Raw genomic sequence first — 88,764 nt, forward strand, 5'->3', positions numbered from 1 at the left:
CACAACCCACTCGCGTGAGCCGCACCCGGCACAAGAGCCAAAGAGCAACCAATACTCTTCCCTCAACAGATATACAGATTGAATGAGCAGTGGGACCGATCGGCCAGCACCCCGTAGGATACCGACCTCTTTATCCCGTTACCTCCGCCTCGGCGGGCCGTTGAAGCTAGCGGAGTGTCCGCTCAGTTTCAAGTGGCTGCCTCGTCGTCGGTGGGCGCTTTCTAGTGGCGGGTGGCCTGCCTGTCAAATGGCCCTCCAGACCCCCCTCCCCGGCCGGCTAACCCAGGTAAACCCTGGCCTGGGACGCAAAAGGGGGCGGCCCATGCCGGCCGCCCCCGTCATCGAACCGCATTTTTTCCGAGGAAAAAGTTTCAGCTGTCCGCCCGGATGTTGTTGTCGCGGATGACCTTCCCCCAGCGCTCGATCTCCGCCGCCACGAAGGTCCGGCATTCCGCGGGGGTGGAGGCGACGATGTCGCAGCCCTGCTCCTCGATGCGCGCCTTCACCTCCGGCTCGTTCAGCACCTGGCGCAGCGCCGCGTGCATCTTGTCGACGATAGGCTGCGGCGTGCCGGCCCGGCCGAAGAAGGCCCACCAGGTCGGCGCCTCGAAATCGCCGAAGCCCTGCTGGGCGAAGCTCTGGGTGCCCGGCACATGCCGGGTCTCCCCCCGCGTGGTCACGCCCAGCGGCCGCAGCGTCCCGGCTCGGATATGCTGGGAGACGATGACCACATTGGTCATGAACAGCGGCACCTCATTCGCCACCGCCGCCGTCACGGCCGGCCCGCCGCCGCGATAGGGCACATGGGTCAGCTTGAAGTCGTTCTGCTGCTGCAGAAGCGTGGTCGAGATATGCGCCAGGCCGCCGACGCCGGAGCTGGCGTAGTTCAACGCCTCGGGGTTCCGCTTCGCTGCATCCACCACGTCCCGAAAATTGCGGAAGGGGGTGGAGCTATGCGCGGTCATCACCAGCGGGCCTGTCGCCACGAGGCTGACCGGCACCAGCGCCTCCAGCGTCTGGTAGTTCAGCCGCAGCAGGGTCTGGTTCGGCGCCTCATTGTCATAGGCCAGCATCCAGGCGCTGCCATCGGCCGGCGTCCGCGCCATTTCGGAGGCGCCAATGGAGCCCGAGGCGCCGCCCCGGTTCTCGATCACCACCGGCTGGCCGAGCACGGCCGCCAACCGCGGCTGGAACAGGCGCGCCACCGTATCGGTGGACCCGCCCGGCGCCCAGGGCACGATCAGGCGGATCGGCCGGTCCGGCCAATTGCCCTGGGCGCGGAGGACGGAGGGGGCGGCCAGGCTGGCGCCGAGGCCCAGCCCGGTCAGGGTCATCAATTGACGGCGCTGCATCATCTGCAGGTTCCTCCCATGGTTTCGTTGCGGACTGACCCTAAGGGCGGCGTGGCGGCTTCGCCAAGCCCGGGCGTTCCAGCATCAGCCGCGCAGCCCGTGCCGGCGGATCACCTCGCCCCAGCGCGCCACCTCCGCCGCCAGGAAACGGCGCGTGGCCGCAGGGCCGAGCGGCGCCACTTCCGCCCCCTGCGCCAGGATCTGCGCCCGTACCTCCGACTCGGCCAGGGCGGTGGCCAGGGCCTCGGCCATGGCCGCATGGGCGGCGGCCGGCGCCCGGGCGGGGCCGAGCAGCACCCACCAGGTCCCGGCCTCGAAGCCCGGCACGCCCTGTTCGGCCAGCGGCCGCACCCCGGGCAGGAAGGGGCTCTCCCCCGCCGTCGTCACCGCCAGCGCCCGCAGCGTGCCGGCCCGAAGTGCCGGGCCCAGCACTGGCAGATTCGACCCGATCAGCGGCACGAAGCCCGCGATCACATCCTCCGCCGCCTGGAAGCCGCCGCGATAGGGGGCATGGCGCAGATGGAAGCCGAGTGCCGCCTCCGCCGCCAGCATGGCCAGGTGCGGGATGGCGCCGGTGCCATTGGTGGCGAAGTCGATCGGCCCGGCCCGGGCCGCGGCCGCCAGCTCCGCCATGTCCCGCCAGGGCTGCCCCGCATGGGCGGCGAAGACCAGCGGGCCGGTCGCCACACGGCCGGCTGGGATGAAATCCTCCAACAGGTTGTAGGGAAGGTCGAGCACCGCGGCATTGGTCGCCTCGGTATCGAAGGAGAGCAGCCAGCTGCCGCCGTCGGGCGGCGCGCGCAGCGCCTCGATGGCGCCGGCCGCGCCCAGGCCGCCGGCGCGATTCTCCACCAGGACCGGCCGGCCGAGCCCCGCCGCCAGGTGCGGCTGCAGGATCCGGGCCAGGATGTCGTTCGACCCGCCGGCCGGGAAGGGCACGATGATGCGCAGCGGCCCGGCCGCCTGGGCGCGGGCCAAGGCGGGCGCGCAGAGCAGCCCCGCCGCCGCCAGCCCGAGGATACGCCGGCCTGGCCCGGCCATCAGCTTTCGGCGCGGATATTGTTGTCGCGGATCACGGCGCCCCATTTCTCGATCTCGGCGCGGACGAAGGCCTCGGTCTCGGCGGGGGTGGACCCCACGATATCCGCCCCCTGCTCCGCCATCCGCGCCTGCACATTGGCCTCCGCCAGCACCTGCTTCACCGCCTGCTGCATGCGATCGAGGATCGGCTGCGGGATCCCGGCGGGCCCGACCAGCAGCCAGTAGGTCAGCGCCTCGAAATCCGGGAAGCCCTGGCGGGTGAAGGGCACCACGCCGGGCAGGTAGCGGCTTTCGGTCTTCTGGGTCAGGCCCAGCGGCCGCAGGGCGCCGGCGCGGATGTGCGACAGGATGATCACGATATTCGACATGAACAGCGGCACATGCCCGGCCAGCGCATCCTGCAAGGCGGGGCCGCCACCACGATAGGGCACGTGCTCCAGCTTGAAGTCGCCGCGCTGCTGCAGCAGCACCGTCGCGATATGCGCGCCGCTGCCCACGCCCGTGGTGGCGTAGTTCAGCGTCTGCGGCCGCGCCTTGGCCGCCGCCACCATCTGGCTGAAATTCTGGAAGGGGGTGGAGGGGTGGGTCACCAGCGCATAGGGGCAGGTGCCGACCAGGGTGCAGAAGGAAAAGCCCTGCATCACCCGGTAGGGCAGCTGCATCAGGGTCTCGTTCGTGGCCAGCGTGTCATTGGCCAGCAGCCAGGTATAGCCATCGGGCGCCGCCCGCGCGGTTTCCGAGGACCCGACCGAGCCCGAGGCGCCGGCCCGGTTCTCCACCACCACCGGCCGGCCCAGCAGCTCGCTCAGCTTCGGCTGCAGGATGCGCGCCACCGTGTCGTTCGACCCGCCGGGCGGATAGGGCACGACGATCCGTACCGGGCGGTCCGGCCAGGTGCCCTGGGCGCGCACCAGGCCTGGTGCGGCCAGCGTCGCGGCAAGAGGAGCAGCCAGCAGCGAGCGGCGTTGCATCGTGATTCTCTCCGTTTCCCGCCGCTATAGCCGCATGCCGGGACGGTCCGATCAAGCGAGGAAACGCGATGGCGCCGAGAGGCCGCCCCTATGCCGCGTGCGCTCGGAAAGCCTTCCGCGCCAGGGCCGCGCCGGCCAGCGCCAGCATGGCGCCGGCAAGTCCGGTCCAGGCCAGGCCGGCGCCCGCGATCACCGCGCCGCCATAGGCCGCCCCCGCCCCCTGCCCCGCATAGATGACGGCGCCGTTCAGCGCCAAGGCCACCGACCGGTCCTGCGGCGCCAGCCCCATCAGCCGGGCCTGCACCAGCGGCGCCAGCGCGAACAGCGCGGCGGAGCCGGCGAAGACCACCAGGCTCAGCGGCGCCACGTGCCAGAGCGCGGGCGGCAAAGCGAGCAGCAGGGAATAGCCGAGCAGCGCCGCGGCCAGCACCAACAGCAGCGCCACCGGCACGCCCGCCCCGGCGGCATCCGCCCGGCGGCCGCCGAAGCCGATGCCCACCAGGCTGCCGAGCCCCACGAAGACCTGCACCGCGCCGATGCCCGAGCCCTCGATACCCGTGGTGCGGGTCACGATGGGGCCGAGATAGGCGGCGATGCAGAACAGCCCGCCGAAGGCCAGCGCCACCACGCCCAGCACCAGCAGGATCTCCGGCCGCAGGGCAAGGCCGAGCGAGCCCGCCCCGCCGCGATCGGTGCTCGGCAGGTGGGGCAGGCCGATGCGCACGGCGATGGCGGCGATCCCCGCCAGCAGCCCGGCAAAGACGAAGGTGCCGCGCCAGCCAACCGCCCCGCCGATCGCGGTGCCCATCGGGATGCCCAGCGAGAAGGCCAGGGTCAGCCCCGCCATCACCATGGCGATGGCGCGCCCCCGCTGCGCCGGCGGCACCAGCATGGAAGCCGCGACCGCCGGCAGCACCAGCGCGGCCGCAAGCGCCGTGGCCACCCGCAGCCCGAGCGCGGTGGCGAAATCCGGCACCGCCGCGGTGGCGAGATTGAGCACCGCGATCAGCCCGAGCCCCACCGTCAGCAGCAGCCGCCGCTCCACCCGCGCGGTGGCGGCCGCGATCGGCGCGCCGGCGATGGCGAAGGTCAGGGCATAGATGGCGGCCAGCTGCCCGGCGGTGGCCAGGCTGATGCCGAGATCCTGCGCCATGCGGGCGATCAGGCCGGTGAAGGCATAGGCGCCGGTGGCGGAGGCGAATTGCGCGCCCGTCAACAGCCAGACTCGGCGGTCCATGGATCACTCCTGGCCGCACGGGATCGCGGCGCGGCCTTCTGCCATGGACGGCCTTCGGTCCGGAAGCGCTCCCTGCGCCTCAGCCGCCCCAGGGATCGCCGAGCTTCAGGCCCGAGCGGCGGAAGGCGCAGCCCAGCGCGATGGCAGCCCCGGTGGCGGCATAGGCCTGGTGCGGCGGCAGGTGCCGAAGGAGGCAGGCCAGCGCCTCTCGCCGCGGGCCGCGCTGGGCGCAAGCCACGGCCAGCAGCAGGGCCGGTTCCTCCCCCACCAGGCGGGGACAGAGCGGGCAGCCGAGCATCAGCGGGTGCTGCGACAGGGCGCGCAGCAGCGCATCCAAGGGCTCCGCCGCCGCCATCGCATCCTCGGTCGCCAGCAGCCGGCGCAACGCCAACAAAGCGGGCTGGCCGAAGCGGGCTGCCTGGGCCCAGGCGCGGGCACAATCGATCAGCAGACGCTCGGCGGGCGGCAGGGCATCGGCCTCCGCGCCGGTCCAGGGCCATTTGGGGAGGCCGGTTGTCGCCATGGAATCGCTCCTGCGTGACCGGCCCAGGATTACAGCAATTGCGAGTCATTCGCAAATACTATGGCGACTCCCGGAAGCGGCTTCAGGAATCGGCAAGGCGAGCGGGAGCAGGGTCCGCCTCGCCCAGCGGTCCAGGATCCTGCCATGCGCCTTCCGCCGTCCCTGCCCCGGCCCGGCCTCCGAGCCCGCCGCCTGTCCCTGTTCCTGCTGGCGGCCCTGCTCGCCCTCCTGCCGGGCGGCTGCGCCCGGCTGCCGGCGGAGGAAGCCGCGGACGGCCCGGCGGCCAGCGCCGCCCGCACCGGCTTCGCGGCGCTTTCCGCCCATGGGGTGCCGCTCGGCTCCGCCCTCGCCGTGGCGCCGGACCGCCTGCTGACCAATGCCCATGTCCTGCCAGAGGGTGCGACGCGGCTGCAGGCGCGGCGCGGCGATGGCGCGGCCGTGGTGGAAGCAGTGGTGCTGGCCCGCAGCCCCGGCATGGACCTCGCGGTGCTCGCCGTGGCGCCGGGCGTCTTCCTGCCGGTGCCGCGCCAGGCGGGGCCGCCGCGACAGGGCCAGGCGATCTGGGCGATCGGCGCCCCGGCGGCGGGTCCCGCCCTGGCGCAGGGGGTGGTGGAGCAGCCGGAGACGGTGCTGGGCGGGCGCGGCCCCGGCTTCACCGCCCGAATCGGCGCGCTCATGGGCTATTCGGGCGGGCCGGCCCTGGATGCCGAAGGCCGGGTCCGCGGGCTGGTGACCGCCCTTTTGCGGGCCGGAGCGGCCCCGGCCCTGGCGGCGCTCACGGGTGTGGACGTGGTGGGATTATCACAAACCCGTGAAGGTCGTGAGGTTTTCATCCTATCCATCGACGCCGCGATGCACGAATCCGAGCGGATCGCGCCGCGGAACTGAGACGCGGAACCTAAAAGCTTGACGGGGGCGGGCCTACTGCGGCCCTTAAGGCGTGCCGCCCCCCATCGCGCGGCATCACCACCGCGACGCACCCCCCGGCGCGCCGCCTCGTAGCCAAGGGCAGATGCAACCGCGGTTTCCGGCGCAAGGCGCCGGTCGCGGACGCCACTGGTCAGCCATTTCCGGGCCATTGCCCGGGTCGATGACGCGAACCGGATGCCCCCGAGGCCGCTCCGTCCCGAGGCGGGTGGCGTGAAGGAGGACCGATTGTTGCCAACCCTGCCCAAGGGGCGCCTCGTGCTGCTGGCCTTCCTGGCCCTGCCCGCCGCCGCCCCTCTGCCGAGCCAAGCCAGCGACTTCGCAACCCAGCGTGGAATTGCGTCCTATTACCACCCGCACCGCTTCACCGGACGCACTATGGCCAACGGGGACCGTTTCGATCCCAATTCCAACTCCGCCGCGCACCGCACCCTGCCCTTCGGAACCGTGGTCGAGGTGACCAATCTGCGGAACGGCGAGACCCGGACCGTGGTCATCGAGGATCGCGGACCCTTCATCCGCGGCCGCATCATCGACCTCTCCCCCCGCATCGCGGAGGAGCTGGGCATGCTCGATGCCGGCCTCGCCGCGGTGGAAGTGCGCCCCATCAGCCAGGCGGACCAGCTGATGGAAGCCTTCAACCGCGCTCCGCAGCCGATGCTGGAAGTGGCCGAGAGCCTGGACTGAACCGTCCCCGCCTTCCGCCGCCCGCGCAGGCGGCGGAGGCCGGTCGCTACTGCGCGCCGGGCCCGATATCCCAGGGCGCGCGGCCGGATTCCCTCAGCGCCTCGCGGCGCGTCAGGCCGATATCCTTCAGCATCCGGTCATCCATCTCGGCCAGCTGCTGCCGCGTCGTGACATGGCGCAGCATCACCGCCAGCCAGTCCAGCCAGCCGGAAACCGGGCGGGAGGCAGCGTGGCGCGGCGTGAGCTGGCCCTTCCGCCGCACGCCACCACCAGGCGAGAGCAAGAAGCCGGACATGGGAGAAATCCTTCTGCTGATGAACCATCGGCAGCTTCCTTCCCTGGGCAGCATCAGTAAAACGACTTCTATTGACGTTGAGCATCATCATCGTTGATGCTTCCCCCATGACGCCCCTGCCGCCCGGCCTGGACCCGGACCTGCTGCGCGCCTTCGTGCTGATCGCGGAGGGGCGGTCCTTCACCCGTGCGGCGGACCGTGTCGGGCGCACCCAATCCGCCGTATCCATGCAGATCCGCCGGCTGGAGCAGCTGCTGGGCCAGCCGCTGCTGGTGCGCACCTCGAAGGGCGTGCAGACCACGCCGCAGGGCGCCTGGCTGCTGGACCGCGCGCGCGACCTGCTGGCGCTGAACGACGAGATCGTCAGCAATTTCCGCGCGCCCCCCATGGTCGGCTCGGTGCGCCTCGGCACGCCGGACGACTACGCGCTGAACTGGCTGCCCGACATCCTGGCCCGCTTCGCCGAGGCGCATCCGGCGGTGGAGCTGGACGTCACCTGCCTGAATTCGGATGTGCTGGTGGAGCAGTTCCGTCAGGGCCAGCTCGACCTCACCTTGGTCAGCGAGGGCCAGGAACCGCCCGGCGTCGCGGCGCAGCGCATCTGGCGCGGCCCGCTGCGCTGGGTCGGCAGCGCCACGCTCGGCCTGCACCGGCGGGACCCGCTGCCGCTGGCCCTGTCGCGCCCGAACATGCACATCTCCCGCCCCGAATTCGCCTGCGCCTGGCGGGAGGCGGCGCTATCCACCCTGCGCCAGGCCGGGCGGGGCTACCGGGTGACCTACAACTCCGCCACCCAGACCGGCTGCTTCACCGTGGCGCTGGCCGGGCTGGCCATCACCGTCAGCACGCCCACCACCCTGCCCCAGGGCCTGGCCTGGCTGGGCGAGGCGGAGGGGCTGCCGCCGCTGCCGGATATGGGAATCCTGCTGCTGCGGCACGAAGCCGCGCTTGGCGTGCCAGCGGTGGATGCGCTGGCCACGCATATTGCGGAGGGCTTTCGCCGCGCCGCGGATCCAGGGATCGGCCTGGCCGCCTGAGGCCGGCTACCAGCGACGGACGGGACCGCAATCCAGATGGACGAAGCCGTCGCGGCTGTAGAGGCCGACGCCGCCCAGCCGCATCTCGGAAGCCAGCCGCGCCAACTGCACGGCGCTGCGCCCCGGCAGCCGGCAATCCGCCGCCATGCCGGACATATGCAGCGAGACGCGGGAGACGCGGCGGCTGCGGCTGGCATTGCCGGCATTGGTCTCGGGCGTGCGATAGCCGCTGACCACCTCGAAGGTCTCGTCGCTGGCGTCCATCTGCCGCGCCACCGTCGACATCACGTCGAACAGCCGGGGATCCATCGGCGTGGTCTCGGCCCGCGACAGGTCGCGGAAGACGATATCAAGCTGGCGCAGCGCCTCCCGGTCGTAGCGACCATCGCGGAAATAGACGCCGGAGAAGCTGTCATTGGTGACCTGGCGGCGCACCCGCAGGCTTCGGGTGGCGCCCTGCGCCTGCACCGGCGCGGCCGCCGCCACGCTGCCGGCCAGCACCGCCGCCAGCAGGCCACGCCGCGGCAGGGCCTCGGCCGGGACCAGACCCTCCGGCCCGCAGCAGGGGCAGGCGCCGGACCACAGGCCGCCATGGCCGAACAGGCCCGGCATCAGCGCGCCGCCGTCTGGTTGCTCGCAGCCGGGCGCGAAAGCCCCGCCACCAGCCGCGGCACATTCGCCATGGCGCGGGCATAGGCGGCGTCCAGCCGGTAGATGTCGGGCCGGATCCGCACCCGCCCGCCGGCCTCCACCATCACGGTATGGTAGTGCAGCCGCACCGGCAGGCTGCGCGAGAGCGAGACCACGCTGGTGGCGCGGCTGGCCAAGGCGCGTTCCGCCCGCGCCAAATCCCAGCCCGGGGTGCCGGACAGCAGCAGCGCCATCAGCTGGTTCGGCTCCGCCAGGCGGATGCAGCCGGAGGAGAAGGCGCGGTCCGGGCGGCGGAACAGGTGCCGGTCCGGCGTGTCGTGCAGGAAGATGTCCTCGTTGTTCGGCATGATGAACTTCAGCCGGCCGAGGGCGCTGGAATCGCCCGCATCCTGCCGCACGAAATAGGGGAAGCGCTGGCCGTTGATGCTGGACCAGTCGATGGTGCGCGGATCGATCTCCATTCGCTCCCCACCCACCACGGTGAAGACGCGGAAGCCGCGCTCCATCATCGCCTGCGGGTCGCGGCGGAAGCGCGGCAGCAGGTCCTCCCGCGCATTGCGCTCCGGCACCCCCCAGGGCGGGTTGAACTGGATGGCGGTCAGCCGCACCGCCATCATCGGCGTGGCGCGGTCCGGCCGGCCGACGATGACGGCCATGGCGAGCAGTTCGCGCTCCCCCTCCATCACCCGCAGCCGGTAGTCAGGCACATTCACATCCACCCGGCGCTCCGCCGGCGGCGGGGCCGCGGCGCGGCGCATGTCCAGCGCGACGCGCAGCTGGTCCACCCGGGCGGTCAGCGGGCGGTTCAGCAGGCCGAGGCTGATGCGGCCGACGCGGCCATCCACCTCCAGCCCATTGGCGGCCTGCCAGCGGCGCACCGCATCCTCCAGCACCCGGTCATAAAGCGCGCCCGCATCCGGCGCCGCGGCCAGGACGGGGTCTTCCACCGCCAGCCGGGCGCGCAGAAGCGGCACGCGCTGCGCATCGACCATGCCGGGGTCGATGGTCGCATCGCCCGGGATGGGGGACCAGGGCTGGGCGGCGATCTGCCGCTGGCGCGCGAGTTCCGCCTTCAGGGCGGCGGCGTCCTGCGGGCGCAGCGCCGCGCGGTCCAGCAGCGCCGCCGGGTCCGGCGTGGTGGCGAGGTCCGCCAGCCAGGCTTCCATGTTCACGCCGGAGATGTCGCGCCGCAGGTCCGGCCGGCCCGGCATGTCCCGCACCCGGCCCAGCAGCAGGTCCGACAGCGCGGCGGCCGAGGCCGCATGCAGCGCGGTGCGATAGGCCGCCGGGTCGCTGGCCGCCAGGCTGCTGTCCGGAATGGCATAGTGGCGCGGGTCCAGCCCGTCCTCCTCCAGCCGCAGCAGCCGGTCCACCAGCTTCAGCAGGGCATCGGTGGGCGCCAGGCCCGGCGCGATGGCGGGCGGCATGGCCGCCGGCATGCTCGCCGGGCGGATGGTCTGGGCACCTGCGGGCGCTGCGACCAGGGCGAGGGCTGCGGCGAGGAGCGGCCGGCGTTCGATCTGCATGAGGCTGGAATACCGAAGCGGGCCCCCGGTTGCAAACACAACGGAGGCGTGAGCTTCCTCCGCTAGAGGCCTGTCCGGTCACGAAAGGCTTCCGGACGCCCCCGAGGCATGCCCGCCGCGCCTCAGCGCCCGCCGCCCACCGGCAGCACCGCGCCGGTGACATAAGCGCTGGCCGGGGAGAGCAGGAACAGGATGGTCTCCGCCACCTCCTCCGGCGTGCCCATGCGGCGCAGCGGGATATTCGGCACGATGCGGCCGATCCGCTCCGGGATGCCGGCGCTGGCGTGGATGTCCGTGTCGATCATGCCGGGCGCCACGGCATTCACGCGGATTCCCTCCCCGGCCAGTTCGCGGGCCAGCCCGAGCACCAGGGAATCCACCGCGCCCTTGGTGGCGGCGTAGTGCACGAATTCGAAGGCGGAGCCGATCTGCGCGGCGCGGGAGGAAACGGCGACGATGCCGCCGCCGGCGCCGCCCAGGCTGGTCGCCATGCGCGCGGCCGCCTGCCGGCAGGCACTCGCCAGGCCCAGAACGTTCACGCGGAAGACCTCGGCCCAGGTCGCGTCGGTCGAGGCCAGGAAGTCGGAGGCCGGGCCGGTGATGCCGGCATTGGCCACCAGCGCGTCCAGCCGGCCGAAGCGCGCATCCAGCCTGGCGAAGGCGCGGGCCGTGGCCTCGGGGTCGCCCGCATCCGCCTGCACCAGTTCCACCGCCGCGCCGGCGGCCCGGCAGGCGGCCGCGCTGGCCTCGGCCGCGTCCTGGCCCCCGCGCCAGGTCAGCAGCAGGTCATAGCCGTCGCGCGCCGCCAGCCGCGCCACCGCGGCCCCGATGCCCCGGCCCCCGCCGGTCACCAGCATCACTGGCCTTGCCATCCCGTCCTCCCCCCAAAAAGCGGGGACAGGACAGCGCGATCCTCAGCCGAGCGCCAGATAGAGCAGCCAGGCCACCAGCGCCGCCACCAGCAGGACGATGACGCCGGAGCCGAAGGCGGCGAGGCCCTCGTGGCGCCGCGCCCCCTCCTCCGGCTTGGCGATGGGGCGGGAGGGTGGCGCGGCCTCGGGCGGGGTGAAGGGGCTGCGCGGCCCGGGCGGCGGCGCCACGGCGTTGTCGGCCGGGACCGCGCCGGCGGACAGGCTCTCGGCCGGCCGCTTCGCGGCGGCTGCGCCTTCGACGCGGGACAGGTCAGCAGAAGCAATCGGGGCTCTCATGGGTCGCTCCTTCGGGCGCCAGGCCCGATGGCACGACAACGCATCAATCAGCGCTGGGTGAGCATCCAGCCGAGGAAAAAGATCACCGCGACGGCTACGACCAGGCCCTTCAGGATCGCCCAGATTTCGCTGCGGCTGCCCTGCGGCTCCGCCTCCTCCGGCAGGAAGGTGGGGCGCACCGGCAGCGCGCCATGGGCGAAGGGGTCGCGTCGTCGGGGGGTGGGGCGCTGCAGCGGCGCCTCTCCGCTCGCGGTGGCGTCCGGTGCTTCGGTGGCGGGGTTGGCACGTGCGGACCCGGCCATCGGCCCATGCTGGCCTGACATCACAGCTTCTCCCTGGCTGCCCGAGGGGACCGGCCGTCCGGCCCGCGGCTGATCCTAGCGAGGCCGGCGGGCACGGCACAATCGATTTGATTTCAATACAAAATACCCCGGCCGCGCCTTTCGCCGCCCCAGCCCGGCCGATTGACGCCGCGCCCGGCCCGGTCCACCCCTTGCGCGCTGCGCCAGAAGGGAGAAACGACGACACCATGCGGGCAAGTGCGGAGAGCGTGCGGGCACAGATCCTGGCCATCCTCGGCGCCTGGGGCATGCCGGAGGATCTGGCGGCGGAGACGGCGGAGGTGATGCTGGATACCGACCTCGCCGGCGTCGACAGCCACGGCATCGGCATGCTCGCCAGCTACGAGGGCATGCGCCATGCCGGCCAGGTGAAGCTGGACAGCCGCCCGCGCATCGAACGCGACAGCGGCGCGGTGGCGCTGGTGGATGGCGGCGCGGGGCTCGGCCATCCGGCGGCCAGCTTCGCGATGCGGCTGGCGATCCAGCGCGCCAAGCGCCACGGCATCGGTGCCGTCGCGGTGCGCAACAGCCACCATTTCGGCGCGGCCGGCTGGTATGTGAAGCTGGCGGCGAAGAATGGCTGCCTCGGCCTGGTGACCAGCGGTACCCGCACCATGGCCATGGTGCCGACGCATGGTGCGGTGCCGGTGCTCGGCACGAACCCGATCGCCTTCGCCGCCCCCGGCCAGCGCCAGCCGCCCGTGCTGCTGGACATGGCCACCACCACGGCGGCGGCCAACAAGGTGCGCGCCAAGGCGCTGCGCAACCGGCCGATCCCCGCCGGTTGGGTGATGGATGGCGCGGGCCAGCCTGTCACCGATGGCGCCGCCGCCGTCGCCCAGGTCTTCGAGAAGCCGGAAGGCGGCCTTTCCCCGGTCGGCGGCACGCCGGACATGGCCAGCCACAAGGGCTATGGCCTGGCGCTGATGGCGCATATCCTGGGGGCGACGCTGTCCGGTGCCTCCTTCTCCCCGATCCGCGTGCGGACGCAGCGACCCGAGGACCCGGACGATATCGGCCATTTCATGCTGGCGATCGACCCCGCCGCCTTCCGCCCGCAGGGCGATTTCGAGCAGGACCTGGACCAGGTGGTGGATGTGCTGCGCGCAACCCCCGCCGCCGACCCGGCCCAGCCCGTTCTCGTGCCCGGCGATCCCGAGCGCGCGGAGCATGCCGAGCGCAGCGCCCATGGCATTCCCATCCCGGCCGGGCTGGAGGCGCAGATCCGCGCCATCGCAGACCGTGCCAATGTGCCATTCCTCCTCACCGACGCCTGAAGGATTTTTGCTATGCCGCACCCCTCGCTTCGTCAGGCGCTTGCCGCCAACGAGTTCATCCTGGCGCCCGGCGTGTTCGACATGATCTCCGCCAAGGTCGCGGACGGGCTCGGCTTCAAGGCGCTCTACGCGACCGGTTTCGGCGTCACGGCCTCGCATCTCGGCCTGGCCGATGCGGGGATCGCGACCTACACGGACATGGTCAGCCGCATGGGCACCATCGCCAAGGGCTGCAAGACGCCGGTGATCTCCGATGCCGATACCGGCTATGGTGGCCTGCTGAACGTGCGCCACACCGTCCGCGGCTATGAGGATGCGGGCGTCACCGCCATCCAGCTGGAGGACCAGGAAGTTCCCAAGAAGTGCGGCCATACCCCGGGCCGCAAGGTGATCCCGGCCGAGGAGATGGCGCTGAAGATCCGCGTCGCGGCGGAGGCCCGGCAGAGCGAGGATTTCCTCATCATCGCCCGCACCGATGCCCGCACCGCGCTCGGCCTGGATGAGGCGATCCGCCGCGGCCTGATGTATGCCGAGGCCGGCGCCGATGTGATCTTCATCGAGAGTCCGGAGAGCGAGGCCGAAATGGCCGAGGTCGGCCGCCACATCAAGAAGCCGCTGTTTGCGAACATGGTCGAGGGCGGCCGCACGCCGATCGTCCCGGCGGACCGGCTGCATGCGATGGGCTACCGCATCGCCATCTATCCGGCGGTGGGCTTCCTGACCGTCGCGGCGGCGCTGGAGAAGGCCTATTCCCAGCTCAAGGCCGATGGCCACTCCAACAATATGGGCGTCAACGACGCCTACAGCTTCGCCAAGATGTGCGAGCTGATGGGCTTCCCCGAGGTCTGGGAATTCGACCGGAAGTGGGCCGAGGCCGCCGGCAACCTGCCCAAGGCGGCCGAGTGATGGCCCCGCCGGTGCGCGCCCTTCTCTTCGATGTCTTCGGCACCGTGGTGGATTGGCGCACATCGGTGGCGCGGGAGGTGACGCCCTTCCTCGCCGAGCATGCGCCGGGCACCGACCCGGTGGAATTCGCCGCCGCCTGGCGCCGGCGCTACCAGCCGGCGATGGACGCCGTGCGCAGCGGCGCCCGCCCCTTCACCCGGCTCGACATCCTGCACCGCGAAAACCTGGAGGCGGTGCTGGCCGACCACGGCATCGACCCCGCCGGGCTGGAAGAGGCCACGCTCGATCACCTCAACAAGGCCTGGCATCGCCTCGACCCCTGGCCGGACAGCGTCGAGGGTCTGCGCCGGCTGAAGACCCGCTTCATCATCGCGCCGCTGTCCAACGGCAATATCGCGCTGATGCTGAACCTGGCGAAGCGCGCCGGCCTGCCCTGGGACGCGATCCTCGGCGCGGAGGTGGCGCAGGCCTACAAGCCGAGCCCAGCCGCCTATCTCCGCACCGCCGAGATCCTGGGGCTGCCGCCGGAGGCCTGCATGCTGGTGGCGGCCCACAACGGGGACTTGGCCGCGGCGCGGCGCTGCGGCTTCCGCACCGCCTTCATCCCGCGCCCCACCGAATACGGGCCGGACCAGGCGAAGGATCTGCTGCCGGAGCAGGATTGGGACTTCGTCGCGCCGAGCTTTCCGGCGCTCGCGGACCAGCTCGGCTGCCCGCCCGCCTGACCACCGCTTCTTGATCCGCTCGCCTGGCGCCGCGAAACTGGCGGCGCAAACCAGCAGGCTACCCACCCCGCATGTCCTTCCCGCATGACGACCCCGCCTGGGCGGAGACCGCGCTCTTCCTGCGCAGCCGCCTCGCGCCGCCGGACCGCGTGGTGGCGCCAGATGCCTTCCGCTGGGCGATCCCCCGCGCGGAAACCTTCGCCGCCGCGGCCAGCCCCGCCGACTTCGCCTGGGTGGTGGTGCACAAGGGGGAGCTGGACCGCATCCCGCGCGGCTTCCTGGAGGCGCTGCCGGGCACGGCGCAGCCGGTCTTTGCCAATCCGGTCTTCGTCGTCTTCGCCCAGCCCGGCCCGGGCCTGCCGGATCTGACCGAGACCGACCATGTCCGCGCCTTCGAGGCCAATCGGCAGGCCCTGCCGCCCGTGCCCGCGCCCGAACCCGAACCGGTTGCCGCCGCCATGCCCGAATCCCCGCCCGCGCCGCCACCGCCGCCGCGCCCGGCGCCCTTCCCCCCCGCCCCGCCGCGGCCACCGCGCCCGCCGGCCCGCCAGGCGGCGGCACCGCCACGCCCCTGGCTGGTCCCCGGCGCCCCGGCCACGGCGCGGGAGGCCGCCTTCCAGGCCGAGCTCGACCGCCTGGTCGCCGACTATCTGGGCGATGCGCGGGATGAGGCGGTGCTCGACATCGCCTGCGGCACGGGCCGCCTGGCGCCGCTGCTGCCGGGGGCCGCGCGCATCACCGGCATCGACCTGTCGCCCGATTCCATCGCCGCCGCCCAGGCGCGCCATGCAGGCGATCCGCGCTTCACCTTCGCGCGCATGGATGCGGCCCGCCTGGCCTTCCCGGCCGCCAGCTTCGACACGGCGCTGCTGCTGGACAGCCTGGAGATGCTGGCCGATCCGGCCGCCGCCCTGGCCGAGGCCGCCCGCGTGCTGGCCCAGGGTGGGCGGCTGATGCTGAGCGCCATGAACCGCGACAGCCTGCCGCTGCGGGCCCAGCGCCGCCTCGGCCTGCCCGTGCCGCCGCTGGGTTTCACTGCCGCCGAGGTGACGGGGATGCTGCGCGCCGCGGGGCTGCAGGTGGTGCGCAGCGATGGCTGCTTCCTCTCGCCCGGCTGGGCCCTGCCCGGCGCCGCGCCAGGCCTCGCCGCGCTGGAGGAGGAGCCGGAGTTCATCGAGGCCGCCCGCCACCTCGGCCGCCGCGCGGGGCCGGAGGATGCGCTGGCCTTCGTGCTGCTGGCCCGAAAAGGCTGACGCCCCCGTCGACAAAAGGTCATCTTCCTGGTCCATAGACCCTTGAGCGGCGCGAGGCCGCCCTGGGGTGGGATCGCATGACCGAGAGCGACTACAGCTTTATCGACGCCGAGGGCCTGGACAGCGCCGCGGCCTATCGCCTGGTGGTGGGCTGCGTGGTGCCGCGGCCGATCGCCTGGATCACCACGGTGGATGCCAGCGGCCGGGTGAATGCCGCGCCCTTCAGCTCCTACAACTACGTCGCCACCAGCCCGCCCATGCTGGCGATCAATATCGCGACCCGCGCCGGCACGGATGGCCAGGTGAAGGACACCGCCCGCAACATCCTGGAAAGCCGCGAATTCGTGGTGAATGTCGCCACCGAGGCGACGATGGAGGTGATGCACCGCTCGGCCGCCGACTACCCGCCTGAGGTCAGCGAGGCCGAGGCGCTGGGCATCGCCCTGCTGCCGAGCCGGCGGGTGAAGCCGCCGCGCATCGCCGCCTCCCCGGTGCAGATGGAATGCCGGCTGGACCAGGCGATCACCCTCGGGCGGGGGATCAACACGCTCTATATCGGGGAGATCGTGGCCTTCCACCTGTCCAAGGCGGTCTTCGACGGCAGCCGGGTGGATGCCACGAAGATGCGCCCGGTGGCCCGCCTCGGCGGCCCCTACTACGCGGCGCTCGGCGAGATTTTCGAGCGGCCGATGCTGCAGCGGCCGCCCGGCGGCGAGGGCTGGGTGAAGAAGGGCTGACGCCCCGGGCGGCGCCGGCTCAGCCGCTGGTGATGCCGCCCTCGCGGATGATCGGCGTCCAGCGCGCCACCTCGCGCGCGATATGCGCCGCGAAATCCTCCGGCGAGCCGCCGACCACACTGCCCGCCTGGGTCTCGAAGATGCGCTGCTGCACATCCGGCATGGCGGCGATGCGGCCGAAGACCTGGTTGATCTGCCGCACCAGGCCCGGATCCATGCCGGCGGGCGCGACGATGCCGTGCCAGACCGCCACCTCGAAGCCCGGCAGCACGGTGGAGACGGCCGGCGCATCCGGCAGCAGCGGCGTGCCGGAGGCATTGCCCACCGCGATCGCCTTGGCATTGCCCTGGCGAATCTGACCGATGCCGGAGGAGACGGTGGGGAAGCCGAATTGCGCATCGCCGCGGATCAACGCCGTGACCATCTCGGCACCCGAGCGGTAGGGCACATGCACCATGCGGATGCCGGCCTCCTTCAGGAACAGCGCCATGAACAGGTGGCTGCCATTGCCATTGCCGGCCGAGGAATAGGTGAAGCCGTCCGGCCGCGCCTTGGCCTGGTCGATCACCTGCTGCACCGTGGTCGCGGTGACGGAGGGATGCGCCATCAGCACCGCCGGCAGGTTCACCAGGTGGATGATCGGCGTGAAGGCGGTGGGCGGGTCGTAGGACAGGCTCGGGATCAGCTCCTTGCCGATGGCATTGGCGCCGATATCGGCCATCATCAGCGTCAGCCCATCCGGCTTTTCCCGCGCCACGGCGGCGCCGGCGATGGTGCCGCCGGCGCCCGGGCGGTTCTCCACCACCAGCGTCTGGCCGCCCGTCACCTCGGAGAACTTGGCCGCGACCGTACGCGACAGCGTGTCGATCGCCCCGCCGGCGCCGAAGGGGACGATCAGGCGGATCGGCCGGTCCGGCCAGGCCGACTGCGCGCGGAGGATGCCAGGCGCCGCGAGCACCCCGATTCCGGCCAGGACATGGCGGCGCGAGATCCCGAACGACATGCTGCATTCCTCCCCAATTGCTTCGGCCCAAAATGGCCGAGTGCGGGCTGGCGCGCAATCGCGGAAGGGCATGTAGTGTGCCGGTCATTGCGAGTCGGATTCCTGCCATGACCTGGTCGATCGTTGCCCATGATCCGGAGACGGGCGCCTTCGCCGTCGCCGTCACCACCTGTGCCTTCGCGGTCGGCGCCTCCTGCCCCTTCGTGCGGTCCGGCGTGGGCGCGGTCTCCACCCAGTCGATGACCAACCGCTATCTCGGGCCCGCGGTGCTGGATGGCATGGCGCGCGGCCTGTCGCCGGCGGCGGCGATCGAGGGTGCGCTGGCGGGCGATGAGGGGCGCGGGCTGCGGCAGATCCATGCGGTGGACCGGCACGGCCGCAGCGCCGCCTTCACCGGCGCCAATTGCGTGGAATGGTGCGGCGATGTGACCTCTGCCCATGTCTCCTTCGCCGGCAATATGCTGGCCGGGCCCGCCGTGCTGGCCGATACCTACGCGGCCTTCGTCACCAATCCGGACCTTTCGGTGGCCGAGCGCCTGCTGGCCGCGCTGGATGCCGGGGAGGCCGCGGGCGGCGACCGGCGCGGCCGGCAATCCGCCGCCCTGGTGCTGACCACGACGGAGGATTTCCCGGACCTCTCGCTGCGCGTCGACGACCACCCTCTGCCGCTGGTGGAGCTGCGCCGGCTGTACGGCATCTGGCAGCGCGACCGCGCGCCGACGCTGCGCGACCAGCCTTCCAAGGCGCGCCCCTCCGGCATGACGGATCTCGACAGCATCGAGGCGCGCTGGATCGCCAAGGGCCTCGACCTGCGGCTGCGGCGCTGACGCGGGGCGTGCTCAAGCCCTGGGTCGCTGCGCTATCGGCCACCCTGCTGATGCAGACGGTTGGCACCTTCCTGAGCCAGGCGGTGCCGGTGGTGGCGCCGCTGATGACGGCGGAGCTGGGCGTGCGGCCGGAGGCCATCGGGAATTTCGCCAGCGTGAATACGTTGGGCGCCATCCTGTTCCTGCTGTTCGGCACGCCGCTGGTGGCGCGCTACGGGCCGCTCCGCATGCTGCAGGCGGGCGCGCTGCTGGGCAGCCTGGCGCTGCTGGCGGCGGCGGCGGGCATTGTCTGGATGCTGCCCTTCGCCGCGCTGCTGATGGGCATCGGCTATGGCCCCACGGGCCCCGCCGGCAGCCGCATCCTGCAGGCCACGGCGCCGCCGCGCCACCGGGTGCTGATCTTCTCGGTCAAGCAGGCGGGGGCGCCGGCGGGCGGGGCGCTGGCCGGGCTGGTGGCGGCGCCGGTCGCCGCCGCCTATGGCTGGCAGGCGGCGCTGCTGACGGCCATCCTGGTGGCGCTGGCCTGCGCCGCCCTGATCCAGCCGCTGCGCCCGCAGCTGGATGCGGAACGCGAGCCAGGCCAGAGCCTGCGCCAGGCCTTCACGCCCCGCCGCCTGGCAGCCCCGGTGAATGTGCTGCGGATGCATCGCGTGCTGCCGCCGCTCACCCTGCAGGCCTTCGCCTTCGCCGCCCTGCAGGGCAGCCTGTTTGCCTTCACCGTCACCTGGCTGGTGGAGGCGCATGGCATGGGCCTGGCCGCCGCCGGCAGCCTTTTCGCCGCCATGCAGGTGGCGGGCGTCGCCGGGCGGCTGGTGCTGGGCTGGGCGGCGGACCGGCTGGGGGACGCCACGCGCAGCCTGGCCATCCATGGCCTGGTGGCCGCCGGCCTCTCGGCGCTCTGGGTGATGTTCGGCCCCGGCGCGCATTGGGCGGTGGGCCTGCTGCTGGCGGTGGCCACCGGCTTCACCGCAGCCAGCTGGAACGGCATCTTCCTGGCCGAGGTCGCCCGGGTGGCACCGCCGGATCGGGTGGCGGAGGCCTCCTCCGGCGCCATCCTGCTGTGTTTCCTGGGCTATCTTTCCGCCCCCAGCGCCTTCGCCTGGGCGGTCACCACCACCGGCAGCTGGACCCTGCCCTATTTCGTCGCCTGCGGGCTGCTGGCCGTCGTCTCCCTCATCGTCTTCGCACTCAGGGCTGGACGCGAGGCCGACAGCCGGTAAACCGGACCCCGATTGCAGCAGGGGGCATCATGGCGGTCGCATTGGGCGTGGTTGGCTTCGGCATCATGGGGGAACGCCTGCTGCGCGCGGCGCTGGCGCATGACCCGGATGTGATCCGCCCCGTCGCGGTCTGGGACCCCTCCCCGGCCGCCGCGGCGCGGCTGGCGGAGATCGCGCCCGGCCTGCCGATGCTCGAAAGCCCGGCGGCGGTAATCGCGGCCTGCGATGCGCTCTACATCGCCTCCCCGCCCAGCTCCCATCTGGAACATGCCGGTGCGGCCTTCGCCGCCGGCCGCGCCGCCTTCCTGGAAAAGCCGCTGGCCGCCGACCTGGCCGCGGCGCGCGCCTTCGTCGAGGCGGCGGAAGCCTCCGGCGCCCGCGCGGCGGTGAACTTCCCCATGGCCTCCTCCCCCGCCGTGGCGCAGCTGCGCGCCTGGCGCGAAGGGCTGGGCGCGCCGCGGGCGCTGACCATCCGTGCGGAATTCGCCACCTGGCCGCGCGGCTGGCAGCACGCCGCCGCCGGCTGGCTGGCAAAGCGCGCCGAGGGCGGCTTCACGCGGGAGGTTCTGTCCCACTTCCTGTTCCTGACGCGCCGGCAGCTCGGCAAGCTGGTGCTGCTGGAACGCGCGGCCGCATTCCCCGCCGGCGATGGCGCGGAGACGGCGGTGCGCGCCCGGCTGATCGCCGGCGACACGCCCGTGCTGCTCTCCGGCCAGGTCGGCGGCACCGATCGGGACGAGAGCAACGAGTGGCGGCTGGAGGCCGAGTCCGGCAGCATCCGCCTGCGCGACTGGTCGCTGGCCGAGAAGCTGGACCCGGATGGCACCTTCCGCCCCTCGCCCGACGCGCTGCCGAACGAGAAGATGCGCCCCATGGTCCTGCGCGACCAGCTGACGAAACTCGCCGCCCTGACGAAGGGCGAGCCCCAGGACCTGGCCACACTGCGGGAGGCGCTGGAGGTGCAGGAGGTGGTGGAGGCGATCCTTGGCGCCTGACCGCCGGACCCTTCTGCTGGCCCTGCTCGCGGCCGGCCCGGCGCGCGCCCAGGCAAGACTCACGCCGCAGCCGGTGGACAGCGACGGGGGCGCGGCCCTGGTGGCGCGGCTGCGCCAGGGCGGGCTGGTGCTGTTCTTCCGCCACGCCGATACGCGCGGGCAGCCCTGCGACCGCAGTTTTCGTATCGGCGACCGGCCGGGCCAGCGCAACCTTTCGCCGCAGGGGCGCGCCCAAGCAGCGCGGATCGGGCCGCGGCTCGCGGAACTCGGCATCCCGGTGGCGCGGCCGGTGCTGGCCGGGCCGGTGTTCCGTGCCCGGGATACGGCGGAACTGGCCTTCGGCGCGGCCGAGGTGCGGGTGACGGACAGCCTGCTGGCGGATGACTATGCCGGCGGCCGGCTCGGCTGGGTGCTGGCGGAACATCGCCGGCTGTTTACCGAAGCCGTGCCGGCGGGCACGAACCGCGTGCTGGTCGGCCACCGCACCCCCGCCATCATGGTGGCGGGCGATGCGGTTGGGGGCCGCGCCTTCCCCGAAGGCTCCGCGCTGGTGCTGGCGCCGGAGGGCCAGGGCTTCACGGCGCTGGGCATCCTGGACCTCGTGCCGCTGCCAGGCGGCGGGTTCCACGACTGCGGCTGAGCCGGCAGGACCCGCCGCTTGGCGATGATGACGCAGTTCTGAGCCACCTGCGGAGGCAACCAAGCGACCTTTCGCAAGCTTCGGGCCGCATGCCCACCCTGATGCGATCCAACCCCGAGCATCTTCTCGCCCAGCAGGCGGCGCTGGCGCGTTTCGGCGAGTTCGCGCTGAAGTCGGAGGATCTCGACACCATCCTGCAGGAGGCCTGCCGCCTGGTGGCGGAGGCGCTGGGCACCAGCCTCGCCAAGGTCGTGGCGCTGGAGGAGGATGGGCAGACGCTGACGGTCCGCGCCGGCATCGGCTGGAAGCCGGGCGTGGTCGGCGGGCTCAGCACCCATCTCAGCACGGGATCTGAGGGACTGGCGCTGCGCAGCGCCGAGAGCGTGGTCTGCCAGGACCTGGCGAAGGAAACCCGCTTCGCCGTGCCGGATTTCGTCAAGGCGCATGGCTGCCGGGCCTGTGCCTGCGTCGTCATCATGGGTGTCGACGGAAGGCCGCCCTATGGCGTGCTGCAGGTGGACAGCCTGAGGCCGCATGCCTTCGGCGAGCAGGACATCGCCTTCCTGCGCAGCTATGCGAATCTCCTCGCCTCGGCGGTCGGGCGGCTGCGCGCCAATGCGCGCCTGCGGCGCAAGGCGGATGACAATGAAAGGCTGCTGCGCGAATTGCAGCACCGGGTGAAGAACAACCTGCAGGTGATCGTCGCGATCCTCGACCTGCAATCGCGCCAGCTGCGCGCGCCCGAAAGTCGCGCCGCGCTCCGCAGCGTCGGCCGGCGGGTGGAGGCGCTGCGCCTGCTGCACGACAAGCTGCACCTGTCCGGCGAGGTGGATGAGCTGGACCTGGGCGAGTACCTGGCCCAGCTCAGCGCCAGCCTGCTGAGCTTCCACGAGGATGGCACGGCACGGGTGCAGCTGGCGCTGGAGGTGGAGCGCGGGCTGCTGGTCTCGCCGGATCAGGCGGCGCCGCTCGGGCTCGCGGTGAATGAGTTCATCACCAACAGCCTGAAGCACGCCTTCGGCGAGGGTCTTGGTCGCATCGGCCTGACGCTGCAGGCCGCGCCGGCGCATCGCGCGCTGCTGCGGCTTTCCGACAATGGGCGCGGCCTGCCCATGCCGCGACCGAAGACCGGGACCGGCATGCGCATGATCGAGAGTTTCGGCCGCCAGCTCGGCTCCGCCGTGCATTGGACGTCGGACGGTACCGGCACGCGGCTCGAGATGACGATCCGCCTGCGCGGGGCCTGAAACCTATATCTCGTAGGGCAGGCCTACATAGTTCTCCGCCAGCGTCGTCATGGCGGCCTGGCTGGTCGAGACATAGTCCAGCTCCGCCACCTGCACGCGATGCTCGAAGGGGTCGGCGCCGTCGAAACGGTGCAGCATGGAGGTCATCCACCAGGAGAAGCGCTGCCCCTTCCAGATCCGGCGCAGGCAGATTTTGGAGTAGTCCTCCAGCAGGCCGGCGTCGTTCTTCGCGAAGAAGCGTTCCAGCCCGCGCGCCAGCACGCGGATATCGGCAATGGCCAGGTTCATGCCCTTGGCGCCGGTGGGCGGCACGATATGGGCGGCGTCCCCGGCCAGGAACAGCCGGCCATGGCGCATCGGCTCCACCACATAGCTGCGCATGGCGGTGACGCCCTTCTGGAAGATCGGGCCTTCCTGCAGCTCCTCCCCGCAGCCGAGGCGCTTGTGCAGTTCTTCCCAGATGCGGGAATCCGGCCATTCGTCCAGGTTCTCGTCCGGCGCGCATTGCAGGTAGAGGCGGCTGATGGTCTCCGACCGCATGGTGGCCAGCGCAAAACCCTCCTGGTGGCGGGCGTAGATCAGTTCCTCCGAGACCGGCCTGGAATGGGCCAGGATGCCGAGCCAGGCGAAGGGGTAGATGCGGTCATAGACGCGGATCAGCTCCTCCGGGATCGCGCCGCGGCAGATGCCGTGGAAGCCGTCGCAGCCGCCGATGAAGACGCAATCCAGCACCTGCGCCACCCCCTCATGGGTGAAGCTGATGCGCGGGTTCTCGCTCGTCACGTCGTGCACCGCGACGTCCGAGACCTCGAACAGGATCGCGGGGTTGCCGGAATGGGTGCCGGCGGCCAGGCGGGCGGCGATCAGGTCCTTCACCACCTCCTGCTGCCCATAGATGGTCACCACCTTGCCGGTCAGGTCCGTCAGCGGGATGCGGTGGCCGACGCCGTCGAAGCGCAGCTCGATGCCGTGATGCGCCAGGCCCTGGCGGTGCAGGCGATCCGCCACGCCGGCCTCCGTCAGCGTGTCCACACTGCCCTGTTCCAGCAGGCCGGCGCGCACGCGTTCCTCGACATAGGCGCGGGACCGCGCCTCCAGCACGACACTGTCGATGCCTGCCAGGTGCAGCAGGTGGGACAGCAGCAGCCCCGCCGGACCCGCGCCGATGATGCCGACCTGAGTGCGCATGCCGCTGTCTCCCCTATCCGACCTGCCCATGTGTCGCCGCCGCCAGCCTTGGCAATGGCCGGGCAGGGCGATTGTTGTATAGCATAACAATCAACCGCGCCGCCCGCCGCCGCGCAAGGCCGCTGATCCGGACCACTCCCGCATTGGGCGCGAAATCGGCCGGGCGTCCCGACACCGTCACCGGACCGTCAAGCGACTGCAATGCTGGCCGCGCTAGATCGCCGCACCCCTTTCCGGAGGTCGCGCGATGATCCGCCGCCGCACCCTTGCCGCCGCCCTGCTGGCCCCTGCCCTTGCCGCCCCCCGCCTGGCCCGCGCCCAGTCCGGCTGGCGCGCCAATTACCGCGAGCTGCGCCTCGGCATCTCCTCGGCCGAGAATGAGCGCGACGCGGTGGCCCGGCAGCAGCCCTTCCAGGACTATATCCAGCGCACGCTTGGCGTGCCGCTGCGCGTCTATCGCGCCACCGACTATGCCGGGGTGGTGGAAGCGCTGCGCAGCAGCAATGTGGAATTCGCCCGCTTCGGGCCCGCCACCTATGCCCTGGCCCGCCGCGTGATGGGCGAGCGCATCATCGCCTTCGCCCGCGACCGGGACAGTGAGGGCGGCACCGGCTATCACAGCGTCGCTTTCGTGAAGGCGGACAGCCCCTATCGGCGGATCGAGGATCTGCGCGGCAAGTCCTTCGCCTTCGCCGATCCCAATTCCACCTCCGGCTTCGCCTTCCCGGCCTATTTCCTGCGCAAGGAAGGCTTCGACCCCACCAGCTTCTTCGGCCGCACGGGCTTCTCCGGCAGCCATGAGCAGAGCGTCATCGCCGTGCTCAACGGCACCTACGATGCCGGCGCCACCTTCTGGTCCAATCCCACGCGCGGCAATATCCAGCGGATGGAGGAGAAGGGCATGATCCAGCCCGGCACCACCCGCATCGTCTGGACCAGCCCGCTGATCCCGAATTCCCCCTGGGTGATGCGCGGCGACCTGCCGGCGGATCTGCGGCGGGACTGGGCTGCGGCGGTCTTCGCCATGCCGGAACGCGACCCCGCCGCCTTCGCCGTCGCCGCATCCGGCGCCATCGGCCTGGTGGAGACGACGCATGCCGACTATCTCGACGTGATCGCAGTGGTCGAGGAGAACCTGCAGCGCCGCCGCCAGCGCTCGTGAGCGCATCCCTCGCCGCGGCCGAACAGGCCTGGCAGCGGCAGACAAGCCGGCGGCGGCTGGCGCGCGGTCTGTGGCTGGCGGTCTTCCTTCTGCTGGTCGCGGTGGCGGCGCAGCTGGGCGAGGTGAGCCTCGCGCGGCTGGCCGCCGGCATCCCCATGGCGCTGGACTATATCTGGCGCACCATCCCCGTGCTGCGGGCGGAGACGCTTTGGGCCGATCTCGCCGAGTGGATGTGGGGGCTCGACCTGTGGGTCGGCCTGCTGCTGGACACCGTGCTGATCGCCTATACCGGCACGGTGCTGGGCGCGGGCGCGGCGCTGCTGCTGTCCTTCCCTGCCGCCACCACCTTGGCGCCGGCCTGGTCCGTCTCCGTCACCCGGCGGCTGCTGGAGCTGGCGCGTACGGTGCCGGTGCTCGTCTTCGCGCTGATCTTCGTCTACGCCTTCGGCCTCGGCCCCTTCGCCGGCGTGTTGGCGATCGCGCTCCACACCATGGGCGCGCTCGGCAAGCAGTTCGCGGAGCTGCATGAGAATGCCGATCTGGGCCCGGTGGATGCGCTGCGCGCCACCGGCAGCGGCTGGGGCCAGGCCATGCGCTACGGCGTGCTGCCGCAATCCCTGCCCGGGCTGCTGTCCCTCGGCCTGCTGCGCTTCGAGATCAATGTGCGGGAGGCCTCGGTGCTCGGCATCGTCGGCGCCGGCGGGATCGGGGAGGAGCTGTACCTCTCCGTCCGTCAATTCTCCTACCCGGACATCTCCGCCATCCTGCTGCTGATCCTGCTGGCAGTGACGCTGATCGACCTGGGCTGCGAGCGCCTGCGGCATCGCGTGATCGGCGCCGAGGCGCTGCGCGCGGCATGAGGGCGCTGCGCGGCGCGCCGCTGATCTTCGGCGCCGGCTTCCTGCTGCTGGTGGTCGGCCTCTGGCGCGTCGATGCCTCGCCCGCCCGCGTGCTGGAGGGGGTGCAGAAACTGGGATGGCTGGTGGCGCTGATGTGGCCGCCCTCGCCCGGCGGTGCTTTGCGGGACCTGCTGGGCGCGCTGGCGGAGACGCTGGCCATGGCCTTCCTCGGCACGCTGCTGGCCGCCCTGGTGGCGCTGCCGCTGTCCTTCCTCGGCGCCGGCAATGTCGTGGCGAACACCTTGGCGCGCTTCACCATCCGCCGCAGCTATGACGGGCTGCGCGCAGTGGATAGCCTGGTCTGGGCGCTGATCTTCGTCTCCGCCGTCGGCATGGGCCCCTTTGCCGGCATCCTGGCGCTGGCCGTGCCGGATACCGGCATGCTGGCCAAGGTCTTTGCCGAGGCGCTGGAATCCGCCGAGCGTCGGCAGGTGGAGGGCGTGCGCGCCGCGGGCGGATCCCGCCTGCAGGCCATCCGCTTCGGGCTGCTGCCGCAGGCAGCACCCGTGATGCTGGCGCAGGTGCTCTATACCTTCGAATCCAACACGCGCTCCGCCACCATCCTCGGCGTGGTAGGCGCCGGCGGCATCGGCCTGGCCTTGTCCGACCGCATCCGAATCAACAACTGGGATCAGGCCGCCTTCATCGTACTGATGATCCTGGTGGCCGTTGGTGTCATCGACTGGTGCAGCCGCCGGCTGCGATTGAGGCTGATCCGCGCATGACCATCTACCAGGATCCCGCCACGGCGAAGAAGCAGCTGGGACTTGAGCCCTGCATCGACCCCACCGCCAGCGTGCGCGACACGCGCTTCGGCATCTACACGGAAGTCGGCGCCCGCACCTCGATCGCGGAGACGGAGTTCGGCGACTACTCCTACGTCGTGCACGACAGCCAGATCATCTACGCGACGATCGGCAAGTTCTGCTCCATCGCCAGCCACACGCGCGTCAATCCTGGCAATCATCCGCTGGAACGCGTGGCGCTGAGCCATGTCACCTATCGCGCCAGCGCCTATGGCCTGGGTGCCGACGAGGCCGGCTTCTTCGACTGGCGGCGCGGCTTCCGCGTGACGCTGGGACATGACGTCTGGCTCGGCCATGGCGTCATCGTGCTGCCGGGCGTCAGCATCGGCACCGGCGCGGCCATCGGCGCCGGCGCCGTGGTGACGAAGGACATCCCGCCCTATGCCATCGCGGTCGGGAATCCGGCACGCGTGCTGCGTTTCCGCTTCAGCGAAGCGGTGCGCGAAAGCCTGCAGCGCATCGCCTGGTGGGACTGGACACGGGAGCAATTGGCGAGCGGTCTGGATGACATGCGGAAGATGTCCGCAGAGTCCTTCTGCCAGAAATACGACCCGGCCTTCTGTCACAAAGACTAAGCACAGCCGTCACAAGACGGTCGCCACTCCCCGGCTAAGCCCCGCCGCATCGGATGGAGCGGCGCAGCATGGCCAGGCGGAAGAATGTACTTCTCATCGTGGTGGATCAGTGGCGGGCGGACTTCGTGCCCGCCCTCGGCGCGGACTTCCTGCGCACGCCGAACCTGGACCGGCTGTGCCGCGAGGGCGTGACCTTCCGCAACCATGTGACGAACACCGTGCCCTGCGGCCCGGCCCGCGCCAGCCTGCTGACAGGCCTGTACCTGATGAACCATCGCGCCGTGCAGAACACGGTGCCGCTGGATGCGCGCCACACCAATCTCGGCAAGCAGCTGCGCCTGATCGGCTACGACCCCGCGCTGATCGGCTATACGACGACCACGCCGGACCCGCGCAGCACCGGCCCGAAGGACCCGCGCTTCACCACGCTCGGCGACCTGATGGACGGTTTCCGCAGCGTCGGCGCCTTCGAGCCGAACATGGACGGCTATTTCGGCTGGCTGGCGCATCAGGGCTATGAGTTGCCCGCGAAGCGCGAGGATATCTGGCTGCCGGAAGGCGAGGATGCCGTGCCGGGTGCGACGAACCGCCCCTCCCGCATCCCGAAGGAACTGTCGGACACCACCTTCTTCACGGAAAAGGCGCTGACCTATCTGAAGGGCAAGGGCGACAAGCCCTGGTTCCTGCACCTCGGCTACTACCGTCCGCATCCCCCCTTCATCGCGCCGGCACCCTACAACACGATGTACGACCCGGCCGACATGCCGGCGCCGATCCGGGCCGCGCGTTGGGAGGAGGAGGCCGCACAGCATCCGCTGCTGCGCCACTATCTAGGCGCCATCGGCCAGGCGTCCTTCTTCCGCGGCGGCCAGGGCGCCGGCGCCGGGCTGGACGAGGCCAGCATTCGCCAGATGCGTGCCAGCTATTGCGGGCTGATGACCGAGATCGACGACGCGCTGGGCCGCGTCTTCGCCTATCTCGAACAGACCGGGCAGTGGGATGACACGACCATCATCTTCACCTCCGACCATGGCGAGCAGCTCGGCGACCATTGGCTGCTCGGCAAGCTCGGCTATTTCGACGAAAGTTTTCGGATTCCGCTGGTCATCAAGGGCGCGGGTGCGCGCCCGGGTGTCATCGATGACACGCTGACCGAAAGCGTGGACGTGATGCCGACCATCCTCGACATCCTCGGCGGCGAGGTGCCGCGCGCCTGCGACGGCCGTTCTCTGCTGCCGGTGCTGGCCGGCGAGACGCCCGCGGATTGGCGCAAGCTGCTGCACTACGAATACGACTACCGCGACATCCACTACTCGCAGCCCGAGACGGCGCTGGGGCTGACGATGGACACGTCGAGCCTCTGCGTCGTGCAGGACGCCGACTACAAATATGTGCACTTCGCCGCCCTGCCGCCGCTGTTCTTCGACCTGAAGCGCGACCCGAACCAGTTCGAGAACCGCGCCGAGGACCCCGACTACGCGGCGCGCGTGAAGGACTATGCGCAGCGCGCGCTGTCGCTGCGCCTCAGCCACGCCGAACGCACCCTCACCCATTTCCGTGCCACGCCGCAGGGGCTGGAGGAGCGCCGCACGGCGCCCGCCGCGCAGCCCCCGCGCGCCGCCGCCGCCGAATAAGGAGCCCCGCCATGCAGATCTCCCGCCGCCTGGTCCTGGCCGCGCCCGCTTTGGCGCTGCCACGCTTCGCCATCGCGCAGGCCGACAACCGGCCTTCCATCACCATCGCCGTGCAGAAGGTGGTGAACAGCAACACGCTCGAAGTGCTGCGCGAGCAGTCGAATGTGGGCGAGCGCGTCTTCTTCTCCTCGCTCTGGGAAGGGCTGATCAGCCGCGACTGGCTGGGCGAGCTCGGCGCCGTGCCGGGGCTGGCCACCGAATGGCGCCGCATCTCCGACCAGGTGGTGGAGCTGAAGCTGCGCCCCGGCGTGCGCTTCCACAATGGCGACGAGATGACGGCGGAAGACGTCGTCTTCTCCTTCTCCCGCGACCGCATGTTCGGCACCACGCTGGCCACCGCCCAGGGCCGCACCATCCCGATCGGCGAAGGCATGCCCGCGCCGCGCCCCGGCAAGGAACTGCCGCCGGAGGTGCCCGCCGTGGCGCGCCGGTCCTGGCCCGCGCTGGAGCGTGTGGAGGCCGTGGACAAGTACACGGTGCGCTTCCACAACGCGACGCCGGACGTGACGCTCGAAGGCCGCCTCTCGCGCTATGGCAGCGAGATCATGAGCCGCCGCGGCTTCGAGGAATCCTCGAGCTGGCTGGAATGGGCGCGCAAGCCGATCACCACTGGACCTTATATGGTGGCGGAATACCGCCCCGACGTGTCGCTGACCCTCGTCGCGCATGATGCCTACTGGGGCGGCCGCCCGCCGCTGAAGCAGATCCGCTTCGTCGAGGTGCCGGAGGTTTCCTCCCGCATCAATGGCCTGCTCTCCGGCCAGTTCCAATTCGCCTGCGACCTGCCGCCGGACCAGATCCCGGGCGTCGAATCCAACGCGGCCTTCGAGGTGCAGGGCGGCACCATCCTGAACCATCGGCTGATCTGCTTCGACAAGACCTATCCCGCGCTGCGCGATGCCCGCGTGCGCCGTGCCATCACGCATGCGATGGACCGCCAGGCGATCGTGGACAGCCTCTGGGCCGGTCGCACGCAGGTGCCGAAGGGCCTGCAATGGCCGTACTACGACCAGATGTTCCATTCGGATTGGTCGGTGCCCGCCTATGACCCGGCACTGGCCCGCCGCCTGCTGCGGGAGGCGAACTACCGCGGCGAGCCGATCCCCTATCGCCTGCTGAACAATTACTACACCAACCAGAACGCGACCGCGCAGGTGTTGGTCGAGATGTGGCGCCAGGTCGGCCTGAACGTGCAGATCGAAATGAAGGAAAACTGGTCGCAGATCCTGGAGCGCAGCCCGACGCGCGCCGTGCGCGACTGGTCCAACAGCGCGCCCTTCAACGATCCCGTCTCCTCCATCGTCAACCAGCACGGCCCGAACGGCCAGCAGCAGCAGGTCGGCGAATGGACGAATGAGGAGATGAACCGCCTGTCCGTCGAGCTGGAAACCAGCACGGATCGCGCCCGCCGCCGCGCCGTCTTCCGCCGCATGCTGGAGATCTGCGAGCGCGAGGACCCCGCCTATACCGTGATCCACCAGAACGCGACCTTCACGGCGAAGCGCAAGGATATCCGCTGGAAGAGCAGCCCCGCCTTCGCGATGGACTTCCGCAGCGGCAATTGGGGGGCCTGAGCCATGCTCCGCCGCCGTTCGCTGCTGGCCGCGCCGCTCGGCGCGGCGCTCGCCGCGCCCGCTTTCGCGCAGGCCGATACGCGGCCCGTCATCACCATCGCGGTGCAGGACATCAGCACCTCGAACATGCTGGAGATGCTGGCCGAGCAGTCGAATGTCGGCACCCGCATCTTCCGCAACTATGTCGAGCCGCTGGTCGATACCGACTGGATCGGCGACATGTCGATGAAGCCGGGCCTCGCCACCTCCTGGCGCCGCATCGATGACCGCAGCGTGGAATTCACGCTGCGCGAGGGCGTGCGCTTCCACAATGGCGATCCGCTGACGGCGGAGGAGGTCGCCTTTTCCTTCGGGCCGGAGCGCATGTGGGGCGGCGGCCCGGAAGGGGCAAAGGCCCCGCCCGCCGGCGCCGCGCAGACGGCGCGCCGCATCTTCCCCGGCTTCGAACGGATGGAGGTGGTGGATGCGCGCACCGTCCGCCTCATCAACCGCACGCCGGACCTGACGCTGGAAGGCCAGATGGCGCGCACCGCCGCCGTCATCGCCAATCGCCGCGCCTTCGAAGCGGCGCCGAGCTGGCAGGACTGGGCGCGCAGGCCCATCGGCACCGGCCCCTACTTCGTCGCGGAGTACCGGCCCGACCAGATCCTGGTGCTGGAGGCTTTCGACCAGCACTGGCAGGGCCGCCCGCCGATCCGTCGGCTGCGCTTCGTTCAGGTGCCGGAAGTGGCGTCGCGCATCAATGCACTGCTCTCCGGCGAGGCGGACTTCGCCTGCGACATCCCGCCCGACCAGATCCTGCAGATCGAGCGCAACGCGCGCTTCGAGGTCGCCGGCGGGCCGATCAACAACACCCGCATCATCTGCTTCGACCAGCAGCACCCGGTGCTGGCCAATCCGCTGGTGCGCCGCGCACTGAGCCACAGCATCGACCGGCAGGCGATCGTCGATGCGCTCTGGGCCGGGCGCGTTTCCATCCCGCGTGGCCTGCAATGGGACTTCTACGACGACATGCTGGTGGCCGATTGGCAGGTACCGCGCTTCGACCTGGCCGAGGCACGTCGCCTGCTGCGCCAGGCGAATTACCGCGGCGAGCCGATCCCCTATCGCTGCCTGAACAACTACTACACCAACCAGACCGCGACCGCGCAGATCCTGATCGAGGGCTGGCGCGCCGCCGGCGTGAATGTCCAGCTGCAGATGATGGAGAATTGGGGCCAGATCACCGGCCGCGCGACGCAGCCGGGAATCCGTGACTGGTCGCAATCCTCCTCCCTGCCCGATCCCGTCGCGCAGATGGTGCCGAATTACGGCCGCGGCGGCGCGCCCTGGGTGCGCGGCGAATGGCGGAATGAGCGCTTCGGCACGCTGGCCGAGGAGCTGCAATCCAGCACCGATCGTCCGCGCCGCAAGCAGGTGTGGGCCGAGATGCTGCAGATCATCGAGCGTGACGACCCCGCCTACACCGTCCTGCACCGCAACGGAAACTTCACCGCCAAGCGCCGCGACATCGCCTGGCGCGCCGCGCAGTCCTTCACCATGGACTTCCGCGCGAGCAATTGGGGAGCCTGAGAATGACCACCCTCACCCGCCGCGGCGCCTTCGGGCTGGCCGGCGCATCCCTCATCCTGCCGCGCTTCGCCATCGCCCAGGCGGACCAGCGCCCGACCGTCACCATCGCGGTGCAGAAGCTGGCGAATACCAATACGCTGGAGCCGCTGCGCGAGCAGTCCAATGTCGGCACCCGCACCTGGCACAGCTACGCCGAGACGCTGATCGAGCAGAGCTGGACCGGCGACCTCGGCCTGAAGCCGGCCCTCGCCGAATCCTGGCGCCGCATCGACGACCGCACGGTGGAGCTCTCGCTGCGCCGCGGCGTGCGCTTCCATGACGGGCGGGAGATGGAGGCGGAAGACGTCGCCTTCTCCTTCAGCGCGGAGCGCATGGGCTGGGGCCTGACGGTGGAGCAGGCGCGCAACCTGTTCGCCGTGATCCCCGGCCAGAACCCCGGACGCACGCCGCCGCCCGAGGTGCTCGCCGTGGCACGCCGCACCTATCCGGCCTTCGAGCGCATCGAGATTGTCGACCGCCACACCGTGCGCTTCGTCAACAAGGTGCCGGACGTCACGCTGGAAGGCCGCATCAGCCGCAATGTCGGCGCCATTTTCTCCCGCCACGCCTTCGAACAATCCGCCTCCTGGCTCGACTGGGCGCGGCGGCCCATCGGCACCGGCCCCTATCGCGTGGCGGAATTCCGGCCCGACCAGTCGCTGATCCTGGAAGCCTTCGACGATTATTGGGGCGGCCGACCGCCGATCGCGCGGCTGCGCTTCATGGAAGTGCCGGAAGTCGCCTCCCGCATCAACATGCTGCTCTCGGGCGAGGCCGATTTCGCCTGCGACATGCCGCCCGACCAGATCGAGACGGTGCAGCGCAATCCGCGCCAACAGGTGGTGGGCGGGCCGATCATGAACCATCGCCTGACGGTCTTCGACAAGAACCACCCGGTTCTGGCCAATCCGCTGGTGCGCCGCGCCTTCACCCATGCGATCGACCGCGATGCCATCACCGCCGCGCTTTGGGATGGCCGCGCGCCGGTTCCGAAGGGGCTGCAATTCGAATTCTACGGCGAGATGTTCCACGCCGATTGGGAAGCGCCGAAGTTCGACCTGGCCGAGGCGCGCCGCCTGCTGCGCCAGGCGAATTACCGCGGCGAGGCGATCCCCTATCGCCTGCTGAACAACTACTACACGAACCAGACCGCGACGGCGCAGATCCTGGTGGAAGGCTGGCGCCAGGCCGGGCTGAACGTGCAGATCGAGATGCGGGAGAATTTCCCGCAGGTCCTGTCGCGCGAGGGCCAGCGTGGCGTGCGCGACTGGTCGAACAGCGCCAGCTTCAACGACCCCACCGCCTCCATCACTGCGCAGCACGGGCCGCAGGGCCAGCAGTGGCAGATCGGCGAATGGCGCAACGAGGAATTCGGCCGCCTGTCCGGTGAGCTGGAGACCAGCACGGACCGCCCCCGCCGCCGCGCCGCCTTCCGTCGCATGCTGGAAATCGCGGAACGCGAAGACCCCGCCTACACCGTGCTGCACCAGTCGGTGAACCTGACGGCCAAGCGGCGCGACATCGCCTGGAACGCGGCACAATCCTTCACCATGGACTTCCGCAGCCGGAACTGGGGCGCATGAGCATGACCGGAATTACTCGTCGCGCCCTTCTCGGGGCCCCGACCCTGCTGGCGATGCCGGCCATCGCCCAAGGCGACGATCGGCCCACGCTGACCATCGCCGTGCAGAAGCTGTCGAACTCGAACACCTTTGAGCCGCCGCGCGAACAATCCAATGTCGGCTTCCGCATCCACGGCCTCTATGCGGAACAGCTGGTCGGCACCAACTGGCTCGGCAACGCGGAACTGGTTCCGGGGCTCGCCACGGCATGGCGCCGCCCGGATGCCGCCACGCTGGAGCTTACGCTGCGGCAGGGCGTGCGCTTCCATGACGGGCGGGAGATGACGGCGGAAGATGTCGCCTTCTCCTTCGGCGAGCGCCTGTTCGGAACACAGGGCGCGACGGGCGCGGGGCGATCCGGCGTGCTGGCAGGCACTGCGACGAAGGAGCCGCCGGCCGAGGTCGTGGCCGTCAGCCGCCGCACCTATCCGGGCCTGGAGCGGATCGAGATCACGGGGCGCAACACGCTGCGCTTCATCAACCGCACGCCGGATGTGACGCTGGAAGGCCGCCTGGCGCAGAGCGTCGGCGCCATCCTCTCCAGCCAGGCTTTCGCCGCGGCGCCGAGCTGGCTGGAATGGGGCCGCGCACCCGTCGGCACGGGCCCCTATCGCATCGCGGATTTCCGCCCCGACACCTTCCTCGTCATGGAAGCGCATGACAGCTACTGGGGCGGTCGGCCGCCGGCGCGGCGCCTGCGCTTCGTCGAGGTGCCGGAAGTCTCCGGTCGTGTGAACGGCCTGTTCTCCGGCGAGTACGACTTTGCCTGCGACATTCCACCCGACCAGATCAGCGTCGTGGAACGCAACAGCCGGTTCGAGGTCCTCGGCAGCCCCATCAACAACATCCGCAAGCTGGCCTTCGACAAGACCAACCCCGTGCTGGCCGATGCGCGCATCCGCCGTGCCATGACCCATGCCATCGACCGGCGCGTGCTGGTGGAGACGCTCTGGGCCGGGCGCACCGCGATTCCGCGCGGCATGCAGCTGGAAAGCTACGGCGCCATGTATCTGCAGGACTGGGAGAATCCGCGCTTCGACCCGACGGAGGCGCGCCGGCTGCTGCGGGAGGCGAACTACCAGGGCCAGCCGATCACCTATCGCCTGCTGAACAACTACTACACCAACCAGGTCGCCAGCGGGCAGATCGCCGTCGAGATGTGGCGCGCCGTGGGGCTGAACGTGCAGATCGAGATGCTGGAGAACTTCTCCCAGGTCACTGCCCGCACGCCGGGGCGCGGCATTCGCGACTGGTCCAACACCTCCATCTTCGGCGATCCCGTCGCCGGCATCCTGCGCAGCTTCGGCCCGCGCACCGAGGCCGAGCGCAATGGCGAATGGGCGAATGAGGAGTTCAACCGCGTCACCACCGCGCTGGAAGCCGAGACCGACCTCGAACGTCGGCGCGAGATGTTCCGCCGCCTGCTGACAATCGTGGAGCGTGAAGACCCGGGCTACATCGTGCTGCACCAGGCAGCCGCCTTCACGGCGAAGCGCAAGGACATCCAATGGCGCGCCGCGAATGGCTGGGCGATGGTCTTTGGACCCGGCAATCTGCGTGTCGGCGCATGAGCGCGCCGCTCGTCGCCATCAAGGGCCTGCGCGTCAGCTTCGATGGGCAGGCCGCGCTGCGCGGCATCGACCTGGATGTCGCGCCCGGTGAATCCGTCGGCCTTGTCGGTGAATCCGGCTGTGGCAAGTCCGTCACCTGGCTGGCCGCGCTGGGCCTGCTGCCCGGCCGCGCCAGCATTTCCGGCAGCGTGAAACTGGATGGGCAGGAGTTGTTGCCAGCGCGGCCGCAGGTGCTGGACCGCGTGCGCGGTGGCCGCATCGCCATGATCTTCCAGGACCCCGCCAGCAGCCTCAACCCGGTGCATCGCATCGGCAAGCAGATCACGGAGGCGCTGCGCCTGCATCGCGGCATGGATGGCCCGCAGGCGCGTGCCGAGGCCAAACGCCTGCTGGACCAGGTCGGCATCCCCGACGCCGCGCGTCGTCTGGATGCCTGGCCGCACGAGCTTTCGGGCGGGCAGAACCAGCGCGTGATGATCGCCATCGCGCTGGCCGGCCGCCCCGAATTGCTGGTGGCGGATGAGCCGACCACGGCGCTCGATGTCACCATCCAGGCGCAGATCCTGGCCTTGCTGCAGGACCTGCGGAAGGAGACCGGCATGGCGCTGGTGTTGATCTCGCACGATCTCGGCGTGGTCGCCGATAGCTGCGAGCGCGTCTGCGTCATGTATGCCGGGCGCATCGTCGAACAGGTGCCCACTGCGCGGCTGTTCGAGGCGCCGGCGCATCCCTATACGCGCGGCCTGCTCGGCGCGCTGCCGCCGCTGCATGGGCCGCGCCGCCCGCTTTCCGCCATCCCCGGCAGCGTGCCGGAACCCTGGGCCATGCCGCCCGGCTGCGCCTTCGCGCCGCGCTGCGCCATGCATGTCTCGGCCTGCGACGCGGCGGTGCCGGAGCCGGTGGGCCTGGCGCGCAACCATCGCGCCGCCTGCATCCGTGCCACCCTTCCCGCCCCGCATCCGGAGAACGCCTACGCATGAGGAAGGATGGGGAACTGCTGGTCGCGCAGGGCATCACGCGGCGCTACGCGATGCGGCGGGGCGTGCTGGGCAGGTCGGTCGAGGTGCGCGCCGTCGATGGCGTTTCGCTGACGCTGGAACGGGGCCGCACGCTGGGTCTCGTCGGCGAATCCGGCTGCGGCAAATCCACCACCGGGCGCCTGGTGCTGGGGCTGGAACGGCCGGATGACGGCAGCGTGGCCTTCGAGGGCCGCCCCATGCCGACGCCGAACACGCCAGAATGGCGCAAGCTGCGCGCGCGCATGCAGATGGTCTTCCAGGACCCGCTCGGCGCGCTGGATCGCCGCCTGCCGATCGGCGCGCAGGTGGCGGAGCCGCTGGAGATCCACAACGTGGGAACGCCGGCCGAACGCGCCACGCGCGTCGCCGAACTGCTGCGCGGCGTCGGGCTGCGCCCCGACCAGGCCGCGCGCTATCCGCACGAACTCTCGGGTGGCCAACGCCAGCGCGCCGTGCTGGCTCGCGCGCTGGCCACCGATCCTTCCCTGCTGGTCTGCGATGAGCCGATCAGCGCGCTGGATGTCTCGATCCAGGCGCAGGTGATGAACCTGCTGGTGGAGCTGCAATCCCGCCTCGGCCTCGGCATCCTGTTCATCAGCCACGACCTGCGGGCCGTGCGGCAGGTCAGCCACCGCGTCGCCGTGATGTATCTCGGCCGCATCGTTGAGGAGGGCGAGCCGGACGAGGTGCTGCACGACCCGGCGCATCCCTACGCGCAGGCCCTCGTCTCCGCGATCCCGCATCCCGGCAAGATCGGCCGCGGCATCGTGCTGCAGGGCGATCCGCCGAACCCCGCAGACCGCCCCTCCGGCTGCGCCTTCCATCCGCGCTGCGCCGTCGCCTCCGCGCTGTGTGCGCGCGAAACGCCCGTGCTGAAGCCACGCCCCGGCGACGGCCGCCGCGTCGCCTGCCATGTGGCCCAGGGCGAGATCGCGCCCGGCACTCTGCAGAAGGCCGCCTGACATGATGCGATTCCTCGCCAGCCGCCTGCTGCGTGCCGCCATCACCATCATCATGGTGGTGACCTTCGCCTTCGTCGTGCTGCGCCTGTCCGGCGACCCCGCGCAGATCATCATGGGCGCCGATGCGCCGCCCGAGGCCGTCGACGCCTTCCGCACCGCATGGGGCCTCGATCAGCCGGTCTGGCTGCAATACTTCCACTACTTCGGCGCCATCTTCCAGGGCGACCTCGGGCGGTCCATGCGCGACGGGCGCGACGCCATCGTGCTGGTGACGGAGCGCATTCCCGCCACGCTGGCGCTGACCATCCCGGCGCTGATCATCAAGCTCGGCCTCGGCATTCCCGCTGGCATCACCGCAGCTCTGCACCGCAATTCCTTCATCGACCGCGCCGTGATGCTGCTGGCCGTCGCGGGCTTCACTGTGCCCTCCTTCGTGCTGGGCCTGCTGCTGGTGCTGGTCTTTGCCGTGCAGCTCGGATGGCTGCCTTCCGGCGGTCAGGAAAGCTGGCGCCACGCCATCCTGCCCATCATTACCATGGGCGTCGGCGGCGCCGCCGTCCTCGCCCGCTTCACCCGCTCCGCCATGCTCGAAGTGCTGGGCCAGCCCTATATCCGCACCGCCTCCGCCAAGGGCGTGCCGTGGCACGCCGTGGTCTGGGGGCACGCGCTGCCGAACGCCGCCATCCCCACCGTCACCATCGTGGGCTTCATGGTCGGCAGCCTGATCGCCGGCGCCGTCGTCGTCGAAAGCGTCTTCTCCTGGCCCGGCGTCGGCCGCCTGCTCGTCGTCGCGGTCGCCAATCGGGACCTCGCCGTCGTGCAATGCATCCTGCTGCTGGTCGCGGCCACCATGGTCACCGCCAACCTGGTGGTGGATCTGCTCTACGGCCTGCTGGACCCGCGGCTTCGCAACCAACCCAAGCGCGCGGCGGCCTGAACCATGTCCGACATCACCGCCCCCCTCACTTTGTCCACCACCGCGCCCCGCAAGGCGCGGCCTCTGCCGCCGCCGATGGTGATCTTCGGCCTGCTCTGGCTGAGCCTGATGCTGGCCACCGCGCTGCTGGCCGATGTCATCAGCCCCTACGCCTACACAGCCCTCGACCTGCGCAACCGCCTCTCGCCCCCCATCGGCATGGGCGGCACCTGGCTGCATCCGCTGGGCACCGACGAGCTCGGCCGCGACGTGCTGGCGCGGCTGATCTACTCGATCCGCATGAGCCTGCTCATCGCCTTCGGCGCCACCCTCATCGGCGCCGTCATCGGCACCACGCTGGGCTTCCTCGCCGCCCACTTCCGCGGCTTCGTCGAACAGGTCGTCCTGGCCCTCGTCGACTTCTCCGCCAGCCTGCCCTTCCTGATCCTGGCGCTGTCGGTCCTCGCCTTCTTCGGCAACTCCATGGTGCTGTTCATCTGCCTGCTCGGCTTCCACGCCTGGGAACGCTACGCCCGCATCGCCCGGGGCCTCGCCATCTCCGCCAGCGGGCAGGGCTACGCCGCCGCCGTGCGCCAGCTCGGCGCCTCCCCCTGGCGGATCTACGGCCGCCACGTGCTGCCGAACATCGCCTCCACCCTCATCGTCTCGATGACCCTGGCCTTCCCGGAAATCATCCTGCTGGAATCCGGCCTCTCCTTCCTCGGCCTCGGCGTGCAACCACCCGCCACCTCGCTCGGCTCCATGGTCGGCTACGGCCGCGAATACCTGACCCGCGCCCCCTGGATCCTCCTCGCCCCAGCCTTCACCATCATCCTCACCACCCTCTCCGTCTCCCTCCTCGGCGACTGGCTCCGCGACCGGCTGGACCCGACCCTGCGGTGAGGTTGGGTTGCGCGGGTGATTGCAGGGGGCGCTGCCCCCTGCACCCCCGCCAAAGGGACAGTGGTCCCTTTGGAATCCCGTTAAGGGGCAGGATGGAGGAGGGGCAAGACGGGACCGCCTGATCCGCGGTTGCTTCAGCCCCTCCTCCATCCTGCCCCTCATCCCCGGGTTCGAAGGGGCCAATGCCCCTTCGCGGGAGGGTGCAGGGAGGGCAGAGCCCTCCCTGCGAACCACCCGTGCAAAACCTCCCTCAACCTCAGGAGTCAGAAGTCCATGCCCCGTTACGTGCTGGTCGCCTTGGATGGGTTGCGGCCGGACATGGTGTCGGTCGAGGCGACGCCGAATCTGGCGGCCCTGGTGGCTGCGGGGACGCGGCTTGCGAATGCGCGGAGTGTGTTCCCGAGTGAGACGCGCGTGGCGACGCCGTCCTTGATCACGGGCTGCCGGCCGGGTGGGCATGGCATGGTGGCGAATACGCTGTTCGATGCGGCGGTGGCGTCGGATCGCTTGTTGCGCACGAAGCTTGTGGCGGATGTGCTGGCCATGGCGCAGGGGCGGGAGAGTCCTCTGGAGCGTCCGAGCCTGGGCGAGCGCCTGGCCGAGGCCGGGCGCAGTTTTGCGCTGGTGAGCGCCGGCACGGCGGGCGCGGCACGGCTGCTGCATCCGGCGGCGGAGCGGCTGGGCGGCTTTCGCTGGAATGTCGAGGATAGCGAGGGCGCGACGGCGGCGGAGGTGCGCGCGGCCCTGGGCGAGACGCCGCCGCATGCCGTGCCCAATCTCGGCCGGGTGGCGCATGCCGGGCGGGTGCTGCTGGAGCATGTGCTGCCGAAGCTGCGGCCGGATGTCGCGCTGCTGTGGTTGTCGGAGCCGGATATCGCCTTCCATTGGGGCGGGCTGCTCTCGGCCGAGGCGCGGGAAGGGTTGCGGGCGGCGGATGCGGTGCTGGGCCGGATCGTGGCCTGGCGGGATGCGCAGCCGGATGCGGCGGAGATCGGCCTGATCGTGCTGTCCGACCATGGGCATGTGACGGGGCGCGGCAAGATTTCGCTGGCGGCGGAGTTGCGGCGCGCGGGTTTTCGCGCCGGCACCGGCATGGCGGCGGATGTGGATGTGGTGGTGGCGCCCGCCGCCGCGCCCGGGCTGTGGTTCCGCGACCCGGCGCTGGCGCCGCAGGTGGCGGAGTTCCTGGCAACCCAGGCCTGGGCCGGGCCGCTGCTGGCGCGCGATCCGGCCATCCTGCCCGCCGGCCAGGCGATGGCGCTGTCGGTGCTCGCCAGCGGGCATCGCCGCAGCGCCGATCTGGTGGCGACCTTCGCCGGCAGTGCGGAGGCGGATGAATGGGGCCTGGCCGGCCATGCGCCCTTCGATGCGCCGGATGTGCCGGAGGGTGGCGGCATGCATGGCGGGCTGCATCGGGCGGAGCTGGCGACGGTGCTGGTGATGCAGGGCGGCCCCTTCCGCCGCGGCGCCGTGGCGCAGGCGCCGGCGGACCTGACCGATATCGCGCCCACCGTGCTCCACCTGCTGGGCCTGGGCACGGAGGGCTGCGAGGGCCGCCCGCTGGCCGCCGCCTGGGACGCGGCACGCGACACCGCGCCGATCCATGAACTGGTGGAGATGCCGCGCGGCTTCGTGCTGGAGGCGTTGCGGGCGGAGCCGGGCGGCCGGCTCTACCCGACGGGAATGGTGCGCGCCTAACGAATGGGCGGCGCGTACATCAGCCCGCCGCGCGTCCACAGGTCGTTCACGCCGCGGGCCAGGCCCACCGGGGTGTTGCGGCCCAGGTGGCGCTCGAAGATCTCGCCGTAATTTCCCACCGCCTTGAGGGCGTTATAGGCCCAGCGGCGATCCAGGCCCATGAAGGGGCCGTGGTCGCCGGAGACGCCGAGCAGGCGGCGGATTTCCGGCCGCGGGCTGGAAAGCATCTCCTCGACATTGGCCTGGGTCACGCCCAGCTCCTCCGCCTCGATCAGCGCGAAGATGGTCCAGCGCACGATGTCGAACCACTGGTCGTCGCCATGCCGCACCGCCACCGCCAGCGGCTCCTTCGAGATGATGTCCGGCAGCACCACATGCTCGGACGGATTCTGCAGGGCAGATCGGATGCCGGCGAGCTGGGAGGCATCGGTGGTGAAGACATCGCAGCGGCCGGACTGGTAGGCGATGCGCGTCTCGTCATTCTGCTCGAAGACCACCGGTCGGATATTCAGGCGGTTGCTGCGTGCCCAGTCGGCCAGGTTCAGCTCGTTGGTGGTGCCGGAGGTGACGCAGAAGGTGGCGCCATCCAGCTGCGTCGCGCGGGTCACGCCCAGGCTGGTGCGCAGCAGGAAGCCCTGGCCGTCGTAGAAGTTCACCGCGGTGAAGTTCAGCCCGTTCGCCGTGTCGCGCGACTGGGTCCAGGTGGTGGTGCGCGGCAGCACGTCGATCTGGCCGGATTGCAGCGCCGGCAGCCTGGCGGCGGAGGTGACAACGACAAAGCGCGCGCGGGCCGCATCGCCGAAGACGGCGGCGGCGATGGCGCGGCAGGTATCGCCGTCGAGCCCGCTGTAGACGCCGCGGCTGTCCATCACGCCGAAGCCGGGCGCGCCGGGATGCGCGCCACAATCCAGCGCCCCCTTGGCGCGCACCGCGGTCAGCGTCGGCCCGGGTGACGCCATGGTCTGCGCCAGCGCGGGCAGCGCGAGCGACAGCAGCAGCCCCGCCGTGGCCAGTGTCCTGGTGATCATGCCTTCTCTCCCTGTATGCGGCGTGCGGTTCGTGCCGCCGCCATTTGCCAGGCCGCCACCACCCCCAGTGACAGGAAGGCCAGGGCGAAGCGCCCGCCATCCGGAATCACATGCAGGAAGGCCACCGCCAGGCCCATCGCACCCAGCGCCAGGCGCAGCAGAACGCCCATCGGCGCCAGCAGGAAGCCCGCATAGGCCGAGGTGAACAGCACCAGCGCGCCGGCCATGATGCCGATGGAGCCGATGATCTGCACCAGCCCGCCGCGCATCATGATGCCCGGATCGTAGATGAAGGCGAAGCCAACCGCGAAGCCCGCGATCGCGAAGCGGGAGGAATGCAGCGCCGTCATCAGCGGGCTGGCGCGCGCGATGGCGGCCGCGGCGAAGGCGGCGGCGGCCACCGGCGGCGTGGTATCCGCCAGCACCGCGAAATAGAAGACGAACATGTGCGCCTGCAGCATGTCCACATTCAGGTAGCTACCGAGTTCCAGCACCTGCGGCACGCCGATCGCGGCGGCGATGATGTAGCTCGGCGTGGTCGGGATCCCCATGCCGAGCACCAGCACGGTCAGCGCCAGCAGCAGCAGCAGCATGGCCAGGTCGCCGCCGGCCAGTTCCTTGATGATGCCGCCGAAGGCCACCACCATGCCGGTGGCGGTCAGGGCGGAGACGACAATGCCAGCCCCGGCGATGGTCACCGCCAGCGGCGCCATGGTCAGCCCGGCGCTGGCCAGGCTGTCCAGCACCTGCATCGGCGTCATGCGCGTGCGCCGCCGCAGGAAGGCCACGGCCACCATGGACAGCGTGGCGCAGAAGGCGGCGAAGTTGCCGGACCAGCGTTCCGTCATCAGCCAGACCAGCACGCCGATCGGGATCACCAGATGGGCATCGGCCAGCACCTCCCGCCAGGCGGGGATCTCCTTGGCCGGCACCGGCTCCAGGCCCAGCTTCTTCGCCTCGAAATGCACCGCGGCGAGGATGGCGAAGTAGTACAGCACCGCGCCGGCGGCGGCGGCGACCAGGATATTGCCGTAGGGGATATTGGTGATCTCGGCCATGACGAAGGCGGCCGCCCCCATCACCGGCGGCATCAGCGCCCCGCCGACGCTGGCCGCACTCTCGATCCCGCCCGCCACCGCGGGCCGATAGCCCACGCGCATCATCAGCGGGATGGTCATCGACCCGGTGGTGATGACGTTGGAGACGGAGGACCCGCTCATCGTCCCGAACAGGCCGCTGGTCACCACCGCCACCTTGGCCGGCCCGCCCGAATAGCGCCCGGCGACGGCGGTGCCGAAGTTGGAGAACAGCCGCCCCGTGCCGCTGCCCTGCATGAAGCTGCCGAACAGGATGAAGACGGCGATGATGGTGGCGACGATACCCGTCAGCGGCCCATAGACGCCGCCGGCGGTGGGCACGAGCCAGGAGGCCTCGACGATTTCCTGCGGCGAGAAGGGCCGCGCATTCAGCATGCCCGGCACCAGCCAGCCGAACTGCATATAGGCGAGCGAGACGGCCACCATGATGGCCAGCCCCGGCTCCACCGCGCGGCGGATCGCCTCCAGCAGCGTCACGATGGCGATGATTCCCAGTGCCATCATGGTGGGCGTGAAGGGGTCGACATATTCCATGCGGTCGGCGACCGCCATCCAGTTCCACATCACCCAGGCATGCGGCAGGCCGGAAGCCACGGCCCAGACCCAGTCCAGTACCGAGGGCCGATGCTTCGGCGACCGCGTCTTCGACGCCGGGTACAGAAGGAACAGCAGCGGCGTGAAGACCAGCAGGTGGAAGCCACGCATCTGGATCGGCTCGGGAAATCCCGTGCCGCCGAAATAGAGGTGGACCGCGGCAGCCGCCGCGGCCCAGCCCCAACAGACCCACTTCAGTGGGCCGGCGAGTTGACGCATCCTGCCGCGCCGGCCCTGGCGTCGATCAGCCCGGCATCACGCCGGCTTCGCGGAAGGCGCGCGCGGCGCCGGGGTGCAGCGGCACGCCATTGTACTTCCAGGCCACCGCCGGGTCGAAGGCGCCCATGCTGGCGTGGATCTGCGTCAGCCGGGAGCCGCGGTTCTTGATGAGGGTCCTGGTGATGCCATAGGCCACCTCATCCGGCAGCGTCTCATGCGCCAGGATGACGCTGTCCATGGTCGTCACCTTCAGGTCGCTGCTCTGCAGCTGCGGGTAGGTCGCGGCCGGCAGCACGCCCTCGGCATAGGCATAGGTGTCGATCAGGTGCTTGCGGACATCGTCCGGGAAGCCGACGAGCTGGGAGGCGCGGCGGCCCTGGCCGATCTCGGTCAGGATCGCGGCGGGCTTGGCCAGCGCGGCATAGAGGTAGTCCACCTGGCCATCGGCATAGGCCGCGCCGATATCGGCGTAGCTGCCGTTCAGGTAGCGGCCGCCTTCGCTGCGGATCCTGTCCGGGCTGGTGCCGAGGAAGCGAAGGATGCGCTGCAGCGTCATCTCGTCGGTGGAGGAGCGCTGCGGGCAGGCGATCTTCAGGCCGCGCTGCGTCAGGATCTCCCGCATCCCCTCCGGCCCGCTGCCCACGGCGCGGACCAGGTTGTGCTCGGTGGGGCTGTAGCCGGACCCCAGGCTGCGCAGCCGCTCATGCTTGGCGTTGTAGGGCTCCTCCCCCCGCGCGGCGGCGGCGGTGAAGGCATCGATGCCCCAGCCGAGCTGCGACTGGCCGTTGTTCACCCGGGTGGAATTGGCCAGGCCGCCGCCGGGTACGACGCGGATACGGATATTCGGGTTTTCCTCCCCGATCAGGGAGGACAGGCCGGCGGCCATGGTGTACCAGCCGCCGCCGACCGAGCCCGCGACCCATTCGAAGGTCGACTGCGCCTGGGCGGTCCGGATGGCCGGCGCCGAAAGGGCGGCGGCACCGAGCAACAGCGCGCTGCGGCGCGGAATCATGATGGCCATCGAGGGCCTCCCCGTTTGTCTGCGGGGGGATCATGCGCGACGCTTCACCCGGCTTGCAACCGGGTCGGCATCGGCTTCCCGGCGCCCGGCGGCGGCCGGCTGCTCAGCCCTGCGGCAGGTAGGGCCTGGCCGCCTGCATCGCCGGCACGCAGCGGGGCGCGGCCTCGGCCAGCACCGCATCCGGGCTGGTGGTGCCGATCCAGGTGGCCAGCCCAGTCCGGATCGCCCACCAGGGGTCCTCCGTCGCGCGCTGCAGCAGGACGGGGGCGGCAGAGGCGCCGCAGGCCGCGACCTGCGCGACCACGGCGGGCGGAGCATTGGCCTCCGCCAGGCGGGACTGCACCTCCGCGGTCAGCGGGTTCACCAGGAAGGCCATCACCAGCCAGGCGATCAGCTCGCCGATCATGCGCCAGGCCCGGCAAGGCAGGGGGGAAACATCGGCAAAACCCTCCGCAGAAGACAATCCGACATCGCGCGGCGTCGCCAGAGGGGCGCAGCCGCGCCAGAGGGGCCCGGATCGACGCCGATCTGGCCCTGGCGCGGGCCGGCTTCAAGCCCGTGCAGCAGCAGTTGCGTCGCAGGCGCAGCCTCCGCATGCTGCGGGAAAATCCCCCCTGCCGGAGAGAAAGATGCATCGCCGCAGCCTGCTGACCGGATTGGCCGCCGCAACCCTGCCCCTGCCCCTGGCCCGCCTGTCCGCCCCGGCGCTGGCCCAGGGGGCGGCCGCGCATACGCTGCGCTTCATCCCGCAGGCCGATGTGACCACGCTCGACCCGCTGAACACCACCAGCTACGGCGTGCGCAACCACGGCCATATGTGCTGGGACACGCTGTACGGGCCCGACACCAGCTTCGTCATGCGGCCCCAGCTGGCGGAAGGCCATGTGGTGGAGGATGACGGGCTGCGCTGGGTCTTCACCCTGCGGGCCGGGACGAAGTTCCACGACGGCACGCCGATCCGGGCCCAGGATGCCGTGGCCTCCATCGCCCGCTGGTCTGCGCGCGACACGCTGGGCCAGACCCTGCGCGCCCGGACGGAGGCGATGACGGCGCTGGACGACCGCCGCTTCGAGATCCGCCTGAAGCAGAAATTCGGTCCCATGCTGGAGGCTTTGGGCAAGCCTTCCTCCTACCCCTGCTTCATCTTCCCGGAACGCTTCGCGACGGTGGACCCGACCACCCCCTTCACCGAGGTGGTGGGCAGCGGCCCCTATCGCTTCGTGGCGAGCGAGCGGCTGTCCGGCGCCCGCGTGGTCTATCAGCGCTTCGCCGACTACGTCCCGAACCCGAACCCGCCCAGCCTGCTCGGCGGCGCGAAGATCGCGCATTTCGAGCGGGTGGAATTCAACATCATCACCGATGCCGGCACCGCCGCCGCCGCCATCCAGTCCGGCGAGATCGACTGGTACGAGCAGGTGGCGCCGGACCTGCGCCCGCTGCTGGCGCGCAACCGGGACATCACGGTGGAGCGGGTGGATTTCGGCGGGCTGATGGCGCATCTGCGCTTCAACCACCTGCATGCGCCCTTCGACGATGTGCGGGTGCGCCGCGCCCTGCTGCATTCGATCAACCAGGCGGATTTCATGACCTCGATCATGGGCACGGATCGCGCCCTGTGGTCGGACGGCATGGGCGTCTTCCCGCGCTCCTCGCCGCTGGTGAATGACGAGGGCCTCTCCGCTCTCACCGGCCCGCGCAGCTTCGACCGCGCCCGCGCGGCGCTGCGGGAGGCCGGCTACGCCAACCAGCCGGTAACGGTGCTGCACCCGACCGACGTGGTGAACAACAACACGCTGACCACGGTGCTGACCGATACGCTGAAGCGGTCCGGCCTGAATGCCGAAAGCGCCACCAGCGACTGGGGCACGGTGTTGCAGCGCCGCGGCCGGATGACCCCGCCGAGCGAGGGCGGCTGGAATGCGCTGATCGTGCTCTTCGGCGGCGTTGACCTCGGCAATCCGGGCGTGCATCCGCTGCTGCGCGCCAATGGCCGCCGGGCCTGGTTCGGCTGGCCCACCAGCCCGGCGCTGGAGGCGCTGCGCGACGAATGGCTGGAGGCGCCGGACCTCGACGCCCAGAAGGGCATCGCCCGCCGGCTGCAGGCGCAGTTCTGGCAGGACCTGCCCTACATCCCCCTCGGCCAGTATTTCGTGGATAGCGCCTGGCGGAAGAGCATTTCGACGCCGCAGAAGGGGATGGCGCTGCCGATCAACGTGCGGCGCGTCTGATGGCGTGATCGTTGCATGGGCGAGGCGTTCAACCTCGGAGGCCGCCCGCCCATGCTCGCCCGTCGCTCGCTCCTCGCCGGTCTCGCCGCCAACCTGGCCGCGCCATCCCTGGCCAGCGCCCAGGGCTGGTCGCCGGACCGGCCGATCCGCCTGCTGATCGGCTTCCCGCCCGGCGGCGCCTCCGATGCCGCGCTGCGCATCATCCAGCCCAGGCTTGCGGCACGGCTCGGCCAATCGGTGGTCATCGAGAACCGCACCGGCGCCGGCGGCAACCTGGCGGCGGAGGCCGCGGCGCGGGCGGCGCCGGATGGCACGACGCTGGTCTCCGCCAATATCGGCACGCTGGCGGTGAACCCCGCTTTGCTGAAGACCATGCCCTTCGACCCGATCGCGGACCTCGCCCCGCTGTCGATGCTGTTCAACGCCACCAATGTGCTGGTGGTGCCGGCCGCAAAACCCTTCCGCAGCGCGGCGGATATTTTGGGCGCGGCGAAGGCACGGCCGGAGACGCTGACCTATGGCACCGGCGGCGTCGGCTCCCCCGGCCATCTCTGCGGCATCTTGCTGGACAGCATCGCGGGGGTGAAGACGGTGGCCGTGCCCTATCGTGGCGGCGGGCCGCAGATGCTGGGGCTGGTGGCGGGCGAGCACGACTTCTCCTTCTCCCCCATCGGCACGGTGCTGACCCATGTGGCCGCCGGCACCATCCGGGCGCTGGCGGTCGCCACCCGCACCCGCGCGCCGGAACTGCCGGAGGTGCCAACCATGATCGAGGCGGGGTTGGCGGATTTCGAGGTGCTGAACTGGGACGGCGTGCTGGTGCCGAAGGCGACGCCGGCCGCCATCCGCACCCGCCTCGGCGATACGCTGCGGGCGGTGCTGGCGGATCCGGAGGTGGTGGTGGAATTCGGCCGCCGCGGCCTGACCCCGCGCCCGACCAGCGAGGCCGATTTCGCCGCCCAGCTCGCCGCCGACAGCACCAATTGGCAGCGCCTGATCCGCGCCGCCGGCATCGAGCCGAGCTGACCGGCCAGCTGAGACCTTTGCAGCCGGCGCATGGGGTGGTGTATCGCCGCTCCATGCTCCGACAATTCCTTCGCTTCTACCGCCCGCATCTGCGCCTGGTGGTGATCGCCTTCGGCTGCGCCGCGCTGTCCGGCGTGCTGGAGCTCGGCTTTCCGATGGCGGTGCGCGCCTTCATCGACCATCTGCTGCCGCAGCAGGAGATGGGCATCATCGGCCTGGCGGTCGCCGCGCTGCTCGCGGTCTATCTGCTGAATGCGGGGCTGATGGCGGTGGTCACCTATTGGGGCCATGTGCTCGGCATCGCCATCGAGACGGAGCTGCGCGCGCGCGCCTTCGACCAGCTGATGCGCCTGTCCTTCCGCTTCTACGACAACCAGAAGACCGGCCACCTGGTCGGCCGCGTCACCAAGAACCTGGAGGATATCGGAGAGGTCGCGCATCACGGGCCGGAGGATCTGCTGGTCGCCGTGCTGACCTTCGCCGGCGCCTTCGCGCTGATGCTGCTGGTCAGCCCCACGCTGGCCCTGCTGACCGCCGTGATCGTGCCGCTGGTGGGCTGGGTCGTCGCGCATTACGGCGGGCGGATGACGCTGAACTGGCAGGCCCAGTTCGGCCGCGTCGGCGCCTTCAATGCGCGCATCGAGGAAGCCGTCGGCGGCATCCGCGTGGTCAAGGCCTTCGCCAACGAGGCGCATGAGCGGAAGCTGTTCGCCGCCGACAATGCGAACTACCAGCGCACGAAGCTGGAGGCCTATCGCATCATGGCCGTCAGCATGACGCTGAATTACCTCGGCATGCGGCTGGTGCAGCTGGTGGTGATGTTGGCGGGTGCCGCGCTGATCGTGGCGGGCAGCCTGTCCATCGGCGATTTCGTCGCCTTCCTGCTGCTGGTGAATGTCTTCTACCGCCCGCTGGAGAAGATCAACGCGGTGATCGAGACCTATCCGCGCGGCCTGGCCGGCTTCCGCAGCTTTCTCGAGCTGATGGCGACCGAGCCCGATATCGCCGATGCGCCGGATGCCGTGCCGGCGCCCGCGCTGCGGGGCGCCGTGCGCTTCGAGGGCGTGACCTTCGGCTATGCACCCGGCCGCCCGGTGCTGCGCGACCTGTCGCTGGCGGTGGCGCCGGGGGAGACCATCGCGCTGGTCGGGCCGTCTGGGGCCGGCAAGACCACCATCTGCTCCCTGCTGCCGCGCTTCTACGATGTGCAGGCCGGGCGCATCACCATCGATGGCATCGACATCCGCCGGATGACGCTCGCCTCGCTGCGCGGGCAGATCGGGCTGGTGCAGCAGGATGTCTTTCTGTTCGCCGGCAGCATCCGCCAGAACATCGCCTATGGCCGCCTGGATGCGACCGAGGCCGAGATCCGCGACGCCGCCCGCCGCGCCCGGCTGGATGCGCTGATCGCGGACCTGCCGGAGGGGCTGGACACGCTGATCGGCGAGCGCGGCGTGAAGCTCTCGGGCGGGCAGAAGCAGCGCCTGGCCATCGCCCGCATCTTCCTGATGAACCCGCCCATCCTGATCCTGGACGAGGCGACCAGCGCCCTGGATACGGAGACCGAGCGCGCCATCCAGCAGGCCCTGTCCGAACTGGCCCAGGGCCGCACCACCCTGGTAATCGCGCACCGCCTGGCCACCATCCGCGACGCCGACCGCATCCTGGTGGTGACGGAGCAGGGCATCGCGGAGCAGGGCTCGCATCAGGAATTGCTGGCGGCCAACGGCCCCTATCGCCGGCTGCACGAGGCGCAGTTCGCGGAGGCGTCCTAGGTCCAGCCGGAGCGGCGCTCGCAGGCTTCGCGCGCACGGGGATTGGCACGCTCCCATTGGGTGATGGAGCGGGTCTCATTGCTCGACATGCGGTCGTTCATGCAGCTGCAATAGCTGCGCACCACGCTCTGCGGCACGCGCGCGTCGCGGTTGTCGCGCAGGCACTGGTTGATCCAGCGCCGGTCATCGGCAGAGGACGAGCCGGCGGTCGCGGAGCAGCCCGCGCACAGCGCGACGGCCAAGAGAAGAGCGAACTTCACGGCGCGGTTCCAATCTGGAACCGCAACCGTTGCATGGGGGCTGCGGGCCGTCCAGCGGGTCAGCGCAGGCGCCGCCGCTCCTCCTCGATCCGGCGCTGCTGTTCCTCCAGCTGGCGCTGCTGCTCAGCAAGCTGGCGATCGCGCTCGCGCAGATTGTGTTGGCGGTCGTCCCCGCCGCGGCGGCGCTCCTCGTCCCGCACCATGCGTTCACGCTCCCGCACCCGGCCGCGCTCATAGGCCTCGCGCTCCCGCTCCCGCGCCTCGCGATCGCGTTCGCGGGCCTCGCGCTCCCTCTCCCAATGTTCGCGGCGGCCTTCGTCCTCGCGTCGGCGGGACTCGTTCGGATCGCCCTGGAGCTGGCGCAGCACCTCGCCGAGGGGTCCCAGGTCCTGCGCCGGCGCCGGCGTGACGAAGGCGCAGCCGGCAATCAGGGCGGCACCCAGGCAGGCGTGGCGAAGGGTGCGGAGGTCATGCATGGCGGCGGCTCTCCCGGTTGTGGAAGATCAACGCGCCAAGGACGCCCTTCGTTGCGCTCAGCAGGCCTCGGCGCGGAAGACGCGGGAGGGGGTGACGAATTCCTCCTGCGCCGCGACCGTCAGGATCTCCCGCGACCCGGCCTCCGCCGTGCGCCGCAGCAGCCCGTAGATGGAAGAGGCGGCGGCCGAGAGCGCAACGGAAGGCTCGCCCCAGCGCAGACGGTGGAACAGGAACAGCGCCGCGATCGCATCCCCCGCGCCATTGACCGAGATGGGCAGCAGCGGCGTGCGGATGCGGAAGAAGCGCCCGCCCTCCCCCACCAGCAGGTCCATGGCCTCGGCCGGCGTATCCTCGACGCGCAGCGAGGTCACCAGCACGCAGCGCGGCCCCTGGGCCTGCAGCGCGGCGATGGCCGCCTTGGCGCTGCCGAGGCCGGTGATGGTGTGGCCCGTCAGCCATTCCAGCTCGAACTGATTGGGTGTCAGGATATCGGCGGCCGGCACGGCGCGGTCGCGCATGAATTCCGGGATGCCGGGTCGGACGAAGATGCCGCGCCCGATATCGCCGATCACCGGGTCGCAGCAATACATGGCCGCCGGATTGGCCGCCTTCACCTTCGCCACCGCCGAGAGGATCGCGGCGCCGGTGCCGGGGTCGCCCATATAGCCCGACAGCACCGCATCGCAGCGTTCCAGCGCGCCGCGCTCGGCGATGCCGAGAACCAGCTCCTCGATCAGCTCGCTCGGAAAAACCTGGCCGCGCCAGGCGCCATAGCCGGTGTGGTTGGAGAACTGCACCGTGTTCAGCGCCCAGACCTCCGCCCCCAGCCTCTGCAGCGGGAAGACGGCGGAGGCATTGCCGACATGGCCGTAGGCGACCCAGGACTGGATCGAGAGGATGTTCAGCGGCCGGCCGGCATCGGCAGGCGAGACGGCCTGGTTCATGACTTTCCCCGAAGGCGCATGCGATCATCCCCTGGCAACTGCGCGCCGAGGGTCCATCAAACGGGGCCTGGCCTCAATGGGCATGGCCCGCATGGTCGCCATGCACGCCGGCAGCGGAGCGGGCGCCGCGCAGCTCCGCCAGGGCGGTGCGGGCGGTCAGGAAGCTGGTCTGCAGGAACAGCGCCGACATCACCGCGGCCACCGCCAGGTCCGGCCAGCGGGTGCCGGTGCCGAAGACGCCCGCGGCCGCGGCCAGCACCAGCAGATTGCCGAAGGCGTCGTTGCGGCTGCAAAGCCAGACGGACCGGATATTCGCATCGCCGTCCCGCCACTTCCACAGCAGCAGGACGGAGAGCAGGTTGGCCGCGAAGGCGGCGATGGCGATGGAGCCCATGGTGATGGCTTCCGGCACCCCGCCGCCCAGCGTCCGCCAGACCGCCGCGCCCAGCACCCAGGCCGCGACCAGGCCGAGCGAAGCCGCTTTCATCAGCGCCGCCCGCGCCCGCGTCGCCGCGGCCATGCCGATGACGGCCAGCGAAAGCCCGTAGGTCGCGGCATCCATGGCGAAGTCGAGACTGTCCGCCTGCAGGGCCAGCGAGCCGGAAATGGCGCCGGCGATGAATTCGAAGAAAAACATCCCGCCGTTCAGCAGGATGATGATCCAGAGCACGCGCCGGAAGGCGGGATCCTGGCCCGTGAAGACGTGGGTGTGGCAACCGTCATGGGGCATGCGGGATTTCTGGTATTTCGGCCGTGACTTCGCAAGATTGAATCACGTCATGGTCTTATTTGGTTACAAGGTAGCGCGCAGCAACATTATAACCTTCTTGTCTTGTGCGCGACTTAAGAAGGCCGCCGCACCTTCCCGCCCCGGCCGCGGCCGGCGCAGGTTGCACCGGCGCAGGGCCTCCTCTATAGCCCGCTTTCCCGCGCCTGCCGGTCGCTGTCGGCGGGCCCATATGCGCGAGCACAATGCGATGAAGCCCGATATCCACCCCGAGTATCACACCATCAACGTCATCATGACGGATGGCACGACCTTCACGACCCGGTCCTGCTACGGGCAGGAAGGCGACACCATGCGCCTCGACATCGACCCGAAGTCGCACCCGGCCTGGACCGGCCAACAGCGCGTGATGGACACGGGCGGCCAGATCGCCAAGTTCAACAAGAAGTTCGCCGGCCTGGGCATCCGCAAGCCGGCCTGATCCGGCGCGGGTTCGGCTGTTCGGAAAGGCGCGCTCCCGGTCCCCGGGGGCGCGCCTTTCTGCATGGGCGCCCCCTCTTGAAGCGCGGCGGGCCGCTGACCAATTCCTGCGCTGCCGACGGTGCCCGATCGGGGCCGAAGGCGCGGTGACCGGAGAGCCGCCCGTTCGCGGGGGCATAGTTCCGGTGGACCGCGGCACAACCGACCTTGCTATCGCAGGAGGTCTTCCGTGAACGCTTTCGACTTCTCCCCCCTGTTCCGCTCCGCCATCGGCTTCGACCGCATGGCCCGCCTGGTGGAAAACGCCCGCGCGGCGGCCGAGGGGCCCAGCTACCCGCCCTACAACATCGAGAAGACCGGTGAGGACAGCTACGTCCTGACCATGGCCGTCGCCGGCTTCGGCCCCGACGACATCGAGGTGACGGCGCATGACAACACCCTGACCGTCGCCGGCAAGGCCGCGCCGGCCGCTACGGGCCAGGACAATGGCCGCGTGCTGTACCGCGGCATCGCCGGCCGCGCCTTCGAGCGTCGCTTCGTCCTCGCCGACCATATCGTCATCGAGGGTGCGCAGCTCGAGCATGGCCTGCTGCATGTCGCGCTGAAGCGGCAGGTGCCGGAGGCGCTGAAGCCGCGCCGGATCGAGATCCAGGCCCCCCGCCCGACGCAGCGGGTGCTGGAGAACGAGGCGCCGCAGGCCCAGGCCGCCTGACGGCGGAGGCTCGGTGAAGGGGCCGGCGGAGCGATCCGCCGGCCTTTCTAGTAGCGGCCTCAGCCCAGTGGCGGGACCTTGAAGAACAGGTCCGCCGCCGCCCGTCCGGCCTGGCGCTTGCCGATCTCGGCCTCGGCGCGGGCGATCTCCGACCGCAGTTCCTCGATATAGGCGCGCAGCTCGTCCACATCCCAGCGATCCATCACCGGCCGCTCGAAGCGCCCCTTGGGCTTCGGCGTCTCCTCCTCCAGGAACATCGCAATCCCCTTTCATCCTGCCGCGAGGCTTTGACCCGGCCTCCACCGCTCTCTATATCCGATGGAACGAGGCGCGGACGCCCCGGCGGAGCGGTTGCTGCCCGGGTCGCGGGCCGAACCACCAAAGGGTCCCATCATGAAGACGCCCCTGATGCCGAAGGCCACCGCCGTGTGGCTGATCGAGAAGACGTCCCTCTCCTTCGAGCAGATCGCCGATTTCGTGGGGATGCACCCGCTGGAAGTCCAGGCCATTGCCGATGGCGAGGTGGCGCAAGGCATCGTCGGCTACGACCCCGTGGCAAACGACCAGCTGACGCGGGAGGAGATCGTCCGCTGCGAGGCCGACCCGGCCGCCCGGCTGGTGCTGACCGAACGCTCCACCCCGCTGCCCAAGCAGCGCAGCAAGGGCGCGCGCTATATCCCGGTGGCCAAGCGCACGGAACGTCCGGATGCCATCGCCTGGCTGCTGCGCAACTACCCGCAGCTGTCGGACCCGCAGATCGTGAAGCTGCTGGCGACCACCAAGGAAACCATCGCCAAGGTGCGGGACAAGACGCATCCGAATACGCCGAACATCAAGCCGCGGGACCCGGTGACGCTGGGCCTCTGCACGCAAACGGCGCTGAACGAGGCGGTGGGAACGGCGAATGAGCGCCATGGCGGGCCGGTGCCCGCGCCGCTGCCGATGGACGACGCGGCCGCCTGATCGGCGGAGGTGGGACCCGGCCAGGCCTTCGGGCCGCCGGGCCCCGCGGCCTTTCCGGCCGCTGATACGGGCGGGTGCAGACCCCCCGCCCCGGCGCCCTCAGTGGCGCAGCTTCAGCTTTTCCATCTCTTCCTTGAGGCGCAGTTTTTCGCGCTTCAGGCGCATCAGTGCCAGGTCGTCGGGGCGGGGACGTCCCCCCTCCTCCGCGATTCGCGTCTCGAGCGTCGCGTGCCGCGCCTCAAGGGTGCGGATACGGGCAGCCTCGGCCATGCGCAATCATCCTTGTCCGTTGCCTTGCGGGGCAGCGGCGGCACGATCCACGCCGGGGGCGGGCGCCGCAGGGAGATACAGGCGGCATAACCGGCCCCGGGCGCGCAACCGTCCCTTCTGCGCCCGCACTTGGCATGTTATGCCGCTGCGCGGCGCTTTCCAGCGCCAAGTTTGAGACACCCCACTGCAACATTGGCAACTGAACATTGGGGGCCCATGCAGGCCGACCGCGATAGCCTCCTCCGCCGGCTGCACGAGCTGCGCAGCGAGCACCGGGACCTCGACACCGTGATCGCCCGGCTGGACGAGGCCGGGACGGATGCCTTGCAGCTGCAGCGCCTGAAGAAGCGCAAGCTCAAGCTGAAGGACGAGATCGCCTGGCTGGAAAGCCAGCTGGTCCCCGACATCATCGCCTGAGCCGTTTACCCTTACCGCAAGACGCCGAGGCACCGATGACCGAACAGACCGCCGCGCCACCCCGCGTGGGCGTCATCATGGGCAGCACCTCGGACTGGGAGACGATGCGCCATGCATCGGAGGTCCTGGGCAAGCTGGGTGTGGCCCATGAGACACGGGTGGTCTCCGCGCACCGCACGCCGACGCGCATGTACGACTACGCCCAGGCAGCCGCCGGGCGCGGGCTGAAGGTGCTGATCGCCGGCGCCGGCGGGGCGGCCGCCCTGCCCGGCATGGTCGCCTCCCTCACCGTCCTGCCGGTGCTGGGCGTGCCGGTGGAAAGCCATGCGCTGAAGGGCATGGATAGCCTGATGTCGATCGTGCAGATGCCGGGCGGCATCCCGGTCGGCACGCTGGCCATCGGCAAGGCCGGCGCCATCAACGCCGGGCTGCTGGCGGCCGCCATCCTGGCGCTGGAGGACCCGGCGCTCGCCGCGCGGCTGGCCGAATTCCGGCAGGCGCAGACGGATGCCGTGGCGGAGGCGCCGGTTTGACCGCCATGCTCCCGCCCGGCTCCACCATCGGCATCCTGGGCGGCGGCCAGCTCGGCCGCATGTCGGCCCTCGCCGCCGCGGCGCTCGGCTATCGCTGCCACATCTATGCGCCGGAGGATAACAGCCCCGGCATGCAGGTGGCGGCCGCCCGTACCGTCGCGCCCTACACCGATGCCGCGGCGCTGGCCCGCTTCGCCGCGGCGGTTGATGTGGTGACCTTCGAATTCGAGAATGTGCCGGCCGCCACGCTGGACGCGCTGGCGCCCCTGGTGCCCTGCCGCCCCGGCGTCGCCGCGCTGCGCATCGGCCAGGACCGCATCGCCGAGAAGCGCTTCTTCGAACAGGCCGGCATCCCGGTGGGCCCCTGGCGCGCGGTGCATAGCCTGGAGGATCTGCAGGCCGGCATCGCCGAACTCGGCCTGCCGGCGGTGCTGAAGACCACCCGCATGGGCTATGACGGCCGCGGCCAGGCCGTGCTGCGGCGGCCGGAGGAAGCGGCGGAGGCCTTCGAACGCCTCGCCCCGCATCCGCTGATCCTGGAGGCCTTCATCCCCTTCGCGAAGGAGGTCTCGGCCATCGCAGCACGGGGCGTGGACGGCACCGTGGTGACTTTCGACGCGGTGGAGAACCGCCATGCCCACCACATCCTGGACCTGACCTTCGCCCCGGCGCTGGTCGCCGAGTCGGTCGCCCACCAGGCCCGCGCGCATGTCGCCGCCCTGGCCACGGCGCTGGAGCTGGTGGGCGTGCTGGCGCTGGAGATGTTCCTGCTGCCAGACGGCACACTGCTGGCCAATGAAATGGCGCCGCGGCCGCACAATTCCGGCCATTGGACCATGGATGCCTGCCGGCACGGGCAGTTCGAGCTGCATATGCGCGCGGTGGCCGGACTGCCCCTGCCGGAACCGGGCCGGCACGCCGATTCGGTGATGAAGAACCTGGTCGGGCCGGAGAGCTTTGCCGCCTGGCCGCGCCTGGCCGCGGCGCCCGATGTTGCGCTGCACCTCTATGGGAAGGCGGAGGCGCGCCCGGGCCGGAAACTGGGCCATGCGACGCGGCTTTTGCCGTGCGGGACGCTTGCAAATACGTCCGAACCGGACCTGCTCGCGCCCCTGTGACCAATTTGCCATGGGGGACTGTGGCTTGATTATCACAGCGCGGCGATTGTGCTGCATGGCCGATGGTTAAGCGCGAAAACCGGTGTAGATAACCCTCATGCATCTGGTGCGGTGGCATGAACCGCGACGGTGAATTGGCCGAGCCACCCGGTGCCGCGTTTGTTCGAGAGGAGAAAATCAATGAGCCTGAGGAAAATTCTTCTGGCCGCGACGGTGCTGGCGATGCCTGTGGCCGCAAACGCGCAGCCGATCAGCGGCCTGTACATCGGCGGTGGCGCGGGTGTGAACCTGCGTCAGGAATCCGACATCACCCTGTCGCCGAGCATGGCCAGCACGGTCGGCGCGTCGCGTACCGGTACCGCCGAGTTCAACTACGGCTTCGTCGGCGTGCTCAGCCTGGGCTACGGCTTCGGTAACGGCGTCCGCGCCGAGATCGAGGGCTCCTACCGCACCAATGACGTGGACGATGTCTCCGGCATGGGCGTGCCGCGCAACGGCCGCTCGCTCGGCCGCGCCGTGACCTATGGCGTGATGGCCAATGCCCTGTATGACTTCGACCTGGGCCCGGGCAGCTTCTTCACCCCCTATGTCGGCGTCGGCGCCGGCTACCAGTGGGTGGACAACGACATCCGTGGCGGCGTGAACAGCGGCGCGACCGTGCGCATCGACGGCACCGACGGCAGCTTCGCCTACCAGGCGATCGTCGGCGCGGCCTTCCCGATCGCGCAGGTGCCGGGCCTGGCCATCACCGCCGAGTACCGCTTCCTCGGCACGCTGGACAACGAGGTTGACGCCCGTCGCGACAACTCCGGCCGCGGCACCGCGGAGATGGACAACTACAACCACAGCCTGCTGCTCGGCCTGCGCTACGCCTTCGGCGTGACGCCGCCGCCGCCGGTCGTGGCCCCGGCCGCCCCGCCGGCCGCCGCCCCGGCCGTCGCCCGCACCTACCTGGTGTTCTTCGACTTCGACCGCGCCGACCTGACGGACCGTGCCCGCCAGATCATCGCGGAAGCCGCGACGAACAGCCAGCGCGTCGGCACGACCCGCATCGAGGTCTCCGGCCACGCCGACCGCTCCGGCACGCCGCAGTACAACCAGCGCCTGTCCGAGCGCCGCGCCGCCGCCGTGGCGGCCGAGCTCGAGCGCCGTGGCGTGGCCCGCTCCGCCATGACCATCCAGGCCTTCGGCGAGAGCCGCCCGCTGGTTCCGACCGCCGACGGCGTGCGCGAGCCGCAGAACCGCCGCGTCGAGATCGTCCTGCGCTGATCGCAGGCTTCTCGCCGGAATTGGGGAAGGGGGCGCCGCGAGGCGCCCCCTTTTCTTTTGCGCAGGTCCCTTCCCTTTTGCGCGGCCGACTGGGAATTTGCCGGCCATGATCCTCATCGGCCGCAACCTCTCCCCCTTCGTCCGCCGCACGGCGGCCGCCCTCAACCTGCTCGGCCTGCGCTACACGCAGCGGCCCTTCAGCACGGTCGACAACGCCACCGAGATCCGCAGCTTCAACCCGTTGGGCCGCGTGCCGGCCCTGGTCATGGAGGATGGCGAGGTGCTGGTCGACAGCGCCGCCATCCTCGATGCGCTGGATGACCTGGCGGGGCCTGACCGCGCCCTGGTGCCCCGCGGCGGCGCGGCGCGGCGGGCGGTGCTGCGCGCCAATGCGCTGGCCACCGGCGCCACGGAGAAGGTGGTGGCCGCCTATTATGAATCGCGCCGGCCGGAGGCGCTGCGCTGGGCCGACAACCTGGCCAAGCAGATCGGGCAGGCCCAGGCCGGCTTCGCCGCCCTGGACCAGCTGGCGGAATCGGGCGGCTGGCTCTGCGGCGAAGCGCCGACGCTGGCCGACCTGACGGCGGTGGCCAGGCTCGATTTCGCCGATGTGGTGCTGCCCGACCTCGCGGCCGAACGATTCCCCGCCCTCTCCGCCCTGCGCGACCGCGCCAATGCGCTGGAGGCGATCGGCAGCACCCGCTGGCAGGCGTAGACGCGTCGCGAGCACCGTCCCGGAAGGCTCTGAGACGCGGGCAGAAACCGCGCTCACCCTGCACTGCAGCAGGCAATCCTTGTTAGGATTGCCTTAGAAGATGGCAACTCAAAAAAAACTGCCCTGATCCAGGCAATTCTGGCGACCAACCGCCTGATTTTAAGGATTTCTTATGTTGCGGTGCAGCATAATGCGCCCTACCTAGCCCGCGGGAGCATTCGCGCAGGCACGGCCACCAGGCTGAATAGGAGCGCGTGCCATGCGGATCGGATCCTTCACCCGCCGTGGACTCATCACCGGGGCCCTCGCGACCCCCTGCATCCTCCGCCCCCTCGCGGCCCGCGCTCAGGAGCCGGTCGATATCGAGCTGGTGCTGGCCGTCGATGTCAGCCGCTCGGTGGACGAGCAGGAGCAGGAGCTGCAGTTCAAGGGCTACGCCGCCGCCTTCCGCGATCCCCGGCTGATCGAGGGCATCGCCGGCGGCCCGCTGGGGCAGATCGCCGTCACCCTCTTCACCTGGTCCGACTGGCATATCCAGGAACTGCTGGTGCCCTGGACCCGCATCGATGGCGCCGCCAGCGCCGAGGGCCTGGCTCAGGCGCTGGATGCGGCACCGCGCCGCACCTGGCTCTACACCTCCATCTCCGGCGCCATGGACTATGCCGCCGGACTCTTCGGCCAGGGCTATGAGGGCACGCGGAAGGTGGTGGACATCTCCGGCGACGGCATCAGCAATTCCGGCCGCCCCGTGGCCGATGCACGGGCCGATGCGCTGGCCAAGGGCATCGTGATGAACGGCCTCGCCGTGATCGACCGCTCGCCGCAGCCCTGGGCGGCCGGGATGCCGCCGCTGGATGACTACTACCGGGACGAGGTGATCGGCGGCCCCGGCGCCTTCCTGATGGTGGCCGAGGGCTTCGAGGCCTTCGAGACGGCGGTGAAGCGGAAGATCATCCGCGAGATCGCCTCCGCCCCGCCACCCGGCCCGCTGGTCGAACGCGCCTATGCCTGAGCCCCGCGGCGGCCGGACCACCGGCCGCCGCACCGCGCATCAGGCCTTGCCGCGGCCGGTCTTGGCCTGCAGCTCATCGATGCGCATGGAAGCCTGCGCCTTGGAGAGCGAGGGATCGAAGTCCTCCTTCGCCTCCTCGCTCAGCGTCTTCAGTTAGGACGCCTGAGCGCCGGTCATCGCCTCGTCACCCGTGGTCCAGTCGGACGGATCCTTGATGGTATTGGAGCCTGGATCGGGCGCCGTCTTCGGATTCTCCTCCTCCGCCGCGGCCTGGTTGGAGGTCTGGTTGCGATCGGCCATGCTGGTCTCTCCCTTACGAGTTGCCAGAACGTTCACGTCGCGCCGAAGGTTTCGTGGGGCCCGCGCGCAGGAAAGCGGCGGTCCGGCATGAAGTGCCACATTTCGACCCCGAAACGCCCTTCGCAACATCAACTTTCCCAGCGCAGACTGCGGCGTTGCAAAAACCTGAGGGGAACCGCCCGATGCGCCGCCTTCTGCTCGCCAGCCTCGTTGCGACGTGCCTTGCCTCCGCGGCCCAGGCGCAGGGCCGCCAGGACTTCGCCATGGTCAACCGCACCGGCTACCAGATCGACGAGGTCTATATCGGCCCGTCCAGCAGCCCGAATTGGGGCCGCGACATCCTGGGCCAGAACGTGCTGGCCAATGGCCGGACCTTCAACGTGACCTTCTCCGGCGGTTCCAGCGAATGCCTCTGGGACATCAAGGTGGTCTATGCGGATCGCGACCAGTCGGAGCTGCGCCAGGTGAATCTGTGCCGCGTCAGCACCATCACCATGTTCTGGGACCGGCAGCGCAACGGCACCCGCTTCGTGGCGGAATAGCCAGGCGGGTCAGATCGCCGCCAGAACGCGCAGCACGGCCTCGCCATAGCGATCCAGCTTGGTGCGGCCGACGCCGGCGATCTCGCCCAGCTGGTCCAGGCTGCGCGGCCGCTGCGCGGCGATCTCGGCCAGGGTGCGGTCCTGGAAGATCACATAGGCGGGCACGGACTGCGCCTGCGCCTCGCCGCGGCGCCAGTCGCGCAGCGCCTCGAAGACCGCATCGCCGACCGGGGCCACGCTGCCGCCGGCGCTGCGGGCGTTGCGGGCGGGCGCGGCGGAGGCCTGCACCAGCTCCTCCCGCAGCATGACCTTCTCCTCGCCCTTCAGAATCGGCTTCGCGGCGTCCGTCGGCACCAGCTCCCCGTGGTTTTCCACCGCCACATCGAGTACCCCGCGCGCCACCAGCTGGCGCGCCACGCCGCGCCAGGCGGATTCGGAAAAATCCTTGCCGACGCCGAAGGTCGGCAGCTGGTCATGGGCGAATTGCGCAACCTTGTCCGTCAGCTTGCCGCGCAGCACGTCCACCACATGCGCGACGCCGAAGCGCCGCCCGGTGCGCAGCACGGCGGAGAGCATCTTCTGGGCCGCGACAGTGCCGTCGAAGAGTCGCGGCGGCGCGCGGCAGACATCGCAGTTCCCGCAGGGCGGCGGCTCGGGCTCCCCGAAGCAGCGCAGCAGGATCTGGCGGCGGCAGGTGGCGGCCTCGGCGATCGCCACCATGGCGTCCAGCCGTTGCCGTTCGATGCGTTTCTGCTCCGACGCCGCCGGGCTTTCCTCGATCCGGTGGCGGCCGAGCGCGATATCGCCGGCGCCATAGAGCAGCAGCGCGCGGGCCGGCAGCCCGTCGCGGCCGGCGCGGCCGATCTCCTGGTACCAGCTCTCCGGCGATTTCGGCAGATCCAGGTGGACCACCCAGCGGACATCGGGCCGGTCGATGCCCATGCCAAAGGCGATGGTCGCGCACATCACGACACTGTCACCGCGGGCGAAGCGGCGATGCGCGTCGCGCTTGGCCTCCGATTCCATGCCGGCATGGAAGGCCAGCGCGTCGTGCCCCTCCCCGCGCAGCCATTCGGCGGTCTGGTCGGTCTTGTTGCGGGTGCCGCAATAGACGATGCCGGCGCCGCCCTTGCCGGCTTCTTCCCGAAGGAAGGCGCGCAGCTGGGATCGCTCCGCCTCCCGCGGCGCGGCCTCGATGCGGATATTGGGGCGGTCGAAGCCGCCGCGGAACACCGGATCCTCGGCCAGGCCCAGCTGGCGGCGGATGTCCTCCACCGTGCGCGGATCGGCGGTGGCCGTCAGCGCCAGGCGCGGCACGCGGGAAAACCGTTCGGCGAGCACGCCGAGGCCGCGGTATTCCGGCCGGAAGTGGTGCCCCCATTGGGAGACGCAATGCGCCTCGTCCACCGCGAAGAGCGCGACAGGCAGCGTCTCCAGCCGGGACAGCATGCCCTCCAGCGCCAGGCGCTCCGGCGAGACGTAGAGCAGCTTCAGGTCGCCATTGTGCAGGTCGCGCAGCACGGTGCGCGATTCGCCCTCCGGCAGGTCCGAATGCAGCGCGGCCGCCGCCACGCCCTGCTGGCGAAGGGCTGCGACCTGGTCCTCCATCAGCGCGATCAGCGGCGAGACCACGATGCCGACGCCCGGCCGGCACAGCGCCGGCACCTGGAAGCACAGCGACTTGCCGCCGCCGGTCGGCATCAGCACCAGGCCGGAGCCGCCGCCGGCGACATGGCGCACCACCTCCTCCTGCCGCCCGCGGAAACCGGGGTGGCCAAAGACGCGGCTCAGCACATCGAGCGGGTCGGTGCAGTCCTCGGGGTGGTCCGGCATCGCGGCGGGGAATCGGCCGTCATCGGGCATGGCCCTGTCTGCCACTTCTGGCCCGCGGCGCCCAGGGCAGAGCGGCGATGGGGCAGGTTGCCCTGCCCCATCGGCGTCACGGATAGCCGATGATGACCTCGACCCGGCGGCTCTCGATCGGCACCGAATCGAAGGGCACGGGGCCGCGGCCGACCACCTGGATGCGGCTGGCGGCGACGCCACGCTTGATCAGCTCATCCGCCACCTGCTGCGCGCGGCGCTGGGACAGTTCCCGGTTGAAGGCGGCGCCGCCGGCCGGGCCGGCATAGCCGCGCACCTGGACCGGCACCTGCGGATGGCGGCGTGCCAGGCGGGCGGCATCGGCCAGCACGGCCTGCGCCGGCTCGTCGAGATCGACGCTGTCCACTTCGAAGAAGACCACGCGGGGCGGCTGGCCCACAAGTTCCCGCGGGTCCGCGGCACAGGCCGCCAGGATGACGGCCGGAAGCAGCCCGGCCAGGGCAAAGGCGCGGCGACGCATGCAAGACTCCAGGATTGATTTGTCCATAGGTCGCGCGCCGGAGCCCTTGGCGTCAATGATTGCTCGCGCGGCGCGCGAAGGGGCCGCGCGCGCGGCGCGCAAAGAGGCTCGCTCGCGCGGCGCACGAAGGGGATTGCTCACGCGAGTGCGAAGGGCGCCGGTCAGCCGGCGTTAACCGCCGTGCCGCATCCTGCCGCCGTGCCCCTTTCCGAAGCCTCCCTGACGAGCCTGCCGGACCCGCGCGGCTTCGATCCGGTGCGCTTTCCCGGCACCGCGGAAGGCGAGACCTGGCCGCCGCCCAACTTCGACTTCCAGGCGAGCTGGCTGCGCGAGCCGGGCATGGCCTTCGAGCGCGATCCCTCCGGCGGTATCGGCCTGGTGCGGCCCTATGCGCATATGCGGATGCTGGCCGACCTGGAGAATGCGCATCTGCTGCTGGATATCGCCCCAGGCACGCATGACTTCCGTCTGCTGCGCCTGGTGCCGGCGGCGCTGCGCTGCGTGGAGCGGATCCGCCCCGGCGATCCCGTGCCGGGGCCCCTGCTGGACGAGGATCCCGAGCCGGTGGCGGAGCATCACCTCTATGCCGCCACCTCGGAGCTCGTCGCCCGCCTCGCCTTGACCGCGGGCGAGGAGGGCGAGGCGCTGGCCGAGGCGATGCGCCGCACCCCGCCCGGCCCCTCCATGTTCGAAGCGGCGATCGCCCATTGCATCACCAAGGGCGGCTTTCCCATGGCCACCATGGCGCCGCTCGGCCGGCGGTTGCAGCTGCTGGCCAATGCGCATGCCCGCGTGCTGGCCGCCGCCGCCAGCCAGCCGGATTACGAGGCGATGGAGCGCATGGTGCGGCGGACGCGCGATGCACTGGGCAATGACCGCCGCTGGGCCGGGGACCTGCTGACCCGCGCGATGGAGGGGCTGCTGCCCATCATCGGCCGGCCGCGCCGCACCAGCGCCGCCCTGCTGGCCGGCGCCGAGGCCGCCATGCGCCGCCCGCTGCCGCTGGAGGCGCCGACCCGGCTGATCCGCGAACAGCTGGTGCTGCGGGACCAGCTGCTGGATCTCTCGGTCTTCTGGCACCGGCTGGCCGCCGCCTGGCTGGCGGTGGACCCCGATACGACCGACCGGCGGGAGATCGAGGCTTTGGCGCGCAATGCGCTGCGCCGTCTGGCGCTGGAGCCGCTGTATCGCCTGCCGGGATAGCGGCGCCGATCAGGGCAACGACTGCACATGGGCGACGAGCTGGTCCAGCGCCGTGCCCCAGCCCTGCTCGAAGCCCATCGCCGCATGGCGCTCGCAATCCGCTGCGTCCTTGTGCAGGGCGCTGGCGGTGTAGCGGGTGCCGCCCTCCACCGCCTCCAGCGCGATGATGCCGGTGAAGAAGGAGGTGGGGGCCGGGCGCCAGCCGGGCTGCAGCGCATCGGTGAAGACCAGGCGGCGCTGGTCCACGACCTCGAGGTAGCAGCCGGCATTGTCCATCGGCGGCCCCTCCGGCCCCTGCATCACGGTGCGGAAGATGCCGCCCGGGCGCAGGTCGATCTCCGCCTCCAGCGTGCGCCAGGGGGCGGGGGTGAACCACTTCACCAGGTGTTCCGGCCGCGTCCAGGCCATCCAGACCAGGCGCGGCGGCACCGGCACGATGCGGGTGAACTGCAGGTCCCGGGCAGGGTCGAGTTGGGGGGTGATCTCAGACGCCATCGGCTTGGTCCTTCATGGTGAGCAGGTAGCTGTCCAGCCGGTCCAGCCGGCCTTCCCAGGCGGCGCGCTGCCGCGCCAGCCAGTCCTCCGTCTCGCGCAGCGCCTCCGGGCGCAGCGCGCAGATCCGCACGCGGCCGCGCTTTTCCGTGCCGATCAGCCCGCCCTGCTCCAGCACGCGGATGTGCTGCAGCAGGGTGGGCATGGCCATGGTGAAGGGCTCCGCCAGGCGGCTGACGGAGGCCGGGCCGGCGCCGAGCCGGGACAGGATGGCGCGGCGGGTGGGATCGGCGAGGGCCTGGAAGGCGCGGTCGAGGGCGGCGGGTTGGTTAGTCATATGACTAACCATACAGATCGTCGGCGGGGGCGCAAGATCACTTAGGCGAATGACTATCTGTTGATCGGCGATCTTGCATGCGTGACAGTGTGGTGCAATGTTATGTTATAACATTTTGCCAAGGCCGCATGTTCATCGAAGGCTTCGCCGCCACCTTGGGTCCCGCCAGCCTCGCGAGCCCCTCGCCGCAGGTGCTTTCCGGCATCCTGCGCCCCAGCACGCATCTCGCCATCTGGACCCGTCGCCTGCCGCGCGCCATCGACCAGTGCGCCCGCAGCCTGGCCGCCCGGGGCCCCTTCGCCCTGACGGCGGAGGACAGGCCCGATGCGGCGGTGGACCGCATCGCCGCCGCCCTGCCCGCCGCGGTGCCCGCCGCCTTCCTGCTCGACCTGCTGCAGCTCGCCCGGCTCTTCACCCATCTGGCCGGCGATCCTCGCCTGCGGCTGCGGCTGGAGGCGCTGGCCGGGCCGGGCTGCCACCTCTGGCACGCCGATGCGGTGGGGCTGCGGCTGCTGTGTACCTATCGCGGCGCCGGCACCGAATGGCTGCCGATGCCCGGCGGCGCCGCGGCCGCGCGGCAATTGCGGGATGGCGCGCCCGCCATGCCGGCGCAGCGTCTCGCCACCGGCGACGTCGCGCTGCTGAAGGGCGAGGGATTTCCCGGCAATCGCGGCGCCGGCTTGATCCATCGCGCGCCACCCCTGCGGCCGGGTGCCCCGCCGCGCCTGCTGCTCTGCCTCGACGAAGCCGGACGGATCCCCCTGGAATGACCGACACCCGCCTGCCCGTCACCGTGCTCTCCGGCTTCCTCGGCGCCGGCAAGACCACGCTGCTGAACCACATCCTGGCGAACCGCGAGGGCCGGCGCGTCGCCGTCATCGTCAACGACATGTCCGAGGTGAATATCGACGGCGCCCTGGTCGGCAACAGCGGCACGCTGTCCCGCACCGAGGAGCGGCTGGTGGAGATGTCGAACGGCTGCATCTGCTGCACCCTGCGCGAGGACCTGATGCAGGAGGTGGCGAAGCTGGCCGCCGAGGGCCGCTTCGATGCGCTGCTGATCGAGAGCACCGGCATCGGCGAGCCCATGCCGGTGGCCGCCACCTTCGACTTCCGGACGGAGGACGGCTTCTCGCTATCCGACATCGCGCGGCTGGATACGATGGTGACGGTGGTCGATGCCCAGGCCTGGCTGCGCGACTATGCCTCCGCCGACAGCCTGGCCCGGCGCGGCCAGACCACGGGCGAAGAGGATACGCGGCTGCTGGTGGACCTGCTGGTGGAGCAGGTGGAATTCGCCGATGTGCTGGTGCTGAACAAGGCGGACCTGGTCAGCGAGGCCGATCTCGGCCGCCTCTCCGCCCTGCTCGCCACCTTCAACCCGCAGGCCGAGATCATCTCCAGCATTGAGGGCCAGGTGCCACTGGACCATGTGCTGAACTCGCAAAAATTCGACTTCGGGCGGGCGAGCCAGGCGGCGGGCTGGGCGCAGGCGCTGGCTGGCGAACACCTGCCGGAATCCCAGGAATTCGGCATCGCCAGCTTCGTCTGGAAGGCCCGCCGCCCGCTGCATCCCGCGCGCTTCAAGCGGCTGATCGAGGGCCCGCTGCCCGGCGTGGTGCGGGCCAAGGGCTTCTTCTGGCTGGCGACGCGCATGCCCTGGGCCGGGTCCTGGCACCTGGCCGGCGCGACCGGCCGGCATGAGGCGGCGGGCTTCTGGTGGGCCGCGATGGACCCCGCGGAATGGCCGTCCGAGCCCAGCTGGCGGGAGGGCGTGAAGGCGAACTGGCAGGCGCCCTATGGCGACCGCCGGCAGGAAATCGTCTTCATCGGCATCGGCATGGAGGAGGCGGCGCTGCGCCGCCAGCTCGACGCCTGCCTGCTGACCGAGGCGGAGATGCAGGGTGGCCCCAGGGCCTGGGCGAAGCTGCCCGACCCCTTCCCCGCCTGGCGCCAGGGCTGAGGCGCCTCAGCAGCGCCAGTCGGTGCGGTCGCCCTCGATCAGGCGCAGGCTGGCTTCCCAGGCGAGCATCATGGTCGGGCTGTTGGGGTCGCGGCCATACTGGCTGGCGGTGCGGAGCCGCACCTCCTCCGGCGGCAGGATCAGCTTCGCGCCACCGGAGAGCGCCGCGACCTGCGCCTGGCAGGCGCGCTCCAGGTAGTAGATCTGGTTCCAGGCCTCGGGGATGGAGCGGCCGGTGACCAGCAGCCCGTGGTTCACCAGGATCATGGCGCTGTGCTCACCGAGATCGGCGACCAGGCGGTCCCGCTCCTCAAGGTCCAGCGCGATGCCCTCATAGCCGTGATAGGCGAGGCGGCCGTAGAATTTCAGCGCGTGCTGGCTGATCGGCAGCAGGCCGTGTTCCTGGGCGGAGACGGCGATGCCGGCGGCGGTGTGGGTGTGCACGACGCACAGCGCATCCTCTCGCGCCGCATGGATGGCGGAGTGAATGACGAAGCCCGCCTTGTTCACCGTGGTCGGCGCGGCGGGGTGGTGCGGGTCCACCACATTGCCGTCCAGGTCGATCTTCACCAGGTCGCTGGCGCGCATCTCGTGGAACATCACGCCGTAGCGGTTGATGAGGAAGTGGTGCTCCGGGCCGGGGATGCGGGCGCTGATGTGCGTGTAGATCAGGTCCGTCATCTTGTGGTGCGCGACCAGGCGATACAGCGCGGCGAGGTCGCAGCGGATCTTCCACTCGGCCTCGTCGATCCCGGCGGGGATGCGGGAGGGGGCGTTGATGTCCATCGGGTCCGGTCCTTGGGGAGGTTCAGGCGACAGTATTGGCCAGGATGCCGAGGCCGGAAACCTCGAACTCCAGCCGATCGCCGGGCACCAGGAAGCGCGGCGGCTTCTGGGTCGCGCCGGTGCCCTCGGGCGAGCCGGTGGCGATGACATCGCCGGGCTGCAGGGGCGTGATGGTCGAGAGATAGGCGATGATCTTTTCGAGGCCGAAGAACATCGCACCGGCGGGGCTGTCCTGCACGGTGCGGCCGTTCAGGCGGGTCTGCAGGCGGAGTTGGCGCCAATCCGCGACCTCGTCCGCGGTCGTGACGTAAGGGCCCCAGCTGCCAGACTCGAAAAAATTCTTGCCGGCGGTGACGCTATGGGCCTGCCAGTCGCGCACGGAGCCATCGTTCAGGATGGTATAGCCGCCAACATGGGCCAGCGCCGCGCTCTCGGCGATGCGGTGGCCCGCCTTGCCGATGACGACGGCGAGTTCGCATTCATAGTCGAACTGTTCGGAAACGCCCGGTGGACGCAGCGCCGCGCCATGCGGGACCAGCGCCGCCTGGTGCTTCAGGAAGTAGGAGATATGCGCGGGGCCCTTCACCTCCCCGCCCAGCGGATGCGGCTTGGGGTAGTTCAGGCCGATGCAGAACAGCCGCGCGGCCGGCAGCGGCGCGGCGAGGGTGACGGCGGAGAGCGGCCAGCGCCCCGCCTCGGCCGGGGCGCCCTCGGCCAGCAGGGTGGCGAGGTCCGGGTTGCCGGCGAAGCCAACGACCTGCTCCCCCTCCAAACGCCCGGTGCGGGCCCGGCCATCGGCGGTGAATGCGAGGAGCTTCATCGCCTCACACCACCGCCGTCATGCCGCCATCCACATACAGCAGATGCCCATTGACGAAATCCGAGGCGCGGGAGGCCAGGAAGACGGTGGCGCCCACCAGTTCCTCCACCTTCCCCCAGCGCCCGGCCGGCACGCGCTGGCACAGCCAGTCCGTGAATTTCGGATCATCCACCAGCGGCTTCGTCAGGTCCGTGGCAAAATAGCCCGGGGCCACCGCATTCACCTGGATGCCGCCCTTGGCCCATTCGGCACACAGCGTGCGCGTCATCATCCGCACCGCGCCCTTGCTGGTGGCGTAGGGGGAGATGGTGGCGCGGCCGAGCTCCGACTGCACGCTGGCGATATTGATGATCTTGCCGTGGCCGCGTTGCAGCATCCGCCGCGCAACGGCCTGGGCCATGAAGAACACGGCCTCGACATTGGTGGACATCACCTCCCGGAAGGTCTCGGGCGTCACGTCGGTGGCGGGGAAGCGGCGGTTGATGCCGGCATTGTTCACCAGCACCTCGATCGGGCCGAGGCGGGTCTCGATCTCGGCGATGGCGGAATCCAGCGCATGCGGGTCGGTCACGTCGAAGCCGGCCTCGGTGACGTCCAGACCCTCGGCGGCCAGGGTGCGCGTCGCCTCCGCCAGCACCTTCGGGTCGCGCCCGTTCAGCACCACGCTGGCGCCCGCCTGGCCCAGGCCGCGGGCCAGGGCAAAGCCGATGCCGCGGCTGGAGCCGGTGATCAGCACCCGCCGCCCCTTCAGGTCGAACAGCCCTTGCGTCATTCCCGCCTCCTGCCCTTGATTGCGGCGCGAAGGTGCGGGGAAACGGGATGTCGGACAAGCCGGGGCTCTTGGTGGTGGGCGAGCTGCCCGATTGGGATCTTGAGGCCCTGGCCCGGCGCTTCACCCTGCACCTCTACTGGCAGGCGGCCAACAAGCCCGCGATGCTGGCGGCGGGCCGCGACAGCATCGTCGCGATCTCCACCAAGGGCGAGATCGGCGCCGATGCCGCGCTGATGGATGCGCTGCCGCTGACAAAGATCATCGCCTGCTATGGCGTGGGCGTGGATGCCATCGACCTCGAGGCCGCCCGCGCGCGCGGCATCCGCGTGACCAACACGCCGGATGTGCTGACCGAGGAAGTGGCCGACATGGCCATGATGCTGATGCTGGCCGCGGCGCGGAACCTGCGCCTCGGCGAGGCCTGGGTGCGGGATGGGTCCTGGCAGGCCAGGGGGCCGATGCCGCTCACCACGCGCATCTGGGGCAAGCGGCTCGGCATAGTCGGGCTGGGCCGCATCGGCAAGGCCATCGCGACGCGGGCGGCCGCCTTCGGCATGTCCATCGCCTATTCCGGCCGGGCGCCGCAGCCGGGCCTGCCCTATGCGCATTACCCGACGCCGGCGGCACTCGCCCCGCATGTCGATGTGCTCTGCGTCTCCGCCGCCGGCGGGGCGGCGACGCGCGGCCTGGTGGACCGCGCGGCGATCGAGGCGCTGAACCCCGGCGCGATCTTCGTCAATGTCTCGCGCGGCACGGTGGTGGATGAGGCCGCGCTGCTGGCGGCGCTGCGGGAGGGCCGGATCGGCGCCGCCGGCCTCGACGTCTTTCTCAACGAGCCGGCGATCGACCCCGAATTCCTCACCTTCCCCAATGTCGTGCTGCAGCCGCACGCCGCCAGCGGCACGGTGGAGACGCGGAAGGATATGGGCCGGCTGATGCGCGAGAACCTGGAAGCCCAGCTCGACGGCCGCCCGCTGCTGACCGCGCTCATCTAAGCCCTCCCCCGCACTTGCGGGGGAGGGTTGGGTGGGGGCTTAACGCCCCCCTCAGCTTTCCAGCACCGCCTCCAGCGTGATCTCCGCATTCAGCACCTTGCTGACCGGGCAATTCGCCTTGGCGGTCGCCGCCAGCTTCTGGAAGGTGGCGTCGTCGCAGCCCGGCACCTTCGCCTTCAGCGTCAGCGCCACCCGCGCAATCTTCCAGCCGCCCTCCACCTGGTCCATGCCGACCTTGGCCGAGGTGTCCATGCGGGTGGCCGTCAGGTTCGCGCCGGCCAGCTGGAAGGCCAGCGCCATGGTGAAGCAGCCGGCATGGGCGGCGGCGATCAACTCCTCCGGATTCGTGCCGCGGCCATCGCCGAAGCGGGCGTTGAAGCCATAGGGGGCTTCCTTCAGCACGCCGGACTGGGTGGACACATGGCCGGTGCCGTCCTTGCCGCCACCTTCCCAATGGGCGGAACCGCTGCGGGAAATGCTCGCCATGGGCGCTCTCCTGGTTATTGCGAGGCGGAAGATGGGGCGGGCACAGCGCGCTTGCCATGACATTCCCGCGCGGCCCCCATCTTGCCGCCGCCCCCCACCGCCTGTAGGCGAGCAAGGGACCTGCCTGGAGAACGCCCAATGCCCGTCGGCTTCCGCATCCTGCCGCGCACCCGCGCCGTGGCCCCCGCGCTGATCGAGCGCTTCCGCAAGCTGCCCGTGGCCAATGTCTCCGACAGCATGTCCCGCCTCTTTGCCGCCGGCCCGCGCCTGCGGCCGATGCATAAGGGCGGCGTCATGGCCGGCCCTGCCTTCACGGTGCGCACCCGCCCGGGCGACAACCTGATGGTGCACAAGGCCATCGACATGGCCGAGGCCGGCGACGTCGTGGTGGTGGATGCCGGCGGCGACCTGACCAATGCGATCATCGGGGAGCTGATGCTGGCCCAGATGGTGCGCCGCAAGCTGGGCGGCATCGTCATCAACGGCGCCATCCGCGACCTGGGCGCGCTGTCGCAGCAGCCCTTCCCGGTCTATGCCGCCGGCGTGACGCATCGCGGCCCGTACAAGGACGGCCCCGGCGAGATCAATGTGCCGATCAGCCTGGATGGCATGGTGATCGAGCCCGGCGACATGATCCTGGGCGACGAGGACGGCTTCGTCTCGATCCCCTTCGCGGATGCCGAGGTGGTCTGCAAGGCGACCGAGGCGAAGCACGCCGCCGAGGGCAAGCAGATGGCGGAGATCGAGGCCGGGACCGTTGACCGCGCCTGGGTCGATGCCACGCTGAAGCGGCTCGGCTGCGAGGGCGTCTGAACGTGTCCGCGGCGGTGCAGGTGCCGGTCCTCGGCCCTGCAGCGCCGCGCGGCCTCTGCACGGATTGCGGCGTTTCGCGCATGCAGGACGCCAAGGCCTGCGGCCGGGCCTGCCAGTTCATCCAACCCGATTACGCCGCGCTCGAGACCCAGGTGCATGGCCGCGCCCGCGACCCGGCCCGGCCGGACGAGCTGCATTTCGGCCCCTTTCGCCAGATGCTGCGGGCCCGCCTGGCGGAACCGCGCCCCGGCGCGCAATGGACCGGCATCACCACCCGCCTCGCCGAAAAACTGCTGGAAGCGGGCGCGGTGGATGCCGTGCTGACCATGGCGCCGGACCCCGAGGACAAGTGGCGCCCGGTGCCGGTCATGGTGACGAAGCCGGAGGGCATGGCCCAGTGCCGCGGCATGCGCATGGGCTATGCGCCGCTGCTGGCGCTGCTGGAGCCGGCGCGGGCGGCCGGCCACAAGCGCCTGGCCATCATCGGCATTCCTTGCCAGGTGCATGCGCTGCGGGTGCTTGAGGCGGAGCTGGGGCTGGAACGCCTCTACGTCATCGGCACGCCCTGCTCCGACAACACCACCACCGAAAATTTTCATCAGTTCCTGGCACTGCTGGACGCCGATCCCGACAGCATCACCTACCTGGAATTCCGCGCGGACTACCAGGTGCAGCTGCGCTTCGCCGATGGGCGGGTGCGGGAAATTCCCTTCCTGAAGCTGCCGATCAGCCAGCTTCCGCCGGACTTCTTCCCCCTCACCTGCCGGACCTGCGTCGACTACACCAATGTCCTGGCCGATATCACCGTCGGCTATATGGGCGGCCAGGGCGAGCAATGGCTGCTGGTGCGCAACGACCGCGGCGCCGAGTTGCTGACCCTGCTGGGGAATGAGGTGGTGACCAGCGCGCCCGGCAGCGCCGGCAAGCGGGCCGGCGCGGTGCGCGGCTTCCTGGCCAATACGGAGCGCGCAGCGGGCGGCCTGCCGCTGCGCCGCATGCCCGACTTCCTGCGCGGCATCGTTGGCTGGCTGATGCCGCGCATCGGGCCCCGCGGGCTGGAATTTGCCCGCGCGCGCGTCGAGATGAAGGCGGTCGAATCCGTGCTGCACCTGCGCCGGGCCCTGCCGGCGCGCGTGAAGAACATGGTGCCACCGCACCTCTGGGCGCTGGTCGCGCCCTATGGCCTCAAGCCCCGGGATGACGAGCGGCGCTGAGGCTCAGGCGACCGCGGGCGGCATCTGCGGGCCGGGCGGGCTGATGCTCGGCACCTCCGGAAACTGGCCCGGATAGGGCAGGTCCTCGCCCGGCACCGGCGTGCTCGGCGGCGCCTCGGGCGGGCTGGGCATGGTGTCCGGCTGCGGCGGCGGCGCCTCGCGCTCCGGCGTCGGCGGGTTCACCGGCGGCAGGCCGGGCAGCTCGGGCGGGGGCTGGTTCGGGTCGGACAGGCGGTGCTGGGTCATGCGAGTCAAACGCGCCGGCACGCGCCGCGTTCAATGCGCCCTGGCGGCGGCGTTGCGCTTGCGGGTCGCTGCGGCCTTGCGAGCCGAGGCCGAGCGCTGCTCCGGCGTTCGCTGCGCCGCGGCCTTGCCGCCCTTGCGGGAGGCGGCGTGGCTGTCCGGCTTGCCTCGGCCGGATCCGCTGCGATTGCCGCCGCCATCCTCCTTGTTCACGGTGGCCCAGGCACGGGCCTCGGCCTCCTCCTCCGGCACGCCGCGCTTCTCATAGCCCTCGGCGATATGGGCGGCCTGGCGCCTCTGCTTGTCGGTGTAGCTGGATTTGTCGCCACGCGGCATGGCACGGACCCTCCCGCCCTAAAACGCAGGGGCCGCTCGCGGGTTTCGGCAGGTTATCACGATTATAATTCGTGTAAATTGACATAAGACGTGAAATGGGCGTAGGAACCGCACCCCCACAACCGGGTGTGATCCCGCTATGGCTGACTTGCGTCCGCCGAGGCTTTTGCAGCTCCTCTCCCCAGGCCATACCGCCGTCGCCATGGACCGCCACACCCCCCTCCCCGCCGCCATCGCCCTTTCGGGCCTGCGCAAGCGCTTCGCCGCCGGCGGCACGCTGGCGCTGGACGATGTGACGCTGTCCGTCGCGCCCGGCGAGATCTTCGGCATCGTCGGCCGCTCCGGCGCCGGCAAATCCACCCTCATTCGCTGCGTGAACCTGCTGGAGCGGCCGGATGCCGGCGCGGTGCAGGTGCTAGGCCAGGACATGCTGGCGCTGGACGAGGCCGCGCTGCGCGCCGCGCGCCGCCGCATCGGCATGGTCTTCCAGCACTTCAACCTGCACACCCGCCGGACGGTCGCCGAGAACGTCGCCTTCCCGCTGGAAATCGCCGGCATCCCGCGCGCGGCGCAGCGCGAGAAACTCGCCAGGATCCTGCCGCTGGTGGGGCTGGAGGCGAAGCGGGATGCCTATCCGGCGCAGCTTTCGGGCGGCCAGAAGCAGCGCGTCGGCATTGCCCGGGCGCTGGCCTCGGACCCCGAGATCCTGCTCTGCGACGAGGCCACCAGCGCGCTGGATCCGGAGACGACGCAGGAGATCCTGGCGCTGATCCGCGACCTGCGGGGCCGGCTGGACCTGACCGTGCTGCTGATCACGCATGAGATGGGCGTGGTGAAGGCCATCTGCGACCGCGTCGCGGTGATGGAAGCCGGCCGCGTCATCGAGCATGGCCGCGTCTTCGAGGTCTTCACCCAGCCCGCCCATCCCACCACCCGCCGCTTCGTGGCGGAGGTGATCGGCCATTCCGTGCCGCCCTCCACCCTCGCCCGCCTGCCCGCCCCCCGCGCCGGCGAGGTGCGGCGCCTGGTGCAGGTGGTCTTCGCCGGCCCCGCCAGCACCCGTGCCGTGGTCAGCGAGGCCAGCCGCGATTTCGGCATCGACATCAACATCGTCTCCGGCCGCGTCGACGAGATCGCCGGCGAGCCTTTTGGCGTCATGGCGCTCGCCGCCTATGGCGCGCCGGAGCGGCTGGAGGCCGCCTTCGCCTGGATGCGCAGCCTGGGCCTCACGCTGACGGAAATCGAACCATGAACGCCGCCGCTTCACGCCTCCGGGCATCCGCCCTCCGGCGATCGGAGGCGGCATGACCTGGCTCGCCCCCGCCATCCAGGACCTGTTGATCGAGGCGCTGTGGCAGACGCTGGCCATGGTCGGCGCCTCCGCCGCCATCGCCGCGATCCTCGGCCTGCCGATCGCGCTGCTGCTGCACGTCACCTCGCCGGAGGGGCTGACCCCGAAACCGTGGCTGAACCGGCCGGTCGGGCTGCTGGTGAATGCGGCGCGGTCGACGCCCTTCATCATCCTGATGGTCGCCATCGTGCCCTTCACGCGGCTGGTGGCCGGCACCTCCATCGGCACCGGCGCGGCCATCGTGCCGCTGGCGCTGGCCGCCACCGCCTTCCTCGCGCGGCTCTTCGAGAATGCGCTGCGCGAGGTGGACAAGGGCGTGATCGAGGCGGCGCGCGCCATGGGCGCGACGCGGCTGCAGATCGTCTGGAAGGTCCTGGTGCCGGAGGCGCTGCCGGGGCTGGTCGCGGCCACCACCGTCTCCCTCGTCTCGCTGGTGGGCTTCTCCGCCATGGCCGGCGCGGTGGGCGGCGGCGGCCTCGGCGACCTCGGCATCCGCTTCGGCTACCAGCGCTTCATGCCGGAGGTGATGGCGACCGTCGTCGTCATCCTCATCCTGTTGGTCCAGGGCCTGCAATCGCTCGGCGATTGGCTGACCCGCCGCCTGTCGCATCGCTAAGGGAAGAATGACCATGATCGCACGTCGCCCCCTGCTGCTCGCCAGCCTCGCTCTGCCCTTCGCCGCGCAGGCGCAGACCGCCGAAGTCGGCACCGCCGCGCGGCCGCTGCGCATCGGCGTCACCGCCGGGCCGCATGCCCAGGTGATGGAATTCGTGCGTGACCAGGCGGCGCGCGACGGGCTGGTGATCCGCATCACGGAGTTCCAGGACTACATCCAGCCCAACGTGGCGCTGGCGGCCGGCGACCTCGACGCCAACAGCTACCAGCATCAGCCCTTCCTCGATCAGCAGGTGCGCGACCGCCGCCTGGCGTTGGTCGCCGCCGGCAAGACGCTGGTCTTCCCAATGGGCCTCTATTCCAAGCGCCACCGCAGCCTGGACGCGATCCCGAGCGGCGGCCGCGTCGCCGTGCCGAACGACCCGACCAATGGCGGCCGCGCCCTGGTGCTGCTCGCCGCCAACGGCGCCTTCAAGCTGCGGGAAGGCGCGGACTTCCGCGCCACCGTCGCCGATATCACCGAAAACCCGCGCCGCCTGCGCGTGGTGGAGCTGGAGGCGGCGCAGCTGCCGCGGGTGCTGGAGGAGGTGGACCTCGCCGCCATCAACACCAACTACGCCATGCCGGCCGGGCTGAACCCGGTGCGCGACAGCCTGGCCATCGAAAGCGCCGAAAGCCCCTATGCCAATCTGATCGCGGTGCGGCAGCAGGATGCCCAGGCCCCTTGGGTGCGCCGCCTGGTCGCCGCCTACCAGACCCAAGCCGTGAAGGACTTCGTCGCTACCACCTTCGCCGGCGCCGTCGTCCCCGCCTTCTGAGGATTTTTGGCCATGCTCCGTCGCTCGCTTCTCGCCCTGCCCGCCCTGCTGCCTCTCGCCGCGCGGGCGCAGACCGCCGAATTGGGCACCGCCGCCCGGCCGCTGCGCGTCGGCGTGACGCAGGGCGTGCATGGCCAGACCTTCGAGAAGGTGCGGGACGTGCTGGCCCGCGACGGCTTCATCACCCGCGGCGTCGAATTCGGCGACTTCATCCAGCCGAATGCGGCGCTCGCCGCGGGCGACCTCGACGCCAATGCCTATCAGCACCTGCCCTTCCTGGAGGCGCAGCGCGCCCAGCGCGGCTATGACTTCGTGCCGGTGGGCAAGACGGTGCTGACGCTGATGGGCGTCTTCTCCCGCACCCATCGCAGCCTGGACGCGCTGCCGAATGGCGCGCGCGTGGCCATCCCGAACGACCCGACCAATGGCGGCCGCGCGCTGCTGCTGCTGGCCCAGGCCGGCGCCTTCACCCTGCGCCCGGGCGCGGACCACACCGCGACGGTGGCCGATATCACCGCCAACCCGAAGCGCATCCGCATCGTGGAGCTGGAGGCCGCTTCCATCGCGCGCTCGCTGCGGGATGTCGATGCCGGCGCCATCACCGGCAACTACGCCGTGCCCGCCGGCCTGAACCCGCTGCGCGACGCCCTGGCGCGGGAAACCGAACAGAGCGTCTATACCGTGCTGGTGGTGGTCCGCCGCGCCGATGCCGAAAAGCCCTGGGCCAGGCGCCTGGCCGAAGGCTACCGCCACCCGGAGGTCCGCGCCTTCGTCGAACAAACCTTTGGCGGCGCGGTGATTTCCGGTGGCTGAGCGCCGGAAGCTGCATCTGGGCGCCTTCATGCGCCCGGTCAGCATCCACACCGGCGCCTGGCGCTACCCCGGCGCCTGGGCCGATGCCAACTTCAATTTCGAGCGGCTGAAATACCTCATCCAGAAGCTGGAATTCGGTAAATTTGACGCCTTCTTCATGGCCGACCACCTGGCCCTGCTGAACATGCCGATCGAGGCACTGCGCCGCAGCCACACCGTCACCAGCTTCGACCCGCTGACCCTGCTGCCGGCACTCGCCGCGGTGACGGAGCGCATCGGCCTGATCGCCACCGCCAGCACCACCTATAACGACGCCTACCACGTCGCCCGCAAATTCGCCTCGCTCGACCACATCTCGAACGGTCGCGCGGGCTGGAACCTGGTGACCACCGCGAATCCCGACGCCGCGCTGAATTTCGGCCAGGACGCGCACATGGCGCATGGCGAGCGCTATAAGCGGGCGCGCGAATTCTATGACGTGGTCACCGGCCTCTGGGACAGTTTCGCCGACGACGCCTTCATCCGCGACCAGGAGAGCGGCATCTTCTGGGACCCGGCGCGGATGCATGTGCTGGACCACAAGGGCCCGGAGCTTTCGGTGCGCGGCCCGCTGAACGTGGCGCGGCCGGTGCAGGGCTGGCCGGTGATCGTGCAGGCCGGCGCCTCCGATGCCGGGCGGCAGATCGCCGCGGAGACGGCCGAAATGGTCTTCGCCGCGGGCGGCACGCTGGCCGATGCGCAGGCCTTCTACGCGGACGTGAAGGGCCGCGCCGCCCGCTACGGCCGCGACCCCGAGGGCATCAAGATTCTACCGGGCGCATTGGTCGTGGTGGGCGACACGGTGGCGGAAGCCCGCGCCGCGCGCGACCACCTCGACAGCCTGGTGCACTACGACAGCGCCATCGGCTCGCTGTCCATCGCGCTGGGCGTCGATGCCCGTGCCTTCGACCCGGACGGCCCGCTGCCCGAGATCCCGGAGACCGAGGCGAGCAAATCCGGCCGCGAGCGCGCCATCAACCTGGCGCGGCGCGAAGGGCTGACGGTGCGGCAGCTGGCGCAGCGCCTCGGCGGCTACGCCGGCCTCGCCTTGGTCGGCACGCCCGAAACCATCGCCGACGAGATGGAGCAGTGGCTCGACGGCCGCGGCTGCGACGGCTTCAACATCATGTTCCCGCATGTGCCCGCGGGGCTCGATGCCTTCGTCGACAAGGTGGTGCCGGAGCTGCAGCGCCGCGGCCTGTTCCGCCGCGACTACGAGGGCACCACGTTGCGCGACCACCTCGGCCTGAAGCGCCCCGAAAACCGCTTCTTCCCGCCGGGCTGAAAGCTCAGCGGGCGGAGCGGATGACGGCAGATGCGCCAGCCCCGCAGGGCTGGCGCATTGCCAGCAGCCGCTGCGCCTCGGCCTCGTTGCCGATGCGCCGCTGGATGCCGGCGCCTTCCTCCAGCTCCAGATTGAAGCCCTGGCAGGTATCGGCGGCGGCGCGGCGGGCCTCCATCGGCACCGCATGCGGCGGCAGCACGCCGGAGGCCGCCGACATGGCGCGGAAGGAGGCCGCGGTGCCGGGCTCCGGCGGGCGCCGCGCGATGATGATGACGAGGGCGACGACGGCGATGACGAACAGCGTCCCCAGCCCGTAGAACAGATTCTGCCGCCGCATCCGCAGTCCCTCGTACATCGTCTCGGCGGGCAAACAACCGGGCCGCGCGGCGGGAGTCAATCTGGATCGTTTTTGTCACGACGAATTTGCCAGAATGCGTGGGATTCGTCCCCAAAACTGAGACCTTCAGAATTCAGCCCAGCTCGCCGTCGAAATCCGGGATCGCGGCGCGCGACAGCGGGATCGTCATCTCGCAGACCAGCCCGCTGGCCTGCCAGAGCAGGACGATCCGCCCGCCGAGCTGGCCGGCGATGGTGGCTTCCAGCACGCGGGACCCGAAGCCATGCCGGGCGGGCGGGGCCAGGATGACGGGCCCGCCCGTCTCGGCCCAGCGCAGGCGCAGCACGCTCTGCCCCGGCTCCGTCGCCCAGTCCAGCACCACCTGGCCCTCGGGCACGGAGAGCGCGCCATGCTTGGTCGCATTGGTCGCCAATTCGTGCAGCGCCATGGAAATGGCCTGCGCCGCTGTCGGCGCCAGCACCACGGGCGGGCCTTCCAGCCGCACGCGCAGGCCATCGGGCGAGAGGAAGGGCGCCATCTCCCCTTGCACCAGCTCGCGCAGGCCGACCCCGTCCCAGCGGCCCTGCGCCAGCAGCGTATGCGCGCGCGCCAGCGCGCCGATGCGGCCGAGCACGGCGGTGGCGAAGGCGTCCGGATCCTCCTTCGGCGTCATCCGCACCGCCGCCTGCACCACGGCCAGGGCGTTCTTGGCGCGGTGGTCCAGCTCCCGCATCAGCAGCGTCTGCCGCTCATCCGCCTCGCGCCGTTCCGTCACGTCCTGGGAGATGCCAAGCAGGCGCAGCGGCAATCCGCTGCGGGGGTCGCGCACCAGCTCGCCGCGTTCGGATATCCAGCGCAGCGCGCCGTCCGAGATCCGGCGGAAGCGGAATTCCGCCGCCCAGCGCCCCACCTCGCCCGTCAGCACCCGGCGCAGCTGCGCATCCACCGCCGGCCGGTCCTGTTCATCGACGCCGTCGCGCCAGACGGAGATGCTGGCCGCGGTCTCGGGATTCGTGCCGTAGAGCCGATGGCAGCTGGCGGACCAATGCACGGCGCCGCTGCGCACATCCCATTCCCAGGTGCCGACCTGCCCCGCATCCTGCGCCAGGCGCAGCCTTTCCTCGCTGGCGCGCAGCGCGGCCTCGGTGCTGCGGCGGCGGATCTCGGCCTGGCGGCGGCCCTCCACGTCCCGCGCCGCGACGGTGACGCCGCCACCCTGCGCCGGGTGCACGTTCAGCTCGAACCAGCGCCCGACGAGCGGGGAGCTGGCGCAGAAATGCACTTCCTGCCCGCCGGCCATCGCCGCCTCGATCACCTGCCAGCTGATACTGCCGCGCACGGCGGGAAACAGGTCGAGGAAGGGCTGGCCCAGCACCTGCTCCGTCCGCATGCCCCACATTTCCAGCGCCCGACGGCTGGCGAAGCGGATCCGGCCCTCGGCATCCAGCGCGTAGAGCATGTCGCCCAGGCTCTCCAGCACTTCCCGCGCCCGCTGCACCGATTCGGCCAGCGCGGCTTCCGCCACCTTCAGCTCCGTCACATCGACATGGGCGCCCAGCATGCGCAGCGCGCGGCCTTGGTCATCGCGCTCGATCTCGGCGCGGGCGGCGATCCAGCGGAGGCCATGGCCCGGGGTGCGGATGCGGTATTCCTGGGCATATTCGGTGGCGCCGGAATCGTCCGAGATGGCGTCCAGGTAGCGGCGCTCCGCGCGCACCCGGTCCTCCGGGTGCAGCCTTTGCACCCAATCGGCATGCCGTTCGTCCGCGGCCGTCGGGCCCAGGCCCTGCAGGTCCATGTATTCGGCGGACCGAACGTTCCTGCCGGTGGTCAGGTCGATCTCGAAGCCACCGACGCGGCCGATCTGCTGCACCCGGCGCAGGCGCGCCTCGCCAAGCCGCAGCCCGGCTTCCGCCTGGCGGCGCTTCAGCGCGGACCACACGCGCTCCGCCACATCCCGCGCCAGTTCTGCCTCCGCCGCCGTCCAGCGCCGGGGCCCCGGATGGTGCAGCTGCAGCAGCGCGGCCAGCCGCCCCTGCTTCAGCAGCGGCACCGTCAGGCTGCCCTGCAGCCCGCCCAGGAAAGGCCCGCCGGCTTCCGGCTCGCCGATGCCCAGGCTGTGGCCGGCCCGCAGCGCCTCGATCCGCTCGAGGCCACAGGATTCGAGGGCATGCGTGCCGACGGCGCTGGGCATGCGGCCATCGGTCCAGTCCGCCAGCACAGTGCAGCCGACGCCGGCGCCATCCACCTCCCCGAAGGCGCAGCGCGCCGCCTGCAGATGCGCGCCAAGCCGCGCGGCCGCCAGTGCCAGCACGCCTTCCGGTGAATCGAGGTCGCGCAAGGCGGTGTCGAGGTCGAGCAGGAAGGCGTCGCGTCGTTCGGTCAGCACCGCGCGGGTGGTCTCGAAGGCGGTCAGCAGCACGCCGGCGATGGCGCCGGTATCGTCGCGCGCGGGGCTGGCGAGAAGGTCGAAGAAGGCCGGCGCGGCGGATTCGCCCGCGGCCCCTTGGCGCGGCAAGGTCGCGATTCGGCCGGCCTGGCCCGCCAGGGCCGCCCGTACCAGCGGGCTGATATCGCTGCCCTCGGCCCAAAGCGATTCGAAGGCCCGGCCCCGCGCCGGTACCACCCCCGGCAGCAGCGGCAGGAAGGCGCTATTGTGCAGGCAGGCCAGGCGCGGCCCCCAGAGCAGCGCCTGCGGCGCGGCCGCATCCTGCACCAGGGCGGCGAGGCAGCGCAGCGCCGGGGGCCATTCCTCCGCCGGCCCCAGCAGATCGGCCACGCCGCGCTCACGCGACGGCATGGGCCTGTCCGGCTGGTCGGGGAGATCGGACCCTTCGGGCAGAGGCGTGATGCGACGCATGATCTCCTGATGGCTCCGGCGCAGGCCGTCGCTGTATCCCAGCCCGGCCGGGCGGTCACGCTCTCCGCAACCGCAACATACCGCGTGCTGGGCCCTCTGCCGGTCACAAAGCCTGAGCCTCGGGCGGGTTCCCCCGGCTTGCCGGGCAGCGGCTGGCCAGGCGCCGGCAGGCGGGGCTAGCCTGGACGCCGATCGCCCAGGACCCCGGACCGCCATGACTCAGATCCCGCCGCTCGCCCGCATCCTCATCATGGGGGCCGGCGCCGTGGGCGGCTATTTCGGCGCCAGCCTGACCCGCGCCGGCTGCGACGTGACCCTGGTGGATGCCTGGGCCCCGCATGTGGAGGCGATGCGCCGGGACGGGCTGACGGTTCGCGCGATGGAGGCGGAGGGCAGCTTCACCACCCCCGTCCGCGCCCTGCATATCAGCGACGTGCCGCAGCTGGTGCGGGAGGCGCCCTTCGACGTCGTCTTCCTGGCGGTGAAGTCCTACGACACGGACTGGGCCACGGCGCTGGTGCTGCCCTTCCTGGCTGGCCAGGGCTGCATCGTCTCCCTGCAGAATGGCATCAACGAGGAGGCGATCGCCGCCATCGCCGGCTGGGGCCGCACGCTGGGCTGCGCCATCGGCCTGCTGGCGGCGGAGCTGACCGGGCCTGGCCAGGTGTTGCGCACCTCCCGCCGCGGCAGCGCCACCGCCATCGGCATGCGGATCGGCGAGGTGCATGGGCGGATCACGCCCCGGGCGGAGGCCATCGGCGCGCTGCTGGCGCATGCCGACAGCGTGCGGGTGACGACGAATCTGTGGGGGGAGCGCTGGTCCAAGCTGACCATCAACGCCATGCGCAACCCGGTCTCCGCCATGACCGGCCTGAGCGGCCAGGAACGCGACCGGGACGATGCGGTGCGGGCGCTGAGCATCCGCCTCGGCAGCCAATGCGTGCGCGTCGGCCGCGCCATGGGGCTTGCGCTGGAGCCGATCAGCGGCCTCGACCTCGATCTGCTGGCGCAGGCGGAGGAGGATGCGGCTGCACTGGCCACGGTGACGCAGCAGATCCTGGCCCATTCGGCGGCGCGCAGCGCGGATCAGCGCCCTTCCATGGGCCAGGATGTGCGGAAGGGCCGGCGAACGGAGACGGAGGCGATCAGCGGCCTGGTGGCGCGGCGCGGCGCGGAGGTGGGCGTGGATGCCAGCCTGCATGCGCGGGTGAACGAGATCATGCGCCGGATCGAGCGCGGGCAGCTGCAGCCGGGGCGCGACCTGGTGCTGGGGCTGTAGGGCGGGAAGGCCTGCCGGCGCGCCAAGGGCGGCGCCGGCAGGGTCCCGCATACGGAGGAGGGGAAGGCCGCCATACTCCCGTTCGCAGCCGTTCGCGCCAAGCCAGGCCGACGCCAGAGCACCCGGAATTCTGTCAATAAGCCCCGTGACATAGCACAAATTCATATCGCGACCATTCGCTTGAATACGCGGCCGAGCGCGCCCATGATTAGGGGACGGATTTGCCGGGGCGAGCATCGTCCCCCATTCGATGGAGGGCGCAGGATGCCGAGGCGAGCGGAACCGCTGACGGTGGCGGGGATCAAGGCGAAGCCGCCAGGGCGCTATGGCGACGGCAACGGGCTGTATCTGCTGGTGCGGTCCGCGGAGGTGCGGTTTTGGCTGTTCCGCTACACGCCGCCCGGCGGGAAGATGCGCGAGATGGGGCTTGGCCCCGTGGCCTTGGAGGAAGGCAAGGCCGGGGTTCTGCTGAAGGATGCGCGCAAGCGCGCAGCTGAGCTGCGGAACATGCTGGGTCGTGGGATCGACCCAATCGACGCCGAACGCGAGGCGGAGCGGGCCGCAGTCGAAGCCGCCAAGGCCGCCGCTGCCGCCGCGGCGCCGACGACCTTCCGCACCGTTGCCGAGGAAATGCTGGTGGAGAAAGAGGCCGGGTGGTCAAACCCGAAGCACCGTCAGCAATGGCGCAACACGCTGGCGACCTACGCCTACCCGGTCATCGGGGCTTTGCCGGTGGATACGCTCGGCGCCGCCGACGTTCTGCGCGTGCTGCGGCCGATCTGGCACGAGAAGCCGGAGACGGCATCGCGCGTGAAGATGCGTGTGCTGGCGGTGCTGCGCTACGCCAAGGCGGCTGGCAAGCGTCCGAATGGCGCCAGCGCCGCCGAAATTGGCGAAGCCTTGCAGGCGCTGTTGCCGAGCTCTGCCGCGCTTAAACAAGCCGCCGGCTCCGGCCATCACCCCGCGTTGCCATGGGCGCAGATGGGCGCCTTCCTGGCCGTCCTGCGCCAGCGCGACGCCACCGCAGCCCGTGCGCTGGAATTCCTGATCCTGACAGCCACCCGCACCCAGGAGACGCTCGGCGCGCGGTGGCAGGAAATCGACCTGGCGGGCCGCCTGTGGACGATTCCGGCGGAGCGGATGAAGCGGCGCCGACAGCATCGCGTGCCCCTGAGTGCCGCCGCGGTGGCGGTGCTGGAGGGGATGCAGGAACGGGCCGGCGGAAAGGGCAGCCCCGTGTTTCCTGGCGACAAGCCCGGCGAGCCGCTTTCGCAGATGGCGCTTCTGATGCTGCTGCGGCGCATGAACTCGGCGGAGGAAGGCGAGGACGGAGAGAGGCGGCACCGCTGGCAGGACGCCACCACCGGCGACCCGATCACGGCCCATGGCTTCCGCAGCACGTTCCGCGACTGGGCTGGCGAGGCAACCAGCACGCCGCACGCGGTCATGGAGGCGGCACTCGCTCACACGCTCGGCAGCAAGGCGGAAGTGGCCTACGCGCGAAGCGACTTGCTGCCGAAGCGGCGCGTGCTGATGGAGGCTTGGGGCGAGTATTGCGCCAAGACCCCTGCCGCGGTGGTGGCGCTGCATAAACCCGTGACGGAAAGCGCCGCTGCGGGATAGGATGACATTCGGCGGGGCAGGGCCGGCCAGCCCGCGCGGACCTCCGACCGCGCAGCCCCGCCGCTATCCATCGGAGACGCGCGGAGGCGCGTGCCATGCCAAGACGCAAGACGGGCGCCCCCCGAGGGCGGCCGAAGGGCTCCACCCACCACGACGACAGGCGCCTTTTGCTCGCCATGGCGGAGATGATCCGGCTTGGCAGGGAGGCTCCCGGCGACCCGGGCAAGTATCACGGCGGGAGCTGGCGCGCGGCGCAGGCGGCGGTGGCAGCAATTCCGGAGGCGCCGCAATGGACCGAAGAACAGCGCAGCCGCGTTTGTCATAGGCTTCGCCGCTACTACGCGAAGGATGCGGCTTCGCTTAACGCCTCGATTGCCCGGAATGCCCGCGATACTGCGACCGCAAGGCAGCGGTGGCTTGGCCGATTGCTTGCAAGAAACGTCCCGCAACCGGGGGAATATCTGCCCCCCGATGCAGAGGCTGACGACGCCGTCGCCGCAGACGCGCCGAGGATGGTCAAGGCGGCGCCTCTGCCCGATGATGGCCAGACACGGCCCCGGCTGCGCGACGTCTTGGAGGCGCTCCAATGGGCGTCCCTGCCGCGCGATCCGAAGAAAAGTTAGGGTGCGATTTAAATCTCAATGCGCATCGTGAGATAGGCCGATATGCCTACCGCTAGAAGCCGAGCGTAGCCGCCCGGCGGAATGCGGAGTGACCCTCACATGCGCGAGATGACCACCACCCCCGAGCCCCTGCTGGTCCCGGCGCTACACGCCTTCGCGATGATCGGTGTCCGCCCGACGAAGGGCTGGGAGATCGTTAAGGATGGCCGGCTGGCCGCCCGCAAGCTGGGCAGCCGGACCATGATCGAAACCGCGAGCATCCGGGCATTCGTGGCCGCCCTACCCGCCGCGCGTGAGGCCGCCTGAGCGCCGGCCGCGCAGGACGCGCCGCGATGGCTGGCCCCACCCAGTTCCAGAACTCCGGCCTGTTGGAAGCCTGCCGCCTGTGGCGGAAGGTCTCGGCCAAGGGCACTGAATATCTGACCGGCCGGCTTGGCGGGGTGAAGGTCACGATCCTGCCGCGGCGCGCGGACGCCGAGGGCGACCATACCCACGTCATGTTTTTTTCCGAGCCGTCGAAGCGGCAGGAAGGCGGCGGGCGATGACCGCGACCGACCTCCCCGCGTTGAAAGCTGCCGCGGTGGCCGCAGCCGGCGCCATTGCCGAGGAGCTGCTGGGCGAGCGCAACCGCCACGCATCGGGCCGCGACCGCTGGCACTTCGGCCGGGGCAACGGGAGCCTGTGGGTTCACTTGGCCGGCGAGCGCGCCGGCACCTGGCACGACGGCGCGACCGGGCAGGGCGGCGACATGATCGCGCTCACGCAGCACGCCCGCGCGACCGATTTCCTGGGCGCGGTGGAATGGCTGCGCGGCTTCCTGGGCGAAGGCGCTGCAGATGCCCGCCCGATGGCCCGGCCCGCCCTGGCGCAGCCGCAGGCGCCGCGCGAGGCATCCGCGGATGATGCCGCCCGGGAGGCGCGGGCGCTGGAGACCTGGCACGGCGCCTGCGAAGGGATCGAGGGCAAGCCGGCCGCTGCGCATCTGCGGAGCCGACGCATCGACCCGGCGCGGCTGCCCGCCAACACGGGAAGCGGCTGGCCGGCGGCGCTGCGGTGGCACGCGGCATCCTCGGCGCTGGTCATCGCGGTGAACGACGCCGCCTCCGGCCTGGTGCGCGCGGTGCAGACCCTCGCCCTTCATCCGGACGGCACGCCGAGGCGCCGGGCGAACGGCAGCAAGGTCAAGCTTTCCTTCGGCCCCATCGCCGGCCGCGCGGTGCGCTTCGGCTGGCAGCACGACGCAGAAGGCCGGTGGGGCATCGCGGAGGGGCCGGTTACGGCGCTGGCGGCCGCGCAGCTACTCGGCCATCCGGTATGGGCCGCGCTGGGCGCTGGCAACCTGCCGAACGTGACGCCGCCGAGCTGGGCGCGGACCGCGACCGTTGTGGCGGATCACGACGACGCCGGCCTGGCAGCCGCGGAGGAAGCGGCCCGCCGCCTGGGCGCGCTGCTGCCCACGCGCATCATCCGCGCTGCGCAATGCGGCCTCGACGCCGCCGACCTCGCGGGAGCCGCGCCATGAACTTTGCAGCACTCCCCCAGGGTTTCGTGGAACACCCGTTCCAGGCCAGCGCCGCGCCGCCTGCCGCCCCGCAGAAGCGGGCGAAGGCAGGCGACAAGAAGGCGCCGAAGACTGGCGCCGCGCCGTGGCGGAAGGAGCTGCAGACCGACGACCGCGGCCAGCCTCACGCGAACCTGGCGAACGCCCTGACCGTCCTGCGCCGCGACCCCGCGCTGACCGAGGCCTTCGGCTTCGATGAAATGCTGCGCGGCGCGTTCGTCTGTGCGCCGCTGCCGGGCCGCGGCGACGATGCCGGCCCGTTCCCTCGGCCCCTCCGCGATATCGACGCGACCGCGACGCAGGAATTCATGCAGCGCGCCGGGCTGCCGAGGATCGGGCGCGAGACGATCTTTCAGGCGATCGAGGCCCGGGCCGCGGAGCGCGCCTATCATCCCGTGCGGGCATATCTCGACGGCCTGCGGTGGGATGGCCGCAAGCGCCTCGGCACATGGCTGGCGGATTATCTCGGCGCCGCTGCGACCGCCTACACCGCCGGCATCGGCCCGCTGATCCTGATTGCCATGGTCGCGCGGGTTAGGAGGCCGGGCTGCAAATCGGATCACATGCTGGTGCTGGTCGGGCCGCAGGGCGCGCGCAAATCCTCTGCGGTTCGCGTGCTGGGCGGCGCCTGGTTCTCCGACAGCCTGCCCGATATCCGCAGCGGCAAGGACGTGTCGCAGCACCTCCGCGGGAAGTGGATCATTGAGGTGTCCGAGCTGGCCGCGCTCGACCGGGCCGAGGCCGCCGCCTTGAAGGCGTTCGTGACGCGCGAGACGGAGCAGTATCGGCCGAGCTACGGGCGCGCCGAGGTGGTGGAGCCGCGCCAGTGCATTTTCATCGGCACGACCAACAAGGCCGCCTTCCTGCGCGACGAAACCGGCGGCCGACGGTTCTGGCCTGTTGAGGTTGGCGCCATCGATCTCGACGCGCTTGCCCGCGACCGAGACCAGCTTTTTGCGGAGGCTGACCACCTGTTCCGCCAGGGCGCAGCCTGGTGGCCGGCGACGGATTTCGAGGCGAAGCACATCGCGCCGCAGCAGGAAGCGCGCCACGAGGTTGACGCCTGGGAACAGGCGATCCGCGATCACCTGGCGACCGCCGCACGAACCACCGTGCTGGAGGTGGCACACGCAGCCCTGAGCCTGGATACGCGCAGCGTGGGGACCGCAGAGCAGCGGCGCATCTCGGCAGCGCTGGAGCGGATGGGCTGGGTTCGCCGCGCGTCGAACGGAAAACGCTGGTGGGTGCGGCCGGGGGAAAAACAGTGACGCACCGCCCGGCGCCCCTCATGGCCGATTTGCCAACCCATTGTTTTTGCTCGCACCCCCGATCCGGGGCAGTGACGCACATCAGTGACAGTGACGCACTTCTCCATATGACCCCATTGCGTGCGCGCAAGGCCTCGAAGGGAAAGTGCGTCACTGTGCGGCACTGCGGCACTGTCCCGAGCCCCCTCCCCGGCACCTTCCCCGACCACCTCAAAAAAATTGGGAACGATCTGGTGGGGGTTCGCCGTGAGGTGGTCCCGCCCCCGTGTGGGCATCGTCGCGAAAAGACCCTCCCCCCCCTCCCCCGGGGGGTGTGCCGCGGTCGCGCGCTTGGCAGCCGGCCGACCCCTCGCCCGCGACGCCTGGCGCCTGGCCTGGCAAGCCACGCGGCCCCCGCCTGGAGTGATGCGCGTCTCATTTCCTATTCTTGTGAGACCGCCTCGGCGCCGGAATTCCTCCAGTCGATTGCGAAACACGGCCTTGGACGTGGGTGGCAGTGCCGCATAAGCGCCATTATGGAATATGGCGCCGCTAAGCCGTTGATTTTCGGTGCGGCGCAGGCTGGCGTGAGACGGTCGCGACGCCGCGTGAGACGTCACCTCGCCCGATCTGAGACGCCACCGCAAGCCCCTCCGCCTGGCCGTCCTGGCGTCAGGGGACCGAACCACGCCAGCGCCGGCGATCCTGCGGCCGCGCTCGCCACGCTCGCCAGCCTGGCCCTGCAGCTGCCGCCGGTGGTGCTGGCCGCCCCTCGCAACGCCTTGGGAGCCGCTCCGGTGCGCTCCGGCCGGCTGTGCCGCGCCATGGTTGGTTCCGCAGCCGTCGCCGGCCAGCCCGGCGCGCGGACGACACCCTCCGCGCCCTGTCTCAAAACCCAGCTTCGATTTCCCGCCTGGTCCGGCATTGGGCGCTTGGACGGCATCAACCACTGACAA

General features: G+C 70.8%; 93 protein-coding genes and 1 pseudogene. 58 read left to right on the forward strand and 36 right to left on the reverse strand.

The window, feature by feature from the left end; genetic code table 11:
- Positions 1 to 371: 371 nt before the first annotated feature.
- From J3S20_RS27100 to J3S20_RS27120, 5 genes are all read right to left on the reverse strand, one after another.
- Complete coding sequence (locus J3S20_RS27100) at positions 372 to 1,355, reverse strand: Bug family tripartite tricarboxylate transporter substrate binding protein (RefSeq protein ID WP_246603334.1); 984 nt, start codon at positions 1,353 to 1,355, stop codon at positions 372 to 374.
- A gap of 81 nt (positions 1,356 to 1,436) precedes the next feature.
- Positions 1,437 to 2,393, reverse strand: a complete 957-nt coding sequence (locus J3S20_RS27105) for a tripartite tricarboxylate transporter substrate-binding protein (RefSeq protein ID WP_216840060.1) — start codon at positions 2,391 to 2,393, stop codon at positions 1,437 to 1,439.
- A complete protein-coding gene (locus tag J3S20_RS27110; protein ID WP_246603335.1) occupies positions 2,393 to 3,364 on the reverse strand; it encodes a tripartite tricarboxylate transporter substrate binding protein in 972 nt (323 codons plus the stop codon). The genes J3S20_RS27105 and J3S20_RS27110 overlap by 1 nt, the downstream gene beginning before the upstream one ends.
- Before the next feature lie 88 nt (positions 3,365 to 3,452).
- A complete protein-coding gene (locus J3S20_RS27115) occupies positions 3,453 to 4,601 on the reverse strand; it encodes an MFS transporter (RefSeq protein ID WP_216840061.1) in 1,149 nt (382 codons plus the stop codon).
- A gap of 79 nt (positions 4,602 to 4,680) precedes the next feature.
- A complete protein-coding gene (locus J3S20_RS27120) occupies positions 4,681 to 5,124 on the reverse strand; it encodes a hypothetical protein (RefSeq protein ID WP_216840062.1) in 444 nt (147 codons plus the stop codon).
- A gap of 144 nt (positions 5,125 to 5,268) precedes the next feature.
- Between J3S20_RS27120 and J3S20_RS27125 the strand changes: the two genes are divergently transcribed.
- Positions 5,269 to 6,012: a trypsin-like peptidase domain-containing protein gene (locus tag J3S20_RS27125; RefSeq protein ID WP_216840063.1), complete on the forward strand. Its 744-nt coding sequence runs from the start codon at positions 5,269 to 5,271 to the stop codon at positions 6,010 to 6,012.
- 270 nt (positions 6,013 to 6,282) lie between these two features.
- Positions 6,283 to 6,738 (forward strand): septal ring lytic transglycosylase RlpA family protein, encoded by a 456-nt coding sequence (locus tag J3S20_RS27130; protein WP_246603336.1) that lies wholly within the window; start codon positions 6,283 to 6,285, stop codon positions 6,736 to 6,738.
- 46 nt (positions 6,739 to 6,784) lie between these two features.
- Here J3S20_RS27130 and J3S20_RS27135 read toward each other — a convergent pair whose 3' ends face one another.
- Entirely contained in the window at positions 6,785 to 7,033 is a 249-nt protein-coding gene (locus J3S20_RS27135; protein WP_216840065.1) for a DUF1127 domain-containing protein, read from the reverse strand.
- 107 nt (positions 7,034 to 7,140) lie between these two features.
- Between J3S20_RS27135 and J3S20_RS27140 the strand changes: the two genes are divergently transcribed.
- Positions 7,141 to 8,070 carry a LysR family transcriptional regulator gene (locus tag J3S20_RS27140; RefSeq protein ID WP_216840066.1) on the forward strand — a complete coding sequence of 310 codons (930 nt, stop codon included), beginning with the start codon at positions 7,141 to 7,143 and terminating at the stop codon, positions 8,068 to 8,070.
- 6 nt (positions 8,071 to 8,076) lie between these two features.
- Here J3S20_RS27140 and J3S20_RS27145 read toward each other — a convergent pair whose 3' ends face one another.
- The 5 genes from J3S20_RS27145 to J3S20_RS27165 form a co-directional block, all read right to left on the reverse strand.
- Positions 8,077 to 8,682, reverse strand: a complete 606-nt coding sequence (locus J3S20_RS27145) for a DUF882 domain-containing protein (RefSeq protein ID WP_216840067.1) — start codon at positions 8,680 to 8,682, stop codon at positions 8,077 to 8,079.
- Positions 8,682 to 10,247: a L,D-transpeptidase family protein gene (locus J3S20_RS27150; RefSeq protein ID WP_246603337.1), complete on the reverse strand. Its 1,566-nt coding sequence runs from the start codon at positions 10,245 to 10,247 to the stop codon at positions 8,682 to 8,684. The genes J3S20_RS27145 and J3S20_RS27150 overlap by 1 nt, the downstream gene beginning before the upstream one ends.
- A gap of 122 nt (positions 10,248 to 10,369) precedes the next feature.
- Complete coding sequence (locus J3S20_RS27155; RefSeq protein WP_216840068.1) at positions 10,370 to 11,119, reverse strand: SDR family oxidoreductase; 750 nt, start codon at positions 11,117 to 11,119, stop codon at positions 10,370 to 10,372.
- 42 nt (positions 11,120 to 11,161) lie between these two features.
- On the reverse strand, positions 11,162 to 11,455 hold the full coding sequence (locus tag J3S20_RS27160) for a hypothetical protein (RefSeq protein ID WP_216840069.1): 294 nt from the start codon (positions 11,453 to 11,455) through the stop codon (positions 11,162 to 11,164).
- A 47-nt stretch (positions 11,456 to 11,502) separates the two neighbouring features.
- A complete protein-coding gene (locus tag J3S20_RS27165) occupies positions 11,503 to 11,757 on the reverse strand; it encodes a hypothetical protein (RefSeq protein ID WP_216840070.1) in 255 nt (84 codons plus the stop codon).
- 248 nt (positions 11,758 to 12,005) lie between these two features.
- Here J3S20_RS27165 and J3S20_RS27170 point away from each other — a divergent pair, with 248 nt between their 5' ends.
- From J3S20_RS27170 to J3S20_RS27190, 5 genes are all read left to right on the forward strand, one after another.
- Positions 12,006 to 13,073, forward strand: coding sequence for an Ldh family oxidoreductase (locus J3S20_RS27170; RefSeq protein ID WP_216840071.1), 1,068 nt, complete (start codon positions 12,006 to 12,008; stop codon positions 13,071 to 13,073).
- Positions 13,074 to 13,085: 12 nt separating this feature from the next.
- Positions 13,086 to 13,979, forward strand: a complete 894-nt coding sequence (locus J3S20_RS27175; protein ID WP_216840072.1) for an isocitrate lyase/PEP mutase family protein — start codon at positions 13,086 to 13,088, stop codon at positions 13,977 to 13,979.
- Positions 13,979 to 14,704: a haloacid dehalogenase type II gene (locus J3S20_RS27180; RefSeq protein WP_216840073.1), complete on the forward strand. Its 726-nt coding sequence runs from the start codon at positions 13,979 to 13,981 to the stop codon at positions 14,702 to 14,704. The genes J3S20_RS27175 and J3S20_RS27180 overlap by 1 nt, the downstream gene beginning before the upstream one ends.
- 71 nt (positions 14,705 to 14,775) lie before the next feature.
- Entirely contained in the window at positions 14,776 to 15,957 is a 1,182-nt protein-coding gene (locus tag J3S20_RS27185; RefSeq protein WP_216840074.1) for a class I SAM-dependent methyltransferase, read from the forward strand.
- A 77-nt stretch (positions 15,958 to 16,034) separates the two neighbouring features.
- Positions 16,035 to 16,694 (forward strand): flavin reductase family protein, encoded by a 660-nt coding sequence (locus tag J3S20_RS27190; RefSeq protein WP_216840075.1) that lies wholly within the window; start codon positions 16,035 to 16,037, stop codon positions 16,692 to 16,694.
- Positions 16,695 to 16,713: 19 nt separating this feature from the next.
- Here the strand turns inward: J3S20_RS27190 and J3S20_RS27195 are convergent, their stop codons facing one another.
- Entirely contained in the window at positions 16,714 to 17,697 is a 984-nt protein-coding gene (locus J3S20_RS27195) for a Bug family tripartite tricarboxylate transporter substrate binding protein (protein WP_246603338.1), read from the reverse strand.
- Between the two features lie 107 nt (positions 17,698 to 17,804).
- On the opposite strand from J3S20_RS27195, the gene J3S20_RS27200 reads away from it, so the two are divergent.
- The 5 genes from J3S20_RS27200 (at position 17,805) to J3S20_RS27220 (ending at position 22,626) form a co-directional block, all read left to right on the forward strand.
- Positions 17,805 to 18,524 carry a DUF1028 domain-containing protein gene (locus J3S20_RS27200; protein ID WP_216840076.1) on the forward strand — a complete coding sequence of 240 codons (720 nt, stop codon included), beginning with the start codon at positions 17,805 to 17,807 and terminating at the stop codon, positions 18,522 to 18,524.
- Positions 18,525 to 18,532: 8 nt separating this feature from the next.
- A complete protein-coding gene (locus J3S20_RS27205) occupies positions 18,533 to 19,744 on the forward strand; it encodes an MFS transporter (RefSeq protein ID WP_216840077.1) in 1,212 nt (403 codons plus the stop codon).
- Positions 19,745 to 19,773: 29 nt separating this feature from the next.
- Positions 19,774 to 20,739, forward strand: a complete 966-nt coding sequence (locus J3S20_RS27210; RefSeq protein WP_246603339.1) for a Gfo/Idh/MocA family oxidoreductase — start codon at positions 19,774 to 19,776, stop codon at positions 20,737 to 20,739.
- A complete protein-coding gene (locus J3S20_RS27215) occupies positions 20,729 to 21,379 on the forward strand; it encodes a histidine phosphatase family protein (RefSeq protein ID WP_216840078.1) in 651 nt (216 codons plus the stop codon). Before J3S20_RS27210 ends, J3S20_RS27215 begins: the two co-directional genes overlap by 11 nt.
- 89 nt (positions 21,380 to 21,468) lie before the next feature.
- Complete coding sequence (locus J3S20_RS27220; protein ID WP_216840079.1) at positions 21,469 to 22,626, forward strand: sensor histidine kinase; 1,158 nt, start codon at positions 21,469 to 21,471, stop codon at positions 22,624 to 22,626.
- Between the two features lie 3 nt (positions 22,627 to 22,629).
- Here J3S20_RS27220 and pobA read toward each other — a convergent pair whose 3' ends face one another.
- On the reverse strand, positions 22,630 to 23,814 hold the full coding sequence (pobA, locus tag J3S20_RS27225) for a 4-hydroxybenzoate 3-monooxygenase (protein ID WP_216840080.1): 1,185 nt from the start codon (positions 23,812 to 23,814) through the stop codon (positions 22,630 to 22,632).
- A 247-nt stretch (positions 23,815 to 24,061) separates the two neighbouring features.
- Here pobA and phnD point away from each other — a divergent pair, with 247 nt between their 5' ends.
- The 14 genes from phnD to J3S20_RS27295 all read left to right on the forward strand — a co-directional run bounded on the left by phnD (position 24,062) and on the right by J3S20_RS27295 (position 40,826).
- Entirely contained in the window at positions 24,062 to 24,976 is a 915-nt protein-coding gene (gene phnD / locus J3S20_RS27230; protein ID WP_216840081.1) for a phosphonate ABC transporter substrate-binding protein, read from the forward strand.
- Complete coding sequence (gene phnE, locus J3S20_RS27235) at positions 24,973 to 25,836, forward strand: phosphonate ABC transporter, permease protein PhnE (protein WP_216840082.1); 864 nt, start codon at positions 24,973 to 24,975, stop codon at positions 25,834 to 25,836. The genes phnD and phnE (J3S20_RS27235) overlap by 4 nt, the downstream gene beginning before the upstream one ends.
- Positions 25,833 to 26,600 (forward strand): phosphonate ABC transporter, permease protein PhnE, encoded by a 768-nt coding sequence (phnE, locus tag J3S20_RS27240; protein ID WP_216840083.1) that lies wholly within the window; start codon positions 25,833 to 25,835, stop codon positions 26,598 to 26,600. Before phnE (J3S20_RS27235) ends, phnE (J3S20_RS27240) begins: the two co-directional genes overlap by 4 nt.
- A complete protein-coding gene (locus J3S20_RS27245; RefSeq protein ID WP_216840084.1) occupies positions 26,597 to 27,256 on the forward strand; it encodes an LbetaH domain-containing protein in 660 nt (219 codons plus the stop codon). Before phnE (J3S20_RS27240) ends, J3S20_RS27245 begins: the two co-directional genes overlap by 4 nt.
- A gap of 68 nt (positions 27,257 to 27,324) precedes the next feature.
- On the forward strand, positions 27,325 to 28,890 hold the full coding sequence (gene pehA / locus J3S20_RS27250; protein ID WP_216840085.1) for a phosphoric/sulfuric ester hydrolase PehA: 1,566 nt from the start codon (positions 27,325 to 27,327) through the stop codon (positions 28,888 to 28,890).
- Positions 28,891 to 28,901: 11 nt separating this feature from the next.
- Positions 28,902 to 30,524, forward strand: a complete 1,623-nt coding sequence (locus J3S20_RS27255) for an ABC transporter substrate-binding protein (protein ID WP_216840086.1) — start codon at positions 28,902 to 28,904, stop codon at positions 30,522 to 30,524.
- Positions 30,525 to 30,527: 3 nt separating this feature from the next.
- The gene (locus tag J3S20_RS27260; protein WP_216840087.1) at positions 30,528 to 32,096 is read left to right on the forward strand and encodes an ABC transporter substrate-binding protein; all 1,569 of its coding nucleotides are present in this window, start codon (positions 30,528 to 30,530) and stop codon (positions 32,094 to 32,096) included.
- Between the two features lie 2 nt (positions 32,097 to 32,098).
- Positions 32,099 to 33,718 (forward strand): ABC transporter substrate-binding protein, encoded by a 1,620-nt coding sequence (locus tag J3S20_RS27265; RefSeq protein WP_216840088.1) that lies wholly within the window; start codon positions 32,099 to 32,101, stop codon positions 33,716 to 33,718.
- Positions 33,715 to 35,328 (forward strand): ABC transporter substrate-binding protein, encoded by a 1,614-nt coding sequence (locus J3S20_RS27270; protein ID WP_343215314.1) that lies wholly within the window; start codon positions 33,715 to 33,717, stop codon positions 35,326 to 35,328. Before J3S20_RS27265 ends, J3S20_RS27270 begins: the two co-directional genes overlap by 4 nt.
- Entirely contained in the window at positions 35,325 to 36,308 is a 984-nt protein-coding gene (locus J3S20_RS27275; protein WP_216840089.1) for an ABC transporter ATP-binding protein, read from the forward strand. The genes J3S20_RS27270 and J3S20_RS27275 overlap by 4 nt, the downstream gene beginning before the upstream one ends.
- The gene (locus J3S20_RS27280; RefSeq protein WP_216840090.1) at positions 36,305 to 37,309 is read left to right on the forward strand and encodes an ABC transporter ATP-binding protein; all 1,005 of its coding nucleotides are present in this window, start codon (positions 36,305 to 36,307) and stop codon (positions 37,307 to 37,309) included. Before J3S20_RS27275 ends, J3S20_RS27280 begins: the two co-directional genes overlap by 4 nt.
- A 1-nt stretch (position 37,310) precedes the next feature.
- Positions 37,311 to 38,246, forward strand: a complete 936-nt coding sequence (locus J3S20_RS27285; RefSeq protein WP_216840091.1) for an ABC transporter permease — start codon at positions 37,311 to 37,313, stop codon at positions 38,244 to 38,246.
- A 3-nt stretch (positions 38,247 to 38,249) separates the two neighbouring features.
- The gene (locus J3S20_RS27290) at positions 38,250 to 39,128 is read left to right on the forward strand and encodes an ABC transporter permease (RefSeq protein WP_216840092.1); all 879 of its coding nucleotides are present in this window, start codon (positions 38,250 to 38,252) and stop codon (positions 39,126 to 39,128) included.
- 273 nt (positions 39,129 to 39,401) lie between these two features.
- Positions 39,402 to 40,826 carry an alkaline phosphatase family protein gene (locus J3S20_RS27295; RefSeq protein ID WP_216840093.1) on the forward strand — a complete coding sequence of 475 codons (1,425 nt, stop codon included), beginning with the start codon at positions 39,402 to 39,404 and terminating at the stop codon, positions 40,824 to 40,826.
- Here the strand turns inward: J3S20_RS27295 and J3S20_RS27300 are convergent.
- The 4 genes from J3S20_RS27300 to J3S20_RS27315 all read right to left on the reverse strand — a co-directional run bounded on the left by J3S20_RS27300 (position 40,823) and on the right by J3S20_RS27315 (position 45,191).
- Positions 40,823 to 41,854 carry an amino acid ABC transporter substrate-binding protein gene (locus J3S20_RS27300; RefSeq protein WP_216840094.1) on the reverse strand — a complete coding sequence of 344 codons (1,032 nt, stop codon included), beginning with the start codon at positions 41,852 to 41,854 and terminating at the stop codon, positions 40,823 to 40,825. The two genes, J3S20_RS27295 and J3S20_RS27300, sit on opposite strands and share 4 nt — an antisense overlap.
- Complete coding sequence (locus J3S20_RS27305; protein WP_216840095.1) at positions 41,851 to 43,764, reverse strand: TRAP transporter permease; 1,914 nt, start codon at positions 43,762 to 43,764, stop codon at positions 41,851 to 41,853. The genes J3S20_RS27300 and J3S20_RS27305 overlap by 4 nt, the downstream gene beginning before the upstream one ends.
- 25 nt (positions 43,765 to 43,789) lie before the next feature.
- Positions 43,790 to 44,785 carry a TAXI family TRAP transporter solute-binding subunit gene (locus J3S20_RS27310; protein WP_216840096.1) on the reverse strand — a complete coding sequence of 332 codons (996 nt, stop codon included), beginning with the start codon at positions 44,783 to 44,785 and terminating at the stop codon, positions 43,790 to 43,792.
- 103 nt (positions 44,786 to 44,888) lie between these two features.
- Entirely contained in the window at positions 44,889 to 45,191 is a 303-nt protein-coding gene (locus tag J3S20_RS27315) for a hypothetical protein (protein WP_216840097.1), read from the reverse strand.
- A gap of 223 nt (positions 45,192 to 45,414) precedes the next feature.
- On the opposite strand from J3S20_RS27315, the gene J3S20_RS27320 reads away from it, so the two are divergent.
- Genes J3S20_RS27320 through J3S20_RS27330 form a run of 3 tightly spaced genes read left to right on the forward strand, consistent with a single transcriptional unit; the run spans position 45,415 to position 49,814 of the window.
- Positions 45,415 to 47,013: an ABC transporter substrate-binding protein gene (locus J3S20_RS27320; protein WP_216840098.1), complete on the forward strand. Its 1,599-nt coding sequence runs from the start codon at positions 45,415 to 45,417 to the stop codon at positions 47,011 to 47,013.
- 51 nt (positions 47,014 to 47,064) lie between these two features.
- A complete protein-coding gene (locus J3S20_RS27325) occupies positions 47,065 to 48,039 on the forward strand; it encodes a Bug family tripartite tricarboxylate transporter substrate binding protein (protein ID WP_216840099.1) in 975 nt (324 codons plus the stop codon).
- A gap of 53 nt (positions 48,040 to 48,092) precedes the next feature.
- The gene (locus J3S20_RS27330; protein ID WP_216840100.1) at positions 48,093 to 49,814 is read left to right on the forward strand and encodes an ABC transporter ATP-binding protein; all 1,722 of its coding nucleotides are present in this window, start codon (positions 48,093 to 48,095) and stop codon (positions 49,812 to 49,814) included.
- Here J3S20_RS27330 and J3S20_RS27335 read toward each other — a convergent pair.
- From J3S20_RS27335 to J3S20_RS27350, 4 genes are all read right to left on the reverse strand, one after another.
- Entirely contained in the window at positions 49,811 to 50,074 is a 264-nt protein-coding gene (locus J3S20_RS27335; RefSeq protein ID WP_216840101.1) for a hypothetical protein, read from the reverse strand. The two genes, J3S20_RS27330 and J3S20_RS27335, sit on opposite strands and share 4 nt — an antisense overlap.
- Positions 50,075 to 50,133: 59 nt before the next feature.
- Positions 50,134 to 50,550 (reverse strand): hypothetical protein, encoded by a 417-nt coding sequence (locus J3S20_RS27340; protein ID WP_216840102.1) that lies wholly within the window; start codon positions 50,548 to 50,550, stop codon positions 50,134 to 50,136.
- A gap of 57 nt (positions 50,551 to 50,607) precedes the next feature.
- A complete protein-coding gene (gene pdxY, locus J3S20_RS27345) occupies positions 50,608 to 51,495 on the reverse strand; it encodes a pyridoxal kinase PdxY (protein ID WP_456305713.1) in 888 nt (295 codons plus the stop codon).
- 73 nt (positions 51,496 to 51,568) lie between these two features.
- Entirely contained in the window at positions 51,569 to 52,225 is a 657-nt protein-coding gene (locus J3S20_RS27350; RefSeq protein WP_216840103.1) for a cation transporter, read from the reverse strand.
- A gap of 247 nt (positions 52,226 to 52,472) precedes the next feature.
- Here J3S20_RS27350 and rpmE point away from each other — a divergent pair, with 247 nt between their 5' ends.
- On the forward strand, positions 52,473 to 52,703 hold the full coding sequence (rpmE, locus tag J3S20_RS27355) for a 50S ribosomal protein L31 (RefSeq protein WP_216840147.1): 231 nt from the start codon (positions 52,473 to 52,475) through the stop codon (positions 52,701 to 52,703).
- Positions 52,704 to 52,931: 228 nt separating this feature from the next.
- Positions 52,932 to 53,414: an Hsp20 family protein gene (locus J3S20_RS27360; RefSeq protein ID WP_216840104.1), complete on the forward strand. Its 483-nt coding sequence runs from the start codon at positions 52,932 to 52,934 to the stop codon at positions 53,412 to 53,414.
- A gap of 59 nt (positions 53,415 to 53,473) precedes the next feature.
- On the opposite strand, the gene J3S20_RS27365 is transcribed toward J3S20_RS27360, so the two are convergent.
- The gene (locus tag J3S20_RS27365; RefSeq protein WP_216840105.1) at positions 53,474 to 53,671 is read right to left on the reverse strand and encodes a DUF1192 domain-containing protein; all 198 of its coding nucleotides are present in this window, start codon (positions 53,669 to 53,671) and stop codon (positions 53,474 to 53,476) included.
- A gap of 136 nt (positions 53,672 to 53,807) precedes the next feature.
- Between J3S20_RS27365 and J3S20_RS27370 the strand changes: the two genes are divergently transcribed.
- Positions 53,808 to 54,377, forward strand: coding sequence for a cell cycle transcriptional regulator TrcR (locus tag J3S20_RS27370; protein WP_216840106.1), 570 nt, complete (start codon positions 53,808 to 53,810; stop codon positions 54,375 to 54,377).
- Between the two features lie 99 nt (positions 54,378 to 54,476).
- Here the strand turns inward: J3S20_RS27370 and J3S20_RS27375 are convergent, their stop codons facing one another.
- Positions 54,477 to 54,647: a YdcH family protein gene (locus J3S20_RS27375; RefSeq protein WP_216840107.1), complete on the reverse strand. Its 171-nt coding sequence runs from the start codon at positions 54,645 to 54,647 to the stop codon at positions 54,477 to 54,479.
- A gap of 216 nt (positions 54,648 to 54,863) precedes the next feature.
- On the opposite strand from J3S20_RS27375, the gene J3S20_RS27380 reads away from it, so the two are divergent.
- From J3S20_RS27380 to J3S20_RS27405, 6 genes are all read left to right on the forward strand, one after another.
- Positions 54,864 to 55,064 carry a YdcH family protein gene (locus tag J3S20_RS27380; RefSeq protein WP_216840108.1) on the forward strand — a complete coding sequence of 67 codons (201 nt, stop codon included), beginning with the start codon at positions 54,864 to 54,866 and terminating at the stop codon, positions 55,062 to 55,064.
- 35 nt (positions 55,065 to 55,099) lie between these two features.
- Complete coding sequence (gene purE, locus J3S20_RS27385; protein WP_216840109.1) at positions 55,100 to 55,597, forward strand: 5-(carboxyamino)imidazole ribonucleotide mutase; 498 nt, start codon at positions 55,100 to 55,102, stop codon at positions 55,595 to 55,597.
- 5 nt (positions 55,598 to 55,602) lie between these two features.
- Positions 55,603 to 56,715: a 5-(carboxyamino)imidazole ribonucleotide synthase gene (locus J3S20_RS27390; protein ID WP_216840148.1), complete on the forward strand. Its 1,113-nt coding sequence runs from the start codon at positions 55,603 to 55,605 to the stop codon at positions 56,713 to 56,715.
- A 180-nt stretch (positions 56,716 to 56,895) separates the two neighbouring features.
- Positions 56,896 to 57,984 carry an OmpA family protein gene (locus J3S20_RS27395; protein ID WP_216840110.1) on the forward strand — a complete coding sequence of 363 codons (1,089 nt, stop codon included), beginning with the start codon at positions 56,896 to 56,898 and terminating at the stop codon, positions 57,982 to 57,984.
- Between the two features lie 106 nt (positions 57,985 to 58,090).
- On the forward strand, positions 58,091 to 58,699 hold the full coding sequence (locus J3S20_RS27400; protein ID WP_216840111.1) for a glutathione S-transferase family protein: 609 nt from the start codon (positions 58,091 to 58,093) through the stop codon (positions 58,697 to 58,699).
- Between the two features lie 259 nt (positions 58,700 to 58,958).
- Positions 58,959 to 59,711, forward strand: coding sequence for a DUF1194 domain-containing protein (locus tag J3S20_RS27405; RefSeq protein WP_216840112.1), 753 nt, complete (start codon positions 58,959 to 58,961; stop codon positions 59,709 to 59,711).
- A gap of 39 nt (positions 59,712 to 59,750) precedes the next feature.
- Here the strand turns inward: J3S20_RS27405 and J3S20_RS31010 are convergent.
- Positions 59,751 to 60,140, reverse strand: a pseudogene (locus J3S20_RS31010) (DUF3072 domain-containing protein).
- A gap of 53 nt (positions 60,141 to 60,193) precedes the next feature.
- Between J3S20_RS31010 and J3S20_RS27415 the strand changes: the two are divergent.
- The gene (locus J3S20_RS27415) at positions 60,194 to 60,553 is read left to right on the forward strand and encodes a hypothetical protein (protein WP_216840113.1); all 360 of its coding nucleotides are present in this window, start codon (positions 60,194 to 60,196) and stop codon (positions 60,551 to 60,553) included.
- A 9-nt stretch (positions 60,554 to 60,562) separates the two neighbouring features.
- Here the strand turns inward: J3S20_RS27415 and recQ are convergent, their stop codons facing one another.
- Positions 60,563 to 62,416 carry a DNA helicase RecQ gene (gene recQ, locus J3S20_RS27420; RefSeq protein ID WP_246603340.1) on the reverse strand — a complete coding sequence of 618 codons (1,854 nt, stop codon included), beginning with the start codon at positions 62,414 to 62,416 and terminating at the stop codon, positions 60,563 to 60,565.
- A 76-nt stretch (positions 62,417 to 62,492) separates the two neighbouring features.
- Entirely contained in the window at positions 62,493 to 62,897 is a 405-nt protein-coding gene (locus J3S20_RS27425; protein WP_216840114.1) for an OmpA family protein, read from the reverse strand.
- Between the two features lie 198 nt (positions 62,898 to 63,095).
- On the opposite strand from J3S20_RS27425, the gene J3S20_RS27430 reads away from it, so the two are divergent.
- Entirely contained in the window at positions 63,096 to 64,100 is a 1,005-nt protein-coding gene (locus J3S20_RS27430; RefSeq protein WP_216840115.1) for a hypothetical protein, read from the forward strand.
- 9 nt (positions 64,101 to 64,109) lie between these two features.
- On the opposite strand, the gene J3S20_RS27435 is transcribed toward J3S20_RS27430, so the two are convergent.
- Together J3S20_RS27435 and J3S20_RS27440 are read right to left on the reverse strand one after the other, a co-directional pair.
- Positions 64,110 to 64,595, reverse strand: a complete 486-nt coding sequence (locus tag J3S20_RS27435; RefSeq protein ID WP_216840116.1) for an SRPBCC family protein — start codon at positions 64,593 to 64,595, stop codon at positions 64,110 to 64,112.
- Positions 64,585 to 64,929, reverse strand: coding sequence for an ArsR/SmtB family transcription factor (locus tag J3S20_RS27440; RefSeq protein WP_216840117.1), 345 nt, complete (start codon positions 64,927 to 64,929; stop codon positions 64,585 to 64,587). The genes J3S20_RS27435 and J3S20_RS27440 overlap by 11 nt, the downstream gene beginning before the upstream one ends.
- A 128-nt stretch (positions 64,930 to 65,057) precedes the next feature.
- On the opposite strand from J3S20_RS27440, the gene J3S20_RS27445 reads away from it, so the two are divergent.
- The gene (locus J3S20_RS27445; RefSeq protein WP_216840118.1) at positions 65,058 to 65,699 is read left to right on the forward strand and encodes a DUF1826 domain-containing protein; all 642 of its coding nucleotides are present in this window, start codon (positions 65,058 to 65,060) and stop codon (positions 65,697 to 65,699) included.
- Positions 65,696 to 66,892: a zinc metallochaperone GTPase ZigA gene (gene zigA, locus J3S20_RS27450; RefSeq protein ID WP_216840119.1), complete on the forward strand. Its 1,197-nt coding sequence runs from the start codon at positions 65,696 to 65,698 to the stop codon at positions 66,890 to 66,892. The genes J3S20_RS27445 and zigA overlap by 4 nt, the downstream gene beginning before the upstream one ends.
- A gap of 6 nt (positions 66,893 to 66,898) precedes the next feature.
- Here zigA and J3S20_RS27455 read toward each other — a convergent pair whose 3' ends face one another.
- Genes J3S20_RS27455 through J3S20_RS27465 form a run of 3 tightly spaced genes read right to left on the reverse strand, consistent with a single transcriptional unit; the run spans position 66,899 to position 69,270 of the window.
- Positions 66,899 to 67,678, reverse strand: coding sequence for a class II aldolase/adducin family protein (locus J3S20_RS27455; RefSeq protein WP_216840120.1), 780 nt, complete (start codon positions 67,676 to 67,678; stop codon positions 66,899 to 66,901).
- Positions 67,679 to 67,700: 22 nt separating this feature from the next.
- Complete coding sequence (locus tag J3S20_RS27460; RefSeq protein WP_216840121.1) at positions 67,701 to 68,498, reverse strand: fumarylacetoacetate hydrolase family protein; 798 nt, start codon at positions 68,496 to 68,498, stop codon at positions 67,701 to 67,703.
- Between the two features lie 4 nt (positions 68,499 to 68,502).
- Positions 68,503 to 69,270: an SDR family oxidoreductase gene (locus J3S20_RS27465; RefSeq protein WP_216840122.1), complete on the reverse strand. Its 768-nt coding sequence runs from the start codon at positions 69,268 to 69,270 to the stop codon at positions 68,503 to 68,505.
- A 47-nt stretch (positions 69,271 to 69,317) separates the two neighbouring features.
- Here J3S20_RS27465 and J3S20_RS27470 point away from each other — a divergent pair, with 47 nt between their 5' ends.
- Positions 69,318 to 70,265: a 2-hydroxyacid dehydrogenase gene (locus J3S20_RS27470; protein WP_216840123.1), complete on the forward strand. Its 948-nt coding sequence runs from the start codon at positions 69,318 to 69,320 to the stop codon at positions 70,263 to 70,265.
- Positions 70,266 to 70,316: 51 nt separating this feature from the next.
- Here J3S20_RS27470 and J3S20_RS27475 read toward each other — a convergent pair whose 3' ends face one another.
- Entirely contained in the window at positions 70,317 to 70,751 is a 435-nt protein-coding gene (locus J3S20_RS27475; protein ID WP_216840124.1) for an OsmC family protein, read from the reverse strand.
- Between the two features lie 138 nt (positions 70,752 to 70,889).
- Here J3S20_RS27475 and J3S20_RS27480 point away from each other — a divergent pair, with 138 nt between their 5' ends.
- Entirely contained in the window at positions 70,890 to 71,564 is a 675-nt protein-coding gene (locus J3S20_RS27480; protein WP_216840125.1) for an RraA family protein, read from the forward strand.
- 2 nt (positions 71,565 to 71,566) lie between these two features.
- A complete protein-coding gene (locus tag J3S20_RS27485) occupies positions 71,567 to 72,778 on the forward strand; it encodes a Coenzyme F420 hydrogenase/dehydrogenase, beta subunit C-terminal domain (RefSeq protein WP_343215315.1) in 1,212 nt (403 codons plus the stop codon).
- A 3-nt stretch (positions 72,779 to 72,781) separates the two neighbouring features.
- On the opposite strand, the gene J3S20_RS27490 is transcribed toward J3S20_RS27485, so the two are convergent.
- Positions 72,782 to 73,024, reverse strand: a complete 243-nt coding sequence (locus J3S20_RS27490) for a hypothetical protein (RefSeq protein ID WP_216840126.1) — start codon at positions 73,022 to 73,024, stop codon at positions 72,782 to 72,784.
- Between the two features lie 30 nt (positions 73,025 to 73,054).
- Positions 73,055 to 73,357, reverse strand: a complete 303-nt coding sequence (locus tag J3S20_RS27495) for a plasmid stabilization protein (protein WP_216840127.1) — start codon at positions 73,355 to 73,357, stop codon at positions 73,055 to 73,057.
- Positions 73,358 to 73,559: 202 nt separating this feature from the next.
- On the opposite strand from J3S20_RS27495, the gene J3S20_RS27500 reads away from it, so the two are divergent.
- From J3S20_RS27500 to J3S20_RS27520, 5 genes are read left to right on the forward strand one after another with little or no spacing between them, the layout of a single operon-like run.
- Positions 73,560 to 74,609 (forward strand): methionine ABC transporter ATP-binding protein, encoded by a 1,050-nt coding sequence (locus J3S20_RS27500; protein ID WP_216840128.1) that lies wholly within the window; start codon positions 73,560 to 73,562, stop codon positions 74,607 to 74,609.
- A gap of 52 nt (positions 74,610 to 74,661) precedes the next feature.
- A complete protein-coding gene (locus tag J3S20_RS27505) occupies positions 74,662 to 75,324 on the forward strand; it encodes a methionine ABC transporter permease (protein WP_216840129.1) in 663 nt (220 codons plus the stop codon).
- A gap of 13 nt (positions 75,325 to 75,337) precedes the next feature.
- Positions 75,338 to 76,141 (forward strand): MetQ/NlpA family ABC transporter substrate-binding protein, encoded by an 804-nt coding sequence (locus J3S20_RS27510; protein WP_343215316.1) that lies wholly within the window; start codon positions 75,338 to 75,340, stop codon positions 76,139 to 76,141.
- Between the two features lie 12 nt (positions 76,142 to 76,153).
- Complete coding sequence (locus J3S20_RS27515) at positions 76,154 to 76,954, forward strand: MetQ/NlpA family ABC transporter substrate-binding protein (protein ID WP_216840131.1); 801 nt, start codon at positions 76,154 to 76,156, stop codon at positions 76,952 to 76,954.
- Positions 76,947 to 78,278: an LLM class flavin-dependent oxidoreductase gene (locus J3S20_RS27520; protein WP_343215317.1), complete on the forward strand. Its 1,332-nt coding sequence runs from the start codon at positions 76,947 to 76,949 to the stop codon at positions 78,276 to 78,278. Before J3S20_RS27515 ends, J3S20_RS27520 begins: the two co-directional genes overlap by 8 nt.
- A 4-nt stretch (positions 78,279 to 78,282) precedes the next feature.
- Here J3S20_RS27520 and J3S20_RS27525 read toward each other — a convergent pair whose 3' ends face one another.
- Positions 78,283 to 78,615 (reverse strand): hypothetical protein, encoded by a 333-nt coding sequence (locus J3S20_RS27525; RefSeq protein ID WP_216840132.1) that lies wholly within the window; start codon positions 78,613 to 78,615, stop codon positions 78,283 to 78,285.
- Positions 78,616 to 78,748: 133 nt separating this feature from the next.
- Positions 78,749 to 81,415 (reverse strand): PAS domain S-box protein, encoded by a 2,667-nt coding sequence (locus J3S20_RS27530; RefSeq protein ID WP_216840133.1) that lies wholly within the window; start codon positions 81,413 to 81,415, stop codon positions 78,749 to 78,751.
- Positions 81,416 to 81,689: 274 nt separating this feature from the next.
- On the opposite strand from J3S20_RS27530, the gene J3S20_RS27535 reads away from it, so the two are divergent.
- The 7 genes from J3S20_RS27535 to J3S20_RS27565 all read left to right on the forward strand — a co-directional run bounded on the left by J3S20_RS27535 (position 81,690) and on the right by J3S20_RS27565 (position 87,829).
- A complete protein-coding gene (locus tag J3S20_RS27535) occupies positions 81,690 to 82,754 on the forward strand; it encodes a ketopantoate reductase family protein (RefSeq protein ID WP_216840134.1) in 1,065 nt (354 codons plus the stop codon).
- A 291-nt stretch (positions 82,755 to 83,045) separates the two neighbouring features.
- Positions 83,046 to 84,377: a tyrosine-type recombinase/integrase gene (locus J3S20_RS27540; protein ID WP_343215318.1), complete on the forward strand. Its 1,332-nt coding sequence runs from the start codon at positions 83,046 to 83,048 to the stop codon at positions 84,375 to 84,377.
- A 176-nt stretch (positions 84,378 to 84,553) separates the two neighbouring features.
- Entirely contained in the window at positions 84,554 to 85,000 is a 447-nt protein-coding gene (locus tag J3S20_RS27545) for a hypothetical protein (RefSeq protein WP_216840135.1), read from the forward strand.
- A gap of 99 nt (positions 85,001 to 85,099) precedes the next feature.
- The gene (locus tag J3S20_RS27550) at positions 85,100 to 85,306 is read left to right on the forward strand and encodes a hypothetical protein (protein ID WP_216840136.1); all 207 of its coding nucleotides are present in this window, start codon (positions 85,100 to 85,102) and stop codon (positions 85,304 to 85,306) included.
- Between the two features lie 26 nt (positions 85,307 to 85,332).
- A complete protein-coding gene (locus J3S20_RS27555) occupies positions 85,333 to 85,545 on the forward strand; it encodes a hypothetical protein (RefSeq protein ID WP_216840137.1) in 213 nt (70 codons plus the stop codon).
- On the forward strand, positions 85,542 to 86,522 hold the full coding sequence (locus tag J3S20_RS27560) for a toprim domain-containing protein (protein WP_216840138.1): 981 nt from the start codon (positions 85,542 to 85,544) through the stop codon (positions 86,520 to 86,522). The genes J3S20_RS27555 and J3S20_RS27560 overlap by 4 nt, the downstream gene beginning before the upstream one ends.
- Positions 86,519 to 87,829 (forward strand): virulence-associated E family protein, encoded by a 1,311-nt coding sequence (locus J3S20_RS27565; RefSeq protein ID WP_216840139.1) that lies wholly within the window; start codon positions 86,519 to 86,521, stop codon positions 87,827 to 87,829. Before J3S20_RS27560 ends, J3S20_RS27565 begins: the two co-directional genes overlap by 4 nt.
- Positions 87,830 to 88,764 lie beyond the last annotated feature (935 nt).

The organism is Falsiroseomonas tokyonensis (genome assembly GCF_019024325.1).
In the GTDB taxonomy this organism is placed as follows: domain Bacteria; phylum Pseudomonadota; class Alphaproteobacteria; order Acetobacterales; family Acetobacteraceae; genus Falsiroseomonas; species Falsiroseomonas tokyonensis.

What these genes read in the sequence shown, in the direction of transcription:
- pobA (WP_216840080.1), bottom strand. Translation starts at nt 23,814, where the DNA reads ATGCGCACTCAGGTCGGCATCATCGGCGCGGGTCCGGCGGGGCTGCTG.
- J3S20_RS27315 (WP_216840097.1), bottom strand. Translation starts at nt 45,191, where the DNA reads ATGATCGGCGAGCTGATCGCCTGGCTGGTGATGGCCTTCCTGGTGAAC.
- phnD (WP_216840081.1), top strand. Translation starts at nt 24,062, where the DNA reads ATGATCCGCCGCCGCACCCTTGCCGCCGCCCTGCTGGCCCCTGCCCTT.
- J3S20_RS27290 (WP_216840092.1), top strand. Translation starts at nt 38,250, where the DNA reads ATGTCCGACATCACCGCCCCCCTCACTTTGTCCACCACCGCGCCCCGC.
- J3S20_RS27120 (WP_216840062.1), bottom strand. Translation starts at nt 5,124, where the DNA reads ATGGCGACAACCGGCCTCCCCAAATGGCCCTGGACCGGCGCGGAGGCC.
- J3S20_RS27305 (WP_216840095.1), bottom strand. Translation starts at nt 43,764, where the DNA reads ATGCGTCAACTCGCCGGCCCACTGAAGTGGGTCTGTTGGGGCTGGGCC.
- J3S20_RS27505 (WP_216840129.1), top strand. Translation starts at nt 74,662, where the DNA reads ATGACCTGGCTCGCCCCCGCCATCCAGGACCTGTTGATCGAGGCGCTG.
- J3S20_RS27545 (WP_216840135.1), top strand. Translation starts at nt 84,554, where the DNA reads ATGGCGGAGATGATCCGGCTTGGCAGGGAGGCTCCCGGCGACCCGGGC.
- pehA (WP_216840085.1), top strand. Translation starts at nt 27,325, where the DNA reads ATGGCCAGGCGGAAGAATGTACTTCTCATCGTGGTGGATCAGTGGCGG.
- J3S20_RS27415 (WP_216840113.1), top strand. Translation starts at nt 60,194, where the DNA reads ATGCGCCGCCTTCTGCTCGCCAGCCTCGTTGCGACGTGCCTTGCCTCC.
- J3S20_RS27565 (WP_216840139.1), top strand. Translation starts at nt 86,519, where the DNA reads ATGAACTTTGCAGCACTCCCCCAGGGTTTCGTGGAACACCCGTTCCAG.
- J3S20_RS27390 (WP_216840148.1), top strand. Translation starts at nt 55,603, where the DNA reads ATGCTCCCGCCCGGCTCCACCATCGGCATCCTGGGCGGCGGCCAGCTC.
- J3S20_RS27245 (WP_216840084.1), top strand. Translation starts at nt 26,597, where the DNA reads ATGACCATCTACCAGGATCCCGCCACGGCGAAGAAGCAGCTGGGACTT.
- J3S20_RS27490 (WP_216840126.1), bottom strand. Translation starts at nt 73,024, where the DNA reads ATGACCCAGCACCGCCTGTCCGACCCGAACCAGCCCCCGCCCGAGCTG.
- J3S20_RS27190 (WP_216840075.1), top strand. Translation starts at nt 16,035, where the DNA reads ATGACCGAGAGCGACTACAGCTTTATCGACGCCGAGGGCCTGGACAGC.
- J3S20_RS27380 (WP_216840108.1), top strand. Translation starts at nt 54,864, where the DNA reads ATGCAGGCCGACCGCGATAGCCTCCTCCGCCGGCTGCACGAGCTGCGC.
- J3S20_RS27300 (WP_216840094.1), bottom strand. Translation starts at nt 41,854, where the DNA reads ATGATCACCAGGACACTGGCCACGGCGGGGCTGCTGCTGTCGCTCGCG.
- J3S20_RS27370 (WP_216840106.1), top strand. Translation starts at nt 53,808, where the DNA reads ATGAAGACGCCCCTGATGCCGAAGGCCACCGCCGTGTGGCTGATCGAG.
- J3S20_RS27145 (WP_216840067.1), bottom strand. Translation starts at nt 8,682, where the DNA reads ATGCCGGGCCTGTTCGGCCATGGCGGCCTGTGGTCCGGCGCCTGCCCC.
- J3S20_RS27320 (WP_216840098.1), top strand. Translation starts at nt 45,415, where the DNA reads ATGCATCGCCGCAGCCTGCTGACCGGATTGGCCGCCGCAACCCTGCCC.
- J3S20_RS27185 (WP_216840074.1), top strand. Translation starts at nt 14,776, where the DNA reads ATGTCCTTCCCGCATGACGACCCCGCCTGGGCGGAGACCGCGCTCTTC.
- J3S20_RS27395 (WP_216840110.1), top strand. Translation starts at nt 56,896, where the DNA reads ATGAGCCTGAGGAAAATTCTTCTGGCCGCGACGGTGCTGGCGATGCCT.
- J3S20_RS27200 (WP_216840076.1), top strand. Translation starts at nt 17,805, where the DNA reads ATGACCTGGTCGATCGTTGCCCATGATCCGGAGACGGGCGCCTTCGCC.
- J3S20_RS27100 (WP_246603334.1), bottom strand. Translation starts at nt 1,355, where the DNA reads ATGATGCAGCGCCGTCAATTGATGACCCTGACCGGGCTGGGCCTCGGC.
- rpmE (WP_216840147.1), top strand. Translation starts at nt 52,473, where the DNA reads ATGAAGCCCGATATCCACCCCGAGTATCACACCATCAACGTCATCATG.
- J3S20_RS27160 (WP_216840069.1), bottom strand. Translation starts at nt 11,455, where the DNA reads ATGAGAGCCCCGATTGCTTCTGCTGACCTGTCCCGCGTCGAAGGCGCA.
- J3S20_RS27155 (WP_216840068.1), bottom strand. Translation starts at nt 11,119, where the DNA reads ATGGCAAGGCCAGTGATGCTGGTGACCGGCGGGGGCCGGGGCATCGGG.
- J3S20_RS27500 (WP_216840128.1), top strand. Translation starts at nt 73,560, where the DNA reads ATGGACCGCCACACCCCCCTCCCCGCCGCCATCGCCCTTTCGGGCCTG.
- J3S20_RS27510 (WP_343215316.1), top strand. Translation starts at nt 75,338, where the DNA reads ATGATCGCACGTCGCCCCCTGCTGCTCGCCAGCCTCGCTCTGCCCTTC.
- J3S20_RS27340 (WP_216840102.1), bottom strand. Translation starts at nt 50,550, where the DNA reads ATGCATGACCTCCGCACCCTTCGCCACGCCTGCCTGGGTGCCGCCCTG.
- J3S20_RS27470 (WP_216840123.1), top strand. Translation starts at nt 69,318, where the DNA reads ATGTCGGACAAGCCGGGGCTCTTGGTGGTGGGCGAGCTGCCCGATTGG.
- J3S20_RS27330 (WP_216840100.1), top strand. Translation starts at nt 48,093, where the DNA reads ATGCTCCGACAATTCCTTCGCTTCTACCGCCCGCATCTGCGCCTGGTG.
- J3S20_RS27435 (WP_216840116.1), bottom strand. Translation starts at nt 64,595, where the DNA reads ATGGCGTCTGAGATCACCCCCCAACTCGACCCTGCCCGGGACCTGCAG.
- purE (WP_216840109.1), top strand. Translation starts at nt 55,100, where the DNA reads ATGACCGAACAGACCGCCGCGCCACCCCGCGTGGGCGTCATCATGGGC.
- J3S20_RS27125 (WP_216840063.1), top strand. Translation starts at nt 5,269, where the DNA reads ATGCGCCTTCCGCCGTCCCTGCCCCGGCCCGGCCTCCGAGCCCGCCGC.
- J3S20_RS27260 (WP_216840087.1), top strand. Translation starts at nt 30,528, where the DNA reads ATGCTCCGCCGCCGTTCGCTGCTGGCCGCGCCGCTCGGCGCGGCGCTC.
- J3S20_RS27195 (WP_246603338.1), bottom strand. Translation starts at nt 17,697, where the DNA reads ATGTCGTTCGGGATCTCGCGCCGCCATGTCCTGGCCGGAATCGGGGTG.
- J3S20_RS27445 (WP_216840118.1), top strand. Translation starts at nt 65,058, where the DNA reads ATGTTCATCGAAGGCTTCGCCGCCACCTTGGGTCCCGCCAGCCTCGCG.
- zigA (WP_216840119.1), top strand. Translation starts at nt 65,696, where the DNA reads ATGACCGACACCCGCCTGCCCGTCACCGTGCTCTCCGGCTTCCTCGGC.
- J3S20_RS27150 (WP_246603337.1), bottom strand. Translation starts at nt 10,247, where the DNA reads ATGCAGATCGAACGCCGGCCGCTCCTCGCCGCAGCCCTCGCCCTGGTC.
- J3S20_RS27280 (WP_216840090.1), top strand. Translation starts at nt 36,305, where the DNA reads ATGAGGAAGGATGGGGAACTGCTGGTCGCGCAGGGCATCACGCGGCGC.
- J3S20_RS27455 (WP_216840120.1), bottom strand. Translation starts at nt 67,678, where the DNA reads ATGGACATCAACGCCCCCTCCCGCATCCCCGCCGGGATCGACGAGGCC.
- J3S20_RS27285 (WP_216840091.1), top strand. Translation starts at nt 37,311, where the DNA reads ATGATGCGATTCCTCGCCAGCCGCCTGCTGCGTGCCGCCATCACCATC.
- recQ (WP_246603340.1), bottom strand. Translation starts at nt 62,416, where the DNA reads ATGCCCGATGACGGCCGATTCCCCGCCGCGATGCCGGACCACCCCGAG.
- J3S20_RS27525 (WP_216840132.1), bottom strand. Translation starts at nt 78,615, where the DNA reads ATGCGGCGGCAGAATCTGTTCTACGGGCTGGGGACGCTGTTCGTCATC.
- pdxY (WP_456305713.1), bottom strand. Translation starts at nt 51,495, where the DNA reads ATGAACCAGGCCGTCTCGCCTGCCGATGCCGGCCGGCCGCTGAACATC.
- J3S20_RS27375 (WP_216840107.1), bottom strand. Translation starts at nt 54,647, where the DNA reads ATGGCCGAGGCTGCCCGTATCCGCACCCTTGAGGCGCGGCACGCGACG.
- J3S20_RS27325 (WP_216840099.1), top strand. Translation starts at nt 47,065, where the DNA reads ATGCTCGCCCGTCGCTCGCTCCTCGCCGGTCTCGCCGCCAACCTGGCC.
- J3S20_RS27555 (WP_216840137.1), top strand. Translation starts at nt 85,333, where the DNA reads ATGGCTGGCCCCACCCAGTTCCAGAACTCCGGCCTGTTGGAAGCCTGC.
- J3S20_RS27535 (WP_216840134.1), top strand. Translation starts at nt 81,690, where the DNA reads ATGACTCAGATCCCGCCGCTCGCCCGCATCCTCATCATGGGGGCCGGC.
- J3S20_RS27210 (WP_246603339.1), top strand. Translation starts at nt 19,774, where the DNA reads ATGGCGGTCGCATTGGGCGTGGTTGGCTTCGGCATCATGGGGGAACGC.
- J3S20_RS27295 (WP_216840093.1), top strand. Translation starts at nt 39,402, where the DNA reads ATGCCCCGTTACGTGCTGGTCGCCTTGGATGGGTTGCGGCCGGACATG.
- J3S20_RS27135 (WP_216840065.1), bottom strand. Translation starts at nt 7,033, where the DNA reads ATGTCCGGCTTCTTGCTCTCGCCTGGTGGTGGCGTGCGGCGGAAGGGC.
- J3S20_RS27480 (WP_216840125.1), top strand. Translation starts at nt 70,890, where the DNA reads ATGCCCGTCGGCTTCCGCATCCTGCCGCGCACCCGCGCCGTGGCCCCC.
- J3S20_RS27105 (WP_216840060.1), bottom strand. Translation starts at nt 2,393, where the DNA reads ATGGCCGGGCCAGGCCGGCGTATCCTCGGGCTGGCGGCGGCGGGGCTG.
- J3S20_RS27220 (WP_216840079.1), top strand. Translation starts at nt 21,469, where the DNA reads ATGCCCACCCTGATGCGATCCAACCCCGAGCATCTTCTCGCCCAGCAG.
- J3S20_RS27110 (WP_246603335.1), bottom strand. Translation starts at nt 3,364, where the DNA reads ATGCAACGCCGCTCGCTGCTGGCTGCTCCTCTTGCCGCGACGCTGGCC.
- J3S20_RS27140 (WP_216840066.1), top strand. Translation starts at nt 7,141, where the DNA reads ATGACGCCCCTGCCGCCCGGCCTGGACCCGGACCTGCTGCGCGCCTTC.
- J3S20_RS27530 (WP_216840133.1), bottom strand. Translation starts at nt 81,415, where the DNA reads ATGCCGTCGCGTGAGCGCGGCGTGGCCGATCTGCTGGGGCCGGCGGAG.
- J3S20_RS27180 (WP_216840073.1), top strand. Translation starts at nt 13,979, where the DNA reads ATGGCCCCGCCGGTGCGCGCCCTTCTCTTCGATGTCTTCGGCACCGTG.
- J3S20_RS27425 (WP_216840114.1), bottom strand. Translation starts at nt 62,897, where the DNA reads ATGCGTCGCCGCGCCTTTGCCCTGGCCGGGCTGCTTCCGGCCGTCATC.
- J3S20_RS27270 (WP_343215314.1), top strand. Translation starts at nt 33,715, where the DNA reads ATGAGCATGACCGGAATTACTCGTCGCGCCCTTCTCGGGGCCCCGACC.
- J3S20_RS27275 (WP_216840089.1), top strand. Translation starts at nt 35,325, where the DNA reads ATGAGCGCGCCGCTCGTCGCCATCAAGGGCCTGCGCGTCAGCTTCGAT.
- J3S20_RS27115 (WP_216840061.1), bottom strand. Translation starts at nt 4,601, where the DNA reads ATGGACCGCCGAGTCTGGCTGTTGACGGGCGCGCAATTCGCCTCCGCC.
- J3S20_RS27460 (WP_216840121.1), bottom strand. Translation starts at nt 68,498, where the DNA reads ATGAAGCTCCTCGCATTCACCGCCGATGGCCGGGCCCGCACCGGGCGT.
- J3S20_RS27515 (WP_216840131.1), top strand. Translation starts at nt 76,154, where the DNA reads ATGCTCCGTCGCTCGCTTCTCGCCCTGCCCGCCCTGCTGCCTCTCGCC.
- J3S20_RS27550 (WP_216840136.1), top strand. Translation starts at nt 85,100, where the DNA reads ATGCGCGAGATGACCACCACCCCCGAGCCCCTGCTGGTCCCGGCGCTA.
- J3S20_RS27175 (WP_216840072.1), top strand. Translation starts at nt 13,086, where the DNA reads ATGCCGCACCCCTCGCTTCGTCAGGCGCTTGCCGCCAACGAGTTCATC.
- J3S20_RS27405 (WP_216840112.1), top strand. Translation starts at nt 58,959, where the DNA reads ATGCGGATCGGATCCTTCACCCGCCGTGGACTCATCACCGGGGCCCTC.
- J3S20_RS27350 (WP_216840103.1), bottom strand. Translation starts at nt 52,225, where the DNA reads ATGCCCCATGACGGTTGCCACACCCACGTCTTCACGGGCCAGGATCCC.
- J3S20_RS27475 (WP_216840124.1), bottom strand. Translation starts at nt 70,751, where the DNA reads ATGGCGAGCATTTCCCGCAGCGGTTCCGCCCATTGGGAAGGTGGCGGC.
- J3S20_RS27310 (WP_216840096.1), bottom strand. Translation starts at nt 44,785, where the DNA reads ATGGCCATCATGATTCCGCGCCGCAGCGCGCTGTTGCTCGGTGCCGCC.
- J3S20_RS27495 (WP_216840127.1), bottom strand. Translation starts at nt 73,357, where the DNA reads ATGCCGCGTGGCGACAAATCCAGCTACACCGACAAGCAGAGGCGCCAG.
- J3S20_RS27400 (WP_216840111.1), top strand. Translation starts at nt 58,091, where the DNA reads ATGATCCTCATCGGCCGCAACCTCTCCCCCTTCGTCCGCCGCACGGCG.
- J3S20_RS27440 (WP_216840117.1), bottom strand. Translation starts at nt 64,929, where the DNA reads ATGACTAACCAACCCGCCGCCCTCGACCGCGCCTTCCAGGCCCTCGCC.
- J3S20_RS27560 (WP_216840138.1), top strand. Translation starts at nt 85,542, where the DNA reads ATGACCGCGACCGACCTCCCCGCGTTGAAAGCTGCCGCGGTGGCCGCA.
- J3S20_RS27165 (WP_216840070.1), bottom strand. Translation starts at nt 11,757, where the DNA reads ATGGCCGGGTCCGCACGTGCCAACCCCGCCACCGAAGCACCGGACGCC.
- J3S20_RS27265 (WP_216840088.1), top strand. Translation starts at nt 32,099, where the DNA reads ATGACCACCCTCACCCGCCGCGGCGCCTTCGGGCTGGCCGGCGCATCC.
- J3S20_RS27365 (WP_216840105.1), bottom strand. Translation starts at nt 53,671, where the DNA reads ATGTTCCTGGAGGAGGAGACGCCGAAGCCCAAGGGGCGCTTCGAGCGG.
- phnE (WP_216840083.1), top strand. Translation starts at nt 25,833, where the DNA reads ATGAGGGCGCTGCGCGGCGCGCCGCTGATCTTCGGCGCCGGCTTCCTG.
- J3S20_RS27255 (WP_216840086.1), top strand. Translation starts at nt 28,902, where the DNA reads ATGCAGATCTCCCGCCGCCTGGTCCTGGCCGCGCCCGCTTTGGCGCTG.
- J3S20_RS27465 (WP_216840122.1), bottom strand. Translation starts at nt 69,270, where the DNA reads ATGACGCAAGGGCTGTTCGACCTGAAGGGGCGGCGGGTGCTGATCACC.